This is a genomic window from Streptococcus sp. Marseille-Q6504, assembly GCF_965111625.1.
In genome coordinates this window covers 1-115,343 of the sequence record NZ_CBCOON010000002.1, presented here as the reverse complement: position 1 = coordinate 115,343, position 115,343 = coordinate 1, and the positions used below count along the sequence as shown (strand labels likewise).

The window sequence follows — 115,343 nt, the reverse complement described above, 5'->3', positions numbered from 1 at the left end:
CTTCCCATATAAGCTTTTCCGCTCTTCCCAGATATCGGGGTTAGCGTTAGCTCAATATCACCCAAGTCCATTTCTTTCCTCCGAATAAAGTTTCCTTATTATTCTACTAATTTTTATGCTATTCGTCAACCAATCTTCTCAGTTGATACGGCAAATAAAGAAATTGCAAGACAAGACTTGCTCCCACAAGTGCTAGAACAAGAATTTTGTCCTTAAAAACAAGCAATCCTATGAGACTTTCCAAGATTAATACAAAAACCCCAATCGCTCTCAAAATTTCCTTCAAGCCTTTCTCTTTTTGCCCCTTACCTACTGGGAATAATTGCGTCAAATATTGATAGTCAAAGGCATGATAGAGGGCTAGAAGCTGGAATAACAAAAGATAATTGAATAAAATTACAATTGCGACTGCAATCCAAGATTGCTCAATGAAGATGAGAGCGGCCAAAGATAGGATTATGAGCCGCAGACTAAGGGCGAATAAATCTCCATTTCTCAGATAGGAACGAAGATAGAGGTTCTGCCATATTTTTCCTGGTACTTTCTGAACTCCCCTGAGGATAAAGTCCAGATAAGCTCGGCGCTTAACACTATTTGAAATCCCCTTGACCTGTGTAAAGAGGGCAAAGAATCGAAGCAAGAACTGCTTACGTTTACTTTCTTGCGCAATAACATAATCCCAGTTAAGTCCATTTCCAAGGAAAAAGTTGCTAGACTTTTGGCGAAAAATCACATATTTTACTATCCCCAAGACAAGGAGATAGACTCCAAAAATCGGCAAACCAAGACCCATGGCTAAGAATAAAGGCGCAAACAGGAGCAAAAAGAGAGTCTGCACACTGACCCAAAAGATGAAAGAAATCAGACTTTGCTTCTGGATGTGTTCTCTCACTTCTTCTTCAGCAACTAAAAGAAATAATTTGTCAGGCGCTTCTAGATAGGTCGCAATACCACCCCAAAGCAAAAGCAAAATAGATATCATCCCAATCAAAATTAGGATTGGGAAATGATTCTCAGGAAAGTGTTGGAGCAACTGGTTGTACTGGTAGGCCAAAAATCCTAACAACACCAACAAAAATAAGACAAAATGATCATTGAGCACATAACGGAGATAGCCCAAGCATTCCTTACGAAATTCCTGCTTTCGTTTTAAAAACAAGTCCTTCATAGCTCCTCCTCTTTGGTCAGAGCCAAATAGATATCATTGAGGCTTGCTTCTGGCATATCAAAGGCTTCTCGGAGTTGTTGGAGATTTCCTTTGGCTCTTACTTGACCTTTGTGAAGAATGACAAAAGAGTCACACATCTTTTCAGCAGAATCAAGAACGTGGGTACTCATAAGGATAGACTTTCCTTTTTTCTTTTCCGCTTCTAGAAGTTGAATCAAATCTGAAATCGCCAAAGGATCAAGACCAAGGAAAGGTTCGTCTACGATAAAGAGACTAGGATCCACGACAAAGGCACAGATAATCATAACCTTTTGCTTCATCCCTTTGGAAAAATGAACTGGAAACCAATCCAATTTTCGATCCAAACGGAACATTTTTAAAAGCAGCTCTACACGTTCAAAAGCTAGATTTTGCTCGATACCATAGGCCATAGCAACCGTCTCAATATGCTCTCTGAGAGTCAATTCCTCGTACAAGCTAGGAGTTTCAGGGATATAACCAATTTTCTTGCGATAGCTCGTAGCATCCTCTCTTAGAGTCAATCCGTCAATCTTAATCTCCCCACTATATGGCGTCAAAAGACCAATAATCTCATTGATAGTCGTAGATTTCCCCGCACCATTCAAACCTATCAAACCTACCAACTGTCCGCTCTCAACTGTAAAGGATACATCTTTCAAGACAGGGACATGAACATAGCCTCCTGTCAGATTTTTAATTTCTAACATATTTTCTCCGAATCTGGTATAATGTAGCTATATTATATCAAAATTCAATACACTAGAGGTGGTTTTTATGTCAGATTGTATTTTTTGTAAGATTTTAGCAGGAGAAATCCCTGCAGCCAAGGTTTATGAAGATGAACAAGTCCTTGCCTTTCTTGATATTTCTCAAGTAACACCTGGTCATACCTTGGTCGTACCTAAAGAACACTATCGCAACCTTTTAGAAATGGATGCTGCGAGCGCTAGCCAACTCTTTGCAAAGATTCCGGTTATTGCTCAAAAGGTCATGAAGGCTACCCAAGCTGAAGGTATGAATATCATCGCCAACTGCGAAGAAATCGCTGGACAAACCGTTTTCCATACCCATGTCCACCTCGTTCCTCGTTATGGTGCCGAGGATGACCTAAAAATTGACTTTGTTGCCCATGAACCTGATTTTGACAAACTTGCCCAAGTCGCTGAAACGATCAAAAACGCTTAAGGAGTTCCTATGAAACTATCAAATTTACTACTTTTTGCTGGATCAGCAGTCGGATCTTACCTCCTCGTTAAAAATCGTGAAGTTATCACTGAAGAAGTCTTAGATACAACTGATCGCGTTGAAGCAATCAAAGGCGATTTAGATGTTATCCAAAATAGCTTACAAATTATCAATCAACAAAAAGAAGTCATCAAGGAGTATCAAGAAGACCTAACCTATAAATTTAAAGCCTTAGAAAAAGACCTCCAAGCAAGACTTGCTGTGATAAAAGAACTACGAGAAACTGAAGAAAACTAAAAAAGAAAGCATCCAACTTTCCTTATATCCCCTTAAATCCATCTTGGATTACCAGCTCCTAACAGAAAAGGGAGGGACTAAACATGAAACAGTTTTTAAAAGTCATCTTGATTATTTCTGGTTGTTTCTGTCTTTTTGTAACCCTAGCATTTCTACTTGTGGCCAATCTTTTCAAGGCCTCATCAAGTGACATTCGAGAAGGAAATGAAACCTTAAAACAAATCTTTATCTCCCTTGACCTGCCTCCTGAGAAAGTTGAATCAAATGGACACTATCAATACGAGGGGGGAGGCTTGGATTTTTATGTGACTTTCTCAGATGAGGTTATCAATAGCCACCCTGTTCTTAAAGAAAGTCCAAACCTAACTAAAAACCGACTCAAAGTCTATGTCCTACAGACAGGAGATATTTCTTACTATAAAGTAGGGGATAACTTGTTTAATCATGGTTTAATACAATTTTTAGAGGAGGAAGGCGAGAAGTATTTCCGAGAAAACGGAAAGAAATCACATTCTTCTTACACAATTCTAACTTTGAATGATGCGGAAAGCATGAAAAAGGGAATCGCATTCTATGAAAAAGCGTTGACCTTGGTGGATATCCAGGATAATTCGGCGATTAAGCACATTGATACCGTAACTGTGAAACCCGGAAAAGAAGCGGAACTCAAGCAACTCATCCAGGAAATGGATAAAGCCGGCTTGCTCATTCAAAAATATCAATAGCAGATCAGTCAGAGAATCTTTTCTCCGATACTAACTACAAACAAAAAAGAGCCTTATGGCTCTTTTGTTTTATTCTCCCTCAAAGGCATCTTTTATATGGTCAAAGAAGCCTTTTTTCTTTGGATTGACTTTCAAGTCACCTGCAGCTGCGAATTCTTTCAAGGCTGCTTTTTGACGGTCGTTCAAACCTGTTGGAGTCACAACATTGACAGTCACATACTGGTCACCGACAACACCACCACGAAGACTAGGAGCTCCCTTGCCACGTAAGCGGAATTTTTTACCAGTCTGCGTTCCTTCTGGGATGACTAACTCAACATCCCCATGAACTGTTGGGATATCGACAGTATCACCAAGAGTTGCTTGGACGATATTGAGGTTTAACTTGTAGAAAATAGTTGTTCCTTCACGCTCAAATTTATCGCTTGCTTCTACAGAAACTACTACATACAAGTCTCCATAAGGACCACCGTTAAAGCCTGCCTCCCCTTGACCAGCTAGACGAATTTGTTGACCAGTTTCGACACCTGCTGGAATTTTCACATGGACACTGTGGGCTTGTTTTTCATGACCTGTTCCATGACAAGTTGTACATGGATCTTTGATTTCTTTTCCGCGACCATGACAGACATCACAGGTTACTTGGCGACGCATCATACCAAGCGGTGTTTGAGTATCGACGTTGATAACACCAGAACCGTGACAGCGTCCACAAGTAACTGGACTTGTTCCAGGCTTAGCACCTGATCCGTTACAAGTACGACAGCTTGATTCACGATTGTATTTGACTTCTTTTTCAGTACCAAAGATGGCTTCTTCAAAAGTCAAATTGACGCGATACTGGAGGTCATCACCTTGACGAGGAGCGTTTGGATTGCGAGAAGAACCGCCTCCGCCGAAAAAACTTGAGAAGATATCTTCAAATCCACCAAAACCGCCTGCACCATCGAAGCCACCGAAACCGCCTGCACCACCAAAGCCACCGTTGGCTCCAGCCGCACCGTATTGGTCATAAGCTGCCCGCTTTTGTTCGTCACTTAAAGTCTCATAGGCTTCTTGAACTTCCTTGTACTTTTCCTCAGCACCAGGCTCTTTATTGATATCTGGGTGATATTTTTTAGATAATTTCCGATAGGCTTTCTTGATCTCGTCTTGAGATGCATTCTTTGAAACGCCCAAACGGTCATAAAATTCAGTATTGTTCATTTAAGATACCAAGACCGTAAAATTCGACTGAAAAATAGGGAATCTGACGCAGGAGCGATGCTCCTAGACAGATTTATCTTTTTTCCGAGAATTTAGGTCGGGTTCAGTTCCTTTCTTTCATATTGAGTAAGAAACTTCAGAGCTCGAGTTCAATTCCCCGAACACTCTTTGTTCCTTTCTATAATTTTTATGTAAAACTTTAGAGGCTGTTTTCTATACTCTGCTTCACTTGATCAAATTCTTCATCTGATAGAGTAAATATCAAATCCTCTTCTGCATACTCGTTTTGTTCTTTAAAATAGTTGTCCGTACTCTCTGCCAGCCCTAAACTTAGAATCACTTTTCTTGCAAACTCTTGATGTGCAAAACCGATAGCCGTAATGATTTGTTTATCTTGCACAAGAACTTTCGGTTGGAAATTCTCACGTGGAAGAAATTCAAAATAGTCAAAGAAATTTTGCCAAATTCCACCTGTAAATTTCGTGTCCTTCAACAGACCTGCTTTCGCCAATAAAAGTGGAGCTGAAGAAATGGCTGCAATTAGGATATCTTGCTCACCAAGGTCCCTCAAAAACGAAATCAATTTCTCATCCTGTAGAGCAGGCCCTATATTTACCATTCCTGGCAAAATCACACAAGAATACTCTTCTATACTGATTTTATCCAATGTTTTCGTCGGTTGACAGAGCAAACCATCCTCAGAGACCACCATCGAATGCTCAGAAGCTACATAATCAATCGTGATGTCAAAAGACAGAGCTAAAGTACTCGTTAAAGCAGTTATCTCATAAAGAGAAAAATTAGGATAAATGATACAAAGTACTTTTTTCATACGCAACATCCTCTATTTTACCGAAAAACAGAGGCTGGGTTGCAACCTCTGGATTTCTTCCTATCATTACGACGTTCTAAAGCAAAGTCGATTATACTTTGTTTTTGAACTAGTAAGGCTGAATTGAGTTTCGGATTAAATCGAGCACGCCCTAACCTCTTGGTGAAAAAGACAAATCTTTCTAGAAACTAAAGTTTCTGCGTCAGATTTCCTATTTTCACTGTGAGGTTTTAACGGGCTTTGCATCTTATTTTTCCGTAAACTCTCCGTCTACGACGTCATCGCCTGCGTTTCCTGTTGCTTGTGCGCCTTCTGCTCCTGCTTGAGCTTGTTGCGCTGCTGCGGCTTGTTCGTAGAGTTTAACAGCAAGTCCTTGTGCTTTTTCGTTCAATGCTTCAAGTTTTGCTTTCATTTCGTCCAAGTTGTTGTCTTCTTGAGCTTTCTTAAGATCATCAAGGGCAGCTTGTGCAGCATCACGTTCTGCATCGAATCCTTTGCCTTCAGTTTCTTTGATTGTCTTTTCAGTCGCAAAGATCGCTTGGTCTACTTCGTTACGAAGGTCTACTTCTTCTTTACGTTTCTTATCTGCTTCAGCGTTTGCTTCTGCATCTTTCATCATGCGGTCGATTTCTTCGTCTGTCAAACCTGAGTTAGATTGGATAACGATTGTTTGTTCTTTTTGAGTTCCAAGATCTTTGGCTTTAACAGATACGATACCGTTCTTATCGATGTCGAATGTTACTTCGATTTGTGGAATACCACGAGGTGCAGCTGGGATATCTGTCAATTGGAAACGTCCAAGAGTCTTGTTATCTGCTGCCATTGGGCGTTCCCCTTGAAGAACGTGGATATCAACGGCTGGTTGGTTGTCTGCTGCAGTTGAGAAGACTTGTGATTTAGATGTTGGAATAGTAGTGTTGCGATCGATAAGTTTTGTAAAGACTCCACCCATTGTTTCAATACCAAGTGACAATGGTGTTACGTCAAGAAGGACAACGTCTTTGACATCACCAGTGATAACACCACCTTGGATGGCAGCTCCCATAGCAACTACTTCATCAGGGTTAACTGATTTGTTTGGTTCTTTACCAGTTTCAGCTTTAACAGCTTCAACAACGGCAGGGATACGAGTTGAACCACCGACAAGGATGACTTCGTCAATATCTGACAAGCTCAAACCTGCATCTGAAAGGGCTTGACGAACTGGAACTTTTGTACGTTCTACAAGGTCACGAGTCAAGTCGTCGAATTTAGCACGAGTCAAGGTCATTTCCAAGTGAAGAGGTCCAGCCTCACCAGCAGTGATAAATGGCAAGCTGATTTGAGTTGAAGTGACACCAGAAAGGTCTTTCTTCGCTTTTTCAGCTGCGTCTTTCAAACGTTGAAGAGCCATCTTGTCATTTGACAAGTCGATACCATTTTCTTTCTTGAATTCTGCTACTAAGTAGTCAATGATTTTTTGGTCAAAGTCGTCACCACCGAGTTTGTTATCCCCTGCAGTTGCCAATACATCAAAGACACCATCACCGAGTTCAAGGATAGATACGTCGAATGTACCACCACCAAGGTCGAATACCAAGATTTTTTCTTCTTTGTCAGTCTTGTCCAAACCGTATGCAAGAGCTGCTGCTGTTGGTTCGTTGACGATACGTTCTACTTCAAGGCCAGCGATTTTACCAGCATCTTTAGTTGCTTGACGTTGAGCATCGTTGAAGTAAGCTGGAACTGTGATAACAGCCTTGGTTACTTTTTCACCAAGGTATTCTTCAGCGTAACCTTTCAAGTATTGAAGAATCATAGCTGAGATTTCTTGTGGAGTGTATTCTTTACCGTTTGCAGAAACTTTTTCAGAAGTTCCCATCTTAGATTTGATAGAGATAACTGTATCTGGGTTTGTGACTGCTTGACGTTTTGCAGCGTCACCAACGATGATTTCACCGTTTTTGAATGATACTACAGAAGGGGTTGTGCGGTTTCCTTCTGGGTTTGCGATGATTTTGCTTTCAGTTCCTTCAAGAACTGCTACTGCTGAGTTTGTTGTACCTAAGTCAATACCGATAATTTTAGACATGTATTTTTCTCCTTAAATTTTATATTCTATTTTTGATTTTTCTTTTTGATACTCTTCTTAGGTGGCGGCGCCGTCAGAGCTTAACTTCGTTAATCTCTTTGACTAAACTTTGAGCCTAAGGTCTCAAAATTTGCCCAAATAACGCCACGGCGAAGAGTACCGCCTTTGGTTCGCTTCGCTCACTATTGGTAAAGCTGAACCATTGTTTATCTTTCTTTCATAGTTTAATGTCGTTTCGGACAAGGTTTTTAAGCCCTATTGCCTAGTTATACACGACTACCATAGCCGGTCTTAGGATGCGGTCATGGAGTTTGTAGCCTTTTTGAAAGACTTGTGCGATAGTGTCTGCTGGATGCTCATCATCAGCTGGGACTGTTTGAATAGCCATATGGTAGTTATGGTCAAACTCTCCATCAGCTGCGATTTCCTCGATTCCTTCTTCTTTCAGAGCGTGAATCAAACTTTCTTGAACCATTTCCAAGCCCTTCTTCACATCATCTGTCAAACCTTCAACTGCAAGGGCGCGTTCAAGGTTATCAAGTGACGGCAAGATTGCTTTTGCCAAATCTTGGCTGCGATAACGTTGCAAAAGTTGGCGTTCTTCATTGGCACGACGCTGAATGTTTTGCATTTCTGCGTGTGCACGAAGATATTTGTTTTCAAACTCCTCGGCACGTTCATTAGCCAAGTCCAATTCCGACTTCTCGGGAGTTGTTTCTTCTACTGGTTCAACAACTTCCTCTTCTTTTACTTCTTCATTTTTTATATCTTGGGCCATTTTCGCCTCCTTTAATGATTTCAATATTAATTCACTTCATAGTGATTGCTACTGAGATAGCGGTAAAAATCCGTCAACTTCATAGTCAAAACTCGATTGACAACATTAAGTTGATTGACCAATTGTTGATAATCCAGATTAACTGGACCAATAATCGCCAGAATTCCAAACCCACGATAGGGAATCAGGAACTTACTACTAATCACTGCTAAGTCAGCAAGACAAGATTCTTGGCTATCCGCAACTCGGACACTTTGCATCTGATCGCCAATCAGATTCTCTCGAATTTCCAAAGCCACCTTTTGTGGCTGATCAAAGAATTGATAGGCAGCTAGATTAGCAAAATTCAAGAGATTGACTTTCCCAGAAACTACGATATTTTCATTGAACATTTCTTTGAAGATATGCTCAATAAGATCCATGACGTTATCTGTTGTTGTGAAGTAACGTTGGATAATTTGCGGAATCTCTGTCCGAATCTTGTAGTGAATATCCAAAACAGTCTGATCCAGGAAACGTTCTTGAATCATGGTCTTGAGGCGATTTAAATCCTCCTGCAAGAAATTTCTTGGAATCAAAAACTGACTGGTAACTGTTCTAGACTCATCAAGCGTAAAAACCGCTAGAGCTGTATGTTGTCCGAGGACAACAATATCAAAAGCTGTTAGCTTCTGCCTACTTGGTTCTACATCCAGCGCTACAACCGTACAACCACTCAAGTCTGACAAAATTTTCGTCGCCTCTTGAAGAATATCCTCAAGCTTGAAGAATTCTTGATCAAAGGCTTTTACAATCTCATAAACTTGATTTTCAGCTAAACGGTCAAAGGATAGGGAGTGTTTGACATAGTATTGAAAACCAGCCACACTCGGCATCCGACCACTGGAAGTATGTGCCTTTTCAAGCAAACCTTGCTTTTCTAGAGTTGCCATGTCATTTCGAATGGTAGCACTACTAGAATTGATAGACTCTTGCAAGGCTTTGGATCCAACAGGTTCGTGCGTTTTGGTAAAGATGTCAATAATCAGATTTAAAATATTCTGCTGACGTTCTGTAACCATCTCGCTACTCCTCTCTGGTAGATCTTTTAGCACTCGACGCATCCAAGTGCTAACTTATGATTCTATTATACACCCTTAGAAAAGAATGTCAAGACAAAAACTCAAAAAATTAGCACTCTTTTGTCAAGAGTGCTAAAAATCGGTCTGAGGACCTAGAAAATCATCCTACATTCTCAAGATATTTCTTTTTAAGTCTGTAAAAACTATAGATTAGGTAAGAAATCATGAGAGCATATAGGACAAAAATAAGGAAGAAAGACCGAGAGAGACTTTCGCGAAACAGGCTCATACAAACAACTAGACCGCCAGAGATAGAAACTGTAGATGTACGAAGTCCAGATTTCACACCATCCCATCTAAGACGATTGTTCATAAAAATTTGATCGTTTGGAACAAAATCACATTTTGCCTTTCGGAAAACAGAATAAGAACACCCCTCCACAAATTCCCAGACTCTATCCATAACACTTTGTAACTCTAGCTCATTTTTTCTAAGATAGCTAGTATTCCACACACAGTAAATTACATCATCAGGTTGACATTCTTCAAAATAGAAAAAGCCAAAACGATTCGATTTAAATTTCCAACCTTTCAAATGCATCTCATGCAAATAATCTTCTACCTTATCCAAATCAAAAATGGTAAACATTCGAAATTGTACTTTGCTATTCATTGTCTAACCTCCAAAATGGTTTTATTTATCAGATAATTCTTTCCACTTTTGAAACAATCTCCAAAAAATATAAAAAATCTGAATCGCAAAAACTATCAATAAAGTACAGTCTATGATAACAATCAAAAACATTTCCCAACTGAAAGAACTACCTCCACTGACAAACTTTGATAAAACCGGTAGTAGAGCTAAAAAGAGAAGCAAAATAGGAAGCATACGCATTGTTAAAATCTTCTTGACCATTGCTAATTTCCCAGCCGCGTCATTATAAATTTCAAACTCGGCATCCAACTCAACTCCAGAATAAGGCTTTCTAAAGTAGGAAAAACCATTAAAGTCTGTAATATGCTCCCACCCACAATCTTTAAATAGTTGTAAATAGGAAGCTCTCTCTGACTTTTTCATAGGATAAAAGTCCAACTGATAAACCACCTGCTCCGGTTGGCACTTTTCAAAAGTATACTTAACCGCAACTACTAAGTTAGAATAACTTACTTCCTTAAGTTTCCAGCCCTGAGCATGCATTTCTCCGAGATAGAGAGCCTCTCTATCATAATCCGCAATGGTAGCAATTCTATAAACAACTTCCTTTTCCATCAAAGCTCCTCCCGACTGTTTCTATAGAGCCGCTCAATACGTTTCAACTCAATCTCTAAAACTTTTCGACCCAAGTCTGTTATGTGATAGATTTTACGTTTTTCCTCTTCTCGGACAAAGGAAACCAAACCATCCTTTTCCATCTTTGATAGGGTTCCATACATGGTCCCAGGACTAATGGAAACCTGCGAATCTGTCATCTCTTTAACCTTTTGCGTAATACCATAGCCATGGTTCTCCTTTTGCAGACAGAATAGAATATAAAAACCCGTTTCAGTCATGGGAAGGTAAACCCGCCTAATCTTATCTGTTAATTCCATTTAATCAGACCTCCTATTTAGTTCGATATATCGCACCTCGTTATATAAAATATATCACACCTCGATATAAAATGCAAGAAAAAAAGATTGTCCTCACGGACAATCTTTCTGATTTATCATTAGTATAGATCTAGGTAGTTATCAATTTCCCATTGTGAAACGAAGGTTGCATAGCTTGCCCACTCAATTCGTTTGGCTTCAAGGAAGCTAGTGTAGATGTGTTCACCTAGAGCTGCTTTAACCACTTCGTCTTCTGTCATGGCCTTCAAAGCGTTGTGAAGAGTTGATGGAAGGTCTGTGATGCCAGCCTCTTTACGCTCTTCTGCAGTCATGATATAGATGTTTTCTTCGATTGGCGCTGGTGCTTCGATTTTGTTTTCAATACCGTGCAAACCAACTTCCAAAAGCACAGCCATAGCGATATATGGATTTGCCATTGGGTCTACTGAGCGCAACTCCAAACGAGTTCCCATTCCACGAGTAGCAGGAACGCGCACCAACGGTGAACGGTTACGACCAGCCCAAGCGATGTAAACAGGTGCTTCATACCCTGGAACCAAACGTTTGTATGAGTTAACGGTCGGGTTCATGATAGCTGTGTAGTTGTAGGCATGCTTGATCAAACCACCAAGGAAATGATAGGCTGTTTCTGACAATTGCATTCCTTTTGGATCATTTGGATCAAAGAAAGCGTTGTTCCCTTCATCATCAAACAAGGACATATTGCAGTGCATTCCTGAACCAGCGATACCAAATTTAGGTTTAGCCATAAAGGTTGCATACAAACCATGTTTACGCGCAATTGTCTTTACAACAAGTTTAAAGATTTGAATCTTGTCACAAGCACGAAGAACTTCATCATACTTAAAGTCAATCTCATGTTGACCTACGGCAACTTCGTGGTGACTGGCCTCTACTTCAAATCCCATCTTGGTCAAGACATTCACAATCTCACGACGAGTATTGTCGGCAAGGTCAGTAGGTGCCAAGTCAAAGTAACCGCCCTTGTCATTTACTTCAAGAGTTGGGTCTCCATTTTCATCAAGCTTAAATAGGAAGAATTCTGGTTCCGGACCAAGGTTGAAAGATTTGAATCCAACTTTCTCCATGTGATGAAGAGCTCGTTTAAGGTTGCTTCGAGGATCTCCAGCAAATGGCTCTCCTTCTGTTGTATAGACATCACAGATTAATCCTGCAACACTACCGTTCTCATCTCCCCAAGGGAAGACAGTCCATGTGTCCAGGTCAGGGTACAAGTACATATCTGATTCATTGATACGAACAAACCCTTCAATAGAAGATCCATCAAACATAGCCTTGTTTGACAAGACCTTGTCTAGTTGTTCATCTGTAGCAGGAATTTCGACGTTTTTCATTGTTCCCAAAATATCTGAAAACATGAGACGGATAAAGGTTACATTTTTTTCCTTAACTTCACGACGAATATCTGCAGCTGTGATTGGCATGGTTTTTCTCCTTATATATGACGATTTGCGGTTGCCTAACCGCGACCAAAAGGTGATTGTTGAGAAGCAAAGCGACTTTGTTGAAGAACTTCATTCCGAAGGGCCCGACGAACCTCAGTTTGACTAACTGGTTTCTTGGCTTTCGCCTCACGTTCGGCATATTTTTTCTTGATAGCAGCAATGTTCAGACCTTCAGAGATATAGTCCTTAATCTCAAGCAACCGATCCATATCATTTAAAGAATACATCCGGCGGTTACCTTCGTTTCGATCAGGTTTTATCAACTCCTGATCTTCATAATAACGAATTTGACGCGCCGAAAGATCGGTCAGCTTCATAACACTACCAATGGGGAAAACTGCCATATTGCGACGAAATTCTTTTTCCTTCATGTGCACTTCCTCTTCTTTCTGTCTATTATAGTCTAAAAAAAATCAATCGTCAATTGTTAATGTCATATCTTGTGACATTATTTTATTTTTTCTGTATGAGACTCCGCAAGCGATCAATATCATAATTTACTAGAATTGCTACAAAAACTCCCATAAAAGTCTCAAAAACTCGAGCAAACACGTACAAAACAGTCTCTCCGCTCGGAATTGATAGGGTAATAATCAGCATAGCTGCAACTCCCCCAATGACTCCCGACTTATTGTTCATGGCAACATTTGTCATGATGGTTAACATGGTACATATCGGAACCACAAGGAGAGTTACCCAAAAGGCTCCATGAAAAAAGTTGTTCAAGAGAAAGAAAATCAGCGCATAAAAACCACCGATACTATTCCCTAAGATACGAGATGTCCCAAAGTGGACACTCTTATCAAAGTCTTCTCTCAAGCTAAAAACGGCTGTAAGAGCTCCAATCTGAAGTCCCTTCCATCCAAAAAAACCAAAAATCATGAGGACCAAAAAAACAGCGATTCCTGTTTTAAAGGTGCGCATCCCCAACTTGAACTTGTTTTTATCAAATCTATACTTTTTAAAATAACTCATCATTTCATCTTTCTTTTTTTCCATTTTATCATAATTTTACTTTTTTGAGAAAAGGATTCGTCAAATGAAGAAAATAAGAACTAAAAAGAGAAGGGAATAAACCCTTCTCTTTTTCAATTCGATATTCTATTTTAGAATAAATACATGAAAGCCAAGGCCACGAGACTGGCAAGCAAGCCCACTCCCCAGAAGAAGAAATCGACCTTCCACTCACTCCAGGCTTGGCCTTTACCAGAAAACCCACCCAACTCAAAATGGTGATGAACTGGTGTCATTCGGAAGATACGTTTTCCTCCAGTCAACTTAAAGTAGGCAACTTGCATCATGACAGATGTTGTTTCAAAAACATACACTATACCAATCAGAAGTAGCGTCCATTCTTGGTGCAGAGCCATAGAAATAGCGGCCAACATCCCTCCAAGAGCAAGACTTCCGACATCTCCCATGAATACCTTAGCAGGCTTATGGTTAAAGACAAAGAAACCAAGAAGACCACCAATCATGGCAAGAATCACTAGGAGAATATCCAATTGGTTTTGTACATAAGCAATGATTCCATAGGCAGACAGACTAATCACCACTGAAATACTTGCCAAGCCATCAATTCCGTCAGTCAAGTTAACAGCATTTGAAAAACCAACTAACCAGAAGAGAGCAAAGAAAATGTAAAGAGCGCCTAAGTGCAATGGATACCCAAATACATTTAAGACATCCCCTCCTCTTTCATAAAAGAGATAGAAGATAACTCCTCCTACTAATTGAAGCAAGAGCTTTTGTTTAGGATTGAGCCCTTCATTGATTTTACGAAAAACCTTGAGGAAATCATCTAAGAAGCCAACCAAACCATACAAAACGAGAATAAAGAGTATCATTCCAACATTGTTGGTTAGTTGATTAGTTAAAAGTGCAAGAACTAAACTAACTAAAACGCTTGTTACGAGGAAGACAATTCCTCCCATTGTCGGCGTCCCAGCTTTTGCCTGGTGTTGTTTAACATCCTCATGCATCTGTTGACCAGTAATCTGTGCTTTACGGTAAAAACGGATAAATGCTGGAATGCCTACCACTGTAAGAACAAAAGTAAGGATTCCAGGAAAGATAGAAACTAGCATTCTAATCTCCTAAAGTTATTTTTATTTTCTGTATATTTTTTAAAGCTGTATTGGTACGAACACTTTGTTTTTTTACAGTTTCTCCTGTACCTTCAAATTCTACTTCGATATCCAGCCATTTTGCAAAAGTTTCGACATTCTTCTTAGACCATCCGTACAAATCAGGCATTTCTTCTACCTTATCAGAAAGGAGTAAGATCTGCTCATTTGCGTCTAAATTGGTTCCTTCTGCCGCTGAACTTTCTTTGATTTTCGTTCCTGAACCGATAACGATTGGTTGAACAAGGTTACGTCGTAGTTCTTCTGCTAAATCTCCAGGGCTATAGTCTTTTGTCGAAGGCATAGCATAGTTAGTCGTAGTTGTAACCTGATCCAGACTTTTAGCAGTTGATTGAAGATTGAGAGATTCTTTCATCGCAGAAGCACGCTCCAAGATAGGGTTAGCGAACTCACCCAACTGAATCCCAGAATAATGCTGAGGTTGTTGAACTGTCACATAGAGAATAAAATCAGGATTTTCAGAAGGATGCATGGTTACTACAGAAAAGATATGATTGGTTTCCCCAACTAAGTATCCTCCATTTTTCTCATCTGCAATCTGAGCAGTCCCTGATTTCAAGGCTACATTATAGCCAGGAACATTGACTGTTCCCTTACCTGTACTGTGGTTGTACATCGTACCATAGGTAGGATCCGTACCAACCATAACCATGTGATCCCGAGTCAAGCTAGCTGCTTCTTTAGAGACCGGATTTCCCACGACTTCTTTTTGTGATTTACGAACCGTTTGATCATTTGGATCATAGAGCGCACTGATAAACTTAGGCTCCAACATAATCCCATCATTAGCTATCGCAGTAAAGGCACGAAGCATCTGAGTTTGTGTAACGGAAATACCTTGACCGAAGGAACTCATGGCAATATTAACGATATTGTCCTCAGGTAATTGCCCAGCATACTCATCACTCATACCAAAACGAGTCGGCACTCCAAATTTGAAACGACTGAGGTAATCCAACCAAGTGGTATCCCCCATTTTTTGTTCGAGCAAGGTCATACCGACATTACTAGAGTGAGCAAAACCTTGCGAGAAGGTCATCATTCCACCGCTTGTCAAACCTTCGTTAACGTCCCAGTCCTTGATAGTGGCATCAGCTACCTTCAATTCGCTACTGTTGAAATATTCTCCTCCAGGGAAGGTATTATTGTCAATTGCTGAAGCTAAAGTAATCACCTTCATGGTTGAACCTGGTTCATAGTTACTTTGGTAAAGGATATCACGCCAGACAAAGTCCTCTGTAATCCCTTCTTTGGTATCAGCATCAAAGGTTGGTCTTTGAGTTGTAGCGAGAATCTCTCCCGTTTTAGCACTAACCAAGGTCGCAGTCATATATTTACCCTTGACTTTTTCTTGGAAGGCATCCATTTGACTTTCCATGAAAGATTGTAAAGGACTAGATAGGGTCGTATATACGTCTTTCCCGTTTACAGTCTGTCGGGTAACTTGCTCCGTTCCTGGAACAATATTCCCTAAGCGGTCTTTTTCATAGGTAATGATACCATCTGTTCCCGCTAACAAGCTATTCAAGGAACTCTCAACACCAGACGTCCCAATGAGACTCTTTGAACCATCCTCATTTTCGTGCAACTGCGCTAGTCCGATGAAAGATGAAGCAAATTTTCCATTAGGATAGCTTCGATTTGGGCTTGTTGTAAAATCAACTCCCTGAACCTTAGCTGTTTCCAAATCCTTTTTTATGGACATCATATTGGCATAGGTAATACCATTTCCCTTTACCCCAAAGGAAACTTGCTTAAGATTAGGTTGAGAAAGTTGTTCCTTGACGTAGGATTCATCCATATCTAGATATTTATGGAAGACTTCCGCAACCTTGCTATACTGAGACTCCTCTACATAGAGAATTTTCCCATTTGCAGATTTATATTCCTTATCGATAATCGCATAAATGTTGTAGGATGTTGCATCTTCTGCGATTGGTGTACCATTACGGTCATAGATAGTTCCTCGTTTTGCAGGAACTGTCCGAGTTGTTTGGTGGACCCTGCTTGCTTCCTTAACTAGGTCAACACCAAATTTTGAGCCTGTACCAATAATTACCGCAAAGTTAACCAAAAAAACAGCAAAGAGAAAGACGGCCAGAAGGCTCAAATTCTTTCCCACTAGTCTGCGGTTTTCTGTTGGAGATTTGCGATTTTTAATGGCAAAGCGTATGATTCGTTCTTTCCAGTTTTTCATTTACTACTCCGCCGATCGGATATTTTCATTATTTAATTGCAAGTCTTGTGAGTCTGCAATTCCGGTCAAACGTTCTGATCGGATCAATTCATTAACTTCTTGTTTCGCATCATCCAGCTCTGTCTTTTTTTCCTCAATTTGTGAATTGACTGTTGTCAAATCACTCTGAACCTGCAAAAGTTGAGTCTGCATATAGACCACACTGATTGCTAAGACAAGTGCTGTGATGGCAATTGAAAAGTAAAAGGCCTTTTCAACACGTGAAAATTTTTTTATACGAGCTTGTAGCAATTGGCTCGTTGTTCCTCTGTTTTCTGCCATTATTTCCTCTTACTTGTGAATTTTTCTTGCCACTCGAAGCTTGGCCGAGTGGGAACGATTATTGGCTTCCAATTCTTCCTTGCTTGGTAAAATCGGTTTTCGAGATACCAATTCCATTTTGGGCTTGAGATCGTCTGGGATGAAGGGCAAACCTTTAGGAACTTCAACTGTGGAAGCTTCCTTAAATAACTGTTTGGTCAAGCGGTCCTCCAGCGAATGGAAGGTAATCACTGATATTCTGCCATCTAGAGCCAGCAAATCCATAGCCTGCTGGATTGATTCATCTGCAGCACCCAGTTCATCATTGACCTCTATACGGATAGCTTGGAAAATTTGTTTGGCTGGGTGGCCTTTTTTCTTGAGCTCCTTTGCCGGTTTGGCAGATTTAATAATCTCTGCCAATTCCGTCGTGGTCTCAATTGGTTTCTGTTCACGCGCCTGTTCAATTTTTCGAGCAATCTGTTTGGAAAACTTGTCCTCTCCATATTTGAAAAAAATCCTTACCAAATCATGGTAGTCGTAGTGATTAACGACTTCATAAGCGGTCAAACTAGCTTCCTGATTCATCCGCATATCTAGTGGTGCATCTTTTTTATAAGAAAAACCACGCTCGCGTTGATCTAACTGCGGACTTGACACACCTAAGTCATAACAAATTCCATCAATCTCTGTCACGCCTAAGTCATGTAAGCGGTCCTTCAAATGACGGAAATTATCCTTGATGAAGGTGACCATTCCCTTTTCGATATAGGGTGCCAAACGTTTTTGCGCATTATCAATGGCATTCTGGTCTTGGTCAAAGGCATAGAGATGCCCTTTCTCGCTTAACTTACTTAATAAATACTCGCTGTGTCCTGCTCCTCCCAAGGTCGCATCAACGTAAATACCATCAGGTTTTACATCTAGCATATCAATGGTCTCATGGAGCATGACCGTTACATGATGAAATTCTTTTGTCATATCTTATCTATTTTACCACAAATCCGACTAGCTTGCACCCACTAAAGCCAAAACATTCCATTGCTACTTTATTCCTTGTATTCAAGAGGTTTCTCAGCTACTTGAGCTAGCGCTGAGTCTACTTCTAGATTTAAGTGTTGATGAACTGCCTCTGCCACTGCTCTTGGTATACCAACTGCAACAATCTCGTCCACACTGGCTTCCTTAATTTTTGTTAGAGACTTGAAATACTTCATTAAATTCTGCTTGCGTTTGGGACCCAAACCTTCAATTCCATCCAATTGAGAGGAGAAGGAATTTTTAGAACGAAGTTGCCGGTGAAAGGTAATGGCAAAACGGTGCACCTCATCTTGAATGCGTTGGAGGAGGAAAAATTCCTGAGAATTGCGAGACAACTCTACCACTTCAAGAGGATCTCCAAAGAGCAACTCATGAGTTTGGTGCTTGTCATTTTTTTGTAGCCCTGCGATTGGAATATCTAAGCCTAACTCTTCTTGAATAACCTGCTTAGCAATGTTAACCTGTCCTTGACCACCATCGATGACGATTAAGTCAGGCGGTGTCAAACCGTCACGCTGGACCCGTCCATAACGTCTACGAATAACCTCTCGCATACTTGCATAGTCATCTGGTCCGACAACAGTCTTGATTTTATACTTGCGGTAATCTTTTTTGCTTGGTTTTCCGTTGACAAAAACAACCATAGCAGAGACTGGACTAGTCCCCATAATATTAGAGTTGTCAAAAGACTCGATACGTACTGGGGTTGGAATTTGTAGAAGTCGCCCAAGATTTTCAATAGCACCCTGGGTCTTTTCGACTGATTTTTCTAACAGATTAAACTTCTGCTCTAAACTAACACGAGCGTTTTTGATAGCCAGATTAACCAGTTGCTTCTTCTCCCCTCGTTGGGGCTTGAGGACCTTAGTATCCACCAAAGCCTTGATAGCTTCTTCGTCAATATCTTGAGGAATCAGAATTTCATTTGGAACCAGGTGAGATTTCTCCTGGTAAAACTGCCCCACATAGGTCAAGAAATCCTCGTCTGGATCGTTGTAGTAAGGGAAGAGATTGACATCGCGTTCAATCAGTTTACCTTGACGGACAAAGAAGACCTGGACGCACATCCAACCCTTATCCACGTAGTAACCAAATACATCACGGTTTTGGAGGTCTTTAGCCATGACTCGTTGCTTAGTCCGAAGGGTGCCAATGGCCTGAATCAAATCACGGTATTCCGCTGCACGTTCAAACTCCATACTTTGAGCTGCCAAAGCCATCTTACTCTTGAGGTCATCAATGATTTTGTCGTCTTGTCCCTTGAGAAAATCAGAAACTTCTTGGGACATTGCTTTAAAATAGGCTTCATCCTTGCGACAAACCGTATGAGCCATGCACTGGCCGATATGGTAATAAAAACAAACCTTAGATGGTGGATTGGTACACTTGCGAAAAGGGAAAATCCGATCCAATAGCCGTTTGATTTCATTGGCTGCTCCCACATCCGGATAAGGACCAAAGTATAATCCCCCATCCTTCTTGACCTGACGGGTGATAATCAAGCGAGGATAGCGCTCATTGGTGATTTTGATGAAAGGATAGGACTTATCATCCTTGAGCATAATATTGTACTTAGGCTTGTTTTCCTTGATGAGATTAATCTCTAAAAGAAGGGCCTCAATATTAGACTCCGTGACAATACACTCAAAATCCACAATCTCAGATACCAGGGCTTCTGTCTTGGTATCATGGCTCCCACGGAAGTAGGACCGCACTCGATTGCGCAGATTTTTAGCCTTTCCGACATAGATAATGGTGCCGTTTTTATCTTTGTGAATGTAACAACCAGGGCTGGTCGGCAAGAGCTCCAGTTTTGATTTGATCAAGTTATTCATAGTTCCATTATAGCAAAAAGGCCTTATCATTGCTGACATCAAGAAATCCTATTTGAGCTTAAAAATACTTATTCTCCAGATCCGTAAAGTTCCTGAACTGCTTGAACATCTTGAGCTTGAATACCATAGTAGGACCCCGCTGGTTGCATGACTGAAACTTCATTGGTATGTTCCAAACCAATGGCATGCCCTAGCTCATGTTCTGCTGTATGCATGATACGATCATAGGTATAGCCATAGTTTGGATTGGATAGATAATAATGATTCAAGCGAATGGTTACAGAAGTGAATTGTTTGGTTAGGAGATTTGTCTGACTCTCCGCCTCACCTGCTACAGCTGTCGAACCATCATTCATTTCAGTAGCGAAAATATCGGCCTGGTCCGGTTCGGTTACAAGCTCAAAGTTAAAAGCCCCTGTCTGATTCCAGTTAGCAATAGCTTCAAGGTAGGCCTTTTGGAAAGTGGCATCCATTTGAGGATCAATATAGATAGTTGCTTGCGCCTTTGACCATTTTGCTCCTGAATCTTGATGATGATCTGTCTGAGATAAACCTTGCAACTTGCCAGTTTCTTGCCATTGATCCCAACCTGCTTGGCCGACTTGGACCACTTTGCTAACTTGATTTAAAGTAGCAGATAAATTACCTGTCACATACCAGAGAATCCCAAAAGTGATGAGAATGAAGAAGATAAGCGTCCATACAAGGCGCCAAAACATACGCAAAATCCCTAGTAAAAACCGACATAACACACGAATAATCCAGCCCATAATTGCCCACCTTTCTAAAAAAATAAGAACCCATCTTTAAGCCATGGATTCCCATTCTAAAGATAGATTCTTAATTCTACTAAAACAAACTGAAAGAAAGCTAAAATTAAGACAAGCGTTCTTCCAACACAAAATCGATTGGCAAGGTAGTTAAAAAACGTTCCAATTGCTTTTCCCAATAATACCACTCATGAGTTCCTGCACTATGGCTATAGGTCACATCGAAACCAAGTTTCTTAAGATTTTTAACTGCTAGATTATTGGCAGAATAGAGATAATCTTGTTCGCCACACCAAACCCAGAGTTTGGTCTCCTTGTCTGACTTTTTGGCAAGGGTCTCAAGCGAGTAAGGGCTATTCACCCAATCATTAACTTTGCCAAAAACACCTCGCCAGTAGGCACGCGTTCCTAAATCTTGACTCTCAGGAGAAAACTCCTCGAAGCTAAGCGCCCCAGAAAAGCTAGCGGCATGGGAGAAACGGTCAGTTGACAGTGCTAACTTAAAGGAACCGTAGCCACCCATTGATAAACCAGCAATGAAGGTTTTATCTCGCTCGTTGGTCATATTGGGGAAGAAGCGTTTGAGCACCTTAGGCAATTCTTCTGCTAGAGCTGTGTAATAGTTATAGCCATATTGAGTATCTGTATACCAGCCATTGTTTGTATTTGGCATGACAACAATCAGATTAGTCCCTCGCAACAAGCGCTCTACATTGGTCCGCTTGAGCCAACTGTTGTGGTTCCCTGACATTCCATGAAGGAGATAGAGAACTGGAATATCTTTACTGTTTGGATCTGTCACCCGAGATGCATCAGGATAGAGAACATTTACTCCCCACTCCATATCTAAAACTTCTGAGTAATACTCAATCTTCATTACTGCCATAACTTGCTCCTTATTCGTTTGAGATAAGAAAAAGCCGAAACTCGACTTTCTCTCTTGCTATTTAATCCTTATTTTGCTTCCATGACTACTGGTAAAATGGCTGGACGACGTTTCGTTTGTTCAAAAAGGAATTTAGCCAAATTGTCACGAACCTTACCTTTAAGATCAGCCCAGTCAAAGTCCTCCCCTTGGAGATAGTCTTCGACTGTTTGGTTCACCAACTCTGTACTTTCGCGCAGAATATCTCGACTCTTCTTGAGATAGACAAAGCCACGTGTATGCACTCGTGCTTTGGCAATGATTTTCTTCTCACGACGGTTAACAGTGATAGCCACGATGAAAATACCATCTTCTGACAAGACCTTACGGTCACGAAGAACAACATTACCAACATCCCCAATGGCATTTCCGTCAATCAAGACATCACCTGCAGCAACTGCACCAGACGGGACAAAGTCCCCATGTTCATAAGACATGGTTGTGCCTTTTTTCGGGATAAAAATGCGTTCTGGCAACAACCCAACAGCCATAGCAGCCTTGGCATGAGCGTCCAACTCACGGTATTCACCCTGGATTGGGAAGAGATACTGAGGTTGCAAGAGATTGATCATCAATTGAAGATCACGCGCATTCCCATGTCCTGATACACGCAAGCTTTGAGTGATCGGTTTAACGACACCACCTGCTTGGTAGACCATATTTTCTACACGTGCCATAACAGCTTCTTTAGCGATTGATGGCGTTGTAACGATATAAACCAAGTCTCCATCCTTGATTTCAACATAGCGGTGACGACCGATTGACATTTTACGGAGTCCATTAATTGGTTCACCCATACGACCGGTTTCTAGGATAATTAACTCGTGGTCTTCAAAACGAGACATATCTTTAGGTTTAATCAAGAGACTTTCGTTAGCCAATGACAATTTTTTCAAGCGAATAGCTGTACGAACGATATTTTCAATATCAAATCCTGTCAAAACAACGCGACGTCCTGTCTCTGCAGCGGCATCAAAGACTTGCTGAATACGAGAAAGGTTACTTGCAACAGCGGCTACAATGATACGTCCATCCCAGTCAGAAATGGTTTGCGTAATTTCATCACCAACTTCACTTTCGCTGGCTACTTGAATATTACTGTCTGCGTTTGCTGAGTCGCTTAGAAGAGCTAAAACTCCTTCGCGACCAATTTCTGCTAAACGACCAAAGTCAGTTGCATATGATTCGCTAGCCGTTTGGTCAAATTTGAAGTCCCCTGTATAAACGATACTTCCTTCAGATGTTTTCAAAACGACACCCAGACTCTCTGGGATAGAGTGAGTTGTACGGAAGAAGGAAACCTCAGTACCGCCAAAGTCGATTTCTGTATTTTCATCAATAACATGGAAGTCATCGAATTTTTTAGCACTATCATTTCCTTTAACAAAAAGCTTAGCAAGCTCAATTGTCAACTCTGAACCAAAAACAGGAACTTTCACTTCTGACAAAAGATAAGGAAGAGCTCCAATCGCATCCGCATGTCCGTGCGTTAAAAAGACACCTGCAATACGGTCGCTATTTTCAAACAGATATTCCATATTTGGAATAACGACATCGACACCCAACTGCTCATTTTCAGGATATTTTAAACCTGCATCTAAAACAAAGATTGAATCGTTAATTTCTGCGATGTACATGTTTTTCCCGTTTTCACGAACACCGCCTAAAGTTGTTAATTTAATATTGGTCATTTTCCCTCCGAAGTATTACTATAACGTGTTTGTAGAGCCTTCACAACTCTCTTTTTGTAAAAGTCCAATTTACTTTTATCCGAATCTTTTCCTCTCATTATACCATTTTTTTACTAATTTTCAAAATGAAGATAGGATTTTAACTAGAGAACATTCACCACTGATAACCGAATCGCTTTGCTTTGTTTTCTCTTTGCGAAATCGCTGTCCGCCAAGGGACCTAGGGACTTACTTCACAAGCAGCTACTCGGCAAAAAATCGTAATAAGGAGCTTACTCACAAATAAAAAAAAAAGATTTAGAAGCTCTAAATCTTTTTAATCATCTTTAGTTTGGATAAATGTAAGTAACTTTACCTAAAAATTCATGTGGATTAAAGAAACCACGATAGTTAGCAATTTGTTTTTGACGTCTGTAGTTTGCTTCCAATACCTGAATAGAATTTTCACTTTGTACATCTGTCACATAAGCAACGTGTCCATATTCACCACCGTCCCAAACGGCGATTGCACCTACTACTGGAACATCTCCTACACGATAACCTTGAGCACTAGCATAAATCGCCCAAGTATTAGCATTTCCCCACCAGTTGCTAGCCCAAGGAGCCAATTCTTTTACGCCCCATGTACACTGACCAACAGGATATGAGTTCCCATAGTCTGTCGGAGTATTCACGACAACATCATCATCTGAAGCAGGATTCAAAGTACTAGTCGCCTCAGAAGCCGGAGCACCGTATGAATAAGTAGCCTGAGCTGGACCGCTTACTTCTAACACATCCCCTGGGTGGATCATATCAAAAATGCTTTTCCCGTTATTTGCTGCCAACTCATAAGGATCCATGCCATTTGCAGTAGCAATACCAAAAAATGAATCTCCGTCTTGGACAACGTAAGAAGATGCACTAACAGTTTGAGCTCCAACTGTCGCCAAAATAGCTGTAGATGTTAAACCAAGAGTCAGTTTAGCAACTGTTTTTTTCATAATAATTTTCTCCTAAAATTTTATTGATTATTTTTAATTTTTTTGTTGACAAGAGAATCATACCTGATTTACATGTCAGTTGTTTTAGAATTATGTTGTAGTCATGTTACAAATATGTATACTTTTACTACATAACATTCTAAAGAACAAATAATTTAAAAATTATAAGAGACAACAAAAAACTGAGATAGATTATCTCAGCTTCTTTTCTTCTATTTTTCCATTAAAAAGTCATAGATTTCCTGCACCGTACCTAGTGCCATCATTTCTTGATTTTTAACAGTTTGTTTGAGATTTTGATAAATCTGACTTTCAGCGATGTCCCGTTTATCAGCATCTTTATTTACTTTCATTACACCATTCTCAATTGTGACAAAACCAAGTTCTTCAAAAATCTGAATCATTTTGACTAGCAAAATCTGTTCTATCTTCAAATAAGCTGATAAGTCCTTGAGCTTATAACGAATATCAAATTCTGGGAACTGGTAGATTGTCTTATAAAGCTTAGCGAATTGCTCTCTTGTACCATAACCTGTCAAGTAGTATGCTTTAGCGATATCATTTTTAAAGTAAATAGCAGAGAATTCCTGTTCTTGCAACACTTGTTTGAGAAGACTGAGATCCTCGGGAATATTTTTTACAACGATTGCTGGGCTAGAAAGCATTTCTGGTAAATCACTGGTGAAATCTAGGATAGGCACTCCCGCTGGTAGCTCTACACTCTTACTACGGATGTTAAAAAGTTGAACACCGTCCACACGGGCATCTACCATCATCAACTGGAGGGTTGTTTGCCCATTCCATTGGTTAACAGAAAGGGTAACTGCCAATTCCAGTTGTTTTACCTGAGAAAACTCTGTAGCCTTTGATCCTTGGCCAAAAGCTACTACCTCAAAGCTCGCGGTCCCTTTGGAAATCTTCAATTTTAGATGACTATCTCCCGCTCCCATAGAACGAGCATTTTCAACTTGAAAATCTCGAATATAAAAAACAGGTTTTTGGTTATCCATTCCAAAAGGAGCTAATCGTTCAAAGCTTTTAACCGTCTCTAAACTTAGGCTTTCCAAATCTAATTCTTCATCTAGATATAATGTATTCTTGCCCTTGGCATCTATCCCTTTGTCTTTTACATAGGTTTCTAAAATTTCCGACAAGGTGTCTAGCTGTTCCGCTTCAAGTGTCATACCTGCAGCGCCTGCATGCCCACCAAAGGCGATAAAAAGTTCCCGATGCGGATTCAAGGCTTCAAAGATATCGACTGCTTCAATACTTCGAGCACTCCCCTTGGCACGGCCATCTTCAATATTCAGAACAATAACTGTCTGCCCTAATTCTTCCAACAAGCGACCAGCTACAATCCCAAGCACTCCTGGGTTCCAACCTTCTTTGGCTAAAACTTGAACACTTTTGTTAGGGTCTACCAAGCTTTTAGCTTCTTCATAAATAGCCTGAACAATTTCCTTACGTTCTTCATTTTTATCTTGAATCATGAGGGCAATCTCACGCACCTCTTCATCATCAAAGCCAGTTAGTAACTCAATAGCAGGATTAGGATCATCCAAGCGCCCTAGGGCATTCAAGCGAGGTGCCAACTGAAAACCAACCGTCTCTTCTGTAAGGTCACTACTAGAAATCCCTGCTATTTCAAATAGTTCTTGGAGGCCTAGTCTTTGGGTATTGCGCAAAACTTCTAAACCGTACTGAACCATGATTCGATTTTCATCTGTCAAGCTGACCATGTCTGCAATCGTCCCAATAGCAACCAAATCAAGCAACTCAACCTGCACCTCTTCCAAGAGGGCGCAAGCTAGTTTAAAAGCCACTCCACAACCCGCTAAATGTTTAAAAGGATAGTCTGATTCAGGATGCTCCGGATGAACGATTGCATGAGCATCTGGTAAGACCTCTGGTAGAGAATGGTGATCCGTTACAATAACATCTACTCCCATAGATTGAGCCAAGTCAATAGCCTCATGGCCTGCAACTCCATTATCTACGGTTACAATCAAGGATATCCCTTGTTGCTCAATGAAGTACTTGTAAACACTGGCATTAGGACCATAACCATCTGTAAAACGATTAGGAAGATAGACCAAGCACTCGGCTCCTAATTGTTCTAATGTTTCTTTAAGGATAGAAGCTGATGTCATCCCATCTGCATCGTAGTCTCCATAAACGAGAATAAATTCACCTTGCTCTATAGCACGACGAATGCGATTCACTGCCTTGTCCATATCGTGGAGAAGATAGGGATCGTGTAAATCATCTAGACTTGGTGCCAAAAAACGAGACAAACTATCTTCATCCTTAATACCACGGCTAAATAATAGACGAGCAGCTTCAGGCCCTAGCCCAGCTTTCTTGGCGATTTTTGTAAAATCCGCATCCTCAACTTGAGGTGCAAATTGCCAATTATAAGTCGGAATAATCAAAATTCATCCACTCTTTCTAACGATTCTATCGTTTTATTATAACATGATTTCAAGTTTTTCTCCTCTTTATTTTCTTAACTCTTTCAATCAAAATCCCCAAAAACTCCTGTTCTCATCAAAGTTTAAAAGCTATACACCAGTCGATAACTCTATCCCTTTCCAACAAGACATAGCCAACATTTTAAAACATCTTCTCTTTATGCTACACTATTGACATGGAACATCATTTTAATCATCGAGCAGAATTTTTCGATTCTCCCAAAAATCAATTTCTAGCAGACCTTGTAAATGCAGAGATCAAGCAACAAGTCTCTGGACTATCTACCAAATCAATCCTAGATTTTGGAGGAGGAACTGGACTTATCGCTCTTCCTCTAGCCAAACAAGCCAAGTCAGTGACCTTGGTTGACATCGCAGAAAGAATGCTGGAACAAGCTCGTATCAAGGTTGAAAACCAAAAACTTAAAAATCTACACTTGATTCAACAAGACTTAGTGCTTAAGCCATTAGAGCAAACATTCGATCTCATTATCGTTAGTCGTGTTCTTCATCACATGCCTAATCTTGATTCTAGTCTAGCTATGTTTAAGGAACATTTGACTCTCGGAGGACAACTATTTATCGCTGATTATACCGTACCAGATGGAGAAAACCATGGTTTTATTATTTCGAAACTTGAGGAGACTCTTAAAAATCATGGCTTCTCAGACATTCAGACCCAAATACTTTATAGTTCCGACCATCTTTTCCTTGATAAACCTTCCCAACTATTTCTCACATCGGCGATAAGATAATCACTTCTTAGAACAAGCGCTGAAATAATTCTACTTCATTTTTTCTTCAGTCATCAAGCTTTTCTGTCTACTTTTTCCAACAATCTCTATCATAAAAACTCTCCTTAAAAAATAAGGAGAGTTTCTTGTTGCCATAAAACAAACATCTAAGAAAACGCTTGCATAATTTTTTACCCCGTGTTATACTAATTTTAAAATAAATTTATAGGAGACTATTGATGAAGAACATATTCCCTCAACGCGAGAAAAAAATGGTTTATAGTATCCGTTCTTTGAAAAACGGAACAGGATCAGTCCTTATCGGAGCGAGCTTTATCCTACTAGCTCTTGCAACTCCTCATGTTGCTGCAGATGAGAATTTATCAAGCACTAGAGAAAATGTAAGCGCTGTTACCGTTAACCCTGTAGATACAGATTCTATGCCAACTCCAAGTCCTGTTTCTGGCCAAAACAATGAAAACGATTCCCTTAAAACTGAAGAAAAGGCTAAAGAATCTGAAGTAGCTTTAACTACTGAAAGTGCTAAAGCTGAGGGTGCTACAACCAATCCTTCTAGTGATCAAGTAGAAAAGAAAGAAGATCCAGCCACAACTTCAGAGGATAAAAAAACTGAAGTAGCTGCAAGTCCAGTTTCAGATGAAAAAACAAAAGTAGAAACTAATTCTGAAACTCCAATCGCAGACAACTACTTCCGTATCCATGTAAAAAAACTCCCAGAAGAAACTAAGGATTCTCAAGGTCTTTGGACCTGGGACGATGTCGAAAAACCATCTGAAAATTGGCCAAATGGAGCCCAGTCCTTCAAAGATGCCAAGAAAGACGACTACGGCTATTACCTGGATGTCAAACTCAAAAACGAACAAGCCAAGAAAGTCAGCTTCCTCATCAATAATAGCAAAGGTGATAACCTTACTGGAGACCGTTCGGTAGAGCTTCTTTCTCCAAAGATGAATGAAGCCTGGCTAGATGAAAGCTACAAAGTATACAACTATCAACCTCAACCAGCTGGAACTGTTCGCGTCAACTATTTCCGCACCGATGGAAATTACGATAAAAAATCACTCTGGTATTGGGGAGATGTCAAAAAGCCAAGCAGTGGAGAATGGCCTGACGGTACTGACTTTACCGCAACTGGAAAATATGGCCGTTACATTGATATCCCACTCAATGAAGCTGCTAGAGAATTTGGATTTTTATTACTGGACGAAAGCAAGAAAGGCGATGATGTGAAAATCAGAAAAGAAGATTATAAATTCACTGATCTAAAAAATCACAGTCAGATTTTCCTCAAAGATGATGACGAAACCATCTACACCAACCCCTACTATGTGCACGATATCCGCATGACTGGTGCCCAACACGTGGCAAAATCTCGTATCGAAAGCAGCTTTTCTACCCTAGTTGGAGCCAAGAAAGACGATATCCTCAAACACTCCGGCATCACTGATTATCAAGGAAATAAAGTAACTATCACAGACGTGGAAGTGGATGAAGCTGGAAAGAAAGTAACCTACATCGGTGACTTCTCTGACACTCAAAACCCTTACACTGTCAGCTACAATTCAGACCGATTTACCACACGTTCTAGCTGGCGTCTCAAAGACGAGACTTATAGTTACGATGGCCCACTCGGTGCAACTCTTAAAGAAGATGGCAAACGTGTTGATTTGACTCTCTGGTCTCCAAGTGCTGATAAGGTTTCCGTTGTCGTCTATGACAAGAAGGACCCTGAAAAAGTTGTTGGAACCGTCGATCTTAAAAAGGGAGAAAAAGGAACTTGGAACCAAACCTTGGATGAGAATTCAGGACTTGGCATCAGCAACTACACTGGCTACTACTACCACTACCAAATCGAACGCCAAGGTAAAACTGTCCTCGTTCTTGACCCTTATGCCAAATCATTAGCGGCTTGGAATAGTGATCTAGCAAAAACAGACCCTGCCCATAAAGTAGCTAAAGCTGCCTTTGTGGACCCATCAAAACTAGGTCCGCAAAACTTGACTTATGGTAAGATTCGCAACTTCAAATCGCGTGAAGATGCCGTCATCTATGAAGCTCATGTTCGCGACTTCACTTCAGATCCTGCCATCGCAAAAGATTTGACTAAACCATTTGGTACCTTTGAAGCCTTTATCGAGAAGCTCGATTATCTCAAAGATCTAGGGGTTACTCATATCCAACTCCTCCCAGTCTTGTCTTACTATTATGTTAATGAATTGAAAAACCAAGAACGTTTGTCTGCCTATGCTTCAAGCAACAGTAACTACAACTGGGGTTATGATCCTCAAAACTACTTCTCTTTGACTGGTATGTACTCAAGTAATCCTAAGGACCCAGAAAAACGTATCGCAGAATTTAAAAACCTCGTCAACGAGATTCATAAACGTGGCATGGGTGCTATCTTAGACGTAGTTTACAACCATACTGCCAATGTTGACATTTTTGAGGATATTGAGCCAAACTACTATCACTTCATGGATTCTGATGGTTCGCCACGTACTAGCTTTGGTGGTGGTCGTTTAGGGACAACCCACTACATGTCTAAACGTGTCTTGGTAGACTCTATCAAGTATCTGGTTGACACCTACAAAGTGGATGGTTTCCGTTTCGATATGATGGGAGATCATGATGCGGCTTCAATCGAAGAAGCTTACAAGGCTGCACGCGCCCTCAATCCAAACCTTATCATGTTAGGTGAAGGCTGGAGAACCTACACTGGTGACGAGAACATGCCTACCAAACCTGCTGATCAGGATTGGATGAAACACACAGATACTGTTGCTGTATTTTCAGATGATATCCGCAACAACCTCAAGTCTGGCTATCCAAACGAAGGGCAGCCTGCCTTTATCACAGGTGGAAAACGTGATGTCAATACCATTTTTAAAAATCTCATTGCTCAACCAACCAACTTTGAAGCGGACAACCCAGGAGATGTTATTCAGTATATCGCAGCCCACGATAACTTGACCCTCTTTGACATCATTGCCCAATCTATCAAAAAAGACCCAAGTAAGGCCGAAAACTATGCGGAAATCCATCGTCGTTTGCGACTTGGAAACCTCATGGTCTTAACAGCACAAGGAACACCATTTATCCACTCTGGTCAGGAATACGGACGTACCAAACAATTCTTGGACCCAGCCTACAAAACTCCTGTTTCAGAGGATAAGGTTCCAAACAAGTCCCACTTGTTGCGTGATAAAGACGGCAATCCATTTGTCTATCCATACTTCATCCATGACTCTTATGACTCTAGCGATGCTGTCAACAAGTTTGACTGGACTAAGGCAACAGATAAAAAAGCATATCCTGAAAATGTCAAGAGTCGTGACTACATGAAAGGTTTGATTGCCCTTCGTCAATCTACAGATGCCTTCCGACTCAAGAGTCTACAAGATATCAAGGAGCGTGTCCGCCTCATTACTGTCCCAGGACAAAATGGTGTTGAAAAAGAAGACGTGGTCATCGGCTACCAAATTACTGCTCCAAATGGAGATATCTACGCTGTCTTTGTCAATGCAGACGATAAAGAACGTGAATTCACTCTAGGAAGAGACTTTGCCCACTTGAGAAAGGCCGAAGTCTTGGCTGATGAAAACCAAGCAGGACCAGTAGGAATTGCCAACCCGCAAGGTCTCGAATGGACTGAAAAAGGCTTGCAATTGAACGCTCTCACTGCTGTCGTTCTCCGCTTGTCTCAAGGTGGTGCCATTGTCGCTCCAGCTGTTGAAGAAAAGCCAGAATTTGATCTTTCTAGCTTGAAAGTAGAACAAAATCAGGCCCAAAACCTAGCTGTAAATCCTGAAACTCAAGAAACTGTTGTAGAGGCTCTTTCTCAAAAAGTCCTTCCAAACACAGGAACTGAAAACAAATCACCTCTTGCTCTTGCTGGATTCAGCATTCTGTCCCTTCTTGGACTTGGAAGCTTCCTAAAGAAAAAAGAGGAAAAATAGGGCTATAGACTTCAATAAAACAGCACGTCACAAATAATTAATAAAAAAGCAAGAATTAAAAATTCTTGCTTTTTTACATGAGCGAGTTAAAATAGAGACTTTTATGACCAAAGTATTCCCTTATAGGATAAAAGAAGAGCTAGGAATAATAATCCGTAGAAGAACATACAAAGCCACTTCAATTTCACGCATAGAGCTACAAATTCACGGATAAAGGCTGATACAATCCCTATAACAAGATACATCTTCTTCTCCTTTATCTAATTACATTTCATCATAATTAGCAAAAATAAAAAGAGGAACTAAATTCCTCTTAACTTTAAATCCTTGCTTCTGCATCTGCCACCACTTGAGCAAGACTGGTTTGGCTTAATTCTTCTTCCATGGCTTCTTGAATTTTATCTAACTTTTCATCTAAAACCCCATGGATGTTAGCTCCTACTGGACAGTCAGGATTAGGATTATCATGGAAACTAAAGAGTTGTCCAGTCTTTCCAAGGCATTCCACCGCTTGATAAATATCTAAAAGACTAATATCCTCAAGATTTTTGATAATCTCTGCCCCTCCGGTTCCACGCGCGACGGAAATCAATTCTGCTTTTTTCAGTTGGGACAAAGTTTTTCGGATAATAACAGGATTGACTCCAACACTACTAGCTAGAAAATCACTAGTCACCTTGCTTTCCTTCCCTTTTAGGGCAATGATTACCAACATATGTGTCGCAATGGTAAATCGGCTTGAAATTTGCATGCAGTCCTCCTTTATTATCAACCAAGCTCATTCTTCTCTTATATTTATTATATCTCCTAGAGTTGTAATGTCAAGAGTTACGACTAAGCCAGTCGTCCAATTCAACATCATGTCCTTGACTCTGAGCGATTTCGTGCAACAAGTCCTGATTATGGGTATGGTGAATTCCATTGACTAAGCTTTCATAGTACACCTCATAGTAGGGCAATTTCAAATCTCTAGCCAATTGTAATTCTGACTCAACATCATAATTAACACGACGAAAATCTATATCCTTCAAGCCTTTGTCATCAAAATCCAAAATCATATATTGCGCCCGCAAATCCTCACGTAGACTTGCTGATAAAAAGAAGGGTTGCCCAATTGAGCCTGGATTTAAAATGAGTTGTCCCTGACTCCCATAGCGAAGAAATTGCTGGTGAATATGCCCATAAATCGCAATATCACAGTCAGGATTGGTTACCAAACGGTCAAAATCCTCCTGCTTGCCAAGATGGATCAGTTCTCTTCCCCAATTTTTATCCGGCAAATGATGACTTATCCCTACCTTCAGATTTCCAAACTGGCGGTGTGTGTGCATAGGAAATGCCTGTAGAGCTTCAATCTCATCTAGACTAATTTCTTCCATAATATACTGACATTGGCGCAAGAGATAGCGATGGCTAGGTCTACTTGTATCTAATTTTCGATGAGCAGCTCGCCATAAACTCTCTTCCCAATTTCCCAGAACTCGAATCGTAATCGGCAAGTTCTCTAATCGTTGAAGAATATTTTTTCGTCCTGTCCCAGGCATGAGAATATCTCCCAAAAGCCAATATTCCTCAGCGCCTGCCTTCTCTGCATCTGCTAAAACAGCTTCCAGTGCTCTTGTATTTCCATGGATATCTGAAAGTACCGCAATTTTTGTCATATGATCCCCTCTTGCCTTCTATCCTTTAATTATAACACTCTCAAAACCAAAGTCAAAAGCATCTTGTTTGCTATCATTTTTTACTTTACTTTTTTAGTGAAAAGGATTACAATGAAGGTGATAAGAAATGAGGAGGTTTTTGCTATGACACAACGTTACGAAAACATCATGGTAGCAGTCGACGGTTCTAAAGAAGCTGATTTGGCTTTTATCAAAGGAGTTCAGTCAGCATTACGTAACCAGGCTAAATTAACCATTGCGCATGTAATCGATACTCGTGCTCTTCAAAGCATTTCAACATTCGATGCAGAAGTTTACGAAGAGTTACAAGTCGAGGCACAAGAGTTGATGGCAGAATATGAAAAGCGTGCAAGAGACGCTGGTCTTAAAGATATTCAAGTTGTCATCGAAATGGGAAATCCTAAAACTCTTTTGGCTAAAACAATCCCTGACCAAGAACACGTTGATTTGATTTTGGTTGGAGCAACAGGGCTTAACGCCTTCGAACGTTTACTTGTCGGATCTTCATCTGAGTATATCCTTCGCCATACAAGCGTTGACCTTCTCGTCGTCCGAGACAAGGATAAAACTTTATAATTAGACTAAAAAAAGGAGCCAATGCGCTCCTTTTTATTGTTTATTTTTTCTTTCTTTATGACGTTCATAAGCTCTAATCTGACGCTCAAGTTCCTTCTTGATAGCTGGTTCTGGAGCATACTTCTCCTCCCAGCCTTCTGGCTTAAGTATCTTGTGAGTAACAGGATCAAACTGTGCCTTGCCATCTGGGAATATTTTACCCATGTTTGCCTGATGGACAATCTCGAATATCCGCTCTGGGTCCACTCCCATCAGTACAAAACTACCATATGTAAAATAGAGGGTGTCAATCAAGGCATCGACTTGTCCAACCAAAGTACTTTCAGCCGGTATTTTTTGAGAAACTTTATCTGCTGATACATCAAGCGCCTGGTGCAAATCTTGTACAGCTTGTTGAAATTCCTCTTCAGAATTGCTTGCAGCACGGACAAATTCAACTAACTCTTCAATCTTAAAGCCGGCGCGATAAGTTGCCCCTTGCAAATCCCAAGCTATTGGTTCTTCTTGAGTTCGCTCGTCCATCATATGATGGAAGGTTTTAACCTTGTTAAAATGATAGTCACGACTGACAAAGACTTTTTCAGAAGACAAAACTCCAAAATATTCCAAAGCCTTGTGAATCCCATCGTTTTGGTTGCTGGCAGTAATATGCTTGGCAACTTCTTTTACGCTGCTACTACCATTTCCCATGGCAACAGACATCCCAACACCAGCCAACATTTCCAAGTCATTATCCGAGTCTCCAAAAGCCATGACTTGGTTGAGATCAAAACCATACTCTTTCCCGACACGACGGATACCCTCTAACTTAGAATTTCCTTGATTGATAATATCGGCCGCGAATGGATTACTTCTGGTAAATTTCAAATGATTTAATACTTCAGCAGCATGGTTTGTCTCCTCAGGCGTCATCAACATAAGCACCTGATAGATCGGCTGATTAATTAAGTCCAACAAATCATCTTCCTTCTGAGGAAGGGCCTTACTGACCATACGATTAAAGGAATGACTAACAGTACGAGTCAAAAATTTAGGTACAAATCGACTAACTAGCTGTGAAAGAGGGCTGAGTCCAAAGGACATAATCCGAGAACCGACAACGTCTTGTCTCGTTCCCATGGCAATCTCTTTTCGATTTTTCTTAGCATAAGAGATGATTTGTCTGAGGCTTCTCTTATCAATAGGGCTAGCAAAAAGAACACGATCTTTGTTAAAGATATATTGGCCATTGTAGGTCACTGCAAAATCCAGATCCAAATCATCCATCAAATCCTTAACAAAAAAAGGTCCTCGCCCTGTTGCCACCCCAACAAGCACCCCTTGTTCTTTCACAATCTTGATAGCTTCCTTAGTGGACTTCAAAACACTCTTACTGTCATTTACAAGCGTTCCATCAATATCAAAAAACACAGCTTTGACTTCCATTCTATCTCATTCCTTTCTTTTATGATACAATGATTATACCACATTTCAGAAAAAGTGAGTGAATCATGACTAAGAAAATCCTTGTTTTACATACTGGTGGCACTATCTCCATGCAGGCAGATGAATCTGGAGCTGTAAGGACTAGTGCTGATAACCCTATGAATCATATCTCTAATCCTCTCGAAGGTATCGAAGTCCATTCCTTGGATTTTTTAAATTTGCCTAGTCCACACATCAAGCCTAAGCATATGTTAGCCCTCTACCATAAAATTAAACAAGAGGCATCGTCCTATGATGGTGTTGTCATTACACATGGGACAGATACACTAGAAGAAACGGCTTATTTCCTCGACACCATGGAGGTACCTCATATGCCTATCGTCCTGACAGGTGCCATGAGATCTTCCAATGAACTGGGAAGTGATGGTGTCTACAACTATCTTAGCGCCTTACGTGTGGCCAGTGATGACAAGGCTGCAGATAAGGGTGTGTTGGTCGTTATGAACGATGAAATTCACGCCGCCAAATATGTCACAAAAACGCATACTACTAACGTTAGTACCTTTCAAACACCAACTCATGGACCACTCGGGCTCATTATGAAGCAGGAAATTCTCTACTTCAAAACGGCAGAACCTCGTGTTCGTTTTGACCTTGAGAGCATTCAAGGGTTGGTCCCTATTATCCCTGTTTATGCGGGCATGACCGATGAACTTCTCGATTTACTTCCTGTTGACCAACTAGATGGATTAATTATTCAGGCTTTTGGCGCTGGAAATGTACCAAAGGAAACAGCTGAAAAATTAAAGTCTCTCAGTCAAGCAGGACTTCCTATTGCACTAGTCTCACGTTGTTTCAATGGGATTGCAGAACCTGTTTACGCCTACGAAGGCGGTGGTGTTTGTCTTCAGAATGATGGTGTATATTTTGTTAAAGAACTAAACGCTCAAAAAGCACGACTGAAGCTTCTTATCGCAATCAATGCTGGACTTAAGGGCGAACAACTCCAAACATATATGGAAGGATAATAAAAAACCAGGAAATCAGCTAGATTCCTGGTTTTTCATTACTTTTTGCGAGTTGATTTGCGTTCTGTCAAACCGTGAGGGAGAAGGACTTCACGTTCCTCCAATTCTTCCTTATGCATAATTTTAGTCAACATACGCATACTAATCGCACCTAAATCATACAGGGGTTGTGCGATAGTTGTAAGGCTTGGTCGAGTAAAGCGTGCGATTTGAGAATCATCACTCGTAATGATTTCAAAGTCTTCTGGGACTGAAACTCCATGATCAGCCAAGCCGTTCAAGAGACCAGCTGCCAATTCATCACCAGTCACAATCGCTGCAGTTGCTTTTGAAGAAACTAAGCGCTCTGCCAAAGCATAACCATCATCATAGCGATATTTAGATTCAAATACAAGTCCTTCACTATAGTTGACTCCTGCGGCTTTCAAAGCTTCTTTGTAGCCAACCAAGCGAATTTTACCGTTAATATCATCTACCAACGGGCCACTCACAAAGGCAATTTTTTTGTTACGCTTCAACAAATGGCGAACAGCATCCGCAGTAGCATTCTTATAATCAATATTAACACTTGGAAGCTGGTGTTCTACATCCACTGTTCCTGCAAGAACTACAGGGGTACGTGAACGTGAAAACTCTGAGCGAATTTTCTCTGTCAAGTGATAGCCCATAAAGATAATACCATCAACTTGTTTTGAAAAGAGTGTATTCACTACTGCCACTTCTTTTTCATCATCCTCATCACTATTCGCAAGGACGATGTTATACTTGTACATCTCTGCAATATCATCAATCCCTTTTGCTAGCGCAGCAAAATACGTGTTAGTGATATCTGGGATGACAACCCCAACAGTTGTTGTTCGTTTGCTTGCCAAGCCACGAGCTACTGCATTTGGACGATAGTCTAGGCGATCAATCACCTCTAGAACTTTCTTACGAGTGTTTTCTTTGACATTCTTGTTACCATTGACTACACGACTGACAGTTGCCATTGAAACTCCTGCTTCTCGGGCAACGTCATAAATTGTTACTGTATCATCTGTGTTCATACCGTTTCCTTTCTAATGTTGAAAATTTTGTTTTCATGTTTACACCACTACTAGTTTACCACTAATTGTAAGCATTTTCAAGGGATATATAAACTTTCTTTGAAAAAAATGTATCAAAAATCATATTTTCTGAAATCAGTTTACTTTTCTTGATTTTTAGGCCAGTTTGCAGTATGATAATAAAAAATTAAGTAGGAGGCATGGATGGCTTTTACGGATTCTCATAGACGTTGTGCCAGCTTTGGTGTGGTAACCAATCTCCCAGACGATGTGATTGACTCAATCTGGTACATTATTGATCATTTTTTAAAGCATGTTTTTGAATTAGAAGATGAGTTGGAATTTCAGCTCTTAAACAGTAACGGTTCCATCACCTTCCGTTTTTCAAGTGAGCATCTACCTACTACGATTGACTTCGATTTCAATCATCCCTTTGACCCATTGTACCCACCGAAAGTACTTGTTATGGATATGGACGGTAAGGAAACCATCCTCCTACCTGAAGAAAATGACCTATTTTAAAAACTCTAGCCTTCTGACTAGAGTTTTCTTTTTTTAATAAATAGAACGACTGACCACGATACCACTCGGTTTTTTAAATTCTAAATCAAGATAGTCCTGATAAGTCCCGGGGACGATAAAACCTTGGGGACTCAGGATATCAGTTCCAGCCTCTCCAACAATAGAGTCGGCCAATAGAACACAGTTGGTACTGAGAACAAAGTAGGTTTTAAATTTAGATGATGTGAACTTATAGAGTGTCGCATCAGCCTCGTATTTCAGCTGATAAGAGTAGGTATGTTTGACCTCTCCTTCCCTTCTTTTCAGCAGTTGTGAACTTGGCTCCCAAGGTATCAAGAGGCTTTCTATCTCTCTCAATCGTTCTTCGATGGCTTTTTTCTGTTGTTCAGAAAGGCTTAAACCATAGGCGAATAGGGTTTTCTGGCTTTCTCTCTTACAAAGTTCAATATATTTTTCACGATTGGCCTTAAATAAAACCCCGTCGCCAATTGTACCAAACAAGCGCTCTGAATGTGGGTCATAAGAGCCGTAGGAAATAACCTGACCTTGATAGCAGATATCTACATGACCCATGGCCAAGAAGAAAGATGATTCTGATGTATGGATGAAAATTTCTAAATCAGCTGATTTTTCATTTTTTCTTTCCGAATGCACTTCATTTTCTTCTACCTGATGACTAGATAACCTTTCATTCCATCGTCGTAAGGTGCTGATGGGAATCAAAGCCGTCACGAATATAGGCAGGGTCATTCTCATTCTACGCTTGAGCTTAGGATTGCTTCTCCCTTTTTCAAAAAAGAAACCATCTCTGAGACTACTTGCCCCTAACATAATCAAGTAAAAACCAAGTAAGAGTAATTCAAAATTTGTCGCATCATGAAAAGGGGAAATACTATAGAGACCAAATCCCATCATCCATAAAGCATCAAATAAGTAATTAATCCTTGGATGAATATGATTTTTCCGGTATAGCAACCAGGTAATCAGACTGATTAGACCTGTAAAAAGCTGATAACTTCCAATGATAATAACCAAGAGATAGAGAGCGATGCCCTGCAAGATGACTGAATCAAATAGGATGACTGCAAGAAAGAGCTTGGCTAGAGTTACAAATATATTTTCTCTACGGGACTTTTCTTGAAACCATCGCGTCAATAGTTGCCAAACTGCCGACAAGAAAAAGTAGGCCATCATGAGTTGGTAACCCAGTATCGGAACTACCTGCCCAAAACAAACTAAGAGAAGGCCTAAGACAATAGCTACAAGACCTTCCCCTATACTTTTCCATTTACTATAAGTTTCAGAAACCTTGGCCATTTTCTTTCTCCAATTGAAGATATAAGTGACGAATCGGTTGTCCTAGGACTGGATGGATGAAATGAGGTGCAATTTCCTGCAGCGACTCTAAGACAAAGAGTCGCTCAGCAAGATAAGGATGCGGCAAGATGAGGTCATCTGTATAAATAACTTGATCCTCTACAAAGAGCAAGTCCAAGTCAATTAAACGAGGTCCCCAATGCACTTCTCTAACCCGACCCATCTCTGATTCAATGCTTAACAAGGTATCTAACAATATTGGAGCCGGCAGCCAAGTTTCGACTTCAACCACCTGATTAGCAAAACTTTCTTGTTCTACACCACCCCAAGGCTCAGTTGTAATCACACTAGATTCTTTGAGAATACGAATCCCTCGAGTACGCATCTTGTCAAGAGCTAGTTCGAGATTAGCCGTCTTATCCCCCATATTGCTACCTAGAGCAATAAAGGCTCTTTGTTTGCGGCGATGGATGGTTACTGAACAGGTGTCTAGTGGTAGATGAATAGGCGCCCATGGTTTTTTGAGTTCCAGTTTAATTTCTTGAACTATTGGATAGGTTTCAAAAGTGCGCTCTACTAGTTTGTAGGCAACTGTTTCAATCAAGTCTTCAGTGGTTTCCTGAAACCAAGTCGTCCATTGCTGACAGAGCTCGCCATAATGGACAGAAGCTTCTAAATCTAGGTCCGTAGCAGCCTTGGTCATATCATAGGATAAGCTTGCATCAATGATAAATTTTTGACCCAGTTCCTTCTCACTCGGGAAAAGACCATGATAGGCAAAAATTTCCAAATCCTTAATGCGCAATTGATCCATAACTAGTCCTTTCTAGAAAAAATCGTTTGAATCGATTTTTATAACCCCATGAGACGGTATGCTTGATCTCGAAGATCTTTGTCTGTCTCAAATACTCCACGAGCTACTGTTGTCAAGGTTGCAGTTCCTGGTTTTCGAACACCACGCATGCTCATACACATATGCTCTGCTTCAATAACAACAAAAGCACCTTTGGCACCTAGATAGTCCATCAAAGCATCAGCCACTTCGATATTCAAGCGTTCTTGAATCTGTGGCTTTTTAGCATAAACTTCCACAGTACGAGCTAGCTTTGACAAACCTGCCACACGTCCGTCTGGAATGTAGGCAATATGAGCTTTCCCATAAAATGGCAAGAAGTGATGTTCACACATGGTATGGAAAAAGATATCCTTTTCCACTACCATATTGTCATCAAGAATTTCAAAGGATTTTGACAAATGTTCCTCCGCAGTTTGACCAAGTCCTGAAAAAATCTCCTGGTACATGCGAGCTACACGAGCAGGTGTCTCCTGTAATCCTTCGCGGTTCATATCTTCACCGACCGCTTCGATAATCATTTTTACAGCCGTCTCAATTTTTTGTGTATCCATTTTCTAGTTTTTCCTCTCCATTAGATAGGCTCTCACCTGGCTCAAGAAATACAAGGAGCCCGTTACTATCCTAACTGTTTTTTTCTCTTCAATATCTATCATACTTTGGTCTAGAAATGCCTGCCAACTTTTGTAGTTTAGATTTCTAGAATAAGCCACTTTTTTTAGTACTTCTTCGTCTGTCGCTCGACCATCATCAAAGTGAGTCAATGTCAGCTCAGTATCTGGCAAAGTTCCTAACAAGTCTAACATATCCTCCAAGGCCTTGGTTTTAATGCAAGTAAAGAGGATTTCCTTGTGATAATCAGCAAATCGTTCTTCCAAGGTAGCTAACAAAGCCTTGACAGCATGGGGATTGTGGGCCCCATCCAAGATCATTAAGGGTTCTCTACAAACAACTTCAAAGCGTCCAGGCCAACTTGTTTCTTCCAAAGCTTGAGCAAGCAAGTCATTGCTTGCTAGTTCTCGACCATCTTCTTTACAAAAAGTATCAAGTAAAGCTATGGCCATCCCAGCATTCTCTATCTGGTGCAAACCCAGCAATCCTGTTTGGAAACGACCTTGTCTGACTGAGCTTGAATAATCAAAGATTTCGCCCGTCTCCACACTTTCATGATGGCTAACTTGATAATCTTCCTCATAAACAAGCCTAGGAGCCTCTTTCGCTTTCGCGATTTGGTTGATAACTGCTAAGGCTGCTGGGACAATATGTCCTGTCACTAGAGGAACTCCTTGCTTGATAATCCCTGCTTTCTGCTCCGCGATGGCTTCCAAGCTATCCCCTAGTAGAGCTACATGGTCCAGGCCAATGGTCGTAATACCTGTTAAGATAGGCTGACAAACATTGGTACTATCCAAAAGTCCACCCATACCTACTTCCATAATGGCCACATCGACTTGCTCAGAAGCAAAATAGTCATAGGCTATAGCAGTGATAATCTCAAACTCTGTCGTCCCCTGCAAATCATGAGCATGTTCCCCCTCAAGTAGTGAGCGATAATCTACCATCAAGGTCTCTAATCTTGCTTCTGGGATAGATTCCTCATTAATAGCAATCTGATCGGTATAATGAATCAGATAGGGTGAGCTAAATACTCCAACTCTTAGCCCCATCTTTATCAACATATTCTTCAAAAAGGCTATAGTAGATCCCTTACCATTGGTGCCTCCGATATGGATAACCTTGAGCTTGAGATGGGGATTGCCACGTAGGGCTAATAGCTTCACCATCCTCTCCAAACCAAAATGCGGTTGGTCTGTCCGATAGTTGGCTATCCACTGATTTGTTTCGTTTTTATTCATCTTATTTATACTGTTTCAAGTTTAAATTTTCCGCATCATCTGCCAGACGGATGGCTGATGCGATTTCAACTGCCATCTTGTGGCTGGCTACATCGTGTACACGCACAACTTCTACACCCTGTCTAGCGGCGATACTGGTCACATGAGCTGAAGCCGTATCACGATTGCGGAAGCCTTTTTCAGTTTCCGGGTTTACTTCAAAACCATTTTCTTCCAGAATATTGATGACAAAGCGCTTGCGAGAGACTCCTAAAAAGATAGGATAGCCCATCTCGTGTAATTTATCAAGGTCACGTAGAAGTATGAGATTTTCCTTTTTTGTCAAGCCAAAGCCAATCCCAGGATCTAGCATAATCTTTTCTTGCGAAATGCCTGCTTTTTCCGCTCTTACTAGAGCACGGTCAAAGAAAGCTGTCATCAATTCTTCTACTGGTAGTTGTTCAAAGTCTGCTATGTCTTCTTTTGTAAAAGGCTCTCCAAAGCCAAAATGAGGGAAGATAAGTGAACTAGGGTGCTGAGGGCGTGCCATGACTGGATTAAACATGATGACTACCTGAGCTCCAGCTTTAGCAACCACATCCGCCATCTTCTCATCCCCCATAAGACCTGTAATGTCATTGACTATATGGGCACCAGCTTTTAGAGCTTCATCTGCAACCTGACTTTTCCATGTGTCGACCGAAATCAGAACATCACTCTCTTGACGGATAGCCTTAATGACTGGGATGACACGTTGGATTTCCTCTTCAATCTCAACATAGCTACTTCTTCCAGGTCGAGTGGATTCTCCACCAATATCTAGGATAGTGGCTCCTTCGTCTATCAATTTTCTAGCCTGTTTCAAGGCCTCCTCAACAGCAAAAAATTGACCCCCATCAGAGAAAGAATCCGGGGTGACATTGATAATACCGCAAATAGCTGTTTTTGTATGATTGTCTCTTTTTTTCACGATTATTACTCAAATTTCATTTAGATTGGTATTCCTCTATTTTACTGTTTTTTTTGGATTCTGTCCAATTATCCCTCGCTACTCTCAAACTTTAAAAGAGCGCAAAAAAGAGAGTGGGACAGAAATCGGTAATTCGTTAGAATTCGATTTCGTCGTCCCACCTCCGCACAGCTTCAACAGTCTGGGAGACTGTTGAAGGTTGCAGATAAAGGAAACATAGTTTCCGTCAACATAGGGCATCTTTGAAGCTTAAAAAGCGAACAAAGACTTAGGATACTTGCTTCGCAAGTTCTATCCGCCACCTCAAAGCAGTGCTTTGACCACTCAACCACTGCGTCCTGCTCGAAAATCCAAAGACAATTGAGAGGCTAGGACTTTTGTCCCAGCCTCCTTTTTTATATTCTTATTTTTCAGTCAAAGCTGCAAGTCCTGGAAGAACTTTACCTTCAAGAAGTTCCATTGAAGCTCCACCACCAGTAGAGATCCATGAGAACTTGTCTGCACGACCAAGGTTGATAGCTGCGGCAGCTGAATCACCACCACCGATGATTGATTTAACGCCTGGTTGTTTCACGATAGCGTCCATTACACCGATTGTACCAGCTTGGAAGTCAGGGTTTTCAAATACACCCATTGGTCCGTTCCATACAACTGTTTTAGCACCAGTCAAAGCTTCGTCAAATTTAGCGATAGATTTAGGACCGATATCCAAACCAAGGAATCCTGGGTCTACTGCTTCACCTTCAGTGTCTTTCACTTCAGTGTAGTCTGCAAATGCGTTTGCTTCTTTTGAGTCAACTGGCAAGATCAATTTACCGTTTGCTTTTTCAAGAAGAGCTTTAGCAACATCCAATTTGTCTTCTTCTACAAGTGAGTTACCGATTTCGATACCTTGTGCTTTGTAGAATGTGTAAGTCATCCCACCACCGATAAGAACTTTATCAGCTTTTTCAAGCAAGTTTTCGATAACACCGATCTTGTCTGAAACTTTTGAACCACCAAGGATAGCCACGAATGGACGTTCTGGAGCTTCAACTGCTTCTTGGATGTAGGCAATTTCGTTTTCAAGAAGGAATCCAGCAACAGCTTTTTCAACGTTTGCTGAGATACCAACGTTAGATGCGTGTGCACGGTGAGCTGTACCGAATGCATCGTTTACGAAGATACCATCTCCAAGTGATGCCCAGTATTTACCAAGTTCAGGATCGTTTTTAGATTCTTTCTTGCCGTCAACATCTTCGTAACGAGTGTTTTCAACCAAGAGAACTTGTCCATCTTCAAGAGCATTAATCGCTGCTTCCAATTCAGCACCACGAGTAACACCTGGAAGGAATGTAACTTCTTGACCCAATTTAGCAGCCAAGTCAGCAGCTACAGGAGCAAGTGATTTACCTTCTTTGTCTGCTTCTTCTTTAACACGTCCAAGGTGAGAGAAGAGGATTGCACGTCCACCTTGTTCAAGGATGTACTTGATAGTTGGAAGAGCTGCAGTGATACGGTTATCATTAGTAATCACGCCATCTTTTACAGGTACGTTGAAGTCAACACGAACGAGAACTTTTTTCCCTTTCAAGTCAACGTCTTTAACAGTCAATTTTGCCATTGGATATGACTCCTTCTTTTTTTTTACGTGTTAATTATATCACAAAATCAATAAAAGAGATAGCAAAACCTTAAACTTTTCTTGCTCTCTATTCCATCTGGCAAAATTGACATTAACTTTGTTTACCAAATAAAACCTTTATCCATTTTCATCTTTCATTAAACCTGTCTTGATACTTTTTATTAAATAACCACTGAAGATTGATGAGGGGTTTACTCTGTACATCAAGTATGGGTTTAAGGGTCTCTCTAATCTCTCCTTTTATCTTTGTTTCATCAATTGTTGCAAGATCAATTTTTTTATAATCTTTGTCGAGAGCCCACTCAAGCTCAAAATTCTTATTAAACTTATAGGACACATCGTTTTTATCACTGTAACTATAACCTCCAATAGACTCTCCAAAACTTGTAGGACAATCACTTGAATCGATAGAATTTTCGATATAATTCGCTCCATCATCATCGTAGCGAATCCCCTCAATTTTCGGGGTATAAATCGAACCCATATTTTCAATCAACATGACTAAGTCGGGTTCTGTTCCCTCCTTATGAGGCATCCGTTGTGCATAATAGACTGAGTTAGATAGCAAATTAATCGTAGTAACAGCATACATACTCGCTCCTATAAATACTACTAAGCCAATGCTCACTACTACAATGTTTACAGCAATGACTACTTTTAATAATTTCATCTTCTTTTTCCTTTCTTATTCCCAAACCAATTCTTGATGGGATTAACAATAAATAACTTTTACAACTCAATATACATAATCAATCTTCAAAGCAAAACATGCAGATATCTCACTACAACAATTCTTATGAAATAATAAAAATCTTAACATAAACATTCTAAGAATGCAAAAAGGCAGGAGCCAAAAATGGCTCTTGCCTTTTAATACTATTATCTTGTCAGACAGTAATTTAGAAGTTCAACTTACTCTTCTTTTTTCTTTTGAGCGAGAAGTCCAAAGCCACCTAGAACTCCAACCAATCCAAGAGCCAGAAGATTTGCATCTACTCCTTCACCTGTACTTGGGAGTTGTTTTCCTTCAGGTTTTTCAGCTTGTGCTTCTGCTTGTGCTGGTTTCTGCTTAGCTGCTTGTGCTACTGGAGCAGGTGCAAGAGGTTTGTCATCTTGGACATCCACTTTTGGCCCAATCTCAACAATCTCAGTAACAGTTTCTTTGATAAGCTCCGTTCCCTTAAGACTGCGGTTGCCTTCAGTGTCAACCTCTACCAGATTTCGACGAAGTCCTTCAACTCCTGCTTGAACCAAGCGATGTTCTCCTGCTTTAAGACTAGGATTTACTCGTTCTTCATGACCGTATGCAAGCTTTTCTTCCTCAACCACTAATGCTGGATTGCTAATGGTCAAATCTTTGACTCCGTCTAGTGGTTGAACACGGCTTTCTACCTTGGTACCAACTTCAGTAATCTCAGCCACTGCTTCCTTGACTACTTCTGTCTCAAGAAGAGTGCGGTTGCCTTCTGTATCTACTTCAATCAGACGACGAGTCTGACCTTCTACACCTGCCTGAACGATTCTACGTTCTCCTGCTTGAAGACTAGGATTTACTCGTTCTTCATGACCGTATGCAACTTTTTCTTCCTCAATCACCAATGCTGGATTGCTGATAGTCAAATCTTTGACTCCGTCTAGCGGTTGAACACGACTTTCTACCTTGGTACCAACTTCAGTGATTTCTGCAACTGCTTCCTTGACTACTTCTGTCTCAAGAAGAGTGCGGTTGCCTTTGGTATCAACTTCAATCAGACGACGAGTTTGACCTTCTACACCATCCTGAACGATTCTACGTTCACCCAACAAGAGGTCTCCTGACGGACGTTCTTGGCGTTCGAAGGCTTGAGTTTCTGTTTCAACCACTAGCTCAGGTAGAGCTTCAACTGTTGGAGCAGTTTCTCCTTCTTCTAAGCTACCCACATGGTGGCTTTCTTCTGCAGGAGCTAGTTTCTTATTCAGCTTTTCTTTCATGTCCGCAAAGGCTGCTGGAGTTGGATTTGTTGATCCAATAAGAGTTTCTGCTTGAGCGATGATTGGATCGTCTGCATTTTTCTCACGAACTTTTCCTAGAAGAGTTTCAAGCTCTTCCTTAGCTGTTTGATAAAGCTGTACACCATCCAAGTCTGCACCAGCTTGTTTCAAGTCATTCAAGGCTTGGTTGACTGCTTCTTGACTAGCATCATGGTTTTCTAAGATGGCTTTTGCTGCAGCAAGCTTCTCAACTAGAGCTGCTTGTTTTTCTGCATCCGCAAATGTATAAGCTACTGTTTCTTTGCGTCCTTGAGCAGATGTGATTTCTTGTTTCAGATATTCGTCGTTAATGGCTGCCTTAGGTGATACTAGAACATCAAATTCGACAGTTTGTCCTTGATAGTGCAACTCAAGTTTTTGACGGCCTGTCTTTTGAGGATCATAGCCTGTAATTTCGACACCCTCGTCTGTAAAGCTATGTTCTGCCTCAGTTTCATCGTCATACAAGACCTTGAAGCGTCCTTCTGATAAATCAAGAGCATCGCCTACAAAGTAATCAATCTTCGGTTGTTTACTAATATACAGGGCTGCGACTTCTTTTGGACCAGCTTCTTCACCAGTCACTTGAACCTTGAAGCTTCCTGCAACTGGAAGACCAAGATAGGTTACTGTTAACTCTTGTTCACCATGATGGTGAGCATCATAGCCGTTAACAACTACACCTGCATGACTGAGGTTGATGACTTCATCTGCTTCTTCTCCCTCATATTTGACACGGAGAAGACCACCTTTGAGATTCAATTCCTCGCCAACTTGATAAGTTCCCTTTTTAGGTGCTACTTCTAGACTGACAGACTTAATCTTTCTATCATCCTGAGGAATCGTTACAGCAAGAGTATTACTGATTTCTTTCCCTGGCAATTGTGTACGATAGTAAAGAAGGCTTGGACGTTTTTCAAAGCTCAATGGTTCTGTTGCCAAATCTCCTCCAACTACCGTATTTAAGGTAGCGATTGGAGTTTGTGAATCTGCCTTATCATAGACTGTAATGGTTGCTCCAGCAGGAACTTCTGAGAATCCAAGTTGAATCTTATTGTCCGTCAGAACACGCGCTGCAACTTTAGCCATAGGAATGTTTTGGCTCTCCGTATCAAGAGTTTCATACATCTTCCAGTTGTAGATGCGGATAGCTTTCCATGGTGTTCCATTGTCAGATGTAATAACGTGCAAACGCCAGTCTTGCGCTGTAATTGGGCTATCAAGGGTAATATCTGAAACATGGGCTCTGTTGCCACGAACAGCCTTGGCTAGTTTCCATTCTCCAGCTTCATCCTTATAGTAGAGTTCAAAGTCCTTAGTATTCATCAAACCATCGTTGACAGATTCTCCACCCGCACCAGCATGGTCCATGACCCATCTAACGACACGGCGTGGTTGTGTCAAACGGATATCAACGCTACCACTCAACTGAGCAGAAGACCATTTGTCAGATAGACTAGTGATAGTTCCATTCAACATACCTTCGATACCTTCGCCGCCTTCTGTGTCTGGGAAGGTACTTCCGATAACAGTCGCTCCTGGAACGATATTTTCTGCTAATGGTCTTGGAAGACTTGTATCTTGGACAGTCATTCCCCACTCAAAGTTTGTAGTTGCTGCTTCAGAACGAAGGCCATTCTTCCCAACTGCGACAACCTTCAACTCTTGACTAGTACCAGTTGCACTAGCTGAACGGCTAACTTTTGGTAGATAGATCGTAGTTGCAGATGAGCCTGTCAATAGGCGCCAAGTATCGCCATCCTTTTCATAGACTTCATAGAAATCAGCATCTTTATTTCCAGTAAATTGGACAATGGCTTCCGCTTCTTGGGCATTTTTAAGGGATTGTTTAGCTACTTTAAGAGCTGTTGGTGCTTGAGGAGCCACTTGATTATCTGTTACAGTCAACTCACCTAAGTTAAATTGATAGCCCTTAAGGGCAGCAGTATTTTCAAAAGTGAGTTTGATACCGTAAATAGTCTGACCTGCCAAGGCACTCAAATCAAATTCATCTTTTGTCCAATCGTCAGATAGAGTCAGTTCTTTACGAGCATTCTCGCCACCATAGGTATAATTTTTCTGAGTCGCAAACTCTACATAGACCTTGCTTCCCTTACCACCTTTATGAGCAACACGAAGTTTTGTTTTATCTGTTACTTCCAGTTTTGTAGAGTAAAGGCGAACATCTTGGTTGGTATTTTCAGCTAAATCACCCGCAAATTTGAGTGAATTCCCTCCATTGTAGGCATCTTCAAAGTCATAATCAGCTTGAAGTTTAGCACCTGATGAAGTTTGCCACCAGCGCCATGTAGGCAAGATACCTGATACAGAACGATAGTTCCATTCAGAATCCTTAGAAACTTTGCCGTCTACAAACCATTTTTTACCATGTCCTGTGTTAAAGGATGTTGTAAAGGTATGGCCTACTGCTGGTGTACGGTCAGCTACAAGGTTGGCAATTCCGTACCAGTCCTTGTCATCTGGTTTTTGACCAGTTGGATCTCCTTGGTAACCTGTAAAGAAGATATTTTCATTCTTGTGATAGTCTTCGCCTGTCTTACCAAGACTAGTGATAGTATCCGGTGCAAAGAGTCCAAGCGACAAGCGAAGTTTGCCATTTTCATCAAAGAGAGCATCCCATTTCACTTTTGTCTTGTAGGAACCACCTTGTTGCAATTCCAAACCTGCAAAGACATCGTACTGACTACGTCCAAGCCATTTGGCCATAGTTACAGAGTAGTCATTTTTCTCTTTGGTCCAGTTAAAGTTGGCAAAGAAGTGATCCGCAGGAACCTTGTCTCCCTCTTTTTCCATGAATTGGTAATTGTATTCACCCAAACCATCTTCATGATAACGACCATATTCATAGGTCATGGCATCATACCAAGAATATTTCACTGGATGATTGACTTGAGCCGAATATTCCTTGGTATAGAGCATGAAGTCACGCATTTTCTTACCAAGAGGCGTTACGATATCTCCTGTTGTTTCTTGGTTGATAAAATATCCATCAAATCCATAGTATTTAGCCAAATCAACCAACTTACGAGCGATAGGGAAAGTTCCGTCTTCGTCTTGTTTAAGGGCTTCGGCAAATTTTTCTTGGTCTGCAATACTATTAGACCAGTTGAAGAAGAGTGTACCCAATACAGGGACACCATTACGGTGACCAGCATCAATCACGTCCGGAGTTGGAACGAGCCCTTCCCAGAAGACCATTGAATTCAAGTATTGCCAGTAGTCAAAAGCATAGGCTTTAAACTCTTCACCACCTACAGAAGCGTGGTCTTTAGCCTTAGAGTTGGTATTGGCAAGAGCTTCAACCTTGGCATCCTTATTGGCTTTTTCGTTGACTACATGCCCACGGTAACGTTTAGCCAATTCAACTGAAGAACGATTAATAGCGTCGTCTTCACGGGCACCCGGTTCCCATTTCAACAAATCTTCCCAAGTGTCAAATTTAATTTCTTTTGGTCGAAGACTTTTTTCTTCTTTCTTAGGAATATCTGAAACAGTTGCTTTCTCTTCAGTCTTATTTTCTGTAGCCACAGGTGCTTCTTCAACCTTATTTTCTGCAGCTACAGGTGCTTCTTCAGCCTTAGGCGCTTCAGCAACCGGACTAGCTACTTCCTTATCAGCTGCAGTCAATTGGTCCAAGGTTGGTTTTTCTTCTGAAATAGGTTGTTCACTAACCTTGTTTTCTGTCTCTTCCAACTGCTTTAACACCTCAGGTGAAGCTGTAGTTGGTTGCTCTGATGTGGCAGGCGATGCTTGCTCTGTAGCCACAGCAGTAGTCCTTGTTTCATTCGCTGGGATTGCAACTTCTTCTGCTAGAGCTTGGTTGGCAAATAAAACCGAACCAATCATCAAAGAGCAGGCACCCACTGATAATTTTCGAATACTATAGCGGCAACGTTTCTCAAAAAATGGATTCTTCATTTTTTCTCCTTTCACTTCCAAAAAAAGTAAGCGCTTTATTTTTATTTTAAAAAAGTAACTGCCCTTAAAATAGCAGAACTGTTCATTTTTATTTTACGCTATTTATAAGTAGAGTCAACAGTCATCCTAAAATATCTATAAAGGGGTGAATAAATGATATAAATTAGACAATCAATTACTTTTTTTACATTTTCATGATATTTTTCTAAAAAAATGTGTTTACTACTTGTTAGATTGCTTAGAATCCTTTAAAATAGAATGGGAGAAATTCCGCGATTAGTTTTCGGAGGGAAAATAAAATGTCCATTAATTGGCAGGAAATTGCATTTCACTTTTTAGGTGGCCTGGGACTATTCTTATATAGTATCAAAACCATGGGGGACGGTTTGCAACAAGCAGCTGGAGATCGTCTTCGATTTTACATTGACAAATATACTAGCAATCCTTTCTTTGGAATTTTAGTTGGAATTGGGATGACTGCCCTGATTCAATCGAGTTCAGGTGTTACGGTTATTACAGTTGGTCTGGTTAGCGCTGGACTATTGACTTTACGTCAGGCCATTGGGATTGTCATGGGTGCCAATATTGGAACAACCGTCACATCCTTTATCATTGGTTTTAAATTGGGAGACTACGCATTACCTATGCTCTTTCTCGGAGCAGTCTGTCTCTTCTTCACCAAAAATAGAACCATCAATAACATCGGACGAATTGTCTTTGGTGTCGGTGGTATCTTCTTTGCCCTCAATCTTATGAGTGGCGCTATGGAACCCCTTAAGGATTTACAAGTCTTTAAAGACTACATGGTAGAACTTAGTAAAAATCCAATCTTGGGTGTTCTTGTCGGAACAGGTTTAACCCTTCTGATTCAAGCCTCCTCAGCGACCATCGGGATTCTACAAAATCTCTACGCTAGCAATCTGATTGACCTTCAGGGTGCACTACCAGTTCTCTTTGGAGATAACATTGGAACAACCATCACTGCTATTATCGCTTCCTTGGGTGCTAATATTGCAGCCAAACGTGTGGCGGCAGCCCATGTGGCCTTTAACGTTATCGGGACTGTTATCTGTATTATCTTCCTCGTTCCATTTACAGGCTTAATCCAATGGTTTGAGAGCTTCTTAAATCTAGCTCCAGAAATGACCATTGCCTTCGCCCACGGAACCTTCAACATTACCAATACAATCATTCAGTTTCCATTCATCGGAGCTCTTGCTTTCTTGGTAACTAAACTTATCCCTGGAGAAGACGAGGTTGTCAAATACGAGCCACTTTACCTTGATGAGCAACTGATCAAACAAGCTCCATCTATCGCTCTTGGAAATGCTAAAAAAGAACTTCTACACCTAGGTAATTATGCTGCGAAAGCCTTTGACCTCTCTTATGACTATATCATCAACTCTAATGAAAAAGTTGCAGAAAAGGGACATAAGACTGAAGAAGCTATCAATACCATTGATGAAAAATTGACTCGTTACCTCATTAGTTTATCTGGTGAAGCTTTGAGCCAAAAAGAGAGTGAAGTCTTAACAAATATCCTTGACTCTTCACGAGACTTGGAACGTATCGGAGACCACGCAGAAGCCCTGCTCAATCTTAACGATTACTTGCAACGCAAGAATGTTCAATTCTCTGAGGCTGCCTTAGAAGAACTAGCAGAGATTTATCTTAAAACTAGTGATTTCGTCAAAGATGCTCTTGAGAGTGTGGAAAACAACGACCTCGAGAAAGCTCAAGCTCTTATCGAGCGACACGAAGACATCAATAACATGGAACGTGTCCTTCGTAAGACTCACATCAAACGTCTAAATAACGGAGAATGTTCTACCCAAGCAGGTGTCAACTTTATCGATATTATTTCACACTACACTCGTGTATCAGACCACGCTATGAACCTTGCTGAAAAGGTTTTGGCTGAACAAATTTAAAACAAAAAAATGCTTTGATTCTTTCGAATCAAAGCATTTTAAATAGCTCTCCAATCATAAAGGAAGATGCGGCTGCACCCCTGTATCTCGCTTCTTCCTTTTTGATAAAGCGGGCCAGATTGACTAACTCTGGCGCTGGGGTCTTGGGATTCTTGAGAAGTTCAATAGTGACCAGACCCGATAGCCGTACTGCTAGCAAGCGCTCATTGGTGCTTGGCAATTGCTTAGCAGTCTCTACAAGTGCAAGCACTAGATCTTCACTCAGGTTTTGACGGGCATGATTGTAAAGATCCCGTATCAAGGTTTCTAGGTTTGGTTCTTCCATCCCTATTACCTCCGTCATTTCTGTTTAATAATTTTTGATTAAATCTACTGTAGAACGATTCAATTTTTTAACTAAGGCTTGTAAGAAAGCTTGAGCTTCAAGGAAATCGTCCATGGCATAAAGTGTTTGATGAGAGTGGATATAACGGGCACAAACACCGATTGTTGTTGATGGGACACCACCATTTTTCAGATGAGCTGCACCTGCGTCAGTTCCACCTTTTCCACAGTAGTATTGATACTTGATTCCAGCTTCTTCAGCAGTTGTCAAAAGGAAATCCTTCATACCTGGGAGAAGCAAATGACCTGGATCGTAGAAACGAATCAAGGTCCCATCACCAATCTTACCTTGACCACCATAAACATCACCAGCAGGTGAACAGTCAACTGCCAAAAATACTTCTGGATCAAATTTAGTTGTTGATGTATGGGCACCACGAAGTCCGACTTCTTCTTGGACATTAGCCCCAAGATAAAGTTCATTGCCTAGTTTTTGGCCTGACAAGTTTTCTGCCAGCTCACTAACCATGAGAACTCCGTAACGGTTATCCCAAGCTTTGGAGATGATATTTTTTTCGTTAGCTGTTAGGATTGCGCTACTATCTGGAACGATGGTGTCTCCTGGGCGGATACCAAAACTTTCAGCCTCAGCCTTATCCGCAAAACCACCATCAAAGACGATATCTGAAACAGCTGGCATGGTTGGCCCACCTGTTCCACGAGTCAAATGTGGAGGTACTGAACCTGAGATGACTGGAATTTCACGTCCTTGGCGCGTAAAGAGTTTAAATCGTTGGCTGCTGACAACCATCGGGTTCCAACCACCGATTTCAACTACTCGGAAGGTTCCATCTGGTTTGATTTCACTTACCATAAAACCAACTTCATCCATGTGAGACGCTACCAAGATACGAGGTGCATCGACTGCTTCTGAATGTTTGATACCAAAAATACCACCTAGGCCATCTGTTACTACTTCATCCACGTGAGGAGTTATCTTCTCACGAAGATAAGCGCGTACAGGTGCTTCATGACCTGAGATAGCAGAAAGTTCTGTCACTTCTTTGATTTTAGAAAATAATGTTGTCATTTCTATCCCTTCTTTCTTTCAACCATTTTACCACTTTTTATAGGAGAAGGGTAGTGAAAATCATCAATCTATAGATCTATCTACACCAAAAAAGAATCACGACTGTGATTCTTTTTATTTTGAATTTCTCTTTAAAGAAAAGTGATCTGGTACGGGATCCTTACCTATTTCAGACCAAGGATGACATCGTAAAATCCGTGCCAATCCCATCAGAACCCCCTTGAATCCATGCTTTTCAATAGCCTGAATCATATAGTTTGAACAGCTGGGCTCAAATCTGCAAGAAGGTGGAAAGGCTGGCGAGATAAAGCGTTGGTAAAAGCGCACTGGCGCAATTAAGATTTTTTTCATTATTTATTATTTGTTACAGCCATGGTGTGTAGTTGGCTGATTTCTTTTTTATTGAGACGGCGTGATTCACCTGGACGAAGGCCCGTTAAGTCTAGATGTCCAAAACGAGTACGAGAGAGTTTATCCACTTGGAGACCAACAGCTTCAAACATCTTTTTAACCTGGTGATTGCGCCCTTCATGGATCGTCAATTGAACAACTGAGCGGTTTTTAACTGGATCTACTTTAAGAATCTCATAAACAGCTGGCTTGGTTTTCTTACCATCAATCTCAACCCCTCGAGTCAAGGGACGGAGATTTTCTTTGTTGGCAATCCCTTTCACACGCGCAACATAGACCTTATCAATCTCATTACTAGGGTGAATCATCTCATCTGTAAAGTCCCCATCATTGGTCAAAATCAAAACTCCAGACGTATCCCAGTCCAAACGCCCTACCGGATAAATCCGTTCTTTGACATTGGGCAAAAGGTCTACAACAGTCTTACGACCCTTGTCATCTGTCACACTGGAAATCACTCCACGTGGTTTATTGAGCAGATAGTAAACCTTTTCTTCGTTGTAGATTGGTTGACCTTCAACTTCTACCTTATCGCCAGACTTAATGGTTGTCGCTAATTCACGTACTACCTGGCCGTTAACAGTCACCAAGCCTTGCTTGATCAACTCCTCTGCTTTTCTCCTACTGGCCACTCCTGCGTGGGCAATATACTTATTGATTCTCATCTGCTTCTATCCTTTCACCAAATAATTGGCTTTCTTGTGCTTGAATTTCAAGCTCATCAATCACAGGCAATTCTTCCAAATGGTTAATACCCATGTAATCTAGAAAATATTCCGTAGTTACATAGAGATTAGGGCGACCAAGAACTTCTTTTTTCCCATCTTCTCGTATCAAATCGAAGGCCTGTAACTTAGCTAGAGCTCCGCTTGAATTAACCCCACGAATAGCGTCGATTTCTATACGTGTGATAGGTTGCTTATAAGCAATAATGGACAAGGTTTCAAGCGCAGCCCTAGATAGACTCTGGTTGATTGGCGCCTTAGAATATTCCTTCAAAATAGCTGCAAATTGAGGCTTGGTCACCAATCTGTAGGCCCCTCCTGTCTCAATCAGGGCCAAACTAGAATCCTGGTCTTTTTCATACTTTTTGGCTAATTTTTCTAAGCTTTGCTGAATTCCTGTTGGTGGTAACGATAAGAGTTCTGCCAACTGACGAGCCCTAATCCCATCTTCACCTGACACAAACAGGAGCGCTTCTATTTTTGCTAAAGTACTCATACGTCCTCTCTATCAAGCCTGACTTTGCTCTACTTGATTTTCCTCATTCTTTTTTATGAGATAAATATCTCCAAAACTCTCTTTTTGAATCAAGAGAATTTCTTGGGTTTTAATCAACTCTAAGGTTGCTAAAAAAAGTGTAATGACCTCTTGTAAATCCTTGGTTTCTTTAAACAAATCCTGCAGGCATAGTTGTTGCCCTTCTACCAAGGATTCCCGAACGATGACCATCATATCCTCAATCTTATACTCATCCCGTAAAATAGTTGTATGGTTTTTCGAGAATTCTTCCTTTTTCTTGGTCAGTAAGGTTGAAAAGGCTAAGAAAAGATCAATCGTGGTCTTATCATGCACGAGTTCTGCATCTTCGTAAATCAACTCTGTCGGTGCTTTAGAATAATACTGGGCTCGTTCTTGGTGCTTGACTTCCAACTGCTCTCCCAAGAGTTTAAACTTACGATATTCTTCAATCTGAGAAAGGAGATCCTGCTCTAGGTCATCCTCTAAATCAGACACTTCCGCAACCTTTGGCAAGAGCTTACGACTTTTAATCAGCATCAGTTGGCTAGCCATCACCATATATTCACCTGCCACTTCTAAACGCATGGCTTGTAAGGTTGATATGTAGGCTAGATACTGCTCAATAACTTCTGTAATCGGTACATCATAGATATCCATCTGATACTTTGAAACCAAGTGTAAGAGCAAGTCCAAAGGCCCTTCAAAATCTTTTAATTTAATATCCATTATCTATATTTTTCTAAGGTCATGACTGTTTTTAATCCCAATTTTTTGGCGATTTCATACAAGTCAACCTTCTCTTCAATTTGTCTCAGTATAAACTGTTCTCTCAATCCTTGAGCCGATAAATCTGCAAAGCCTTTTTCCTTTAGAAAGGCTTCTAACTGACGAAAAGCCCATTGACGAGAGTATGGCTTACCAGTTTTTTCAAAGAGGTAGGTCTGTCCCATCAAGGGTTCTAACTCTGCAAGTAATTTTGTGGGAAGACTCAAGATTCTTTGTTGAGAGGCTTTATTGATTCTCAACACTTGAAAATCTAGATTCACATCACTTATTTTTATGGCTAGAATTTCACTAGGCAAGAGGCCCAATTCAACTATCAATAAGGCTATTAAACGCCCTTCTGGATAGGTACTTTCTTGCCAGAAAGAACTCAAGTCTAAAAGCTCTGACTTGACTTGTTTTTTCTCAGCCTGTTTCGGCAATTCCAAACGATAAAAGGTGCCAATCTTTCCTTTCTGGTATAAAAAGTAAAGAAATTGATTGCAGGCAGAAACTTTACGCTTTTGGGCACTAATTTTAAAATTTGATAATTGAGCTTGGTAGATTTTTAAACTTGTCTCAGAAATTCGTCCTCCAATAAGATCTAAAAACTGCTCCAAGTCATATTTATAAGACTGTTTAGAATTACTAGATAGATTTTGCTTTTCTTCTAAAAATGTTAAAATCCATTCTCTCATTTGCTTCGAATCTCATATTCCTTACTAAAGTCATGCAGGAGGGCATTGACAGCCTTGAGGATTGACTTCCGCGTGATAATCCCTTGGAAAATACCATCCTTATCAACGACTGGCAGGAAAGACTCATCCACTAGCTTATGTAAAACATCCGTCAATGTATAGTCTGGATTAACTACTGCGACATCCTTCTTTGTCATGTGAACAATATCCATATCCGCCATGACTTCCTGACTCAAATCCTGCTCCATTTGATATGCAAAAATATCTCTAAGCCCTAGGGTCCCAACAAATTTTTTCTCAGCAGTCACTACTGGAACTCGTGTATAAGTCATCTGGCTAAGGAGGAGAATTGCATGATCTGCATTGTGAGTATCAATGAGCACAGCCAAATTTTCAGCAGGAGTCAAAAAGGTTTCCTCTTGCTCCAGCAAAAAGAGTTCAAATTCTTTGGCAATCATCGAGCAAACTCCTTGGATAAGCCAGGATACACATCATGATTACGTGTCAAAAAGTCCACTTTGAAATAGCTGTCATCAATTTCCACACGAGCGTAGAGACATTCTCTGATGGTTCCACGTGGTTGGCTGATAGAACCTGGATTTAGAAAGAGGGTCTTCCCTTCCATCCAAGCATTTGGTACATGTAAGTGACCATAGAGACAGATATCTGCATCTTCCTCTTGGGCCCAGAAATCTAGTTTTTGGAAATTGAAGTTAATGTCAAATAAGTGTCCGTGAGTCTGGATAATCTTGGTAGGACCCAGTTGAGTCACTAAGCGTTCTGGATAATCTGAATAGAAATCCATGTTCCCTCTAACTACCTGAATTCCTTCCCAGAGCGGTGAATCAGGGCGAAGCTCCGAGTCACCATCGTGAAAAATGGCATCAACTTTCCCAAGATAGCGATCACGTATTTCTTCTACAATCAAGCTATCTCCATGGGAGTCACTCATTACAATGATGGTTTGCTTTGCCATGATGGAAATACCTCCAAAAGTTTCTTAACGGCTAAGGCACGGTGAGATTGACTATTTTTTTCTTCAAGGGTTAATTCAGCTGATGACTTGCCTGTTTCTCCTACTAGGAAAAGAGGATCATAGCCAAAACCATTTTCACCCTTAGGTTCAAAGTTAATGTAACCTGGCCAATCAGCTTCGACGACCAAGCTTTCCTTACCTGGGCTAGCAACGACCAAGGTTGTGTGAAATTGCGCTGAGCGGTCCTTGAGTTCAAAGACCATGGCTAATTCGTGCAAGAGTTTAGCATTGTTTTCTTGGTCAGTGGCTCCCACTCCTGCGAAGCGAGCCGACCAAACGCCTGGTAGACCACCGAGAACATCGACTTTAAGACCTGAATCATCTGCTAGAACCATCTTACCTGTTAATTGGGAAATAGTTTCTGCTTTGAGGCGGGCGTTCTCTTCAAAGGTCATTCCTGTTTCAGCTACTTCAGGTAGGTCTGGATAATCATTGAGATTTTCTACGTCATATCCAAGTTTGTCAAAGATAGCACGAAATTCTTTGGTCTTCCCTTCATTACGAGTCGCTATGAGCAAGGTTTCTCTGACTTTATTTGTCTCGAAAAAGTCTTGAACATTGACTCCTTCTTTAGGCAATTCTACATGCAGAAGTTGTCCATTTTCAACTAAGAGCAAGGCACCTTGGCGTTGAATAACTTCCAAGTTTCGGCCGGCTTCTGCATTTAAAATCTCAACGATAAAAGATAGCAAGCGGAAGTTGGAAGACCAGCGCATTACCGTAATCGTGATTGGAAAACCATTTTCCTCATCACGGAAAATGTGAGCCAAATCCATAAAATCAAGATCAAGAGGATCTTTTATGAGGCTATAGATTCCACCGTAGACGTCCCAGACACCTACATACCAGTCCTGGTCATCCTTGTATTCATAAATTTTGTTTGTCATAATGTTACATGCTCCACATGAATCTCTTTTTCTAGCCATTCCGCTCCAATCTGAGCAAAACTATGGCTATTTGCAGTCGTATAAAAACGGTGTTGTAGAGGCCCTGCATCGCGGCCACGATTAATCTCGAAATAATTGAGTAAGACAGAAATATCCCGCACGCACTCTGCTCCACTATCAATCAGTTTCACTTCTGGTCCCATCACATTTTGGATAATGGGTCTGAGTAGCGGATAGTGGGTACAGCCCAGAATCAAGCTGTCTACCTTGCCCACTAATGGACGCAAGGTTTCATAAACTACTTTCTTGGTCACACTGGTTGAAAGGGCACCAGACTCAACCAAGGGAGCAAACTTAGGGCAGGCCAAGCTTTCAACTTGCAAATTTGGATCTAGGTCATGAATTTTTTGACGATAGATATCTGATTGCACTGTCATCGGTGTTCCAATCACACCGATTCTCCCACCCTGACTTGCTTTGATAGCAGCTGAAGCACCCGGTAAAATGACACCGAGGACAGGGATATCCAACCTAGCCTTGACTTCTTCCCAAACAACTGCTGTTGCAGTATTACAAGCGATGACAATCATCTTGACATCCTTAGTCAAAAGAAAGTTGACCAACTGCCAAGTATATTCACGAATTTGCTCAGCAGGACGAGGCCCGTAAGGTGCCCGTGCCGAATCTCCAATATAGACGATTTCTTCATGAGGAAGCTGGCGCATGAGCTCACGTACAACGGTCAAGCCTCCAACGCCCGAATCCAAAAAACCAATTGGTCGATTATCCATACAGTCTTCTTTCTAGTCTTATTTTTCTGATTGATAGTTCATTATCATTACATTTCTCGCTGAAATTTCTGACAGACTGGTAAACTCCAGACTATCTCCCTCTTAATCATAATCAAATATCAATAGAATGCAAGGAAAAAGTCTTATCCTTAAATATCAGTTGAACATAGTGAGAAGTCTGGAATTTTCATCCCAGACTTTTCCTATTTATTTCTTTTTATTGTTAGCAAGGGCTGCTTTTTGTTGGCGAATGATTTGGTGGTACACTTGTTGCACCTTAGCTTCGCTTGGTTTTTGACCATTTGCACTCAACAGAGTACGAACTGCTTCTGCATTCAAACGTGGGTTATCAGCAAATTCTTTTTCAATTTGCTTGCGCACCAAGTACATTCCTCCAAGAGCTCCACCTAGAAAAGCTAAAACAATCAAGACAATTGCTAAAATAAGGTCCATAATATTTCTCCTGTTTCTTTTTGAATCTTCTATATTATACCATAAAGTCCCACGCCTGACTAGTTTGATTTACGCTTTCAAAAGGGTAGGGCATTACTCAGATTCTTTCTCAGCTCTAATCTTTTTTAATTCAATAAAATTAAAAAAGAACTAAAATTTGGTAAAATAATTCAGTTTTTCCTAAAAAACCTTGCATTGAATCTATTTATTTGCTATATTAAGATTATACAAAACAAAGGAAACATCTTTCTGCAAGGCTTATTTTTTTACAAGAAAATGTATGCGCTTACAGATTTGAGAAAGGAGTTTTTATGGAGAAGAGCTATTGGGAAAAATCCTGTAAGTATAGCATCCGAAAATTGACCGTTGGAACTGCTTCTGTTTTACTGGGAGCTGTTTTTCTAGCAACACAGAATGTAGCTGCCGATGGCATCGAAGTGAAAGAAAATCAAGCAAGTGTCAGTGAGACTACGGTTCAAGTGAATACAAAAGTAGAGGAACCCACTCAAGAGGGTAAGGAAAATCAACCAAGCACAGAAAATCAACCAAGCACAGAAAATCAAACCTCTACTGAATTAGCTGACAAAGAGGTAAAACCTGAAAAGGAAACACCTCAAATACATCATCAATCAGAGACTAACGCTGTAGTTGAACCTTCTGAAAATAAGGAGAGTGAAAAACCAGAACTTCCTATGACTAAGCAAGAAAACTATCAACTTCATTACGACCAACCAACTGCTCCTTCTTATGACGGCTGGGAAAAACAAGCCCTGCCAGTGGGAAATGGAGAAATGGGGGCAAAAGTTTTTGGACTCATCGGTGAAGAAAGAATCCAATACAATGAAAAAACTCTCTGGTCTGGTGGACCGCAACCGGATAGCACCGATTACAATGGGGGGAATTATCAAGACCGCTATAAGGTCTTAGCAGAAATTCGTAAGGCATTAGAAGAAGGAAACCGCCAAAAAGCAAAACAATTAGCGGAGCGCAACCTAGTCGGACCAAACAATGCTCAGTATGGTCGTTACTTATCTTTTGGTGATATCTTTATGGTCTTTAACAACCAAAAGAAAGGCCTGGAGAGTGTTACCGACTATCATCGTGGCTTAGATATTTCTGAGGCCATCTCGACCACTTCTTATACCCAAGACGGTACAAACTTTAAGCGCGAAACCTTCTCTAGCTATCCTGACGATGTTACTGTGACCCACTTGAGTAAAAAAGGGGATAAAACCCTTGATTTTACACTCTGGAATAGTTTGACTGAAGATTTGATTGCGAATGGCGACTACTCCTGGGAATATTCGAATTATAAACAAGGAGCAGTTACGACTGATTCTAATGGTATTTTGCTCAAAGGAACTGTCAAAGACAATGGTCTGAAATTTGCTTCCTATCTTGGAATCAAGACAGACGGACAAGTCACTGCACAAGATGGCTATTTGACTGTCACCGGAGCCAGCTATGCGACCCTTTTACTCAGTGCCAAGACCAACTTTGCTCAAAATCCAAAAACCAATTATCGCAAGGATATTGACCTAGAAAATACTGTTAAGTCTATCGTTGAAGCTGCTAAAGCCAAAGACTATGAGACTCTGAAAAATGATCACATCAAGGATTACCAAAGCCTTTTTAATCGTGTTCAACTAAACCTCGGCGGTAGCAAGTCTAACCAAACTACAAAAGAAGCTCTCCAAACCTATAATCCAACAAAAGGTCAAAAGCTAGAAGAACTCTTCTTCCAATATGGACGTTATCTACTCATCAGTTCTTCTCGTAATCGGACAGATGCCCTCCCTGCCAACTTGCAAGGAGTCTGGAATGCTGTAGATAATCCACCTTGGAACTCAGACTACCACCTCAATGTCAACCTACAGATGAACTATTGGCCTGCCTACATGAGCAATCTCGCAGAAACGGCTAAGCCAATGATCAATTATATCGATGACATGCGCTACTATGGCCGTATCGCTGCTAAAGAATATGCAGGTATCGAATCCAAAGAAGGTCAAGAAAACGGTTGGTTGGTTCATACTCAGGCGACACCATTTGGCTGGACTACTCCTGGTTGGAACTACTATTGGGGTTGGTCTCCTGCTGCCAATGCTTGGATGATGCAGAATGTCTATGACTACTACAAATTCACCAAGGATGAAACTTATCTTAAAGAAAAGATTTATCCAATGCTCAAGGAAACAGCCAAGTTCTGGAATTCCTTCTTGCACTACGACAAGGCTAGTGATCGCTGGGTTTCTTCTCCATCCTACTCACCAGAACATGGAACCATCACGATTGGGAATACCTTTGACCAATCTCTAGTTTGGCAGCTATTCCACGACTATATGGAAGCAGCCAATCATCTGAAGATCGACCAAGATTTGGTAACAGAAGTGAAGGCTAAATTTAATAAGCTCAAACCACTTCATATCAACCAAGACGGCCGTATCAAGGAATGGTACGAAGAAGACAGCCCACAATTCACTAACGAAGGCATTGAAAACCATCACCGTCACGTTTCTCATCTAGTTGGTCTCTTCCCAGGTACTTTATTTGGCAAGGATCAGCCTGAATATCTAGAAGCTGCACGCGCAACCCTAAACCACCGTGGAGATGGTGGTACTGGTTGGTCTAAGGCCAATAAAATCAACCTCTGGGCTCGTCTCTTAGATGGAAATCGTGCCCATCGTTTATTGGCAGAACAACTCAAATCCTCAACTCTAGAAAACCTCTGGGATACGCACTCGCCTTTCCAAATTGATGGGAACTTTGGTGCAACCAGTGGAATGGCAGAAATGCTCCTTCAATCTCACACCGGCTACATTGCCCCATTACCAGCCCTTCCAGATGCATGGAAAGATGGTCAAGTCTCAGGCCTAGTAGCTCGTGGTAACTTTGAAGTCAGCATGAAATGGAAAGAAAAGAATCTTGAAACGCTATCTTTCATTTCTAATGTGGGTGGAGACTTAGTCGTAGACTATCCAAATATCGAAGCTAGCCTTGTCAAGGTAAACGGCAAGGAAGTACAAGCTACCCGCATCAAAGACAACCGTATTCAACTTACGACACAAAAGGGCGATGTCATTACCTTTGAAAACTTCCCTGGTCGTATTACTCGTCTGACTGCCCAACGAAAAGATTCAACGACTGCAGAACTTAATTTCAATGCTGTTGAAGGGGCGACTCATTATGTCATCCATCGGGAAAGTAGAGATGAAACTGGTCAAACTTCTACTGTCCGTGAGTTTACAACAAACCAAACTCGCTTTATCGACCGTTCTATTGATTCAAGCCATGCCTATACTTATACCGTTAAGGCTATACTAGGAGACCGTTCAACACCTGTTTCTGATGTTGCTTCAATCTCCGCCTTTAGTGAGCTCATGGACGATCGTGACTCTCGCATTCAGTATGGCGCTGCCTTTGGAGACTGGTCTGACTCAGAACTCTTTGGCGGAACAGAAAAATACGCCGACATCTCAAATGGAAATTATTCCGATAAAGATGCAACAGCAACCATTCCTTTCAATGGACCTGGTATTGAAATCTACGGACTCAAATCTTCTCAATTAGGACTTGCTGAGGTTACAATCGATGGCAAATCTGTTGGTGAGCTTGATTTCTATACAGATGGAGCTACTGAAAAGGGTGTCCTAATCGGTCGTTATACAAATCTTTCTTCAGGCCCTCATCTCATGACTATCACTGTTAAGCGTGAACATAAGGGACGTGGAAGTGAACGCTCAAAAATTTCCTTAGACTACTTCAAGGTCTTCCCAGGTCAAGGAGAAACAGTTGAGAAGATAGATGATCGTGATTCTCGTATCCAGTACGGATCGGCATTTAAAGACTGGACTGATGCGGAACTCTATGCTTCTACAGAGAAATATGCAGATATTAACGCAGATGATAGTCTCGCTCCTGAAGCAACTGCAAGAATTCCATTCTCTGGTACAGGTATCCGTATCTATGGACTGAAAACTTCAGCTCTTGGCAAGGCACTTGTGACACTCGATGGAAAAGAAATGCCAAGCCTTGACTTTTACACTGCCGGAGCTACCGAAAAAGGAGCATTGATTGGAGAGTTTACTAATCTAGCAGATGGCGACCATGTCCTAACTTTGAAAGTAGACCCAGATTCTCCAGACGGTCGAAAGAAAATCTCCCTTGATTCATTCGATATTCTAAAAGCTCCATCAGTATCATTAGATACACCAAGCCTCGAACCTATAAAGGTAGAAGATAAGACAGTTACCCTAACTTTACCAACTGGTAACTGGGATGCTGTTGCTGTGACATTCCCTGGTGTTACAGATCCCCTAGTCCTAAGAAAAGTCGATGAAGATCATCTTGTCACTTCTGGCGAGCAAACTGTATTAAGCATAAAGGATAACAAGGTAGAAATCGACATTCCTGAAACTACGGAACGTAAAACTGGCAATCCAATAGAAGCTTATGCTATCCTAGGAGAAACACGAAGCAGTACTATTGTAACAGTCTTTCCAAAAGGGGAAACTGCACCTATAGAAGATCCAGTTGTTACAAGCAAAGGTGACGATCCTGCTCCAGTAGTAACCATTCCTGAGCACACTGAACCTATCGGTACTGCGGGAGAACAAGCAGCGCCTACCGTAGATATTCCTGAATATACTAAGCCTATCGGTACTGCGAGCGACCAAGCAGCGCCTATTGTAGATATCCCTGAATACACTGGGCCTATCGGTACTGCAGGGGAACAAGCAGCGCCTACCGTAGATATTCCTGAATATACTAAGCCTATCGGTACTGCGAGCGACCAAGCGGCGCCTATTGTGGATATTCCTGAATACACTGGCCCTATCGGTACTGCGAGCGACCAAGCGGCGCCTATTGTGGATATTCCTGAATACACTGGCCCTATCGGTACTGCGAGCGACCAAGCGGCGCCTATCGTGGATATTCCTGAATACACTGGCCCTATTGGTACTGCGAGCGACCAAGCGGCGCCTATCATCTCTCTTCCTGAGTTTAAACTCAAAGCCTTAAAAGACCAGACTACCGGAGTTCAAGTCATCAGTGGAGCAAATGAGCTAGGTGAAGCAAGTTATCTTGAAATCCAGAAAGTAGACAAGCAAGAACTCTTGGGCAAGAAATATGATGCCTACGACATTCAACTCAAGAATGAAAATGGTCAACTAATCCAAGCAAAAGGTGCTGTCCTCGTTCGATTACCAATTTCTGGCACAGTCCAAGAATTCTATCGCTTCAGTTCAGAAAAAGACTTGAAAGCACAAGATTTCACAATTCGTGATGGCATGCTTGAGTTTCTCACCATTGATTTGACTACTTATGCTATCGTCTACAAGACTGAAACAGAAGCCCAACAACCAAGCTCAAGTCAAATCGAAGAAGCTAGTCCATTAGCAAATAAAAACCAGCTCAATGGTGAAAATTCTACAAATGACAAACAACTTCCTGCCACTGGAGAAGAGGCCAGCCCACTCCTCTTCATGGCAAGTCTCAGCTTAGCTTTAACTGCAGCCTTCTTGCTAAAAGGTAAAAAAGAGTGATCCCAATAAATCTATAAAGATTTAGATAAATAGAAAAAGGATGAGTAAATTACTCATCCTTTTGATTTCTTTCAGAGTCTTTTAAAATAAACTAAAAAGCCAGTTATAAATCCAGTTAAAAATCGAATATAACAAATTCAAAAGGAATTCATAAAAAAATAAACAAATGTGATACCAAATGAATTCTACAATCGTAATCAGTGGCTTGACTAGGATATAAAATAAAATATCCCAAATAAATTTCATTTTTTTTCTTCCTTTCTAGGAAGTCCCGCAATCCAAGGCAGAGCAGATATCATTTTATAAGCCGCAAGAAATTTAGCAACCTCTAGGGCTTTTGGCTCAGATTCCTTCTTCTCAGTCAGTACTTCCATTCCTTTTACCCAGAGGCATGTCCCAATAATTCTAGCCATTCCTGTAAAAAAATTTGGTTGGTTGTCCATGTGATTCTCCCCTAGTTCATGTCATTTCTAACAGATTAGTTCTTATTGTATTCAGTATATCAAATTTATATAGATTATCAACTTTTTATCTGCAAAATAAAAAAGTTTCATAATCTTTCTAGAAGCCTTCTAGCTAGATTATAAAACTTTAGTGATTATTTCATTTCTTTTTTATAGCGTTCCAATTCTTCTTGGTTAGCCCAAACGTAATGACCTGGACGAATTTCAACCATAGAAGGTTTGTCTGTTTCATAGTCATGTTGGTCTGGATCATAGACTTTCAAAACTTTCTTACGTTCCAAGATTGGATCTGGAATCGGCACAGCTGATAAAAGTGCTTGTGTGTATGGATGAACTGGATTGTTAAACAATTCTTCAGTTTCAGCCACTTCAACAATAACACCCTTATAAATTACCGCAATACGATCAGAGATAAAACGAACTACTGACAAATCGTGGGCGATAAAGAGATAGGTCAAGCCCAATTCCTTCTGGAATTTCTTGAGCAAGTTCAAAACTTGGGCACGAACTGAAACGTCCAAGGCTGAAATCGGCTCATCTGCGATTACAAAGTCAGGTTGCATAACCAAGGCACGAGCGATACCAATACGTTGACGTTGTCCACCTGAAAACTCATGAGGATAACGTGTCAAATGTTCAGCCAAAAGTCCAACTTCACTAATGATTTTTTTAACTTTTTCTTGTCTTTCTTCCTCATCCTTAAATAGATGGAAATTATAAAGACCTTCAGAAATAATATAGTCAACCGTTGCACGCTCATTCAAACTAGCAGCAGGGTCTTGGAAAATCATTTGAATACGACGGATTACTTCAGCTTCTTGAGCTCGTGATTTTTTACCGTTGATCTTTTTACCTTCGAAGAGGATATCCCCTTTGCTGGTATTATTCAAACCGATAATTGCACGACCAATTGTTGTTTTACCACTACCTGATTCTCCAACAAGTGAGAATGTTTCACCTTTGTTGATAAAGAAGTTAGCATTTTTAACAGCTACAAACTTTTTGCTTCCTTCACCGAAGGAAATCTCTAAGTCTTTAATTTCTACTAATTTTTCAGACATTTCCTTCCTCCTAGTTTTCCAGATGAACAAGACCCATTCTCTCACGAATCTTGTCATGTAAATCTGCAATTACTGCTGGTTTTGCAACTTTTGGTGCTTGATCATGAAGTAACCATGTTTTAGCCCAATGAGTATCTGACACAGCAAATTGAGGTGCTTTTTCTTCAAAATCGATCTTCATTGCGTAATCTGAACGAAGAGCAAATGCATCACCTTTTATTTCTGTATAGAGTGACGGAGGAGTACCTGGAATTGAATATAGTTCTCCTTTATCATCAGCTAATTGTGGCAAACTTGATAGTAGGCTCCAAGTATAAGGATGACGAGGATCATAAAAGATTTCTTCAACAGTACCGTACTCAACAATCTCACCAGCATACATAACTGCAACTTTATCTGCAATACTTGCTACAACACCGAGGTCGTGTGTGATAAAGATTGTTGTAAAGTGATATTCATTTTGAAGAGACTTAAGCAAGTCAATAATCTGAGCTTGAATGGTAACATCAAGGGCCGTAGTTGGCTCATCACAGATCAAAACATCTGGGCGACATGCAAGAGCAATAGCGATAACGATACGTTGACGCATCCCTCCAGAATATTGGAATGGATACTCCTCAAAACGCTTTTCAGCATCAGGAATACCAACCTTATTCATGTAGTCAATAGCCATTTCTTTTGCTTCTTGAGCTGTTTTCCCTTGGTGTTTAATGATAACCTCAGTAATTTGGCTTCCGATTGTTTTGATTGGATCCAAACTAGTCATCGGATCTTGGAAGATAGTTGCAATCTTTGCCCCACGAATTTGTTCCCAATCCTTGTGAGACGAAAGTGCTGTTAGGTCTTGTCCACGGTAATCGATGCTCCCCTGAGCGATACGCCCGTTTTCTTCTAACATTCCTGTAAAAGTTTTTGTCAAAACTGATTTACCCGAACCAGATTCTCCAACCAAGGCAAGAACTTCTCCTTCAATCAACTCAAGAGAAACTCCGCGAATAGCGGTCAAAACTTTGTCACGAACATCAAATTCCACGACAATATCTTGAGCAGATAAAATTACATTTTTATTGTTCGTCATTTCTACTCCTATCTGTGTGTACGTGGATCACTAGCATCGGCTAAGTTTTGTCCAACAATGAAAAGTGATAAGGAAACCAAAACCAAAATTGTCAATGGAATCCAGAAGAGGTAGGCATTTGTAGTTACGTTCTGAGAATAATCTGAGATCAAACGTCCCAAACTTGGTACTGTGATTGGTAAGCCAAGTCCAAAGAATGATAGGAAGGCTTCATATGAGATAAATGCAGGGAGCATTTGTGACATAGTCGTAACAATAACAGATACCAATTGAGGCATGATGTTTTTTATGACGATTTTGTAAGTTGGTGTTCCGAGTGTACGTGAAGCAAGGTTGTACTCCAAATCACGGTAACGCATGATTTGAATACGGATTGAATAAGCAATACCAATCCATGTAGTCACACTCATGGCAAAAATCAAGTTCCAGAAACCTGCTCCGATAGAGTAAGTCAAAACGATAACGATCAATAGCGATGGAATATTGTTGATAACGTTGTAGACTTCCATCATGATACGGTCTACCGATTTTGAAATACCCCAAATTCCACCTACAATCACACCGATAACAAGGTTGATAAAGGTCGCAATTACAGAAATTAAGATAGAGTTACGAGCTCCAAACCAGACACCATCAAAGAGAGATTTCCCGTTACTATCTGTACCGAACCAATATTCACCATTCGGTTTGATATAGCGAGCACTAAAATCATTTACCTTACTAACATCGTTAAAGTCAAAATCTGAGAACATTGGATAGATGAAACTCATCAAAACGATGGCAATCAAGATACCGAGCATGATGACTGTTGATTTTTTCTTGAAAAACTGTCTAAAGACAGAACCCCAGTATGAATAGGCAGGAGTATCAATTGCTTCAGAGGCAAAATCATCACGTTTTACAAATTGAAATTTATCATTACTAATTGTAGACATTATTTGCCTCCTTTCTCTGTCAGTTTAATACGTGGGTCAATCATAGTCATCCAAATATCCCCAATTAAGTAAGAGAAGATTGAGACGCAAGTAAAGATGAAAACTAGACCAACTACCATGTTATTATTTGACGCTTTTACAGAGTCAATCAACATTTTACCCATACCTGGGAAGGCGAAGACTGTTTCTGTAAGAGTTGCTCCACTGATAACACCAATAATAGAACCTGGAATACCTGAAACGAGTGGTACCATAGCGTTCTTAAAGATGTGTTTGTTTGAAATTTCTTTCTCAGATAGACCTTTTGCACGTGCAAAACGAACGAAGTCTTGAGATTGTAAGTCAATCATGTAACGACGAATCCAAATTGCCATACCAGGTGCACCCAACAAGCCCAAAATCACTACAGGTAAAACATATGAACGCCAGTCTCCAGCACCCAAGATAGGGAATGAATCTGGGAATCCAATTGAAGAACCAATCAAACGAATGATGTATACAAGGGCAATCGTTGGAAGAGCAAGTAAGAAGGTCAAAGCTCCTGTAGAGAAACTATCAATCCATGTATTTTTGTAACGAGCCATTGCAGAACCAAGTGGAATTGCAATCGCGTATGAAATAGCAAGACCAATCAAACCTGTGATAGCAGAGCTTGTAATCATTGAAGGATATTGATAATTACTTTCAGTAGCTGTATAAGGATCATCCTTACCATAGTTTGCTACTTCACGTGCATCTGCTTGACTTGGAGATTTGTAGGTTCTTGAGTAAATGTTAACTGATGATGTTTTCTTACCAGTTGGGAATTGAACTTCTGAAGTCTTGGTTTGTCCTTGACCTTGTGTGATAACTTGAAGAACAGGAGTATTGGCATAAGTTGGGTAAGAATCTCCTAAGTTCAAGTTGACAAAGTTTTGGTGAACAAATGGGAATTGACTGTTGAAGTACAAGAGGTATTTATGTTTAGTCCCTGAACCTACTAGAGACCATCCAATAGCCGGATCGTTTTCAAATCGCAAATAACGCTCTAAATTAGGATTTTCCGGGTCTTGAATCTTGTTTGTATGGTCAATGTCAAGCAAGTTTGCATAGAATTTGAACACACGCTCGAAAATAGGGATTTCACGAGTAGCATAGAATTGTCCGCTCTCTGTGAATACACCCAAAGTCCAACCGTTACCAAGTTGTTGGATATATTTTTCGTAGATAGCTTTATTTGTATCGTTTGCATCAACGGTTACAGAAGGGTCAATGCTACTAGCTTTTTCCTGCAACTCTTTCGTATCGTAATATTCGATATACCCCATACGCTCAAAAACGGTATTTTCATAGTTATCACGTTTATCAGCTGTTGTTGCAATTTTATTGTAGTTAGTATCTTGTTTGAAGATCAACTTCCGTGGAACCATCGTATAGATGATTGTGTAAATCAAGGTCGTTACTAAAAAGATAGAAACTAACGACCGCAAGATACGCATAAAAACATATTTTTTCATATTATTTCCTTTAAAATCCCAAAAGAACCTTCTCCTTTTGGAGAGAAAGTTCTGATGAGCATTATTTATTTCACGTGGCTCGCTAATTCTTTTTGAGCTTTTTCGTTTGATTCAGCTTTTTCTTTGAGCCATTTTTCACGAGCTTCTTTGTACTCTTTAGCAGTTACAGTGTTAGCTTGCAATTTAAGATATTTGAAGTAAACATCTGAACCTTTATCACCAGATTGAGTATAAGATGCTGAGAATGGAACAACACGAGAGATAATAGGAGCTGCTCCTGAAGATGCCATTGCAGGAAGGAAGAGTGAGCTATCTGTCAACCAAGCTTGAGCTGCTGCATATTTTTCATAACGAGTCGCAAGATCGCTTGTTTCATTTCCAGCTTCATCAACTAATTTATCATATTCTTTCAAACCAACTTGAGCAACTGCTGGGTTAGATGGATTGTCATATCCCATGTAAGTCTTAGTTGTTTCGCTATTAGTTGTTTTCAAGATATCAAGGTATGTTGATGGGTCTTCATAGTCAGGGTTCCATCCAACTGCACCTGAAAGATCCCAATCCTCTGCAGCTGCGCTAGCTGCGTAGTATGTGATATTGTGTAGTTCGTCTGTAGTGATTTGTTGGATATCAATCACTACATTTTCAGTTCCAAGTGTAGTTTCAACTGATTGCTTGAATGACTGGATACGAGCAATGTAACCTTTAGATGTTTGGTCTACTGGAATATCCAAGTGGATTGGGAATTTCACACCTTCAGCTTCTAGAGCAGTTTTCGCTTTAGCTAATTCAGCTTTAGCCTTATCCGCATTGAAGAGTCCATCTTGACCATCAGCAAGGTTTACATTTTTCCACTCATCACCATAAGTAGCAACTTTTTCAGTTACCATGTCCCCAAATGTTTTACCGTTAGCAGACACAAACTCTGGTTTTACAAAGAGGTTACGAACAGCAAGAGGAGCTCCCTTTTCACCATTAAGTTGAGCAGAGTATGCAGTACGGTCAAATGCAAAGTTCAAAGCTTGACGGAAATCTTTATTAAGAAGGGCTTTCTTAGTAGCAGTCTTTTCTTCGTCAGTAGTTTTTGAAGTGTATTTGTATGATTGACGATCAATATTGATACCCAAACCAGCGATACCTGGACCTTGTGGATTGTAGTAGATATTGTCTTTGTATGTTTCTTCAACTTTTGAGAAGTTTGAGCTGGTTGGGAAAAGACGAGCATAGCTGTAAGCTCCACTTGTAAAGTTACGTTCAAGTGATTCTTGGTCTGAACCATCGTAGTAAGCAAGGGTTACAGTATCCAAATGAACATTATCTTTATCCCAATAGTTTTCATTCTTCACAAATTCGATAGATGACTTAGCAGTCAAACCTCTAAGCAAGAATGGACCATTGTAAAGCAAAGAAGTTGGATCAGTCGCTTTACCGAAGTCTGAACCTTTTGATTTTTCAAATTCTTCGTTCAAAGGCCAAAAGATTGAGTAAGCCATTTTAGTATTCCAATACGGCTCAGGCTTGTTCAAAGTGTATTGGAGAGTATAGTCATCAACTGCTTTAACACCAACTGAAGCAAAATCTTTATTGTTTCCGGCTACATAATCAGCTAGACCTTTAACTGAATTTTCTGCTAGATACATTGCTGCTGATTTGTTATCAGCCGCGTGTTTCAAACCATTTACGAAGTCTTTAGCAGTTACTTCTGCGTACTCTTCACCATCAGAAGTGAACCATTTTACTCCCTTACGAATCTTGTAAGTATAAGTTAAACCATCTTGTGATACAGACCAGTCTTCTGCAACTGCTGGTGTAATGTTCCCATATTTATCATTCGTAAAGAGTCCATCAATACCATTTGATGTAGCCACTTTTGTACTTTGTTTACCAGAGATAAGATAATCCAAAGTTTCTGGATCAGCGGTATATGTATAACCGTAAGCTTTTGGAGCCTCTGCATCATTAGATGATTTTGAAGAACCGCAAGCTGCAAGAACACCTGTAGCAAGTAAGGCAACACCTGCTACTGCAAGAATCCGACTTTTTTTCATATTTATAAACTCCTCGTTTTAAATTGTGGATATTGAAAATTATACCACAGTTTTTTTAAAAAGTAAACGAATTTTCAGAATATTTTGTCGCATGTTTTTTTAAACATTTGAATCTTATGTTTTCAGAAAAGAAAACTATTGACGAGAAACAATTTTCAAGGTATAATAATAAAAGTTAAGGCGGTATAGCCAAGTGGTAAGGCACGGCTCTGCAAAAGCTTGATCGTCGGTTCAAATCCGTCTACCGCCTCTATATAAACGAAGACTCCTAACGGAGTCTTTTCTTTTTTACACTTAAAAAGCTTTATCAGTTTTCTCTGATAAAGCTTTTGTTTTATTCAGTTTCTTCTTCTGATTCAAGTTCTTGGATTTGAACCTTAAGCTTGGTGACACGACCATTTTTTACCTTGTCATTTGTCAAGGTGATATGCTTATTTCCACTATCTAACTCATAGCTGAGTTTCTCAGATGTTGGAATAGTTCCCACACCTGTCAAATAATAACCAGCAATAGTATCTACATTGTCACTTTCAAGCTCGACATCAAAATAATCATTGAAATCGTTCAAATTCATTGTCCCTTGGACAATATGAGTGTCCTCGCCGATAGTATGAACATAGACTTCAGCACGGTCAGTTTCATCATCAATCTCACCAACAATCTCTTCAAGGAGATCCTCAAGTGTTACCAATCCAGCCATTCCTCCGTATTCATCAAGAAGAATAGCCATCTGTCTTTGTGAATTTCTCAGTTCTTTTAACAAATCGTCCACAAAAATGGTTTCAGGTACAAATAGAGGTTCCTGTAATATCTTTCTCAATACAATATTATCAAAACCATCGGTAAACCCTGCTTTTAGCAGATTCTTTGTATGAATCAAACCAATGACATTGTCCTTATCGCCGTCATAAACAGGAATTCGAGAAAAGTTTTGTTTTAAGATACTTTCGATAATGGTCTGAGTGTCATCTTGGATATCTACCATAAAGGCATCTGTTCGAGGAACCATGACTTCACGCGCCATAAGCTCATCCAGTGAGAAAATCCCCTGCAACATCTCGATTTCATCAGCATCCAAAGTTTCTTCGCTTTTAGTCAGCATGTACTCAATCTCATCACGAGTCATTTTTTCGTCTGCATCGTCAAATGTCATCGGCGTCAAACGGCTCAAAAGATTAGTTGATGCAGATAGCAACCAAACAAAGGGACTCACAATCTTACCGATAGCAATAATAAATGGTACAGTTCGGATTGCCAAGGCATCCTTAAGATTTAGAGCAATGCGTTTAGGATAAAGTTCGCCAAAAACGATAGAGATATAGGTCAAGAAAGCAAGTGACAGGAAGCTTGCGATTGCGTGCGCAGTTTCGCTATTTCCCATCCATGAGGCTATCAATTGTCCTAGAGAGTCTGCTAGTTTAGCCCCTGACAAGATTGTAATTAAAGTAATACCAACTTGAATGGTTGATAAAAAGTGATTGGGGTTTTCAAGTACCTTTAGCAAACGGATATAGCGTTTATCCCCCTCTTCAGCCTTTTGTTCAACACGTGAGCGACTAAGAGAAACCATAGCCATCTCTGTAGCAGAGAAAAAAGCATTTAAAAAGGTCAAAACAACTAATAATACAAATTGCAGTAACAAATCCTGACTGCTCGGGTCTTCCATTTTCCTTCTCCTAAAAAGTATAATTGTGACTATTATACCATATTTTTCAACTTCTACACATTAAATTGTGATTTCTATAGTAAATCCCCTACCGAAACAATAAGGGACCGACTATCTATTAGTTCTTTGTAACAGTTACTTTTCCTGTTCGGTAATCTAACTGAATTCCCTTTTGAACGTTAGGAACCACGACGTTAAACTCCAATTCACCATCAGATGATTTGGCTTCAATTTGAGATGCAGAAGGAACCAAATCTTCTTCTGTAGCGTAGAGCAATGTGACACGGTAACGCACGCGCTTATTTTGATCCAAAGCCTTTCGAACTAAACTTTCATAGTAGTTTTGTCCAGTCGAATCTTCTGCGCGTGCTTGGTTGGCCCAGGCTGTTTGTACAGCGATATTTTTGGGATTGCTAGTAGATGCATCAAAACCATCTAAACCACCAATCAAGGCATAGCCTAATAAATGTCCTCTATCTACAGCGTGATTATAAGTCCCTTTTAGGTTTTTGACCTGATGCCATCCTGCCGGGGTCCAAGAAGTCGAACCATTCCCGGTTTCTTCACGGTCTTTGTACTGTCTTGTTGCTTTTGACATAAGGGCATTAGCAACAGTTGGGACCGTCTCCCCACCTACAGTTTTTGTCTTGTTATCGGCATAGGGTTTACTTGAAACCTTTGCATCTAAGTTCGTTTTGTTCCCATTTACGATAAAGGCACCTGCTCCATTCCACTCAAGAGTACCCTTTATTTGTTTTTTTACCGAATCAGTCAGTACACTCTCGGCCAATTTTTGACTTGGAGTATCAAGCGACTGGGATCTCTGGTTGACCTGTGTTTGCGGTGTAGCATTGGAAGCCTGCATTTCTTTTATGTAGTAACTTCCTGCCGACAAAAGTAGGAAAAGCAGAAGACCTATGAGTGCCTGCCTTGTTTTTTTATTCATCTTTTCTCCTTAGTTTTGTTCTTAGAAAAAGGCTGGTCTCCCAGCCTATTTCCCTGTAAATTTCGCAATTAACTCATGCCACTTTTCTGGAGCTAAAATCGCCCATGGATCTTGGCCCTTGCCTAAGATACCGTAGCCAATCATCAAGCCAATTCCAAGTGCTAAGACACCTAAAAGTAAAACAATGATGACTAAAAGAAATCGACGTAGCACATAAGTTACTTCCTTATTCATCTTCATCAGCTTCCACACTTACCCGTTCAATATTAGCCCCTAACTGAGCTAACTTTTCATGAAAACGATAATAACCTCTATCCAAATGGACAAGTTTCCCAACAACAGTCTCCCCTTCAGCTATTAAACCTGTCAGAATCAAGGCTGCACTGGCACGAAGGTCCGTAGACAGCACTTCTGCCCCTTGGAGAGGTTGCCCGCCAACGATACGAGCTGTATCACGGATAATCTCAGAATGCAAGCCCATGCGACGCATTTCCTCTAGATGTTGGAAACGATTCTCAAAGACTGTCTCAACCATAGTTGATTCTCCTTGAGCAACCGTCATAAGAGCAGTAAACTGCGCCTGCATGTCCGTAGGAAACCCTGGATGTGGTAAGGTCTTGACATAAACTGCTTTTAGTTTGTCTCGTTGAGAACGGATGCGGATTCCTTCATCCTCATCGATGACTTCAACACCCATTTCTTGTAATTTCGCCAACAAGGGACGGTTGTGTTCCCAGATAGCATCTTGAATCAGGACATCTCCACCTGTCATTGCAGCAGCAACCATGAACGTCCCTGCTTCGATGCGGTCTTGAACAACGTTATGGGTTGCACCATGCAAGTTTTCAACACCAGTGATGGTAATGCTCTCTGTTCCCGCACCTTTGACTTTAGCACCCATTTTATTTAAAAGAACAGCCAAGTCTACAATTTCAGGTTCACGCGCAGCATTTTCGATAACAGTTACGCCATCAGCTAGCGTTGCAGCCATCATCAAGTTTTGGGTTGCCCCAACACTAGGAAAGTCCATATAGATATGGGCCCCATGCAAGCGTTCTGCCTTAGCTTCGATATAGCCAGCTGTTTGGGTAATCTTAGCCCCCATTGCTTCCAAACCTTTAAGGTGAAGGTCAATCGGACGACTACCGATCGTACAACCACCTGGCATCGAAACTTTAGCGTGACCAACCCTAGCCAGAATCGGACCCAAGACTACAATAGAAGCACGCATCTTGCTGACATACTTATAGGGAGCTTCTTCTGTGATATCATCTGTCGCATCCACTTCAACAACGTGTGCATCTTGATCAAAATTAACTTTCGCATTTAATCCACGAACTACTTGGTTCATGGTAAAGACATCCGATAGGATAGGAACATTTTTTAAAACTGTTTTTCCTTCGCTTGCTAAAATTGTCGCCGCAAGCAGTGGCAAAACTGCATTTTTCGCGCCCTCAATTGTAACACTTCCGACAAGGCGATTATCGCCACCTCGAACTACAATTTTTTCCATAAATATTTTCCTTTACTTTCGAATTTAGAATAATGTCCGTACAGCTTCTTGCCATAATTGGTAGAGATTTAGGAAAAAAGAACTGATTAGATATCCTAAACCGATACTATACAATACTACCAAAAGTCGTACCTTCATCGCATTGTCCTTGGTCACCTTCAAAATTTGATCCCATTTGACTAAATCTTTCAAAAGTTGAAAAACTAGGTAGATAAAAAACATATGACTACTTAGGGTAAAAAACAATTGAATCATCTGCCTATTATACCATCTTCTTTTTTTCTACGCTAGTCTATGGACTTGCACTATATTCTATGGGTTGTTTTTCAAGTAATCAATTGCATCCTGAAGTGTTTTTACAGGAACAATCTTCATGTCTGTTTTAATCATTTCAGCAGCTTCTACAGCCGTGTCATAATTACTTTTAGCATTAGGATTGGCCTTTTTAGCTTCTTCAGTTACTGGATTGTTAGGAGCAAAGAATACAGTAGCTCCTTTTTTTGCAGCAGCAACAACTTTTTTGTCAATTCCACCAATATCACCAACATTTCCATCTCTGTCGATACTTCCTGTACCAGCAATGATACGTCCATTTCGAAGACTTGGATCTGCAATTTGCGTATAGATGGATAAACTAAACATCATTCCAGCACTCGGACCACCAATGCCAGCAGTTGAAAACTTGATTGGCACATCACTTGACACTTCTGTGCGGTCAATCAAACCGATTCCAATACCGTTTTTCCCATTTTCCAGAGTAATGATTTTTCCTTCAGCGGTTTTGACTTTCCCATCTTCTTGATAAGTAACTTTAACCTTGTCGCCTAGAGTTTGAGAATTGACGTAGTCGACCATCTCCTTAGAACTCTCAAAAGTCTTATCATTGACAGCTGTTACAGTGTCAGCGATATTGAGAATACCCTTGAAGGTTGAGTTATCTGTTACGGTCAAAACATAGACTCCCAGGTATTTGAGTTCTATCTCCTTGCCCGCCGCCTTCAGACCTTGATATTTGGCCATGTTCTGCGAAGTTTCCATGTAAAACTGGTTGATTCGCATAAATTCTGCATCTGAAGAACCACCTGTCATTTCTTTTGCACTACGAATATCTGTAAAAGGTGTTAGCCAAGCATAAACCAAGTCCACCATTCTGGCGTGTTTAACTCCTACCGTCACAAATTGGTAAGAGCCTTCTTCTTGGTCAGATTGGTTATTAACTTGTAAAACCTTTCGAATATCTTCTGAAGTCCCTGGCACCTCAATGTAATAAGGAAGTGGTACCGTAAAAGCTATAAAAGTGATCATGAGCCCGATGATTAAATATATGGGCCATCTAGTTTTTTTCTTCATTCTTTAACTCCTCCAAGACTACATTTGGTACATACTTGCTAATATCTTGTTCAAACTTCAATAGTTCTCTCACAGCTGAAGAGCTGATGTAAACATGCTCTGGGCGACTATGGAGATAGACTGTCTCAATCTCTCCTGCTAATTGATGGTTGTAAAAATCAAAACTGGCTTCATACTGAAGATCCGCAGCGTTACGCAAACCACGAACAAGAACATGGACACCCAGTTTTCTCGCAACATCAACGACTAATTCATCATGAGAGGATATGACCTGGACATTTTTTAGGTGTCCCACCGCTTTTTCAACCGTCTCTAGCCGACTTTCTATCGGTAAAAATCCATTTTTGTGTGGATTATAAAAAATTCCCACATACAATTTATCAAAGAGCTTACTTGCACGCTCAATGAGATCCATATGCCCATTCGTCATTGGATCAAACGAACCTGTGAATAGCCCGATTTTATCTGACATAAACCGTCACCTTACTAATCCCATATATTTTTTCCTTCCAGATGCCTAAACAGGCGATTTCTTCTGGAAGCTCTACTGATTTATCGGTCTCACAGACCACCATGATATCTTCTGAGAAAAGATTTCTCTCCGCCATTTTTTCAATGTCGGATACGATTTGCTCCTTGGCATAGGGAGGGTCCAAAAAGATGAGATCAAAGACACCATCCACTTGCTCCAATGCACGACTGGATTCCATTTTCAATAATTGAAATTTAGAGATTTCCTTGGTCATCTGAATGTTTTCTGCCACAATATTCTGTGCTCGGCGATCCTTCTCAACTAGGACAGCGCTCGACATCCCTCTTGAAACTGCTTCAATGGATAAGCCCCCACTACCAGCATAGAGATCTAGCACACGTCCTCCTTCAAAGTAAGGGCCAATCATATTAAAAATAGCTCCGCGGACCTTGTCCGATGTCGGCCTCGTTGTTTTCCCGTCCAAGGTCTTTAAAGGACGTCCTCCGTAGATTCCTGATACGATTTTCATAAGGTATATTATACCAAATTCTGATGAAATAAGAAAATCGAACCTCTCGGTTCGATTGATTAAAGAATATTCTCGTAAGTATCTCTAACTTCTTGTGGCCAAACACTGGTTTGAACTTCACCGATGTGTTTCTTACGAAGTAAGAACATGGCCATACGAGACTGTCCAATTCCTCCACCGATTGTCAAAGGGAAGAGTCCGTTCAAGAGAGCCTTATGCCATTCAAGAGATAAGCGGTCTTCATCTCCTGTAATAGCTACCTGACGACGAAGAGTGTCTTCATCGACACGAATCCCCATTGAAGACAATTCAAAGGCTGCACCCAAATTATCATTCCAAACAAGGATATCTCCATTTAGACCCTTGTAGCCATTTTCAGATTCTGTTGTCCAGTCATCATAGTCCGGCGCACGTCCGTCATGAGGTTTTCCATCTGACAATACACCACCGATACCAATTAGGAAGACCGCACCATATTCCTTACAGATAGCATTTTCACGTTCTTTTGGAGTTAAGTCTGGGTAGCGTTCAACCAACTCTTCAGTATGGATAAAGGTAATTTGCTTCGGCAAGATAGACTCAATATCATAGCGTGCTTCTACTGCTAACTCTGTTAAACGAATAGCCTTATAAATCTTTTCGACCGTTTCTTTAAGGTAGGCAAGATTGCGCTGCCCATTAGGAATAACCTTTTCCCAGTCCCACTGATCAACATAAACTGAGTGAGTCGCATCTAGTGAGTCTTCGTCTGGACGAAGGGCCTTCATGTGAACAAAGAGGCCTTCACCCTCGCCAAAACCAAAACGGGCCAAGGTATGGCGTTTCCACTTAGCAAGTGAATGCACCACTTCATAGGTTTCATTAGGAATCTGCAAAACCTTAACTGAAACTGGATGTTCAATCCCTGAAAGGTTATCCTGCATCCCATCCCCAACCTTACTCAAGATTGGTCCTTGCACTTCTACTACTTCTAACTTATCTTTTAAATATTGTGTAAAGGTATTTTTTACAAAGGAAATCTCTTCTTGCTGATGGATAAAACTTTTCTTCATACGTTCCTCCTTTTGAATAATAAAAAGATTATACCTTTTTGTTAGTAAAAAGGAAAGTAAAAATTAAAAAAGAGCTCATTTGAGCTCTAAAAGTATTAATCGTCTCTTCCAAAGATACGTAGGAAGCTAAGGAAGAGGTTGATAAAGTCGAGGTAGAGGCTAAGTGCTAAAGAAATTGCCCAGCCTGTAGCTACCTGTCCATCTGACTCTTCGTAAACATAACGAATTTTTTGATTATCCCAAGCAATCAAACCTGCAAAAACAAGCACCATAACAATACTAATAATGTAGTCCATTAGGCCACTATTTAAGAAGATATTAACAACCATGGCCAGTATCAGACCAAATAAGGCTGCAATCAAAGCACGACCGATTCCACTCAAATCCTTTTTAATGACTACTCCTACGATAGCCATCACAAAGAAGAGGGCTGCACTGGAGATAAAGGCTGTCAAAACTGTCCCAGGAAGATAGAGCGAAACAATGAAGCTTAGTGAAAAACCATTAACCGCTGAGTAGAGCAGAAATATTGGAAAGGTTGCTGGACTATTCTTTACCGCTAAACCACTCGCAAAAATCACTAGAGCTACTTCTACAATTCCTGTTACGATTAGCCATATACGGGCGTTAATCATTAACTGAACAAGAAGATCTTGGAAGGTTGTTAACATCAAGGCTGAAACAATTGCAGATAAGGCAATCCCAATCCCGACAAAAGCATAGACTTTTGCATAAAATTGATTCAGACCAGAACGTTCTTGAATAATTGTTTGATTCATATCTTTTTTCTCCTTATGAAATCTTTTTACTTATTATAACAAAAATAAAACAATTTAACTCAAATAAAACATGAGTATGCCTGCAGCAATGGCAACGTTGAGACTTTCCGCTTGCCCTTTCATGGTAATATGAACCAGTTGATCTGCCTGATTTGTCATGAATGGACTAATGCCTTGACCTTCATTTCCCATAACCAAGACGAAATCTGCTAGCTGAGCAAGCTCACGATAATCTTTAGAGTTTTGGGACAAAGTAGTTGCTAGAATTGGTAAATTGCCCTTTTTAGCCTCTTCAACAAAAGTTTCAATAGGCATCCGATAAATCGGTACATGAAAATGACTGCCCTGCATGGATCGGAGAGTCTTCAAGCTATATATATCTGCTGACTTGCTTGAAACAATGACTCCAGAAAAACCTGCCGCATCTGCCGTTCGGATCATCGTGCCAACATTTCCAGGGTCCTGCACGTCTTCCAAGAAAAGATATTTTCCAGAGGTGAAATCCGGCAACTGCTCTTCCTCCTTTTGAACAATGGCTACAATGCCCTGAGGAGTTTGTGAATCTGCCAAATCAAGCAAAATTTCTTCGGCCACAAAGACAGTCTGAGGGTAGTCCGTTAATTTTTCACCATACTCTGAAAGGGAAAAAATTCTCTCTATCTTTGCACCAGCCTGAACAGCCTCTTCAAACAAATGCCATCCTTCAATTAAATAAGAAGATTTTCGATATTTTTTTTGATGCAATTTCTTGGCATTTTTTACCACAGAATTGGCTTTAGAGGTTATAATAGTCATAGGAGTATTATAACACAATCAAGGAGGTTTGGTATGCAAAAGGTCAAAATGATCGCACAGGGTCGAGTTCAAGGCGTTGGTTTCCGCTGGGGCGTCTACACCCTTGCCCTCGAACTAGGTGGAATCACTGGTCGTGTCTGGAACAATGATGACGGAACCGTTGAAATTCTTGCCCAAGCAGAGTCTTCAGCTATCATGGCTAAGTTCATCCAAGAGATTCGAAAAGGACCTACTCCCTTCTCAAAAGTAACTTATCTAGATGTTCAATTGAGCAACTTCCCATCCTATTCAGATTTCAAAGTAGCAAATTAGGTCTCTAGAACTATTGTATATTTTCAAAAAAAACAGTAGAATAGAAAGGTATCATTTTTAAGAAGGAATTAAAACAGTGAAATCAATTAAACGAATCGCCCTCTCTATCATGGGAGTGGCCATGCTATTAGTCTTAACAGGCTGTGTCCAGGTTGATAAAGCAACTGGACAACCAACAGGATTTATTTGGAATACAATCGGAGCACCTATGGCTGAAGCTATCAAGTACTTTGCTACTGATAAAGGGCTAGGCTTCGGGGTCGCTATTATTATCGTAACCATTATCGTCCGCTTGATTATTTTACCACTTGGTATCTACCAATCATGGAAGGCAACTCTTCACTCTGAAAAGATGAACGCCCTCAAGCATGTTCTTGAGCCACATCAAACTCGTCTCAAAGAAGCAACAACTCAAGAAGAAAAACTGGAAGCCCAACAAGCTCTCTTTGCTGCTCAAAAAGAGCACGGTATCAGCATGTTTGGCGGAGTAGGATGTTTCCCTCTCCTCATCCAAATGCCTTTCTTCTCAGCGATCTACTTTGCTGCTCAACATACAGAAGGTGTTGCTGAAGCTAGCTTCTTAGGAATCGCACTTGGTTCTCCAAGTTGGATTCTTATCGCCTGTGCAGGTGTTCTCTACTACGTCCAATCGCTCCTTTCACTACACGGAGTTGAAGATGAGACTCAAAGAGAACAACTCAAGAAGATGATTTACATGAGTCCAATGATGATTGTCATGTTCTCAATCTTTTCACCAGCCAGCGTTACGCTTTACTGGGTTGTCGGTGGTTTCATGATGATCCTTCAACAATTCATCGTCAACTACATCATTCGTCCAAAACTTCGTAAAAAAGTACGTGAAGAATATGCCAAGAACCCACCAAAAGCAAGCAAAACTTCAGGTGCTCGTAAAGATGTAACTCCTGAATCAGCAGCAGTTATCTCAACTTCTACTAAGAAGAAAAATAAAAAACGCAATTCTGGAAAACAACATTCTAGATAAAAAATAAAAGGAGGCTGGGACAAAAGTCCTAGCCTCTCAATTGTCTTTGGATTGTCGAGCAAGACGCAGTGGTTGAGTGGGCTCTACTACGCTGATTTCATCATCTTTTACAGCCCTACTCAACTGTGCGGAGGTGGGACGACGAAATCGAATTCTAACGAATTACCGATTTCTGTCCCACTCTCTTTTTCATATCAGAAAAGCCCGATGTTCCCATCAGGCTTCTTTTTATCCATGTACACGTTTCATGTAATCTTGATAACTTTCTGTATCCATCAATTCCTTAGCATTCTTCACACGATCTGCCGTTGGAGGTTTAACCCCTTCAAGAGAATACGGAATGCCAAGCTCGCGCCATTTGAATTCTCCCATAGTGTGGTAGGGTAGGATTTCAAACTTATCAACGTTTTTAAGAGTTTTTACGAACTTACCAAGCTCAATCAAATCTTCATCACGGTCTGTCAATCCAGGCACAAGAACGTGACGAATCCAAACAGGTTTCCCAATATCTGACAAGTACTGAGCACATGCCAAGATATTTTTATTGGTTTGACTGGTTACAATCTTGTGTTGTGCTTCGTTGATTTCCTTGATATCAAGAAGAACCAAGTCTGTCACGGCCATTAACTTATTGAACTTTTCTAGATAGCGTGGTTTATTACGGAATGGAAGGGCACAAGTATCCAAGGTACAGTGGATTCCTTTTTCTTTTGCTTTGGTAAAGAGGGCAATCAAGAAATCAATCTGCAAGAGAGCTTCTCCTCCACTGACTGTGATACCTCCCTTGTCTCCCCAGAAACCACGATAACGAAGCGCTTCTTCTAGAACATCATCTACTGTTCGTACACGAGATTTATTGGTTTCCATCGCCCATGTGTCAGGGTTATGGCAATATTGGCAACGCATCTGACAGCCCTGCAAAAAGACAATAAAACGAATCCCAGGGCCATCTACCGCCCCAAAACTCTCTGTCGAATGCACCATTCCTGTCACTTGTCCATAGTCAATTGTTTCTTCAGACATCACGTCACCTTCCTTGAAACCGTTTTATAGCTTTATTATATCATGCCTGAAAAGAAAAACCACAGATTTTGTCTATTTTTTAGAAAACAAACTGTTTTTCACTTTCAACTTTCATGATTTTCAAAAATTTTTCTAATCCTTGTCAAATTCGAATCCATAGAGAGTTGCAAAATAGTCCTCAGGTCGCTCTGCTCTACGGATTAGCCGTGCACCACCGTCCTCTGTATAGAGAACCTCTGCTGAACGAAGTTTGGCATTGTACTGGTAGCCCATAGAGAAGCCATGCGCACCTGTATCATGAATGACTAACAAATCACCAATTTCTGTTTGAGGTAGTTCACGATTAACTGCAAACTTATCGTTGTTTTCACAAAGAGAGCCAACAACATCAACTACCTCCGTCTGACCGTCAGGATTCATCATATTGGTGATGTGGTGATAAGCTCCATACATAGCCGGTCTCATAAGATTGACAGCTGATGCATCTACTCCGAGATAAGTTCGGTAGGTTTTCTTTTTATGGGTTACTTTAGTCACTAGAATTCCATGAGGTGCCAACATAAAGCGTCCTAGTTCTGTAAAAATCTTAACTTGACCAAGACCTGCTGGCGTAAGAACTTCTTCATAAACCTGACGAACACCCTCACCAATTAAAGCAATGTCATTAGGCTCTTGTTCTGGGCGGTAGTTGACCCCGATTCCTCCAGAAAGATTGATGAAATCAAGGGAGATTCCTAATTTATCTTTTATTTCTACAGCTAATTCAAAAAGCTGTCGCGCCAATTCTGGATAATAGAGATGAGTAACAGTATTGGAAGCTAGGAAGGAATGAATCCCAAAAGTTCTTGCTCCCTTTTCTTTCAAGATAGCAAAGGCTTCAAAGAGCTGTTCCTTTGTCATCCCGAACTTAGCTTCACCAGGATTATCCATAATATCCGTTCCTAGTTCAAATACGCCACCAGGATTGTAACGGCAAGAGATAATCTCAGGAATTCCCGCAGCGCGCTCTAAATGGTCGATATCTTCAAAGGCATCCAAGTTGATCGTCGCCCCTAATTTGCGGGCATAGGCGTACTCTTGGTCTGGTGTATTGTTTGATGAAAACATCATCTCCGCCCCTGTAAACCCAAGCTTGTGACTCATCAAGAGCTCTACATAACTAGAACAATCCACTCCACATCCTTCTTCTTGCAAAATCTTCAAGATAGCTGGAGTTGGGGTTGCCTTAACTGCGAAGTATTCTTTAAAGCCTTTATTCCAAGAGAAAGCTTCATTAACTGCGCGTGCTTTCTCGCGAATACCTTTTTCATCGTAGAGATGGAAGGGAGTTGGAAACTCTTCAACAATCTTTTCTAAGTCTTCACGTTTAATAAATGGCGTCTTCATAGGGCTCCTTCATATTCATTATCAAAGAAAGGCTGGGACGAAAGTTCCAACCTTTAAGCATCTTATTCTCTCTTATTTTTCTGTTTCGAAGATATTCCCAACTTCAACTTCAATTTGTTGGTTCTTCACATCAATATTGGTAACTTTTAAGAGTGATTTGTAGTCAAACTGCTGTTCACGATCTTCCTGAGCATTATCAGCAAAAACAGCTACACCAGCTAACTCAGAATCAAACTCTGTTAAAAGGCTAATCATACCGTTAATCGTTCCTCCGCCTTTCAAGAAGTCATCAACAATCAGGACACGGCTTCCTGCTTTAAGGCTACGTTTTGAAAGGAACATTTTTTCAATACGGTCGCTAGAACCTGAAACATAGTTAACACTCACAGTTGAACCTTCTGTGATTTTCAAGTCACGACGGACAATGACAAAAGGTACGTTGAGAACATTTGCTACTGCATTTGCAAGCGGAACCCCTTTGGTCGCTACCGTCATAACAGCATCAATCTTTTGGTCCATAAAACTCTTGGCAATAATACGTCCAATATTTTTTAAAATAGCCGGAGTACTAAGGAGATCAGACAAATAAATGTAGCCACCTGGCAGAATGCGGTCACTCTCTGAAAGTTTATCGCGAAGCTCTTGGATGATTGTTTTGGACTCAAGGGTAGAGATAGATGGTGTGAAAATAACCCCACCACCAGCACCTGTCACCGTTTGAATATGGCCGATTTCAATTTCTTCAAAGGCGCGCTTAATAATGACAATATCTTCTGAAATAGAAGATTTGGCAGATTCATACTTTTCCGCAAAGGTATTGAGACTGGTTAATTTGTATGGATTGTTAATCAAATAATTGGAAATAACAACCATCCGATCACTTCTTCTTAATTTCATTAGTTATTCACCATTCTTTTTAATTAGTCTTTTTCTCATTATAACACACTAAAGCAAAAAAAACGAACTTTATTGTCTAAATAAAGCTCATTTTTTTAGTTTCTAGTCTAATTTTGGCTTGTAGAAGGAACGATTGTCCATTGCAAAGACTTTATTGGTCATTTCACCCTCATCAACAAGAGCCAGAGCTGTTGACATCATCATCATACTCGCATCCAAATTATCAATCATATGAATAATTTCAGCTTCCATCACACGAGGACGAACTGGACTACCATACTCGAGTAATCCATGGTGACTGAGAATCACATGGCGCAGAAGCACCACTTCTTCTCGAGTGTCATCGATACCAAGTTCCATAACTGCTTTGGTAATCTCGCTATCAATCAAAGCGATATGGCCGATAAGATTTCCTCTCACTGTATACTCTGTCTGGTCCGGACCTGTTAACTCAATAACCTTAGCCAGGTCATGAAGCATAATTCCCGCATAGAGCAAGCTCTTATTGAGCTGTGGGTAGACATCTGCAATTGCCTCTGCTAAACGAACCATAGTCGCTGTATGATAAGCAAGCCCTGTTTCAAAGGCATGGTGGTTGGTTTTTGCAGCTGGATAAGAATAAAATTCTTTATCATATTTGGTATAGAGGGCCCGAACGATTCGTTGCCAGATGGGATTTTCAATCTTGAAAATCATCTGTGCCATGTACTCACGGATTTCTTTAACATCCACTGGTGATTTGACCTTGAAGTCTGCTGGGTCATTGGGTTCGCCAGGCTGAGGTAAGCGAAGGGTGATTTGATTGACCTGTGGAGTATTGTTATAAACTTCCCGACGTCCCTGCATGTGGACAACTTTTCCTGCAGTAAAGGCCTCAACGTTATGAGGTTGGGCATCCCAGAGCTTTCCTTCGATTTCCCCGCTATCATCTTGGAAGGTGAAAGCTAGGTAATTTTTCCCAGCACGCGTCTGTCTCAGATCGGCTGATTTGATCAGGTAAAAGCCTTCGAACAGTTCATCTTTTTTCATGTGACTAATCTTCATATTCTTCCTCATCTTCTTGGAACTGGAGCAAATCAAGCATAGGCTCACCTTCTGACAATTCAATATGTCGGAGAGTTCGCTCGATAGCTGAAGTACGTCGGTTTAACAATTCATCAATATTACCAGTGGCATGTTGGAGGTGTTTTTGCGCTTTAACCAGAATGCCACCAAACTTGCCAAATTCGGTTTTGACGTTGGCTAGAGTTTGGCTAATATGGTCAGCACTCTTTTGGATATTCAGAGTCTTGAAGCCGACCGATAGGGAGTTAAGAAGGGCTGACAAGGTACTTGGTCCCGCAACGATAATCTGCTCTTCCCGTCTCAAGCCATCAAAGAAAATAGGATTTCTAACGATTTCTGAGTAAAGACCTTCTGTCGGAACAAACAAGACTCCAAAATTGGTTGTCCGAGGTGGCGCCAGGTACTTACTCTTAATATCCTTAGCAAAACGCTTGACGCTTGCTAGGAGAGACTTACGACAGCGCTCAATCTCGTCCTTGTCACCTGCTTCATAGGATTCTTCCAGACGGTAATAAGCTGCCAGTGGAAACTTAGAATCAATCGGTAGATAGACATATTCTTGGTCGCCTTGTCCAGGCAACTTGATGGCGTACTCGACTCGCTCACTCGAATTTTCAACCGTTGCAAATTCTCGTTCATACTGAGCAGGTGTCATGATATCTTCGATAATCTGCCCCAGTTGTAATTCTCCTAAAATTCCTCGAGTTTTTGTACCAGATAAGACCTTATTAAGAGCGCCGACATCACGGGCAACCGTCTGCATTTCTCCAAGGCCGCGATTGACAGATTCCAGTTGTTTTGAAACTGTCTCGAAAGACGCTTGCAAGCGTGTCTGCAAGGTCTTTTCTAACTTTTCCTCGACCGTTTGGCGCATCTGCTCTAAACGTTGCTCATTTGATTCCTGCAAGGCCTGTAGTCGTTGGTCGGTCTTATCTCTGGTTTGGAGGAGGTTTTCATTCATCTCCTGTCGAACCTGAGTCAGACCTTGGTGCAATTCGATTCGCACCTCCTGCAAACGGTCGCTAACAGCCACTTCAAGATTTTTTTGGTCCAGCTGGCTTGCTTGTCGCGCTTGTTCAAATCGATAATCCAACTGATCTGAAAGGTTATCTGCCTGGTCTTCTAAACTTTTGGTCAGGTATTTCTCCTGCTTGTCCTGCCTCTGCCAAATAAGAAAGAGGCCGGCTAGGTTAGCAATTAGTAACAGTAGTAATATAATATCCATCCTATCTCCTGTCCTTGCTATGCAGCACGACTACATAGCCATCTGGGCAAGTCACCGAAACTTCCCTATCTATATATTCGTTAGAAGCGTAAACTTTCTTAAAGAAAAAATTCTCCTCTGTCAGTTCATACTTGGCACCAAGAATAGTCAACTGACTATCCCTCACAGGCATAAAAGCTAGATAATCATAGTCCGAACGTGGCTCTAGTTGACTGGTACCTTCTGGACAATAGGCAATCAAGTTTTGCCCATCCTCAATCTCTATTTGACGCATATAGGGCGCCAATTTAGGATTGCTAGGCAGAAAGACATTGGCCAGCATATGGTCGATGCGACCACCTAGGGCACCAAAAATGGTCACCTGAGCCTGAGGATTTTTTTCAAAAATCGTTAAAAGTGCTAGTTCCAGATCGGTATCATCCTTCTCTGGCTGAGCTTGGACAAAGTGTTGGGCACGTTCTTGAATCAACTGACGTTCTTCTACAGTCACAGAATCAAAATCCCCAACTGCTAAAGCAAGAGCAAGTTCTTCTTCCAATATCCAGAGTGAGCCTCGATCTACACCGACAAAACGGTCAAAATCTGTCCGGTAGTGACCGCGGTCTCCCCCTGCAAAAACTGCAGCTTTAGCCCAGTTGATTTCTGAGGGCTTGCACTCGTTCATTGACATCTCCCTTAAAGACATAAGATCCTGCTACAAAGACTGTAGCACCAGCCTCTTTGGCTTGAGCAATCGTTTTATCATCAATCCCGCCATCCACTTCAATCTCAAAGTTCAGTCCTTTTTCTTCACGAAGGGCAACTAACTCACGAATCTTATCCATGGTTTCAGGTAGAAAGGCTTGACCACCAAAACCAGGGTTAACCGTCATGACCAAAACTTGATCAACTAAGTGAAGAACGTGTTTGATAGCCTCAACAGGTGTACCTGGGTTAATGACAACCGAAGGTTTAACACCGAGAGAACGAATCTTTTGAAGAGCGCCATGGATATGAGGTGTTGCCTCGACATGGATGCTGATGATATCTGCTCCTGCACGCGCAAAATCCTCTAAATGATGTTCTGGGTTAGAGACCATCAAGTGACAGTCAAAGACCATCTTACTATGAGGTCGAAGACTTTCGACTACACCTGCACCAAAGCTGATCTGAGGTACAAAGTGACCATCCATGATATCGATATGGGCGTATTCTGCCCCAGTTGCTTCTAGGCGTTTAATTTCACGTTCAAAGTTGGCATAATCTGCTGCCAGAATTGACGGAGCAATCTTGTATTGAGACATAGGTTTCTCCTTATTTTGGAATTTTTTTGCTGACTTTTTTATAGGTTTCTCTGCGATTTTCAATCTCACTGAGGAATTGCAGATAGTTGTCGAAACGGAAGTTTGCAATGATGCCCTCTTCTACTGCTGGTTTCACTGCACAAGATGGCTCATGAGTATGCGTACAAGTACGGAACTTACAGTCGCGACTGACACTAGCAATCTCTGGAAAGGCCTGGTTCAGCTCTTCAGCACTTGATACTTCATAATCTAGCGACGAAAAACCTGGTGTATCTGCGATTTTGCCTCCATTAAGATTGTAAAAACTAACAGCTCGAGTAGTATGACGACCACGGCCTAGACTATCAGAGATTTCTCCCGTCTCTAGATTGAGGTCAGGAGCAATTTTATTAAGGAGGGTTGACTTTCCAACACCTGTCTGCCCCATAAAGACTGTCACTTTGCCTGTCAACAAGGGCAAGAGTTCCTCTTTACTAGTCACAAAATCATAACCAATAGCACCATAGGTCTGCTCGTAAAAATCCAGTTCTCCTCGATCTGACATGAGGTCCATTTTAGAAATATAAACGATAGGATGAATGCCCTTATGCTCTAAAAGAACCAAGAAGCGATCCAGCAAATTGCTATTAAAATCAGGTTCTTTAACAGACATAATGACAACGGCCTGGTCAATATTGACAATGGGTGGACGAACCAGACTATTTTTTCGTTCATGAATTTTGAGGATATAACCTTCGGAATTTTCCTCTGCAGAAAAATCTACCCAATCCCCAACATAGGGTGTGTGGCCTTTTTTACGAAAATTCCCACGCGCGCGTGTTTGATAAACCTTGCCATCACTCTCCACATAGTAGAAACCCGCCAAGGCTTTAATAATTTGTCCCTGCATCTTAGAGTCCTTGTTCTTTAAGTGCGTCAGCTAGACTGGCAAATTCTTCTAAGCCCAGAGCTTCACCACGCACACTCGGTGACAAGCCTGCTTGGTCCAAAGCCTTGGTCAGCTTATCCTTGATTTCCTCAGTCTTCCCAAAGTAGCCTGTCAAGTTGTTCCACAAGGTCTTACGACGATGGGTGAAACTAGCCTTGGAAACCTTAAAGAAGAAGTTCTCATCTTCAACCGACACAGCTGGTTCTGGACGGCGCACCATTTTTAAGATAGCTGAATCTACGTTTGGCGCTGGCACAAATACTGTACGAGGAACGATAAAGGCAACCTTGGCAGTCATATAATACTGAACTGCAATCGACAAGCTACCGTAAGCCTTGGTATTTGGTTGAGCAGAGATACGATCTGCCACTTCTTTTTGCATCATGACCACAAACTCACTAAAAGGAATGCCACTCTCGATCAAGTGCATGAGAATAGGAGTTGTGATATAGTAAGGCAAGTTAGCTACTACCTTGATTGGTAAGTCAGGGTTTTTAAAATTTTGGATATGCTGCGCTAGGTCAACTTTTAGAATGTCCTCATTGACTACGGTCACATTGTCAAAATCACGCAGGGTATCCGCTAGGATTGGTACCAAGCGGTGATCAATCTCAAAGGCCATGACTTCAGCTGCACGCTCAGCTAAAAATTCCGTCAAAGCACCAATCCCTGGACCAATTTCAATAACATTGACCTGGTCATCAACTTCAGCCGTATCCACAATCTTTTGAAGGATATTGGTATCGGTCAAGAAATTTTGCCCGAAGGATTTTTTAAAGGTAAAACCGTGACGCTCCAGTACTGCCTTGGTCACGCTATAATCTGCAATTCTCATCTATTCTCTTTTCTAATTTTAAAGAACTTTCTAATCTTAAGCTCTTCCTCTTTGCTTGTCACTGAGCTCTTGCATTTCTTTAAAAGCTGTTAGACTAACATAAGCACCTGCTTCATAGTATTCCGTGGGGTTTATGGCATAGTCAAAACCTTCAATCATGCCTCCAGCTTCTTCAATCATGCCATTCCACTTTTCATCAAAGACCATTCTCAGACGTTTCCAATCGGTAAAGACTGGGACGGAATTTCGTCCATCTTTTCCTTCTCTAACGGGAATATTAAAGTTAGCGTCTTTTTCCAAAACAAAGGAATTCCCTTCTGAATTATCCTCTGGGAATCCTGATGCTGCATCTAATGGAAGCAAGAATTTTGCTTTAGGCATAGCCATAGAGAAGAACTTGTAGTAAAGTCCATAAACTAGTTCTTGCTCTTCTGTAGTCGGTTGGTCCATCTGTCCCATCAGGAGCATCCATCTTACCAGGTCAGGATTCATGACAGGCACTTGTATTTCTGGCAAATCAGAAAAATCTGGTTTTTGAACCAAGGCTGAGGCACTAATGCTGACTTCCTTGGAATTAAAGATTGCTCCCAAGGCACCATTTAGGTAAAAGGCTGTCCCAAGGAAATTCTCAATCCCTTTTTTATCTTCCGTATTTTCAATCAGTTTTACGACTGAGTTTGGTCGGCTATCAATGGTTTCCTTGAATTGGCGATACCAAGATGGTGTCAAAAGCATGATCATGGGATCAGTACACAGATAACCTTCCTCACCTCTGTCATAGGTCATTGAGAAAAGGTAAGGTTCGCCTGTTTTTTCCGAATAAACTGCATAAACTGCATCTGCTTCTAAGAGCTTATCTTTAACGATCTCCGCTAGACGTTCCAACTTGCGAGTGTTGGTTTGATAGCTTTCTTCGCTTTCAGCTTCCTGATTTTGACGGCATTTCCATAAAAAGAGACGTAAAATCTCTACACTGTCATCAAGGCTAGTTGCCAAATAGTCTTCATTAGTCAATTGACCCTCTTGAATGGCTACAAAAGCACGATAAAGAGCATCTGAATAGCTAGATAATTTTTGCTCTTCCTCAACACCTGAACTAAAGAGCACACTTCCTTTTTTCAGTTTATCCAAAGAAGGATTCCTATCAACCACTAGATGGGCAAGAACTTCATCCGTTAGACTATCTGCATCTTTGTTTTGACTGCTAAGTTTTTTAATCTCTACAGTACCAAGACTTTCCATTCCTTGGTCGGGATTACAAAACTGCAACTGATCTCCAACCTTGATACTGCCTTCTAGACTCCCAACAATCAATAATTGGTTCGTTTCCTTCATCGGGAACAAATCTAGAACACCTACGCAAGCATTGCCTTTCGCCTCTTCTGCTTCCTTATTGGATTCAGTTGTTTCAGTAGATTTTGTTGCTTCTGTCTTTTTTAAAAAATCAAAGATTCCCATAACTTTTCCTCATCATCTCCACTTAGCTCAATTCCTATGGAGTCACTTTTCTAATGCTTGCTACCAAGCCTGATTAAACCGTATATGATTACTTCTATTGTATCATATTCCCTTGGTATTTTGGGGCAGTTTCTCAATTCTCATACGATTTCATGGCATCTTCAACTTCTGCCAAGCTGATCCCAAATAATTCCAAACGCTTGAGGAGTTGTTTGCCATTGGAATAACCGATACGAAGATTCTCTCCTAAATATTCTCTGCGTTTTCGGCTGTCTGCGCCTGCTAGAAAACCAAGGCGAATCAAGTCACTACGGCTAATATCAAAGTCACTTTCTACTTCAAATTGCTCTGTTACTTGAGCCAGTGCTGTTTTCAAGTCTTCATAACTGGCATGTTCGATTCCTAGGGAACGTCCCTTGGTCTTGGACTTAGGAACAGCTTCATCACGTTTGAGAAAAGCGTGTTGAACTGTCGGAATAGCGGTCATAATCAGGCGCCGGATTCGTTCCCCATTATAATCAGGATCTGTAAAAACAATCACCCCATGACGTTGGTGTAGACGTTGGATTCGTTCAAGGTCCTGCTCATTGATAGCCGAGCCACGAGTCTCATAGGTCTCCACATCAAAATAGCGTTTGAGATTAGCCGTATCGTCACGCCCTTCGACTACGATGACTTGGGAAATTTTCTCTTTCATGATTTACGTTCCAATCCAAAGATTCGTTCGGCATTTGCACTTGTCACAGCTGCCAATTCTTCTGTCGTCATGCCACGCAAGTCTGCAATAAAGCCTACTACATAGCGCGTGTAAGCTGTCTTATTTTCACGCCCACGCTTGGGTACTGGGGCTAAATAAGGTGCATCTGTCTCTACCAAAATCTTATCCAAAGGCAACTCTTTGGCCGCTTCCTGAATATCTGTCGCCTTCTTGAAAGTCACCACCCCAGAAAAGGAAATAGTCATACCAAGCTCCACGAACTTCTCTGCCCAATCCAAAGAACCTGAGAATGAGTGCATAATCCCGCCACGAGGACCAACTCCCTCGCTCTTAATAATCTCATAGGTGTCTTCTAGCGCATCACGGGTGTGAACTACAAAAGGTAAGTCCAGTTCCTTAGATAGCTGAATCTGACGACGGAAAACTTGTTCCTGCACTTCTTTAGATGCTGTCATCCAATGATAGTCCAAACCAATCTCACCCAAGGCAACAACTTTAGGATGTTTTAGTTTTTCTAGCAAGTAAGACTCCACTTCCTCTGTATAAGTCCCTGCCTCTGTCGGATGCCAGCCAATCGTCGCATAGAGTTGGTCATACTTATCTGCTAGTTCTATGGCCCGCTCAATAGTCGGTTTGTCAAAACCAACAATGTTCATCCGAGTTACGCCCATTTCAGCCGCTAAGGTAAGTTCTTCTTCTTCGCGTCCCAAAAATTCTTCCACATTCAAGTGGGTATGAGTATCAAAAATCATTTATATTCCCTCGTTTTTCTACCTTCTATTATACCAAAAAACTAGTCTCATCCTTATAGGAAAAAATATTTTGAAATCATTCATTTTTTCTTGACGACTTTTTTTCATAGCAGTATAATAACTCTTGTTGAATTTTTTCAGAAAAGGAAAGAAAATGTTTACAAAACTAAAATATACCTTTATTGGTCGTCCCCTTAAGTCCTTAACTGAAGGCGAGGGAGGACTACTTGGAAAAACGCAGGCACTCGCAATGCTATCAAGTGATGCCCTATCTTCTATCGCTTATGGACCTGAACAGGTCGTTCTCGTATTGGCTAGTCTTTCTCCGCTTGCTATCTGGTGGAGTCTCCCTATTGGCATTTTTGTCCTCTTACTATTAGCTAGCCTGACCATTTCTTATAGACAAATCATCCATGCCTACCCTCAAGGTGGAGGTGCCTATATGGTTACTCGAGAAAACCTCTCCCCTGAGTTAGGTTTGATTGCTGGGGGAAGTCTGCTTGTTGACTATATGCTAACAGTAGCCGTATCAGTGGCAGCAGGAGCTGATGCTATCACTGCTGCACTTCCTGCCCTCCATCCTTACAACCTCCACATCTCCATTTTTCTAGTATGTTTGCTCATGCTTTTAAATCTACGAGGACTAAAGGAATCCGCAAGCTCTCTGATGATCCCTGTCTATCTCTTTATCTTTAGTACGGTCTTCCTCTTATTGTTTGGTATCTTCCAACTATTGACAGGTTCTCTCAGTTATCATGCAACTTCTGCAATTGGTCAAACTGTCCCAAGTCTCTCAATTGTCCTAATTTTAAGAGCCTTTACCAGCGGTTCGGCCTCACTAACTGGAGTTGAAGCGATCTCAAATGCCGTTCCATTTTTCAAGACTCCCAAAGAGAAGAACGCTGCCCAGACACTAACCATCATGTCACTTATCCTTGGATTTCTATTTGCAGGGATTACCTTCTTAAACTACTGGATGGGGATTACACCTCAACACGGAGAAACAATCCTCTCACAAATGGCTAAAGGGATTTTAGGGGATTCAGCTCTCGGTCAGATTGTCTATTATCTCTTCCAATTCTCAACTGCCCTAATTCTAGCCGTTGCTGCAAATACTGGTTTTTCGGCCTTTCCGATGTTAGCTTACAATATGGCCAAGAACAAGTACATGCCCCATCTCTTTATGGAAAAGGGAGACCGCCTGGGTTATTCAAACGGTATCTTAACCTTAGCTTTTGGTGCTATAATCCTTCTGCTTATTTTCAACGGAAATACAGAACGCTTGATTCCTCTCTATACTATCGGAGTTTTTGTTCCTTTTGCCCTTTCTCAAACAGGGATGATTCGCCACTGGAAAAAAGAAAAAGGCTCTCATTTCTTAAAATCTGCATTTGCTAACATTCTCGGCGCTATCATTTGTTACACCATTGTCCTTATTCTACTCCTCTTCAGGCTTGGGGATATCTGGCCCTTCTTCCCAATTATCCTAGTCTTAACCTTCCTCTTTTTGTCCATCCACAGTCATTACCAAAAGGTGGCCAAACAACTTCGACTTTATGAAGGGATTCAAAAGAAAACCTACGACGGCAATGTCGTTCTTGTCTTAGTAGGAAATGTTACTCGAGTCAGCGTCGGAGCGATTAACTACGCTCAAAGCATAGGAGATGAAGTTTTGGCCATGCACATTTCCACCAAGGAAACTGAGGAAAAAGACCAAGAAATCCTCCAAGAATTTGCCGATTACTTCCCAAATATTACTCTTAAAAACATTAATACCAGCTATCGCGATATTATCACACCTACAGTTCGATATGTTCGAAAGATTTCTCAAGAAGCCAAGAAAAAGAACTACACGGTTACAGTTCTAGTACCCCAATTTATCCCTAACAAACCTTGGCAAAATATCCTCCACAATCAAATGAGCCTTAAATTAAAATATGCTCTCAGATGGCACGAAGATGTCGTCGTGGCTAGCTACTCTTATCATTTGAAAGAATAAAGAAAAGCTCAAAATCAGAGAAATCACCTCCTGATTTTGAGCTTTTTCTATATGTAATTTTTTCAAGACGTCTTCTAAAATGCTTATTCTCAATCAATAACTTTAGAAAATTCTATCTTTTAGATAAAAGAAAAATCAGTAGGCTCGAGTTCCTACTGACTTCTTTGTTTCATTTGTTTGGATTATGCAGCCAAAACTTTGCGTCCTTTACGACGACGAGCTGCCAATACGCGACGACCGTTTTTAGTTGACATACGGTTACGGAATCCGTGTTTGCGCGCACGACGAAGTTTACTTGGTTGATAAGTACGTTTCACGATGAATACCTCCTCATAGATTTTGTATTCGTTTAGCCGGCTATAAAGTGATCAGTTACTAAACATACTTTACTATTCTATCTGATTCTTACGTATTTGTCAATAGCTCTGACAAATGTTTCCAGCTTTTTTGCTATGAAAGCCTTATCTACGATACTGCTTCAAGAAGCGAGTCATCTTTTCCTGTATTTGGGCCAACTCATCGACACGTGGTAGATAAACGATACGGAAGTGATCTGGTTCTTTCCAGTTAAAACCACGTCCATGTACCAAAAGCACTTTTTCTTGTTTCAAGAAATTAAGGACAAATTGTTCATCGTCATCGATACGGTACATATTGCGGTCGATTTTAGGGAAGATATAAAGACCCGCTTTTGGCTTAACCGCTGATAAACCAGGGATATCTTGAATAGCATTATAAATAAAGTTTCTTTGTTCATAGATACGACCACCAGGAAGAAGCAACTCATCCACTGACTGGTGACCACCAAGAGAGGTTTGAACTACCTGCTGGGCAAGTACATTCGAACAGAGGCGCATATTTGAAAGCATATTGAGACCTTCAATGTAGCCTTTTACGTGATGTTTAGGTCCAGATAAGACCATCCAACCAACACGGAACCCAGCGATACGGTGAGATTTAGACAGACCATTCATGCTGACACAGAAAAGGTCTGGAGCCAAACTTGCGACTGGTGTGTGGACATTGCCATCCATAACCATACGGTCGTAAATTTCATCCGCAAAGATAATCAAGTCATTTTGACGAGCAATCTCGATGATATCTAGTAAGAGTTCTTTAGGATAGAGAGCCCCCGTTGGGTTATTGGGATTGATCAAAACAATAGCCTTAGTATTTGAACTAATCTTAGACTTAATATCATCTAGGTCTGGATACCATTCCGCTTCTTCATCACAGATGTAGTGAACGGCATTTCCCCCAGCCAAGCTGACAGCAGCAGTCCAAAGTGGATAGTCAGGCATAGGAACCAAGACTTCATCGCCATTGTCCAAGAGACCTTGCATAGACATAACGATTAGCTCACTAACCCCATTTCCAAGGTAGATATCATCAATATCCACATTGGGGAATTTCTTTAGTTGGCAATACTGCATGATGGCCTTACGAGCTGAAAAGATACCTTTTGAATCTGAATAGCCTTCACTATCACGGGCATTCATAATCAAGTCGTGGATAACCTCATCTGGAGCTGTAAAGCCAAACTCAGCTGGGTTCCCTGTATTCAAACGAAGAATTTTTTCTCCATTTGCGCGCATGCGCATAGCTTCTTCCAAAACTGGACCACGGATATCATAAGCCACATGCTCTAATTTTATTGATTTGTTAAATTCTTTCATTCGAGTTCCTCTATTCATCAGGATAGTTAATATTATACCACTCCAAAACGAAATCGTAAATTTCTCAGTACTATTCCACAAAAAAACCTTGCTTAACGCAAGGTAACAGAGCAAAGTCGATTTCTTTCTATTTTTGGAGAAGAAAGAGTAGATATATTTCTCTAAAAAGCTGGACAAATTGGACCAAAATCTTTGTAGAGAAACTCTGGTGATCGAAAACAAAGTCATTGTAAGGGATGGTAACTGCATGAACAAAAGAATTTCTGCTTCCATTCAGCAAAACGCAAAGAAAAAATAAGTAGACTGACCAACATTAGGAATAATGTTAGACTAAGCCGAGTCTAGTTGTAAAAATACCATCTCATCAACTTATTTCCTTGCCCTGTCAATTCATATTATACACTAAAATCTTTGCATTTTCAAACAAGTATACATATAAAAAGAACTCAATATTTGAGCTCTTTTTGTATGCTATTTCGCAATTTCTGCCAACATTTTTTCGATGTGTTGGATGGATTTTTCACGTCCAAGCAAGTAGATGGTATCTGGCAATTCAGGACCATGCATTTCACCTGAAACGGCGATACGGATTGGCATGAAGAGATTTTTCCCTTTGATACCAGTTTCCTTTTGGACCGCTTTGATTTGTGGGAAGATATTTTCTACCACAAACTCATCGTCTGACATGGCTTCGAGTTTCGCTTTAAAGGCTTCAAGTACAGTCGGAACAGTTTCGCCAGCCATGACTTCTCGCTCAGCTTCTGTCAATTCTGGGAAGTCTGAGAAGAAGAGATCCGTCAATGGAACAATTTCGTCCACTGACTTCATTTGTGGTTTGTAGAGCTCCACCAATTTCTCAGCCTTGTCTGTCAAACGTCCTGCTTCTTCAAGGAATGGTTTTGCCATTTCAAAGATAGTCTCAAGATCCGCATTCTTAATGTACTCATTACTCATCCAGTCCATTTTCTTCTGGTCGAAAGCCGCTGGAGATTTGCTGAGGCGGTTTTCATCAAAGAGCTTGATGAGCTCTTGACGAGAGAAGATTTCGTCTTCTCCACCAGGATTCCATCCAAGAAGAGCGATGAAGTTAAAGACTGCTTCTGGAAGGTACCCTTTCTTACGGTAATCTTCGATAAATTGAAGGGTATTAGTATCACGTTTAGATAACTTCTTACCAGTTTCAGAGTTGATAATCAAGGTCATGTGACCAAACTCAGGTGCTTCCCATCCAAGCGCTTCATAGACCATGAGCTGTTTTGGTGTATTGGCAATGTGGTCATCTCCACGGATAACGTGAGAAATTTGCATGTCGTGGTCATCAATGACAACGGCAAAATTGTAAGTTGGGTAACCATCTTTCTTTTGGATAACCCAGTCCCCACCGATATTGCCACCTTCAAATTCGATATCACCTTTGACCATATCATGCCACTTGTAAATACCAGACTCATTGACAGCCAAACGAACCGTTGGGATGATGCCTGCCGCTTCACGTTCTGCGATATAAGCTGCTTTTTCTTCTTCGCTCATACCAAGGTATTCGTTGATGTAGCGAGGTGTTTCACCGGCTGCTTCTTGGCGTTCACGTTCTGCTGCCAATTCTTCTTCTGTAACGTAAGATTTGTAGGCTTTTCCTTCAGCTAAGAGTTGGTCGATATATTTTTGATACAAGTCCAAGCGCTCAGACTGGCGGTAGTTTTCATGAGTTTCTGGACTTTCATCCCAATCCATACCCAACCAACGAAGGTTTTCAAGCTGTGAACGTTCTCCGTCTTCGACATGACGTTTGCGGTCAGTATCTTCGATACGGATGATAAAAGTTCCACCATGGTGGCGTGCATACAAGTAGTTAAACAATGCTGTACGGGCATTACCAATGTGTAATAGTCCTGTTGGACTTGGTGCGTAACGCACACGAATATCTTTTGACATATCTTCTCCTATAAAGTCTCTAGGCGTCTGCCTTTTTGCTCTCTATATTATATCACAAGTCTTGCCAGAGTCCAATTTCTCTTTTCGAGAAAAAACAAAAAGAGTGGTAAAACCACTCTTTTTTATTCTATTATAGACGAGCGTTGAGCTCTTTGCTCAATTCTTCAAATCCTGGTTTACCAAGAAGGGCAAACATGTTACGTTTGTATGCTTCAACACCTGGTTGGTCAAATGGGTTGATGGCATTCAAGTAACCTGAAAGGGCAATTGCCAATTCGAAGAAGTAGATCGTGTAACCAAGAGTGAAGGCATCTTGCTCAGGAAGAGTCACGTACATGTTTGGCACGTCACCATCTGTGTGGGCAAGAAGAACACCATCAGTAGCTTTTTTGTTTACAAAGTCAACGTCTTTTCCTTGAAGGTAACCAAGTCCGTCAAGGTCTTCTTCCAAAGTAGGGATGATCACGTTCTTACGAGGTTTGTCAACACGGACAACTGTTTCAAACATGATACGAGTTCCTTCTTGGATAAATTGACCCAATGAGTGCAAGTCTGTTGAGAAGTTAGCTGAAGTTGGGTAGATCCCTTTTTGGTCTTTCCCTTCTGACTCACCAGCCAATTGTTTCCACCATTCTGAGAAGTATTGAAGTGATGGCTCGTAGTTTACCAAGATTTCAGTTGCATAACCTTTACGGTAAAGGATGTTACGAACTGCTGCGTATTGGTAAGCTTCGTTTTCAGAGATTTTATCTGAAGTATAGTCTTTACGAGCTGCGTTAGCACCTTCCATAAGGGCTTTGATGTCTGCACCTGACGCAGCGATTGGAAGCAATCCAACTGCTGTCAATACTGAGAAGCGTCCACCGATATCATCTGGAACAACAAATGTTTGCCAACCATTAGCATCTGCTTCAACCTTAACAGCACCTTTTTGGCGGTCAGTTGTAGCGTAGATACGTTTGTTAGCTTCTTCTTGTCCGTATTTCTTAACCAAAAGTTCTTTGAAGACACGGAAAGCAATCGCTGGTTCAGTTGTTGTACCTGATTTAGAAATCACGTTTACTGAGAAATCTTTATCTGAAACGTACTCTACCAAGTCAGCAAGGTAAGTAGATGAGATTGAGTTTCCAGCGTATAGGATTTGTGGTGCTTTACGCTCTTCTTTTGTTTGCAAGTTTGCAAAGTGGTGGTTCAAGAAGTCAATTGCTGCTTTCGCTCCAAGGTAAGATCCACCGATACCGATAACAACTAAAACATCGCTGTCTGCTTTGATTTGTTCAGCAGCTTTCAAGATGCGATCAAATTCTTCGCGGTCATAGTTTTCAGGAAGGTCCAACCAACCCAAGAAGTCGCTCCCAGCACCAGTTCCTTTACGGATCAATTCGTCTGCTGCTGTAACTTGTGCTTGCATGTATTCCACTTCATGTGGTGCAACAAATTTGTCTAATACTTTTGAATAATCAAATTTAATATGTGACATAGTATTCCTCCAAAATTTCTTCTTTTCTATCATAACGCTTACTAACAATTTTTTCAAGTTTTTATACTAAAAATTTCCAATTTTTATCACAATTCAAACGTTTGCGTAAAACACGATTCTATAAAGATTCGTAAATAATGAATAAAAAAACGACTAAGATTCTAGCCGTTATAATTCATTCAATAAATACTCAAATAATTCTAAGTTGCCATCTTCTTCATTGACCAAGAATTCTGGATGCCACTGGAGACCAATAATACGGTGTTCGTCGATAGATTCGATTGCTTCAACAGTTTGATCACGTGGATCCACAGCCGTCACACGGAAATTGGGTGCCAGATCTTTAATGCTCTGACGATGCACTGAATTAACCTGACTTTCTTTACCAAATAATTTAGACACTACACTGCCATCCACTGTCTCAATAGAATGTGAAGTCCCAAAAGGTAGACCTTGCCAATGACCTTCAATATCCTGATTGAGTGTCCCACCAAAGGCAACGTTGACAAGCTGAACGCCACGGCAAATGGCTAAAATTGGTTTATTCTGACGCAAGGCTTCTTGTAGAAGAGCTAGCTCAAACTCGTCGCGAGTTAGGTTATAGTCGTCGCTATCAATTGTTTTTTCCTCACCATAAAACTGAGGATGAACATTTTGTCCCCCAGTCAAGATAAGCTTATCAATCATTTCTACATAGTCATGGACCACAGATTCATCACCAACTGGGATGACTAAAGGAAGTCCGCCAACCTGACGAATACTCTCAGCAAATTTACAAGAGACTGATGAATGAATATTTTTTCCTTCTGCGTCCACAGGACATAGATTTGCTGCAACTCCAACAACTGTTCTTGCCATCACTGATTTCCTTTCCTCTTCTATTGATAATCTTATCTTATCATCCTTGCCCACTCCTGTCTAATATGTATTTTTTAAGTCCGTGATAAATTTTTTTTATCAGAAAAAGTTGCCCAAAATTAGGACAACTTTTTTGCTTATACTCAATGAAAATCAAAGAGCAAACTAGGATGCTGACGTGGTTTGAAGAGATTTTCGAAGAGTATTATTCAAAGACAAATTGATTGTGATAAAGTTCGGAGTAAAAACCTCCAAGCTTGAGCAATTCGTGATGATTTCCTTGTTCGATAACCTCACCATCCTTAAGAACAATAATCTGATCTGCATTGAGAATAGTTTTCAAGCGATGGGCAATCACAAAACTAGTTCTTCCTGCTACAATTGCCTCCATGGCATTTTGAATCTTGCTCTCTGTTACAGTATCCACGTTTGATGTTGCCTCATCCAAAATTAAGACCTGAGGATCTGTCATCAAGGTACGAGCAATAGAAATCAACTGTTTCTGACCGGTTGAGAATACGCTCTGATCATCATTAATCAGAGTATCGTACTTATCTGGTAGACTTTCGATGTAGTCATGGATGTGTGTAGCCTTAGCAGCTGCTTCTACCATCTCTTGACTAGCATCAGGGACACCAAAGCGAATATTGTCTCGGATGGTTCCGCTAAATAAAACTGAATCCTGCAAGACAATTCCCACCTTGCTTCGCAAGCTATCCAAATCAAACTCGCGAATATCTGTTCCATCAAAGCTGATACTACCTGCATCCACATCATAAAAACGATTGATCAAGTTCATGATGGTTGTTTTTCCTGACCCTGTTGGACCAACAACCGCAATCATTTTCCCTTTTTGAGCTGAAATGCTAACATCTTTCAAAATGGGTTTTCCTGGCAGGTAGGAGAAGTCCACGTTACGAATCTCCACACCTTCTTTTAATTCGTTAACGACTGGAGCATCTTGAGGACGAATTTCTTCTTCTGCATCAAACATTTCTTGGATACGTTCTGCACCTGTAAAGGCCAGTTGCAAACTTCCCCAGCTCGCTGCCAATTGGATAATGGGTTGGTAATATTGCTGAGAAAACTGGGTAAACATGACAATCAAACCCAGAGCAGTTGCTGTTTCGATGTTCTGATCATTCAGTAAGACAGCTGAACCGACAAAAATAACAATAGCTGTATTGACCAAACTCATTCCGTTCATGACAGGAAAGAGAATTCCTGAAAACATTCTGCCCTTAAAGGTTGCTTTTCGGACACGCTCGTTTTGCTCAACAAAACCTGCGATCACATCATCTTGAATGCCCTGAACGATAACGGCTTTCTGACCCGAAATACTCTCATCCATGTAAGCATTGAGCTTCCCAACCTCTTTTTGCTGAAGATTGGTATATTTTCTTGCCAATTTCAAAATGACAATCAACATGATGACAGCTATCGGAGTGCTAGCAATCGTAATCAACGCCAAGGTCACATTTTTTGCGAACATGACAATCAACAAACCAATATAAAGGGCAATATTGGTCATAACAGACACCAGACTTTCGTTGAAAGCCTGTAGGATGTTATCCAAATCACTGGTAAAACGTGACAGGATATCACCATCTTGATGGCGGTCAAAGAAGGAAACAGTCAAACGAGAAAGCTTGCCAAAAAGTCCCTTACGCATCTCATTTGTCGATTCGGCAATAATACGGCTCATCAAAACCATATAGATAAGACTCGACACCACGAGCACAATCAAAATATAAGCAAGATTCATCAAGAGTCCTAATAGACTTTGCCAAACCATATCAGGATTTCCATTTTGATAAGCTATAACTAAATTAGCTAGTTCCGTGACTGTTTGACCTGCAAATACTGGAAAGAGGGCTTGTGCAATCGTTGCAATGATAATCATAGCAATAACAACGACAAAGGATATCTTATAAACTTTAAAATAGTTCCAAAAGAATTCAAATGTCTTCATCCTACTCCTCCTTTCCTTTTTGCGTTTCGTAAATTTCTCGATAAACTGCGTTTGTTGCAACCAAGTCAGCGTGTTTGCCTTGACCAATCAAGCGACCTTGGTCAAGCACTAAGATTTTATCGGCATGCACAACAGAGCTAATCTTTTGTGCGATGATAATCGTAGTCGTCCCCTTCAAATCCTTGTTGAGGGCTTCTTGGACCAAACGTTCCGATTTGGCATCAAGGGCAGAGGTTGAATCATCAAAAATCAAGATACGAGGATTGCTGACAATCCCACGCGCAATAGACATTCTTTGTTTTTGTCCACCAGAAAAGTTAGTCCCACGTTCCTCAACCGGACTCTCAAAGGCCAAGTCCATACGACTAATAAATTCACTGGCCTGGGCGATGCGAGCTGCGCGTTCCATTTCTGAAACTGTCGCATCTCCCTTACCTTGTCTGAGATTATCTGCGATAGTTCCACTAAAGAGAATGGCTTTTTGTAGGACGATAGAAACTGTCTTACGAAGCGTCCCTTCACTAACTGTCCGAATATCCTTTCCACCAATCTTGATCGAACCTTGCTGAGGATCAAATAATCGTGGAATCAACTGAGCCAAGGTTGATTTCCCTGCACCAGTTGCTCCGACAACCCCAACCATTTCACCAGCTGCGATATCGAAGGATACATCTTTTAGGATAGGTTCTTCATCATTTGGATAGGTAAAGGTAACATTTTCAAAACTGAGACTTCCTTCCAATTCTTCATCTTCCACATCATTGAAAGTCATAGCTGGTTCTGTATCAAGGATTTCACGAATACGACGAAGGGAAATCATAGCACGAGTGACTGAATTCCCCAAAAATCCAACCATGACGATGGTAAAGATAATCTGACTCAGGTAGTTTACAAAGGAAGCAATGGAACCAACTACTGATGGATCTGACTCTGCCATACCTGCTACAAGCCAGATTGAGAGAAAAACAGCCCCGTAAGAAATCAACATCATTGCAGGTTGCATAACAGAAAAGGCATAACCGATATAAAGGTTTTCTCCCAACAATTCATCTGACACCTGCGTAAATTTATCAAACTGATCTTTTTCTCGGACAAAAGACTTAACCACGCGCACACCACGCAAATTTTCTTTAGCAATGGCATTGATACGCTCTAGTAAGGTCTGGAATTTTGCAAAGCGCGGTCCCACAACTCCCATCATAAAACCCATTATGGCAACAATCAGAACGACCATGAGAACTAGCACCCACCACAGAGAAGGTAGGGTGACAACTGCTAGAATAAAGGAACCGATAAATAAAATCGGTAGTCGAAAGAGGATTTGGAAGGTCATCATAACGACGTTTTGAATCTGGTTGATATCGTTGGTCATACGCACAACGAGGTTCCCTGCATTAAACTTCTCAATATTGGCGTATGAAAAAGTTTGAATCTTACGAAAGGCATCTTCACGTAAGTCAGACGAAACTCCTTGAGCAATGTAAGCTGCTAACACTACATTGATCCCACCTGCAACCAAACCAATCAAGGCAACAAGAATTAACCAAAAACCGATAGTATAAATAGCTTCATTATCACCCGTTAACAGTGCCTCTAAAACCTCCTGCAAATAACGTGGTTGCAAGAGTGAACTCGTTACCATTAGACCTGTCATGACCAAGGAAGTCAGGGCCTGCCATTTATAGGCTTTTATTTTCTGAAACAGCATATTTCCCCCTTATAAGATAGACCGACAGTTCTGTCAGTCCCTTCTTATGCTTTCATGTTGATACTATTCTAACAAAAAAGAATGCTATTGTCAAAGCACTCAGCTCTCAGAAGCTTGTGCAAGCACGACATTAGCATTCTATCAATCCTTTAAAAATTCTTCTAAATTTAGTGCTGAATTTTATTGTTCTGAACTATCTTGCTCGTCTAGCTTAACTCGTCCAATTTCACGGTAGCTACAGTCCCCAACAATTTTTACTGAAAACTGACCATCTTCGTACTCAAGAATCGTCACACTTCCGTTATCAAGACCATGTGGATGCATGCCGTTAATGAGGTAAACAATAGTTCCAATTGTCATTCCATGGCTGACTACCAGGGCATTTCCTCCACCATTGGCTTCCATTTCCTTGGCAATGGCTTCAAAGCCTTCCCAGATACGACCACTTAGCTTTTCCCATCCTTCAGCCCAACCTGCTGTGTCTACTTCTACCAGACCTTCAGCCAGCTCAGCATAGGACAAACGATGCACATGATCGACATTAAAGATACGAGGAATAATCCCCATAAATAAGTCCCCATCATAAGCACCATCAAAGCTACCAAAGCACCATTCACGGATTCGCTTATCCATACGATAAGGAATTTGCCCTGTTAAACCTAGTTCCTCAAGGATAATTCCCATAGTCTGGATGGTACGTCCTGAGTCACTCGAGTAAGCACGCTCAAACTTTAAGCCTGACTCACGCAAACCAATTCCCAGTTCGTGAATGCCTCGCTCACCTTCAGCTGTTAAAGGAGTATCACTCCAGCCTTGAGCACGCCCAATCGTATTAAACATTGTTTTCCCATGACGCACTAGATACAATTTTACACTTGCCATTTTTGGTCCTCCATATGTATCTATTATAGCATGATTTCATGTAAAAACCTCGTCCAAACTACTCTGTGTCCTTCTTTGAAGGTGCTAATTTTGAAGACCTAGCAGTCTCTTTTTTGACCCCTTCTTCTTTTTTTTCCTCATTTCCTTCTTTGGTCTTGTTTTCTGTTTTCTCAGACTTTTGACCGGTCTTTTTTAAAGGAGAAAAGTGAAATTCAAACTGATTTTTTCCTGTGTCAATAGTCGTTGTGAAGAATTTTTCGTCACTTCGATAAGTTGACTTCCCTACATTAAATGACTGCTCTCCATTTTCAGAAGTAGCTTTTTCATAGGTTCTCTTAGCCATAGCAAATGCAAGAAGTTTTTCTTTATTTAAGGCATAATCCTGATGATGTGCTAGTTGCCGATTTAGATAAAACTGCAACAAAAGACTAAAAATTCCAGCAATAGTGACAGCGTATAGGAGAACTCCTGCTCTAACTTTTTTCTTTTTCAACACGATAGATAAATTCCCTCTCTAGTCCCTTTTCAAAATGAAAATTGAAATAGACATTTTGCCCTTTTTGGTAAATATGAGCTGATTTCAGACCGTAGACCATGGGTTGATAACCACGTCCACTAGCATCTGTTTTCCGGAAATCATTTGACTTTGATTTACCCATGGAAATGGGTTTGCCTTCCTGTTTGAGGTAAAGCCTATCATTCTCCACTTTTTCAAATTGGGCTCGATTCAGCTCTGCTTCCAGCTGATCCACAAATAAGAGCCATTCTTTTTGCTCACTTTTCTGCTGGTAGCGAACTTCTGAAACCAAGAGTTGGCTCATAGATTGAAAAAGAAGCAAACTCCCACTAATCACAATAAGAGCAACCAGGGATTCTAAAAGAGTAAACGCTCTGACTCTACTTATCTTGAATCGCCAGTAATTTTTCAGTTCCATGATACACCTCCAAACCTCGCTCATTCGAGACAACATGAACCGTAAGGCCATTGACAGTCAATTGCTTTTGTCCAGTCTGCAAAGCCATACGAGCCACACGCAAAACTTCTTCCTGTTCTAAGAGTCTTGCTTCCTGTCGTCTACTTTCTTGAATCTGCCCTAACAAGAGGGTTGCAATACTGGCAAAAATAGCTAGTGAAATCACTGCCTCCAGTAAAATAACCGCCTTAATTTTTTGCTTCTTGAATACGTTTAATCTTTCCATTTCCTAGATATAGTTGGTAGCGAACTACTTCTTTCCTTGTTTGAAATCTCACACTTGCAAGAGACGAATTCCCTCCAGCCTTATCAAAGGTAATTGACTGATTAGACTGCAATTGAATGCCTTTAGGGATGGCTAATTTCTGATAGCCATTCCCAATACTTCTCTCTTCTAGCATTAAGATCATCTTTTGCTGACTAGCCAGACTTCGCTTCTGTGTTTCTCGATAAAGTTCCTCAAACTCCATAAAGAAAATTTGCTCTTCCACAGCTGCAAAAGTCGACTGAACTGAACTTGACAAACCCAAGGCTAACAGGCTGACTATTCCTAAGACCAATAAACTTTCTAGCATAGTAAAGGCCCTAATCTGCAACAGTTTGACTTGTATTTTGTTTTGCATGGTATTCTTTGTAGGCTTTTGCTTGCTCAGCAGTAATGCGTCCATCTGCCTGTAATTTGCTTAGACTAGCATCTTCATTTTTATCCAGACTATAGAGTTCTGCTTGGCTTTCTACCACCTTAACGACAGCTGCTTTCCCCTTATCATTGACTGCATCCTTTTGCTTGGTAAGATTTGGCACAAAAAGCAAGAGTAGGACGCTAATGATAAGCAACACCACCAACATTTCTACCAGTGTAAAAGCTTTTGCCTTCGTTTCTTTTAATTTCATCATCATTTTTTTCATCTAAAAATTTACCTCCATATTTTGATACATTGGCAGCAACATAGCTGCATACAATAAAACGATTAGCAGGGCTACAAAAATAAAGACCAGTGGTTGAACAAGGTTCATGGTCCGATTGACTCGGGTAAAGAAGGATTCCCAGGTTTTTTCCGCATATATTTCCAATTCGCTTCCCAACTTGGATTTAACCTCTCCATATTCAATGATTAATCCCAACTCCTTTCTAAAGAAGGGATAGTTCTGAACAACCTTAGAAAATTCATGCCCATTTTGCAAAGATTGATCTAAATCGTATCCAATTTCCTTAAAAAGAGGATCTCCTTGCTCCTGCATCATCTGGAAAATCTGTGCCAACTCTAAACCTTGTCCAATCATATTTCCCCATTCCCGAGCATAATAAGCAGTTAGATAGTACTGAACAAACACACCTAAAAAGGGGATTCTAGCCAGATAAGAAAAGACTTGTATCTTCTTAGATTTTCTGTAGAATATCAGTCCTGTTAAAGATGCAAGACTTAGTGCCAGAATAAGTCCGAGAAAAATCTGTGGCAGGTTACTAATCACTAAGGTAGCTATGTTACTACTATCCAGTTGGGGCAAGAGATAATTCCGCAATCCTAGCATAATTAACAGTAAAAAAGCTAGCAAAATAAGTGGGTAGGTCGCAACTTCAATTAACTTCTTCTTGACCTTAGCAAGATTATCCAAATATTCTTCAATTTTCCCCAAACTCAAATGGAGATTTCCATGAACTTCAGCCAATGAAAGCTGAGTGACAATCGCACTCGAAAAACCTAAATTCCCCATCATTTCCGAGAAAGATTTTCCTTTCGATAGTCCTAGGCGCATCTGCGAAACATATTCCTTCTCCAACAAAAGACTTCTATCAAGAAAGGAAATGATTTCTACCAAGTGAAAACCACTAGAAAACAAATTGTTAAAGAGAGTGATGATTTTCTTCTGCTTACTGGTAGCTAATTTTCTCCGTTTCAGCTTGAAGGGCAGTGATATGTCCGTCTTTAAGAAGCTGATCAATTTGCTCATTCCACTTTTCTGCCTGGTGTTCTGAATAATTTTGGTTTGCAAAATCAATAATTCCTCCTCCCCCGATTAGTCTCTGGTAGCAAACACCTTGTAAAACAACTGCGAGTTCATCTTCACTAACACCAAGTTCTAAAAGACGCTCATAGACCCCACGAATACTCTTTGCATGTATGGTCGAAAACACTGTAGCTCCCGTTAAGCTCGCTCTTACAACAGCACGGGCTGTTTCGCTATCCCGGATTTCTCCAATGATTAAAAGATCTGGTCGGTGTCGCAAAGAAAGTTTTATCAAGTTTTCATAACTCAATCCAATAGCTTCATTGAGTTGTAATTGCAGCATCTCTTCTTGCTTAATCTCGACTGGATCCTCAATGGACATGACTTGTTGTCCCTTAAACAATGACTTAGCTAATTCATGCATTAAGGTAGTTTTGCCACTTCCTACAGGTCCTGCAAATAGATAAAGGCCGCGTTGCCTAAAGCCCTTTTCTAGTTCCTTAAGGTCTTGAAACCAGAAGCGCAACTCTTGTTCTTCATCGTGCAAAAGGCGAATAACTAAACTCTCATGACCACGATAATCTCCTACCGTCGATAAGCGGAGTGAAGAAACCTTGCCATCATGCTGATAATCACAGGACCCAAGCTGACTACGACGCTTTTCTCCAACATTCATCCCCGCAATAAATTTAAAATGACTAATCACTGCGCCCAACTTTTCAAAGTCATAGCTATTAATCAAACGCCTTTCATCACCTATTCGCATATGCAACTCATAACCCTTGTCCTTGGGAATAAAATAGATATCCTGAGCTCCATCCTTTTTTGCGAGACTAATCAATTCTTGTGCAAGTGCTTGTACCATATTCCCTCCTCAGTTAATTATTCGAAGAAAATACAAAAAAAAGAACAACTTTATTAAAAAGTTGTTCCATCTTTTTTGATGCGACACGTCCGGTGGATTTCTAAACCAGTTTGTTTTTCATAACCCGGTCTGAATTTTTCATCTGGTATAACTTGACCATCTTCCAGTAAAGCCAAGGAATGATATTGCTGCAGAAATTCATCACATTCCTCACACCAACGCTTATCCTCCGGATTCCAAAATATGGTCATTAAGTCTCCTCGACTTTTATATAGTGGAATTTTCTTTTCCAGTTCAAACCAGCAAGATTTATAATACTTCAAGGCATCATAGTAATTTTCAAATTTCTTACTACTAATGACGTCTTCTTCCCATCCTTCTATGAACCACCAAGGTTCAAAATCCCCGTACATTTCTATAACTCGATACATAGTTTCATTTCCTTTGTATCGTATATTATAGCGAAATTTTAAGAACAATGAAAGAAATTTGCTTGCTTTCACGAATTATCTAATATTTTCAAAAAATCCAGCTATTCTAAAAAGAATAACTGGATTCAAAATTCGATTAACCTTCTGAAATATCGTTTTCAATGATAACCTTAATCGCATGATGATCTGCAGCCTTACCAAATACTTCATAGGCCTTTTCAATTTCACTTAGTTTGAAGTAATGAGTTACCAATTTTTCTGGTTCAATTTTATGACTTTCTAAAGCTTTCAAAAGCTGAGGAGTTGTGTTGGTAGAAACCAAACCGGTAGTTACGTTAATGTTACGAATCCATAGAGTATCCAAATCAAACTGAACTGGCTTACCATGCACACCACAGTTGGCTACTGTTCCATCTACACCGATAATCTTTTGGCAGAGATCAAACGTTTCAGGAATACCAACAGCTTCTATAGCAACATCCACACCTCTACCATCTGTTAAATCATAAATTTCTTGAATTGCTTTTTCAGGGTCTGAAGAATTAATCTTATGAGTAGCACCGAAAGAAACTGCAGTATCCAAACGGTTATCGTCTAGGTCTACCATGATCAATTTAGCAGGTGAATAGAATTGAGCAGTCAATAGAGCTGCTAAGCCAACTGGACCTGAACCAACGATAGCCACACTACAACCAGGCTCTACTTTCCCTTTTAAGACACCAATTTCATAACCAGTTGGTAGGATATCAGATAACATAACCAAGGCTTCATCAGACAAATCAGCTGGAGTGTGGTAGAGAGTATTATCAGCATGAGGAACACGAAGATATTCTGCTTGCATACCGTCGATCAAATGTCCAAAAATCCAACCGCCTTCGTCTTCACAGTGGGCATAGATTCCCTTTTTACAGTAGTAGCATTTACCACAGGCACAAACACAAGAAATCAAAACTTTATCGCCTTTTTTGAAGTTTGAAACGCCTGCTCCAACTTCCTCTACAATACCAATTCCCTCATGTCCAAGGATAGTTCCACTCTTACAAGCAGGAACATCCCCTTTAATGATATGTAGGTCAGTACCACAAATAGTAGTCTTAACGATACGCACAATAGCATCTGTTGGCTTGCGAATAACTGGTTTGTCAACATCAACAAATGAAGCAAGTCCTGGTTTAACATAAGTATAGGCTTTCATAAAGCTTACCTCCGTTTTTTTATTTGTATTGTTTATATCATAATTGTAAGCCTTTTCATAAATAAAATCAAGTAATATGTGAAGAAATTAACAAACTGAACTAAAAAAAGTAGAAACTAAACTAGTTTCTACTTTAGAGATTATGCTTGATAACGTTTTTCACCATCAATGTAAGTTGCTACCAATTCCAAATCCTTATCAAGAACGATAAAGTCAGCATCGTAGCCTTCACGGATTTGTCCGCAAACATCATCAATATGAACTGATTTTGCTGGGTTGAGACTGGCCATCATAACTGCTTCATGTGGATTTGCAATGCCCCATTCAACAACATTTTTCAAACCATCTTTAAGTTTGAGAATAGAACCTGCCAAGTTCCCAGTAGATTTGAGACGAGCAGTACCATTTGCAACCACAACTGGGAATTCTCCTAGCATATAGTCCCCATCTTGCAAACCACCCGCTGTCATACAGTCAGTGATAAGAGCAATATTTTCAGTACCTTTTTGTTTAAGTAGGATGTCACAAGCCTTAGGATCAACGTGATGCCCGTCGCAAATCAATTCAGCATAAGTATGTGGCAATTCATACATAGCACCAACCATACCAAGCTCACGGTGAGTTAACCCACGCATACCATTATAAGCATGAACCCAAACACTTGCACCAGCGTCAACAGCCTTCTTAGCCTGATCAAAAGTTGCATTTGAGTGACCTAAAGCAACAGTCACTCCTTCACCAGTAACCGTACGTACAAAGTCCTCAACACCTTCACGTTCAGGTGCAAGGGCAATTTTATTTAGAAGACCATTAGCAGCCTTCTGCCAAGCACGAAATTCATCCATGCGAGGATCTTTCATGTAAGCAGGGTTTTGAGCTCCTTTAAATTCCTCAGTAAAGTATGGACCTTCAAAGTAAATCCCACGAATTTTAGCACCAGAAGCCTCTTGATAACGCGCACCAATATTTTCAGTAACAGCTAATAATTGTTCGTATGATGATGTTAGAGTAGTTGGTAGGAAACTAGTAACACCTGTGCTAAGAAGACCCTCACTCATTGTATGAAGAGTACCTTCGATGTTATTATCCATAACATCAACCCCACCAAATCCGTGAATATGTGTATCAACAAGACCAGGAGCAATACTATAACCAGTATAGTCAATAATTTCTGCGTCCTCAGACACTTGATCCACATGCTTACCAAATTTACCATCAACTAGTTCTAGAAAACCGCCACGGCGAACACCATGAGGATAGAAAAATTGATCCGCTTTAATATATTTAGGCATAATGATAACCTCCGTAATTCATTTTTCTAATATTTATTATGTCAATTACATTATAAACCTTTCTGTGTAATTTGTAAATGGTATAGACCTATTATAGTTAAATTTATAAAGAAATAAACTAAGATTTAGTAAATATATAGTAAAGAAATATTGAACATTGAGGTTTAAAATAAAACTTAGAAAAAAATAAGTAATTTTAAGTAACTGCGAGAGAAAAAAATGAAAGAAAAATAAAAAAACAAGGTCCGAAAACCTTGTCTTTATTACTATACCGGCGGCCGGGGTCGAACCGGCACGTCCTTGCGGACACTGGATTTTGAGTCCAGCGCGTCTGCCAATTCCGCCACGCCGGCAAATAGTAACTGGGGTAGCTGGATTCGAACCAACGCATGAGGGAGTCAAAGTCCCTTGCCTTACCGCTTGGCTATACCCCAATAATATAAAATAGGCGAGTGAGGGGAATCGAACCCCCGAATGTCAGAGCCACAATCTGATGTGTTAACCACTTCACCACACCCGCCATAACGTTTAACACGGGCAGTAGGAATTGAACCCACACTGAAGGTTTTGGAGACCTTAGTTCTACCTTTAAACTATGCCCGTATAAGATGGAAGGGGAGGGATTCGAACCCCCGAACCCGAAGGAGCGGATTTACAGTCCGCCGCGTTTAGCCTCTTCGCTACCCTTCCGTATAATATAAGAAATGGCGCGAGACGGAATCGAACCGCCGACACATGGAGCTTCAATCCATTGCTCTACCAACTGAGCTACCGAGCCAAATATTGCGGGAGCAGGATTTGAACCTACGACCTTCGGGTTATGAGCCCGACGAGCTACCGAGCTGCTCCATCCCGCGTTAATAATAAATAAAGGAGGATGTGGGATTCGAACCCACGCACGCTTTTACACGCCTGACGGTTTTCAAGACCGTTCCCTTCAGCCGGACTTGGGTAATCCTCCAAAAAAATAGTCCGTACGGGATTCGAACCCGTGTTACCGCCGTGAAAAGGCGGTGTCTTAACCCCTTGACCAACGGACCATATTTATAAAAATGGGCACGAGTGGACTCGAACCACCGACCTCACGCTTATCAGGCGTGCGCTCTAACCACCTGAGCTACGCGCCCAAGTTAAAAACTTGGTAATTGAACAAAGTTCAAAGCGGGTGACGAGAATCGAACTCGCGACAACAGCTTGGAAGGCTGTAGTTTTACCACTAAACTACACCCGCTTATATGGGAGTTAACGGGATCGAACCGCTGACCCTCTGCTTGTAAGGCAGATGCTCTCCCAGCTGAGCTAAACTCCCTCGAGCTAAGCGACTTCCATATCTCACAGGGGGCAACCCCCAACTACTTCCGGCGTTCTAGGGCTTAACTTCTGTGTTCGGCATGGGTACAGGTGTATCTCCTAGGCTATCGTCACTTAACTCTGAGTCATACATACTCAAAATTGAATATCTATCAAATATCAAGAAAACCTTAAGCTTTCGTATTCTCAGTTACTTTGGATAAGTCCTCGAGCTATTAGTATTAGTCCGCTACATGTGTCGCCACACTTCCACTTCTAA

Annotated in this window: 109 protein-coding genes, 13 tRNA genes and 1 rRNA gene (1 of these 123 running past the window's edge); 14 read left to right on the top strand and 109 right to left on the bottom strand. The window is 40.8% G+C overall.

Annotated elements, in window-relative coordinates; translation table 11 throughout:
• The 3 genes in view from ccrZ to ACWPUA_RS02645 are tightly spaced (at most 47 nt apart) and all read right to left on the bottom strand, a layout consistent with a single transcriptional unit that may run on beyond the window.
• Positions 1 to 71 carry the 5' portion of a cell cycle regulator CcrZ gene (gene ccrZ, locus ACWPUA_RS02655; protein ID WP_006150214.1) on the bottom strand. Its footprint begins 724 nt before the window's first position, so only the first 71 of its 795 coding nucleotides appear in the window; it begins with the start codon at positions 69 to 71; the stop codon falls past the left edge of the window.
• A gap of 47 nt (positions 72 to 118) precedes the next feature.
• Complete coding sequence (locus ACWPUA_RS02650) at positions 119 to 1,168, bottom strand: ABC transporter permease (protein ID WP_454378939.1); 1,050 nt, start codon at positions 1,166 to 1,168, stop codon at positions 119 to 121.
• Positions 1,165 to 1,896, bottom strand: coding sequence for an ABC transporter ATP-binding protein (locus tag ACWPUA_RS02645; RefSeq protein ID WP_414268403.1), 732 nt, complete (start codon positions 1,894 to 1,896; stop codon positions 1,165 to 1,167). The genes ACWPUA_RS02650 and ACWPUA_RS02645 overlap by 4 nt, the downstream gene beginning before the upstream one ends.
• A gap of 67 nt (positions 1,897 to 1,963) precedes the next feature.
• Here ACWPUA_RS02645 and ACWPUA_RS02640 point away from each other — a divergent pair, with 67 nt between their 5' ends.
• The 3 genes from ACWPUA_RS02640 to ACWPUA_RS02630 all read left to right on the top strand — a co-directional run bounded on the left by ACWPUA_RS02640 (position 1,964) and on the right by ACWPUA_RS02630 (position 3,396).
• Positions 1,964 to 2,374 carry an HIT family protein gene (locus ACWPUA_RS02640; protein WP_454378936.1) on the top strand — a complete coding sequence of 137 codons (411 nt, stop codon included), beginning with the start codon at positions 1,964 to 1,966 and terminating at the stop codon, positions 2,372 to 2,374.
• A gap of 9 nt (positions 2,375 to 2,383) precedes the next feature.
• Entirely contained in the window at positions 2,384 to 2,671 is a 288-nt protein-coding gene (locus ACWPUA_RS02635) for a hypothetical protein (protein ID WP_247921885.1), read from the top strand.
• A gap of 83 nt (positions 2,672 to 2,754) precedes the next feature.
• Complete coding sequence (locus ACWPUA_RS02630) at positions 2,755 to 3,396, top strand: hypothetical protein (protein WP_454378933.1); 642 nt, start codon at positions 2,755 to 2,757, stop codon at positions 3,394 to 3,396.
• A gap of 69 nt (positions 3,397 to 3,465) precedes the next feature.
• Here ACWPUA_RS02630 and dnaJ read toward each other — a convergent pair whose 3' ends face one another.
• The 21 genes from dnaJ to recJ form a co-directional block, all read right to left on the bottom strand.
• Positions 3,466 to 4,602, bottom strand: a complete 1,137-nt coding sequence (gene dnaJ, locus ACWPUA_RS02625) for a molecular chaperone DnaJ (protein WP_414265174.1) — start codon at positions 4,600 to 4,602, stop codon at positions 3,466 to 3,468.
• A 199-nt stretch (positions 4,603 to 4,801) separates the two neighbouring features.
• Positions 4,802 to 5,434, bottom strand: coding sequence for a DJ-1/PfpI family protein (locus ACWPUA_RS02620; RefSeq protein ID WP_414265175.1), 633 nt, complete (start codon positions 5,432 to 5,434; stop codon positions 4,802 to 4,804).
• Between the two features lie 247 nt (positions 5,435 to 5,681).
• Positions 5,682 to 7,505 (bottom strand): molecular chaperone DnaK, encoded by a 1,824-nt coding sequence (dnaK, locus tag ACWPUA_RS02615; RefSeq protein ID WP_178895436.1) that lies wholly within the window; start codon positions 7,503 to 7,505, stop codon positions 5,682 to 5,684.
• A 262-nt stretch (positions 7,506 to 7,767) separates the two neighbouring features.
• Positions 7,768 to 8,283, bottom strand: coding sequence for a nucleotide exchange factor GrpE (gene grpE / locus ACWPUA_RS02610; RefSeq protein WP_006151695.1), 516 nt, complete (start codon positions 8,281 to 8,283; stop codon positions 7,768 to 7,770).
• A gap of 26 nt (positions 8,284 to 8,309) precedes the next feature.
• Positions 8,310 to 9,344 (bottom strand): heat-inducible transcriptional repressor HrcA, encoded by a 1,035-nt coding sequence (hrcA, locus tag ACWPUA_RS02605; protein WP_006151707.1) that lies wholly within the window; start codon positions 9,342 to 9,344, stop codon positions 8,310 to 8,312.
• A gap of 160 nt (positions 9,345 to 9,504) precedes the next feature.
• On the bottom strand, positions 9,505 to 10,017 hold the full coding sequence (locus ACWPUA_RS02600; RefSeq protein WP_454378929.1) for a DUF2812 domain-containing protein: 513 nt from the start codon (positions 10,015 to 10,017) through the stop codon (positions 9,505 to 9,507).
• A 21-nt stretch (positions 10,018 to 10,038) separates the two neighbouring features.
• Positions 10,039 to 10,614: a DUF2812 domain-containing protein gene (locus ACWPUA_RS02595; RefSeq protein WP_414271818.1), complete on the bottom strand. Its 576-nt coding sequence runs from the start codon at positions 10,612 to 10,614 to the stop codon at positions 10,039 to 10,041.
• Positions 10,614 to 10,934: a PadR family transcriptional regulator gene (locus ACWPUA_RS02590; RefSeq protein WP_061862652.1), complete on the bottom strand. Its 321-nt coding sequence runs from the start codon at positions 10,932 to 10,934 to the stop codon at positions 10,614 to 10,616. The genes ACWPUA_RS02595 and ACWPUA_RS02590 overlap by 1 nt, the downstream gene beginning before the upstream one ends.
• Positions 10,935 to 11,053: 119 nt before the next feature.
• Positions 11,054 to 12,400 carry a type I glutamate--ammonia ligase gene (gene glnA / locus ACWPUA_RS02585; protein ID WP_004251784.1) on the bottom strand — a complete coding sequence of 449 codons (1,347 nt, stop codon included), beginning with the start codon at positions 12,398 to 12,400 and terminating at the stop codon, positions 11,054 to 11,056.
• Between the two features lie 35 nt (positions 12,401 to 12,435).
• On the bottom strand, positions 12,436 to 12,792 hold the full coding sequence (glnR, locus tag ACWPUA_RS02580; protein WP_000659542.1) for a transcriptional repressor GlnR: 357 nt from the start codon (positions 12,790 to 12,792) through the stop codon (positions 12,436 to 12,438).
• An 82-nt stretch (positions 12,793 to 12,874) separates the two neighbouring features.
• The gene (locus tag ACWPUA_RS02575) at positions 12,875 to 13,396 is read right to left on the bottom strand and encodes an FUSC family protein (protein WP_223333702.1); all 522 of its coding nucleotides are present in this window, start codon (positions 13,394 to 13,396) and stop codon (positions 12,875 to 12,877) included.
• 131 nt (positions 13,397 to 13,527) lie between these two features.
• Positions 13,528 to 14,508 (bottom strand): phospho-N-acetylmuramoyl-pentapeptide-transferase, encoded by a 981-nt coding sequence (mraY, locus tag ACWPUA_RS02570; protein ID WP_223333704.1) that lies wholly within the window; start codon positions 14,506 to 14,508, stop codon positions 13,528 to 13,530.
• Position 14,509: 1 nt separating this feature from the next.
• Positions 14,510 to 16,765 carry a penicillin-binding protein PBP2X gene (pbp2x, locus tag ACWPUA_RS02565; RefSeq protein WP_454378925.1) on the bottom strand — a complete coding sequence of 752 codons (2,256 nt, stop codon included), beginning with the start codon at positions 16,763 to 16,765 and terminating at the stop codon, positions 14,510 to 14,512.
• Between the two features lie 3 nt (positions 16,766 to 16,768).
• On the bottom strand, positions 16,769 to 17,086 hold the full coding sequence (ftsL, locus tag ACWPUA_RS02560; RefSeq protein WP_024053600.1) for a cell division protein FtsL: 318 nt from the start codon (positions 17,084 to 17,086) through the stop codon (positions 16,769 to 16,771).
• Between the two features lie 9 nt (positions 17,087 to 17,095).
• Complete coding sequence (rsmH, locus tag ACWPUA_RS02555) at positions 17,096 to 18,046, bottom strand: 16S rRNA (cytosine(1402)-N(4))-methyltransferase RsmH (protein WP_414265180.1); 951 nt, start codon at positions 18,044 to 18,046, stop codon at positions 17,096 to 17,098.
• A gap of 68 nt (positions 18,047 to 18,114) precedes the next feature.
• Positions 18,115 to 19,941: an excinuclease ABC subunit UvrC gene (uvrC, locus tag ACWPUA_RS02550; RefSeq protein ID WP_454378922.1), complete on the bottom strand. Its 1,827-nt coding sequence runs from the start codon at positions 19,939 to 19,941 to the stop codon at positions 18,115 to 18,117.
• Between the two features lie 68 nt (positions 19,942 to 20,009).
• Positions 20,010 to 20,711 (bottom strand): M57 family metalloprotease, encoded by a 702-nt coding sequence (locus ACWPUA_RS02545; protein ID WP_454378920.1) that lies wholly within the window; start codon positions 20,709 to 20,711, stop codon positions 20,010 to 20,012.
• Positions 20,712 to 20,817: 106 nt separating this feature from the next.
• On the bottom strand, positions 20,818 to 21,597 hold the full coding sequence (locus ACWPUA_RS02540) for an alpha/beta hydrolase (protein ID WP_004251768.1): 780 nt from the start codon (positions 21,595 to 21,597) through the stop codon (positions 20,818 to 20,820).
• Between the two features lie 68 nt (positions 21,598 to 21,665).
• Positions 21,666 to 23,327 (bottom strand): ribonuclease J, encoded by a 1,662-nt coding sequence (locus tag ACWPUA_RS02535; protein WP_004251767.1) that lies wholly within the window; start codon positions 23,325 to 23,327, stop codon positions 21,666 to 21,668.
• 326 nt (positions 23,328 to 23,653) lie between these two features.
• Positions 23,654 to 24,310, bottom strand: coding sequence for a COG3942 and LysM peptidoglycan-binding domain-containing protein (locus ACWPUA_RS02530; protein WP_247912816.1), 657 nt, complete (start codon positions 24,308 to 24,310; stop codon positions 23,654 to 23,656).
• Between the two features lie 212 nt (positions 24,311 to 24,522).
• Positions 24,523 to 26,742, bottom strand: a complete 2,220-nt coding sequence (recJ, locus tag ACWPUA_RS02525) for a single-stranded-DNA-specific exonuclease RecJ (RefSeq protein WP_454378917.1) — start codon at positions 26,740 to 26,742, stop codon at positions 24,523 to 24,525.
• A 215-nt stretch (positions 26,743 to 26,957) separates the two neighbouring features.
• On the opposite strand from recJ, the gene ACWPUA_RS02520 reads away from it, so the two are divergent.
• Together ACWPUA_RS02520 and ACWPUA_RS02515 are read left to right on the top strand one after the other, a co-directional pair.
• Positions 26,958 to 27,536 (top strand): class I SAM-dependent DNA methyltransferase, encoded by a 579-nt coding sequence (locus tag ACWPUA_RS02520; RefSeq protein WP_454378915.1) that lies wholly within the window; start codon positions 26,958 to 26,960, stop codon positions 27,534 to 27,536.
• Between the two features lie 218 nt (positions 27,537 to 27,754).
• A complete protein-coding gene (locus tag ACWPUA_RS02515) occupies positions 27,755 to 31,492 on the top strand; it encodes a pullulanase (RefSeq protein WP_454378913.1) in 3,738 nt (1,245 codons plus the stop codon).
• A gap of 101 nt (positions 31,493 to 31,593) precedes the next feature.
• Here the strand turns inward: ACWPUA_RS02515 and ACWPUA_RS02510 are convergent, their stop codons facing one another.
• The 3 genes from ACWPUA_RS02510 to ACWPUA_RS02500 all read right to left on the bottom strand — a co-directional run bounded on the left by ACWPUA_RS02510 (position 31,594) and on the right by ACWPUA_RS02500 (position 33,153).
• Positions 31,594 to 31,737, bottom strand: a complete 144-nt coding sequence (locus ACWPUA_RS02510) for a hypothetical protein (RefSeq protein WP_223333853.1) — start codon at positions 31,735 to 31,737, stop codon at positions 31,594 to 31,596.
• A 74-nt stretch (positions 31,738 to 31,811) separates the two neighbouring features.
• Positions 31,812 to 32,243, bottom strand: a complete 432-nt coding sequence (locus ACWPUA_RS02505; RefSeq protein WP_223333726.1) for an Rrf2 family transcriptional regulator — start codon at positions 32,241 to 32,243, stop codon at positions 31,812 to 31,814.
• 70 nt (positions 32,244 to 32,313) lie between these two features.
• On the bottom strand, positions 32,314 to 33,153 hold the full coding sequence (locus ACWPUA_RS02500; protein WP_454378909.1) for a metallophosphoesterase family protein: 840 nt from the start codon (positions 33,151 to 33,153) through the stop codon (positions 32,314 to 32,316).
• 144 nt (positions 33,154 to 33,297) lie between these two features.
• Between ACWPUA_RS02500 and ACWPUA_RS02495 the strand changes: the two genes are divergently transcribed.
• Positions 33,298 to 33,750, top strand: a complete 453-nt coding sequence (locus ACWPUA_RS02495) for a universal stress protein (RefSeq protein ID WP_006155803.1) — start codon at positions 33,298 to 33,300, stop codon at positions 33,748 to 33,750.
• A gap of 33 nt (positions 33,751 to 33,783) precedes the next feature.
• Here ACWPUA_RS02495 and ACWPUA_RS02490 read toward each other — a convergent pair whose 3' ends face one another.
• A complete protein-coding gene (locus ACWPUA_RS02490) occupies positions 33,784 to 35,175 on the bottom strand; it encodes a Cof-type HAD-IIB family hydrolase (RefSeq protein ID WP_320693805.1) in 1,392 nt (463 codons plus the stop codon).
• Between the two features lie 65 nt (positions 35,176 to 35,240).
• Between ACWPUA_RS02490 and ACWPUA_RS02485 the strand changes: the two genes are divergently transcribed.
• Positions 35,241 to 36,203 (top strand): asparaginase, encoded by a 963-nt coding sequence (locus ACWPUA_RS02485; RefSeq protein ID WP_006147873.1) that lies wholly within the window; start codon positions 35,241 to 35,243, stop codon positions 36,201 to 36,203.
• A 38-nt stretch (positions 36,204 to 36,241) separates the two neighbouring features.
• On the opposite strand, the gene ccpA is transcribed toward ACWPUA_RS02485, so the two are convergent.
• The gene (gene ccpA / locus ACWPUA_RS02480; protein ID WP_004251755.1) at positions 36,242 to 37,249 is read right to left on the bottom strand and encodes a catabolite control protein A; all 1,008 of its coding nucleotides are present in this window, start codon (positions 37,247 to 37,249) and stop codon (positions 36,242 to 36,244) included.
• A gap of 204 nt (positions 37,250 to 37,453) precedes the next feature.
• Between ccpA and ACWPUA_RS02475 the strand changes: the two genes are divergently transcribed.
• Complete coding sequence (locus ACWPUA_RS02475; protein WP_004251754.1) at positions 37,454 to 37,771, top strand: DUF960 domain-containing protein; 318 nt, start codon at positions 37,454 to 37,456, stop codon at positions 37,769 to 37,771.
• 33 nt (positions 37,772 to 37,804) lie between these two features.
• Here the strand turns inward: ACWPUA_RS02475 and ACWPUA_RS02470 are convergent, their stop codons facing one another.
• The 8 genes from ACWPUA_RS02470 to ACWPUA_RS02435 all read right to left on the bottom strand — a co-directional run bounded on the left by ACWPUA_RS02470 (position 37,805) and on the right by ACWPUA_RS02435 (position 50,319).
• On the bottom strand, positions 37,805 to 39,088 hold the full coding sequence (locus ACWPUA_RS02470) for a DUF308 domain-containing protein (RefSeq protein ID WP_454378905.1): 1,284 nt from the start codon (positions 39,086 to 39,088) through the stop codon (positions 37,805 to 37,807).
• Positions 39,072 to 39,902, bottom strand: a complete 831-nt coding sequence (folB, locus tag ACWPUA_RS02465; protein ID WP_414286955.1) for a dihydroneopterin aldolase — start codon at positions 39,900 to 39,902, stop codon at positions 39,072 to 39,074. Before folB ends, ACWPUA_RS02470 begins: the two co-directional genes overlap by 17 nt.
• A gap of 38 nt (positions 39,903 to 39,940) precedes the next feature.
• A complete protein-coding gene (gene folE, locus ACWPUA_RS02460; protein WP_454378903.1) occupies positions 39,941 to 40,495 on the bottom strand; it encodes a GTP cyclohydrolase I FolE in 555 nt (184 codons plus the stop codon).
• 3 nt (positions 40,496 to 40,498) lie between these two features.
• Positions 40,499 to 41,797, bottom strand: coding sequence for a bifunctional folylpolyglutamate synthase/dihydrofolate synthase (locus ACWPUA_RS02455; RefSeq protein ID WP_454378901.1), 1,299 nt, complete (start codon positions 41,795 to 41,797; stop codon positions 40,499 to 40,501).
• 1 nt (position 41,798) lies between these two features.
• A complete protein-coding gene (folP, locus tag ACWPUA_RS02450; protein ID WP_454378899.1) occupies positions 41,799 to 42,746 on the bottom strand; it encodes a dihydropteroate synthase in 948 nt (315 codons plus the stop codon).
• 403 nt (positions 42,747 to 43,149) lie between these two features.
• Positions 43,150 to 44,349, bottom strand: coding sequence for a phosphoglycerate kinase (locus tag ACWPUA_RS02445; protein ID WP_006151517.1), 1,200 nt, complete (start codon positions 44,347 to 44,349; stop codon positions 43,150 to 43,152).
• A gap of 148 nt (positions 44,350 to 44,497) precedes the next feature.
• Positions 44,498 to 45,040 carry a hypothetical protein gene (locus tag ACWPUA_RS02440; protein ID WP_006151393.1) on the bottom strand — a complete coding sequence of 181 codons (543 nt, stop codon included), beginning with the start codon at positions 45,038 to 45,040 and terminating at the stop codon, positions 44,498 to 44,500.
• Positions 45,041 to 45,282: 242 nt separating this feature from the next.
• On the bottom strand, positions 45,283 to 50,319 hold the full coding sequence (locus ACWPUA_RS02435; protein ID WP_454378896.1) for an endo-beta-N-acetylglucosaminidase: 5,037 nt from the start codon (positions 50,317 to 50,319) through the stop codon (positions 45,283 to 45,285).
• Positions 50,320 to 50,618: 299 nt separating this feature from the next.
• Here ACWPUA_RS02435 and ACWPUA_RS02430 point away from each other — a divergent pair, with 299 nt between their 5' ends.
• Positions 50,619 to 52,250: a Na/Pi cotransporter family protein gene (locus ACWPUA_RS02430; protein ID WP_281137668.1), complete on the top strand. Its 1,632-nt coding sequence runs from the start codon at positions 50,619 to 50,621 to the stop codon at positions 52,248 to 52,250.
• 28 nt (positions 52,251 to 52,278) lie between these two features.
• Here the strand turns inward: ACWPUA_RS02430 and ACWPUA_RS02425 are convergent, their stop codons facing one another.
• The 12 genes from ACWPUA_RS02425 to ACWPUA_RS02370 form a co-directional block, all read right to left on the bottom strand.
• Positions 52,279 to 52,575: a hypothetical protein gene (locus ACWPUA_RS02425; protein WP_006152271.1), complete on the bottom strand. Its 297-nt coding sequence runs from the start codon at positions 52,573 to 52,575 to the stop codon at positions 52,279 to 52,281.
• 24 nt (positions 52,576 to 52,599) lie between these two features.
• Positions 52,600 to 53,664: a glutamyl aminopeptidase gene (pepA, locus tag ACWPUA_RS02420; RefSeq protein WP_454378894.1), complete on the bottom strand. Its 1,065-nt coding sequence runs from the start codon at positions 53,662 to 53,664 to the stop codon at positions 52,600 to 52,602.
• Between the two features lie 114 nt (positions 53,665 to 53,778).
• Positions 53,779 to 54,015, bottom strand: a complete 237-nt coding sequence (yidD, locus tag ACWPUA_RS02415; RefSeq protein ID WP_454378892.1) for a membrane protein insertion efficiency factor YidD — start codon at positions 54,013 to 54,015, stop codon at positions 53,779 to 53,781.
• A complete protein-coding gene (locus ACWPUA_RS02410; protein WP_454378890.1) occupies positions 54,015 to 54,740 on the bottom strand; it encodes a pseudouridine synthase in 726 nt (241 codons plus the stop codon). The genes yidD and ACWPUA_RS02410 overlap by 1 nt, the downstream gene beginning before the upstream one ends.
• Positions 54,727 to 55,296 carry an SMC-Scp complex subunit ScpB gene (gene scpB / locus ACWPUA_RS02405; RefSeq protein ID WP_006152059.1) on the bottom strand — a complete coding sequence of 190 codons (570 nt, stop codon included), beginning with the start codon at positions 55,294 to 55,296 and terminating at the stop codon, positions 54,727 to 54,729. Before scpB ends, ACWPUA_RS02410 begins: the two co-directional genes overlap by 14 nt.
• Before the next feature lie 12 nt (positions 55,297 to 55,308).
• The gene (locus tag ACWPUA_RS02400) at positions 55,309 to 56,043 is read right to left on the bottom strand and encodes a segregation/condensation protein A (RefSeq protein WP_006151813.1); all 735 of its coding nucleotides are present in this window, start codon (positions 56,041 to 56,043) and stop codon (positions 55,309 to 55,311) included.
• Positions 56,043 to 56,777, bottom strand: coding sequence for a site-specific tyrosine recombinase XerD (xerD, locus tag ACWPUA_RS02395; protein WP_006147858.1), 735 nt, complete (start codon positions 56,775 to 56,777; stop codon positions 56,043 to 56,045). The genes ACWPUA_RS02400 and xerD overlap by 1 nt, the downstream gene beginning before the upstream one ends.
• The gene (gene cbpB, locus ACWPUA_RS02390; RefSeq protein WP_454378887.1) at positions 56,774 to 57,235 is read right to left on the bottom strand and encodes a cyclic-di-AMP-binding protein CbpB; all 462 of its coding nucleotides are present in this window, start codon (positions 57,233 to 57,235) and stop codon (positions 56,774 to 56,776) included. The genes xerD and cbpB overlap by 4 nt, the downstream gene beginning before the upstream one ends.
• On the bottom strand, positions 57,232 to 57,753 hold the full coding sequence (locus tag ACWPUA_RS02385; protein WP_006147856.1) for a metallophosphoesterase: 522 nt from the start codon (positions 57,751 to 57,753) through the stop codon (positions 57,232 to 57,234). Before ACWPUA_RS02385 ends, cbpB begins: the two co-directional genes overlap by 4 nt.
• Complete coding sequence (locus tag ACWPUA_RS02380) at positions 57,729 to 58,700, bottom strand: nucleoside-triphosphate diphosphatase (protein ID WP_454378884.1); 972 nt, start codon at positions 58,698 to 58,700, stop codon at positions 57,729 to 57,731. The genes ACWPUA_RS02385 and ACWPUA_RS02380 overlap by 25 nt, the downstream gene beginning before the upstream one ends.
• Positions 58,697 to 59,491 carry a glutamate racemase gene (gene racE / locus ACWPUA_RS02375; RefSeq protein WP_006152238.1) on the bottom strand — a complete coding sequence of 265 codons (795 nt, stop codon included), beginning with the start codon at positions 59,489 to 59,491 and terminating at the stop codon, positions 58,697 to 58,699. The genes ACWPUA_RS02380 and racE overlap by 4 nt, the downstream gene beginning before the upstream one ends.
• 207 nt (positions 59,492 to 59,698) lie before the next feature.
• Positions 59,699 to 59,944: a YneF family protein gene (locus ACWPUA_RS02370; RefSeq protein WP_004251708.1), complete on the bottom strand. Its 246-nt coding sequence runs from the start codon at positions 59,942 to 59,944 to the stop codon at positions 59,699 to 59,701.
• A 311-nt stretch (positions 59,945 to 60,255) separates the two neighbouring features.
• On the opposite strand from ACWPUA_RS02370, the gene ACWPUA_RS02365 reads away from it, so the two are divergent.
• Positions 60,256 to 65,490 carry an SIALI-17 repeat-containing surface protein gene (locus tag ACWPUA_RS02365; protein WP_454378882.1) on the top strand — a complete coding sequence of 1,745 codons (5,235 nt, stop codon included), beginning with the start codon at positions 60,256 to 60,258 and terminating at the stop codon, positions 65,488 to 65,490.
• 242 nt (positions 65,491 to 65,732) lie between these two features.
• Here the strand turns inward: ACWPUA_RS02365 and ACWPUA_RS02360 are convergent, their stop codons facing one another.
• The 6 genes from ACWPUA_RS02360 to ACWPUA_RS02335 all read right to left on the bottom strand — a co-directional run bounded on the left by ACWPUA_RS02360 (position 65,733) and on the right by ACWPUA_RS02335 (position 72,572).
• Complete coding sequence (locus ACWPUA_RS02360) at positions 65,733 to 65,933, bottom strand: mechanosensitive ion channel protein MscL (RefSeq protein ID WP_223333772.1); 201 nt, start codon at positions 65,931 to 65,933, stop codon at positions 65,733 to 65,735.
• 155 nt (positions 65,934 to 66,088) lie between these two features.
• Entirely contained in the window at positions 66,089 to 67,015 is a 927-nt protein-coding gene (locus ACWPUA_RS02355) for an ATP-binding cassette domain-containing protein (protein WP_006147851.1), read from the bottom strand.
• Positions 67,016 to 67,025: 10 nt separating this feature from the next.
• Positions 67,026 to 68,093 (bottom strand): ABC transporter ATP-binding protein, encoded by a 1,068-nt coding sequence (locus ACWPUA_RS02350; protein WP_454378879.1) that lies wholly within the window; start codon positions 68,091 to 68,093, stop codon positions 67,026 to 67,028.
• 8 nt (positions 68,094 to 68,101) lie between these two features.
• Complete coding sequence (gene oppC / locus ACWPUA_RS02345) at positions 68,102 to 69,028, bottom strand: oligopeptide ABC transporter permease OppC (RefSeq protein ID WP_006151488.1); 927 nt, start codon at positions 69,026 to 69,028, stop codon at positions 68,102 to 68,104.
• On the bottom strand, positions 69,028 to 70,524 hold the full coding sequence (locus tag ACWPUA_RS02340; protein WP_454378877.1) for an ABC transporter permease: 1,497 nt from the start codon (positions 70,522 to 70,524) through the stop codon (positions 69,028 to 69,030). Before ACWPUA_RS02340 ends, oppC begins: the two co-directional genes overlap by 1 nt.
• A gap of 65 nt (positions 70,525 to 70,589) precedes the next feature.
• Complete coding sequence (locus tag ACWPUA_RS02335; RefSeq protein ID WP_006152175.1) at positions 70,590 to 72,572, bottom strand: peptide ABC transporter substrate-binding protein; 1,983 nt, start codon at positions 72,570 to 72,572, stop codon at positions 70,590 to 70,592.
• Positions 72,573 to 72,751: 179 nt separating this feature from the next.
• Here ACWPUA_RS02335 and ACWPUA_RS02330 point away from each other — a divergent pair.
• Positions 72,752 to 72,822, top strand: a tRNA-Cys gene (locus ACWPUA_RS02330).
• A gap of 84 nt (positions 72,823 to 72,906) precedes the next feature.
• Here the strand turns inward: ACWPUA_RS02330 and ACWPUA_RS02325 are convergent.
• The 11 genes from ACWPUA_RS02325 to ACWPUA_RS02275 form a co-directional block, all read right to left on the bottom strand.
• Positions 72,907 to 74,238, bottom strand: a complete 1,332-nt coding sequence (locus tag ACWPUA_RS02325; RefSeq protein WP_006151763.1) for a hemolysin family protein — start codon at positions 74,236 to 74,238, stop codon at positions 72,907 to 72,909.
• Between the two features lie 118 nt (positions 74,239 to 74,356).
• Positions 74,357 to 75,184, bottom strand: a complete 828-nt coding sequence (locus ACWPUA_RS02320) for a DNA/RNA non-specific endonuclease (RefSeq protein WP_454378874.1) — start codon at positions 75,182 to 75,184, stop codon at positions 74,357 to 74,359.
• Positions 75,185 to 75,229: 45 nt separating this feature from the next.
• On the bottom strand, positions 75,230 to 75,424 hold the full coding sequence (locus ACWPUA_RS02315; RefSeq protein ID WP_024054429.1) for a DNA-directed RNA polymerase subunit beta: 195 nt from the start codon (positions 75,422 to 75,424) through the stop codon (positions 75,230 to 75,232).
• Positions 75,411 to 76,697: a UDP-N-acetylglucosamine 1-carboxyvinyltransferase gene (gene murA, locus ACWPUA_RS02310; RefSeq protein ID WP_454378872.1), complete on the bottom strand. Its 1,287-nt coding sequence runs from the start codon at positions 76,695 to 76,697 to the stop codon at positions 75,411 to 75,413. The genes ACWPUA_RS02315 and murA overlap by 14 nt, the downstream gene beginning before the upstream one ends.
• Positions 76,698 to 76,721: 24 nt before the next feature.
• Positions 76,722 to 76,952, bottom strand: a complete 231-nt coding sequence (locus ACWPUA_RS02305; RefSeq protein ID WP_223333788.1) for a DUF1146 family protein — start codon at positions 76,950 to 76,952, stop codon at positions 76,722 to 76,724.
• A 57-nt stretch (positions 76,953 to 77,009) separates the two neighbouring features.
• Complete coding sequence (locus ACWPUA_RS02300; RefSeq protein ID WP_223333790.1) at positions 77,010 to 78,047, bottom strand: SepM family pheromone-processing serine protease; 1,038 nt, start codon at positions 78,045 to 78,047, stop codon at positions 77,010 to 77,012.
• Positions 78,031 to 78,519, bottom strand: coding sequence for a pantetheine-phosphate adenylyltransferase (gene coaD / locus ACWPUA_RS02295; RefSeq protein WP_254724576.1), 489 nt, complete (start codon positions 78,517 to 78,519; stop codon positions 78,031 to 78,033). The genes ACWPUA_RS02300 and coaD overlap by 17 nt, the downstream gene beginning before the upstream one ends.
• Positions 78,509 to 79,048, bottom strand: a complete 540-nt coding sequence (rsmD, locus tag ACWPUA_RS02290; protein ID WP_414271841.1) for a 16S rRNA (guanine(966)-N(2))-methyltransferase RsmD — start codon at positions 79,046 to 79,048, stop codon at positions 78,509 to 78,511. Before rsmD ends, coaD begins: the two co-directional genes overlap by 11 nt.
• Positions 79,049 to 79,107: 59 nt before the next feature.
• Positions 79,108 to 80,100: an aspartate--ammonia ligase gene (gene asnA, locus ACWPUA_RS02285; protein WP_414271842.1), complete on the bottom strand. Its 993-nt coding sequence runs from the start codon at positions 80,098 to 80,100 to the stop codon at positions 79,108 to 79,110.
• 95 nt (positions 80,101 to 80,195) lie between these two features.
• Positions 80,196 to 80,879, bottom strand: a complete 684-nt coding sequence (locus ACWPUA_RS02280; protein WP_036752231.1) for a Bax inhibitor-1/YccA family protein — start codon at positions 80,877 to 80,879, stop codon at positions 80,196 to 80,198.
• 54 nt (positions 80,880 to 80,933) lie between these two features.
• Positions 80,934 to 81,674, bottom strand: coding sequence for a TrmH family RNA methyltransferase (locus ACWPUA_RS02275; protein ID WP_454378867.1), 741 nt, complete (start codon positions 81,672 to 81,674; stop codon positions 80,934 to 80,936).
• A gap of 33 nt (positions 81,675 to 81,707) precedes the next feature.
• On the opposite strand from ACWPUA_RS02275, the gene ACWPUA_RS02270 reads away from it, so the two are divergent.
• A complete protein-coding gene (locus ACWPUA_RS02270; RefSeq protein WP_001174501.1) occupies positions 81,708 to 81,986 on the top strand; it encodes an acylphosphatase in 279 nt (92 codons plus the stop codon).
• A 76-nt stretch (positions 81,987 to 82,062) separates the two neighbouring features.
• On the top strand, positions 82,063 to 82,989 hold the full coding sequence (gene yidC / locus ACWPUA_RS02265) for a membrane protein insertase YidC (RefSeq protein ID WP_036752222.1): 927 nt from the start codon (positions 82,063 to 82,065) through the stop codon (positions 82,987 to 82,989).
• Between the two features lie 228 nt (positions 82,990 to 83,217).
• Here yidC and pflA read toward each other — a convergent pair whose 3' ends face one another.
• From pflA to ACWPUA_RS02205, 12 genes are all read right to left on the bottom strand, one after another.
• Positions 83,218 to 84,012, bottom strand: coding sequence for a pyruvate formate-lyase-activating protein (gene pflA, locus ACWPUA_RS02260; protein WP_004251620.1), 795 nt, complete (start codon positions 84,010 to 84,012; stop codon positions 83,218 to 83,220).
• A 132-nt stretch (positions 84,013 to 84,144) separates the two neighbouring features.
• On the bottom strand, positions 84,145 to 85,398 hold the full coding sequence (locus tag ACWPUA_RS02255) for a diaminopimelate decarboxylase (protein ID WP_454378864.1): 1,254 nt from the start codon (positions 85,396 to 85,398) through the stop codon (positions 84,145 to 84,147).
• A 72-nt stretch (positions 85,399 to 85,470) separates the two neighbouring features.
• Positions 85,471 to 86,295 (bottom strand): pur operon repressor, encoded by an 825-nt coding sequence (purR, locus tag ACWPUA_RS02250; protein WP_006147832.1) that lies wholly within the window; start codon positions 86,293 to 86,295, stop codon positions 85,471 to 85,473.
• A 102-nt stretch (positions 86,296 to 86,397) separates the two neighbouring features.
• Positions 86,398 to 87,339, bottom strand: a complete 942-nt coding sequence (locus tag ACWPUA_RS02245; RefSeq protein ID WP_006152067.1) for a 3'-5' exoribonuclease YhaM family protein — start codon at positions 87,337 to 87,339, stop codon at positions 86,398 to 86,400.
• On the bottom strand, positions 87,329 to 88,585 hold the full coding sequence (rmuC, locus tag ACWPUA_RS02240; protein WP_454378861.1) for a DNA recombination protein RmuC: 1,257 nt from the start codon (positions 88,583 to 88,585) through the stop codon (positions 87,329 to 87,331). Before rmuC ends, ACWPUA_RS02245 begins: the two co-directional genes overlap by 11 nt.
• 1 nt (position 88,586) lies before the next feature.
• Positions 88,587 to 89,249 (bottom strand): thiamine diphosphokinase, encoded by a 663-nt coding sequence (locus tag ACWPUA_RS02235; RefSeq protein WP_454378859.1) that lies wholly within the window; start codon positions 89,247 to 89,249, stop codon positions 88,587 to 88,589.
• Positions 89,212 to 89,868, bottom strand: a complete 657-nt coding sequence (gene rpe / locus ACWPUA_RS02230) for a ribulose-phosphate 3-epimerase (protein WP_454378857.1) — start codon at positions 89,866 to 89,868, stop codon at positions 89,212 to 89,214. The genes ACWPUA_RS02235 and rpe overlap by 38 nt, the downstream gene beginning before the upstream one ends.
• Positions 89,869 to 89,878: 10 nt before the next feature.
• On the bottom strand, positions 89,879 to 90,757 hold the full coding sequence (gene rsgA, locus ACWPUA_RS02225; protein ID WP_414271844.1) for a ribosome small subunit-dependent GTPase A: 879 nt from the start codon (positions 90,755 to 90,757) through the stop codon (positions 89,879 to 89,881).
• Position 90,758: 1 nt separating this feature from the next.
• A complete protein-coding gene (gene rsmA / locus ACWPUA_RS02220) occupies positions 90,759 to 91,631 on the bottom strand; it encodes a 16S rRNA (adenine(1518)-N(6)/adenine(1519)-N(6))-dimethyltransferase RsmA (RefSeq protein ID WP_454378854.1) in 873 nt (290 codons plus the stop codon).
• A 36-nt stretch (positions 91,632 to 91,667) separates the two neighbouring features.
• Positions 91,668 to 93,089, bottom strand: a complete 1,422-nt coding sequence (locus ACWPUA_RS02215) for an SseB family protein (protein ID WP_454378852.1) — start codon at positions 93,087 to 93,089, stop codon at positions 91,668 to 91,670.
• 133 nt (positions 93,090 to 93,222) lie between these two features.
• Positions 93,223 to 93,786, bottom strand: a complete 564-nt coding sequence (gene rnmV, locus ACWPUA_RS02210) for a ribonuclease M5 (RefSeq protein ID WP_454378850.1) — start codon at positions 93,784 to 93,786, stop codon at positions 93,223 to 93,225.
• Complete coding sequence (locus ACWPUA_RS02205; protein WP_454378848.1) at positions 93,783 to 94,559, bottom strand: TatD family hydrolase; 777 nt, start codon at positions 94,557 to 94,559, stop codon at positions 93,783 to 93,785. Before ACWPUA_RS02205 ends, rnmV begins: the two co-directional genes overlap by 4 nt.
• Positions 94,560 to 94,713: 154 nt before the next feature.
• On the opposite strand from ACWPUA_RS02205, the gene ACWPUA_RS02200 reads away from it, so the two are divergent.
• The gene (locus ACWPUA_RS02200; protein WP_006151505.1) at positions 94,714 to 96,558 is read left to right on the top strand and encodes an APC family permease; all 1,845 of its coding nucleotides are present in this window, start codon (positions 94,714 to 94,716) and stop codon (positions 96,556 to 96,558) included.
• Between the two features lie 182 nt (positions 96,559 to 96,740).
• Here the strand turns inward: ACWPUA_RS02200 and rpmH are convergent, their stop codons facing one another.
• From rpmH to rrf, 31 genes are all read right to left on the bottom strand, one after another.
• Positions 96,741 to 96,875 carry a 50S ribosomal protein L34 gene (gene rpmH / locus ACWPUA_RS02195; protein ID WP_000831905.1) on the bottom strand — a complete coding sequence of 45 codons (135 nt, stop codon included), beginning with the start codon at positions 96,873 to 96,875 and terminating at the stop codon, positions 96,741 to 96,743.
• A 144-nt stretch (positions 96,876 to 97,019) separates the two neighbouring features.
• A complete protein-coding gene (locus ACWPUA_RS02190; protein WP_036752183.1) occupies positions 97,020 to 98,234 on the bottom strand; it encodes a pyridoxal phosphate-dependent aminotransferase in 1,215 nt (404 codons plus the stop codon).
• Between the two features lie 471 nt (positions 98,235 to 98,705).
• Entirely contained in the window at positions 98,706 to 100,166 is a 1,461-nt protein-coding gene (gene gltX, locus ACWPUA_RS02185; RefSeq protein WP_254724590.1) for a glutamate--tRNA ligase, read from the bottom strand.
• A 130-nt stretch (positions 100,167 to 100,296) separates the two neighbouring features.
• Entirely contained in the window at positions 100,297 to 101,646 is a 1,350-nt protein-coding gene (locus tag ACWPUA_RS02180; RefSeq protein ID WP_454378845.1) for a glucose-6-phosphate isomerase, read from the bottom strand.
• A gap of 168 nt (positions 101,647 to 101,814) precedes the next feature.
• Positions 101,815 to 102,504, bottom strand: coding sequence for a gamma-glutamyl-gamma-aminobutyrate hydrolase family protein (locus ACWPUA_RS02175; RefSeq protein WP_004251575.1), 690 nt, complete (start codon positions 102,502 to 102,504; stop codon positions 101,815 to 101,817).
• Positions 102,505 to 102,709: 205 nt separating this feature from the next.
• A complete protein-coding gene (locus tag ACWPUA_RS02170) occupies positions 102,710 to 104,476 on the bottom strand; it encodes an ABC transporter ATP-binding protein (RefSeq protein WP_454378843.1) in 1,767 nt (588 codons plus the stop codon).
• Between the two features lies 1 nt (position 104,477).
• Complete coding sequence (locus ACWPUA_RS02165; protein WP_074324296.1) at positions 104,478 to 106,184, bottom strand: ABC transporter ATP-binding protein; 1,707 nt, start codon at positions 106,182 to 106,184, stop codon at positions 104,478 to 104,480.
• Between the two features lie 180 nt (positions 106,185 to 106,364).
• Complete coding sequence (locus ACWPUA_RS02160; RefSeq protein WP_074324295.1) at positions 106,365 to 107,066, bottom strand: histidine phosphatase family protein; 702 nt, start codon at positions 107,064 to 107,066, stop codon at positions 106,365 to 106,367.
• A 58-nt stretch (positions 107,067 to 107,124) separates the two neighbouring features.
• Positions 107,125 to 107,562: a competence type IV pilus minor pilin ComGG gene (gene comGG / locus ACWPUA_RS02155; RefSeq protein ID WP_414268341.1), complete on the bottom strand. Its 438-nt coding sequence runs from the start codon at positions 107,560 to 107,562 to the stop codon at positions 107,125 to 107,127.
• Positions 107,540 to 108,001: a competence type IV pilus minor pilin ComGF gene (gene comGF / locus ACWPUA_RS02150; RefSeq protein ID WP_414268340.1), complete on the bottom strand. Its 462-nt coding sequence runs from the start codon at positions 107,999 to 108,001 to the stop codon at positions 107,540 to 107,542. The genes comGG and comGF overlap by 23 nt, the downstream gene beginning before the upstream one ends.
• Complete coding sequence (comGE, locus tag ACWPUA_RS02145) at positions 107,964 to 108,266, bottom strand: competence type IV pilus minor pilin ComGE (protein ID WP_049529718.1); 303 nt, start codon at positions 108,264 to 108,266, stop codon at positions 107,964 to 107,966. The genes comGF and comGE overlap by 38 nt, the downstream gene beginning before the upstream one ends.
• Complete coding sequence (gene comGD, locus ACWPUA_RS02140; RefSeq protein WP_254724595.1) at positions 108,229 to 108,663, bottom strand: competence type IV pilus minor pilin ComGD; 435 nt, start codon at positions 108,661 to 108,663, stop codon at positions 108,229 to 108,231. Before comGD ends, comGE begins: the two co-directional genes overlap by 38 nt.
• Entirely contained in the window at positions 108,626 to 108,949 is a 324-nt protein-coding gene (gene comGC, locus ACWPUA_RS02135) for a competence type IV pilus major pilin ComGC (protein ID WP_254724596.1), read from the bottom strand. Before comGC ends, comGD begins: the two co-directional genes overlap by 38 nt.
• The gene (gene comGB, locus ACWPUA_RS02130; RefSeq protein WP_254724597.1) at positions 108,950 to 109,993 is read right to left on the bottom strand and encodes a competence type IV pilus assembly protein ComGB; all 1,044 of its coding nucleotides are present in this window, start codon (positions 109,991 to 109,993) and stop codon (positions 108,950 to 108,952) included.
• Positions 109,914 to 110,855 carry a competence type IV pilus ATPase ComGA gene (gene comGA / locus ACWPUA_RS02125; RefSeq protein ID WP_070676995.1) on the bottom strand — a complete coding sequence of 314 codons (942 nt, stop codon included), beginning with the start codon at positions 110,853 to 110,855 and terminating at the stop codon, positions 109,914 to 109,916. The genes comGB and comGA overlap by 80 nt, the downstream gene beginning before the upstream one ends.
• Positions 110,856 to 110,908: 53 nt before the next feature.
• Positions 110,909 to 111,286 (bottom strand): DUF1033 family protein, encoded by a 378-nt coding sequence (locus tag ACWPUA_RS02120; RefSeq protein ID WP_036752150.1) that lies wholly within the window; start codon positions 111,284 to 111,286, stop codon positions 110,909 to 110,911.
• Between the two features lie 136 nt (positions 111,287 to 111,422).
• Positions 111,423 to 112,481: a zinc-dependent alcohol dehydrogenase family protein gene (locus tag ACWPUA_RS02115; RefSeq protein ID WP_004251543.1), complete on the bottom strand. Its 1,059-nt coding sequence runs from the start codon at positions 112,479 to 112,481 to the stop codon at positions 111,423 to 111,425.
• A gap of 140 nt (positions 112,482 to 112,621) precedes the next feature.
• Entirely contained in the window at positions 112,622 to 113,773 is a 1,152-nt protein-coding gene (gene nagA / locus ACWPUA_RS02110) for an N-acetylglucosamine-6-phosphate deacetylase (RefSeq protein WP_036752146.1), read from the bottom strand.
• A gap of 269 nt (positions 113,774 to 114,042) precedes the next feature.
• Positions 114,043 to 114,126 (bottom strand) — tRNA-Leu (locus ACWPUA_RS02105).
• Between the two features lie 9 nt (positions 114,127 to 114,135).
• Positions 114,136 to 114,207, bottom strand: a tRNA-Gln gene (locus tag ACWPUA_RS02100).
• 13 nt (positions 114,208 to 114,220) lie between these two features.
• Positions 114,221 to 114,293, bottom strand: a tRNA-His gene (locus ACWPUA_RS02095).
• A gap of 12 nt (positions 114,294 to 114,305) precedes the next feature.
• A tRNA-Trp gene (locus ACWPUA_RS02090) sits at positions 114,306 to 114,376 on the bottom strand.
• A gap of 6 nt (positions 114,377 to 114,382) precedes the next feature.
• Positions 114,383 to 114,463 (bottom strand) — tRNA-Tyr (locus tag ACWPUA_RS02085).
• A gap of 15 nt (positions 114,464 to 114,478) precedes the next feature.
• A tRNA-Phe gene (locus ACWPUA_RS02080) sits at positions 114,479 to 114,551 on the bottom strand.
• Between the two features lie 5 nt (positions 114,552 to 114,556).
• A tRNA-Met gene (locus ACWPUA_RS02075) sits at positions 114,557 to 114,630 on the bottom strand.
• 14 nt (positions 114,631 to 114,644) lie between these two features.
• Positions 114,645 to 114,734: transfer RNA gene (locus ACWPUA_RS02070), tRNA-Ser, on the bottom strand.
• Between the two features lie 7 nt (positions 114,735 to 114,741).
• Positions 114,742 to 114,813 (bottom strand) — tRNA-Glu (locus tag ACWPUA_RS02065).
• 13 nt (positions 114,814 to 114,826) lie between these two features.
• Positions 114,827 to 114,900, bottom strand: a tRNA-Ile gene (locus ACWPUA_RS02060).
• A 33-nt stretch (positions 114,901 to 114,933) separates the two neighbouring features.
• Positions 114,934 to 115,004, bottom strand: a tRNA-Gly gene (locus ACWPUA_RS02055).
• Between the two features lie 5 nt (positions 115,005 to 115,009).
• Positions 115,010 to 115,082, bottom strand: a tRNA-Val gene (locus ACWPUA_RS02050).
• A 4-nt stretch (positions 115,083 to 115,086) separates the two neighbouring features.
• Positions 115,087 to 115,202, bottom strand: a 5S ribosomal RNA gene (gene rrf / locus ACWPUA_RS02045).
• Positions 115,203 to 115,343: the final 141 nt, after the last annotated feature.

Coding starts and splice junctions, on each gene's coding strand:
- ACWPUA_RS02650 (WP_454378939.1), bottom strand. CDS start 1,168: ATGAAGGACTTGTTTTTAAAACGAAAGCAGGAATTTCGTAAGGAATGC.
- ACWPUA_RS02645 (WP_414268403.1), bottom strand. CDS start 1,896: ATGTTAGAAATTAAAAATCTGACAGGAGGCTATGTTCATGTCCCTGTC.
- ACWPUA_RS02640 (WP_454378936.1), top strand. CDS start 1,964: ATGTCAGATTGTATTTTTTGTAAGATTTTAGCAGGAGAAATCCCTGCA.
- ACWPUA_RS02635 (WP_247921885.1), top strand. CDS start 2,384: ATGAAACTATCAAATTTACTACTTTTTGCTGGATCAGCAGTCGGATCT.
- ACWPUA_RS02630 (WP_454378933.1), top strand. CDS start 2,755: ATGAAACAGTTTTTAAAAGTCATCTTGATTATTTCTGGTTGTTTCTGT.
- dnaJ (WP_414265174.1), bottom strand. CDS start 4,602: ATGAACAATACTGAATTTTATGACCGTTTGGGCGTTTCAAAGAATGCA.
- ACWPUA_RS02620 (WP_414265175.1), bottom strand. CDS start 5,434: ATGAAAAAAGTACTTTGTATCATTTATCCTAATTTTTCTCTTTATGAG.
- dnaK (WP_178895436.1), bottom strand. CDS start 7,505: ATGTCTAAAATTATCGGTATTGACTTAGGTACAACAAACTCAGCAGTA.
- grpE (WP_006151695.1), bottom strand. CDS start 8,283: ATGGCCCAAGATATAAAAAATGAAGAAGTAAAAGAAGAGGAAGTTGTT.
- hrcA (WP_006151707.1), bottom strand. CDS start 9,344: ATGGTTACAGAACGTCAGCAGAATATTTTAAATCTGATTATTGACATC.
- ACWPUA_RS02600 (WP_454378929.1), bottom strand. CDS start 10,017: ATGAATAGCAAAGTACAATTTCGAATGTTTACCATTTTTGATTTGGAT.
- ACWPUA_RS02595 (WP_414271818.1), bottom strand. CDS start 10,614: ATGGAAAAGGAAGTTGTTTATAGAATTGCTACCATTGCGGATTATGAT.
- ACWPUA_RS02590 (WP_061862652.1), bottom strand. CDS start 10,934: ATGGAATTAACAGATAAGATTAGGCGGGTTTACCTTCCCATGACTGAA.
- glnA (WP_004251784.1), bottom strand. CDS start 12,400: ATGCCAATCACAGCTGCAGATATTCGTCGTGAAGTTAAGGAAAAAAAT.
- glnR (WP_000659542.1), bottom strand. CDS start 12,792: ATGAAGGAAAAAGAATTTCGTCGCAATATGGCAGTTTTCCCCATTGGT.
- ACWPUA_RS02575 (WP_223333702.1), bottom strand. CDS start 13,396: ATGAGTTATTTTAAAAAGTATAGATTTGATAAAAACAAGTTCAAGTTG.
- mraY (WP_223333704.1), bottom strand. CDS start 14,508: ATGCTAGTTTCTATCTTTCCTGGAATCCTTACTTTTGTTCTTACAGTG.
- pbp2x (WP_454378925.1), bottom strand. CDS start 16,765: ATGAAAAACTGGAAAGAACGAATCATACGCTTTGCCATTAAAAATCGC.
- ftsL (WP_024053600.1), bottom strand. CDS start 17,086: ATGGCAGAAAACAGAGGAACAACGAGCCAATTGCTACAAGCTCGTATA.
- rsmH (WP_414265180.1), bottom strand. CDS start 18,046: ATGACAAAAGAATTTCATCATGTAACGGTCATGCTCCATGAGACCATT.
- uvrC (WP_454378922.1), bottom strand. CDS start 19,941: ATGAATAACTTGATCAAATCAAAACTGGAGCTCTTGCCGACCAGCCCT.
- ACWPUA_RS02545 (WP_454378920.1), bottom strand. CDS start 20,711: ATGGGCTGGATTATTCGTGTGTTATGTCGGTTTTTACTAGGGATTTTG.
- ACWPUA_RS02540 (WP_004251768.1), bottom strand. CDS start 21,597: ATGGCAGTAATGAAGATTGAGTATTACTCAGAAGTTTTAGATATGGAG.
- ACWPUA_RS02535 (WP_004251767.1), bottom strand. CDS start 23,327: ATGACCAATATTAAATTAACAACTTTAGGCGGTGTTCGTGAAAACGGG.
- ACWPUA_RS02530 (WP_247912816.1), bottom strand. CDS start 24,310: ATGAAAAAAACAGTTGCTAAACTGACTCTTGGTTTAACATCTACAGCT.
- ACWPUA_RS02520 (WP_454378915.1), top strand. CDS start 26,958: ATGGAACATCATTTTAATCATCGAGCAGAATTTTTCGATTCTCCCAAA.
- ACWPUA_RS02515 (WP_454378913.1), top strand. CDS start 27,755: ATGAAGAACATATTCCCTCAACGCGAGAAAAAAATGGTTTATAGTATC.
- ACWPUA_RS02510 (WP_223333853.1), bottom strand. CDS start 31,737: ATGTATCTTGTTATAGGGATTGTATCAGCCTTTATCCGTGAATTTGTA.
- ACWPUA_RS02505 (WP_223333726.1), bottom strand. CDS start 32,243: ATGCAAATTTCAAGCCGATTTACCATTGCGACACATATGTTGGTAATC.
- ACWPUA_RS02500 (WP_454378909.1), bottom strand. CDS start 33,153: ATGACAAAAATTGCGGTACTTTCAGATATCCATGGAAATACAAGAGCA.
- ACWPUA_RS02495 (WP_006155803.1), top strand. CDS start 33,298: ATGACACAACGTTACGAAAACATCATGGTAGCAGTCGACGGTTCTAAA.
- ACWPUA_RS02490 (WP_320693805.1), bottom strand. CDS start 35,175: ATGGAAGTCAAAGCTGTGTTTTTTGATATTGATGGAACGCTTGTAAAT.
- ACWPUA_RS02485 (WP_006147873.1), top strand. CDS start 35,241: ATGACTAAGAAAATCCTTGTTTTACATACTGGTGGCACTATCTCCATG.
- ccpA (WP_004251755.1), bottom strand. CDS start 37,249: ATGAACACAGATGATACAGTAACAATTTATGACGTTGCCCGAGAAGCA.
- ACWPUA_RS02475 (WP_004251754.1), top strand. CDS start 37,454: ATGGCTTTTACGGATTCTCATAGACGTTGTGCCAGCTTTGGTGTGGTA.
- ACWPUA_RS02470 (WP_454378905.1), bottom strand. CDS start 39,088: ATGGCCAAGGTTTCTGAAACTTATAGTAAATGGAAAAGTATAGGGGAA.
- folB (WP_414286955.1), bottom strand. CDS start 39,902: ATGGATCAATTGCGCATTAAGGATTTGGAAATTTTTGCCTATCATGGT.
- folE (WP_454378903.1), bottom strand. CDS start 40,495: ATGGATACACAAAAAATTGAGACGGCTGTAAAAATGATTATCGAAGCG.
- ACWPUA_RS02455 (WP_454378901.1), bottom strand. CDS start 41,797: ATGAATAAAAACGAAACAAATCAGTGGATAGCCAACTATCGGACAGAC.
- ACWPUA_RS02445 (WP_006151517.1), bottom strand. CDS start 44,349: ATGGCAAAATTGACTGTTAAAGACGTTGACTTGAAAGGGAAAAAAGTT.
- ACWPUA_RS02440 (WP_006151393.1), bottom strand. CDS start 45,040: ATGAAATTATTAAAAGTAGTCATTGCTGTAAACATTGTAGTAGTGAGC.
- ACWPUA_RS02435 (WP_454378896.1), bottom strand. CDS start 50,319: ATGAAGAATCCATTTTTTGAGAAACGTTGCCGCTATAGTATTCGAAAA.
- ACWPUA_RS02430 (WP_281137668.1), top strand. CDS start 50,619: ATGTCCATTAATTGGCAGGAAATTGCATTTCACTTTTTAGGTGGCCTG.
- ACWPUA_RS02425 (WP_006152271.1), bottom strand. CDS start 52,575: ATGGAAGAACCAAACCTAGAAACCTTGATACGGGATCTTTACAATCAT.
- pepA (WP_454378894.1), bottom strand. CDS start 53,664: ATGACAACATTATTTTCTAAAATCAAAGAAGTGACAGAACTTTCTGCT.
- yidD (WP_454378892.1), bottom strand. CDS start 54,015: ATGAAAAAAATCTTAATTGCGCCAGTGCGCTTTTACCAACGCTTTATC.
- ACWPUA_RS02410 (WP_454378890.1), bottom strand. CDS start 54,740: ATGAGAATCAATAAGTATATTGCCCACGCAGGAGTGGCCAGTAGGAGA.
- scpB (WP_006152059.1), bottom strand. CDS start 55,296: ATGAGTACTTTAGCAAAAATAGAAGCGCTCCTGTTTGTGTCAGGTGAA.
- ACWPUA_RS02400 (WP_006151813.1), bottom strand. CDS start 56,043: ATGGATATTAAATTAAAAGATTTTGAAGGGCCTTTGGACTTGCTCTTA.
- xerD (WP_006147858.1), bottom strand. CDS start 56,777: ATGAGAGAATGGATTTTAACATTTTTAGAAGAAAAGCAAAATCTATCT.
- cbpB (WP_454378887.1), bottom strand. CDS start 57,235: ATGATTGCCAAAGAATTTGAACTCTTTTTGCTGGAGCAAGAGGAAACC.
- ACWPUA_RS02385 (WP_006147856.1), bottom strand. CDS start 57,753: ATGGCAAAGCAAACCATCATTGTAATGAGTGACTCCCATGGAGATAGC.
- ACWPUA_RS02380 (WP_454378884.1), bottom strand. CDS start 58,700: ATGACAAACAAAATTTATGAATACAAGGATGACCAGGACTGGTATGTA.
- racE (WP_006152238.1), bottom strand. CDS start 59,491: ATGGATAATCGACCAATTGGTTTTTTGGATTCGGGCGTTGGAGGCTTG.
- ACWPUA_RS02370 (WP_004251708.1), bottom strand. CDS start 59,944: ATGGACCTTATTTTAGCAATTGTCTTGATTGTTTTAGCTTTTCTAGGT.
- ACWPUA_RS02365 (WP_454378882.1), top strand. CDS start 60,256: ATGGAGAAGAGCTATTGGGAAAAATCCTGTAAGTATAGCATCCGAAAA.
- ACWPUA_RS02360 (WP_223333772.1), bottom strand. CDS start 65,933: ATGGACAACCAACCAAATTTTTTTACAGGAATGGCTAGAATTATTGGG.
- ACWPUA_RS02355 (WP_006147851.1), bottom strand. CDS start 67,015: ATGTCTGAAAAATTAGTAGAAATTAAAGACTTAGAGATTTCCTTCGGT.
- ACWPUA_RS02350 (WP_454378879.1), bottom strand. CDS start 68,093: ATGACGAACAATAAAAATGTAATTTTATCTGCTCAAGATATTGTCGTG.
- oppC (WP_006151488.1), bottom strand. CDS start 69,028: ATGTCTACAATTAGTAATGATAAATTTCAATTTGTAAAACGTGATGAT.
- ACWPUA_RS02340 (WP_454378877.1), bottom strand. CDS start 70,524: ATGAAAAAATATGTTTTTATGCGTATCTTGCGGTCGTTAGTTTCTATC.
- ACWPUA_RS02335 (WP_006152175.1), bottom strand. CDS start 72,572: ATGAAAAAAAGTCGGATTCTTGCAGTAGCAGGTGTTGCCTTACTTGCT.
- ACWPUA_RS02325 (WP_006151763.1), bottom strand. CDS start 74,238: ATGGAAGACCCGAGCAGTCAGGATTTGTTACTGCAATTTGTATTATTA.
- ACWPUA_RS02320 (WP_454378874.1), bottom strand. CDS start 75,184: ATGAATAAAAAAACAAGGCAGGCACTCATAGGTCTTCTGCTTTTCCTA.
- ACWPUA_RS02315 (WP_024054429.1), bottom strand. CDS start 75,424: ATGAAGATGAATAAGGAAGTAACTTATGTGCTACGTCGATTTCTTTTA.
- murA (WP_454378872.1), bottom strand. CDS start 76,697: ATGGAAAAAATTGTAGTTCGAGGTGGCGATAATCGCCTTGTCGGAAGT.
- ACWPUA_RS02305 (WP_223333788.1), bottom strand. CDS start 76,952: ATGATTCAATTGTTTTTTACCCTAAGTAGTCATATGTTTTTTATCTAC.
- ACWPUA_RS02300 (WP_223333790.1), bottom strand. CDS start 78,047: ATGAAGAAAAAAACTAGATGGCCCATATATTTAATCATCGGGCTCATG.
- coaD (WP_254724576.1), bottom strand. CDS start 78,519: ATGTCAGATAAAATCGGGCTATTCACAGGTTCGTTTGATCCAATGACG.
- rsmD (WP_414271841.1), bottom strand. CDS start 79,048: ATGAAAATCGTATCAGGAATCTACGGAGGACGTCCTTTAAAGACCTTG.
- asnA (WP_414271842.1), bottom strand. CDS start 80,100: ATGAAGAAAAGTTTTATCCATCAGCAAGAAGAGATTTCCTTTGTAAAA.
- ACWPUA_RS02280 (WP_036752231.1), bottom strand. CDS start 80,879: ATGAATCAAACAATTATTCAAGAACGTTCTGGTCTGAATCAATTTTAT.
- ACWPUA_RS02275 (WP_454378867.1), bottom strand. CDS start 81,674: ATGACTATTATAACCTCTAAAGCCAATTCTGTGGTAAAAAATGCCAAG.
- ACWPUA_RS02270 (WP_001174501.1), top strand. CDS start 81,708: ATGCAAAAGGTCAAAATGATCGCACAGGGTCGAGTTCAAGGCGTTGGT.
- pflA (WP_004251620.1), bottom strand. CDS start 84,012: ATGTCTGAAGAAACAATTGACTATGGACAAGTGACAGGAATGGTGCAT.
- ACWPUA_RS02255 (WP_454378864.1), bottom strand. CDS start 85,398: ATGAAGACGCCATTTATTAAACGTGAAGACTTAGAAAAGATTGTTGAA.
- purR (WP_006147832.1), bottom strand. CDS start 86,295: ATGAAATTAAGAAGAAGTGATCGGATGGTTGTTATTTCCAATTATTTG.
- ACWPUA_RS02245 (WP_006152067.1), bottom strand. CDS start 87,339: ATGAAGATTAGTCACATGAAAAAAGATGAACTGTTCGAAGGCTTTTAC.
- rmuC (WP_454378861.1), bottom strand. CDS start 88,585: ATGGATATTATATTACTACTGTTACTAATTGCTAACCTAGCCGGCCTC.
- ACWPUA_RS02235 (WP_454378859.1), bottom strand. CDS start 89,249: ATGAACGAGTGCAAGCCCTCAGAAATCAACTGGGCTAAAGCTGCAGTT.
- rpe (WP_454378857.1), bottom strand. CDS start 89,868: ATGTCTCAATACAAGATTGCTCCGTCAATTCTGGCAGCAGATTATGCC.
- rsgA (WP_414271844.1), bottom strand. CDS start 90,757: ATGCAGGGACAAATTATTAAAGCCTTGGCGGGTTTCTACTATGTGGAG.
- rsmA (WP_454378854.1), bottom strand. CDS start 91,631: ATGAGAATTGCAGATTATAGCGTGACCAAGGCAGTACTGGAGCGTCAC.
- ACWPUA_RS02215 (WP_454378852.1), bottom strand. CDS start 93,089: ATGGGAATCTTTGATTTTTTAAAAAAGACAGAAGCAACAAAATCTACT.
- rnmV (WP_454378850.1), bottom strand. CDS start 93,786: ATGAAAGAGAAAATTTCCCAAGTCATCGTAGTCGAAGGGCGTGACGAT.
- ACWPUA_RS02205 (WP_454378848.1), bottom strand. CDS start 94,559: ATGATTTTTGATACTCATACCCACTTGAATGTGGAAGAATTTTTGGGA.
- ACWPUA_RS02200 (WP_006151505.1), top strand. CDS start 94,714: ATGTTTACAAAACTAAAATATACCTTTATTGGTCGTCCCCTTAAGTCC.
- ACWPUA_RS02190 (WP_036752183.1), bottom strand. CDS start 98,234: ATGAAAGAATTTAACAAATCAATAAAATTAGAGCATGTGGCTTATGAT.
- gltX (WP_254724590.1), bottom strand. CDS start 100,166: ATGTCAAAAGATATTCGTGTGCGTTACGCACCAAGTCCAACAGGACTA.
- ACWPUA_RS02180 (WP_454378845.1), bottom strand. CDS start 101,646: ATGTCACATATTAAATTTGATTATTCAAAAGTATTAGACAAATTTGTT.
- ACWPUA_RS02175 (WP_004251575.1), bottom strand. CDS start 102,504: ATGGCAAGAACAGTTGTTGGAGTTGCAGCAAATCTATGTCCTGTGGAC.
- ACWPUA_RS02170 (WP_454378843.1), bottom strand. CDS start 104,476: ATGAAGACATTTGAATTCTTTTGGAACTATTTTAAAGTTTATAAGATA.
- ACWPUA_RS02165 (WP_074324296.1), bottom strand. CDS start 106,184: ATGCTGTTTCAGAAAATAAAAGCCTATAAATGGCAGGCCCTGACTTCC.
- ACWPUA_RS02160 (WP_074324295.1), bottom strand. CDS start 107,066: ATGGCAAGTGTAAAATTGTATCTAGTGCGTCATGGGAAAACAATGTTT.
- comGF (WP_414268340.1), bottom strand. CDS start 108,001: ATGGAACTGAAAAATTACTGGCGATTCAAGATAAGTAGAGTCAGAGCG.
- comGE (WP_049529718.1), bottom strand. CDS start 108,266: ATGGAAAGATTAAACGTATTCAAGAAGCAAAAAATTAAGGCGGTTATT.
- comGD (WP_254724595.1), bottom strand. CDS start 108,663: ATGCAAAACAAAATACAAGTCAAACTGTTGCAGATTAGGGCCTTTACT.
- comGC (WP_254724596.1), bottom strand. CDS start 108,949: ATGAAAAAAATGATGATGAAATTAAAAGAAACGAAGGCAAAAGCTTTT.
- comGB (WP_254724597.1), bottom strand. CDS start 109,993: ATGAGCAAATTGATCAGCTTCTTAAAGACGGACATATCACTGCCCTTC.
- comGA (WP_070676995.1), bottom strand. CDS start 110,855: ATGGTACAAGCACTTGCACAAGAATTGATTAGTCTCGCAAAAAAGGAT.
- ACWPUA_RS02120 (WP_036752150.1), bottom strand. CDS start 111,286: ATGTATCGAGTTATAGAAATGTACGGGGATTTTGAACCTTGGTGGTTC.
- ACWPUA_RS02115 (WP_004251543.1), bottom strand. CDS start 112,481: ATGAAAGCCTATACTTATGTTAAACCAGGACTTGCTTCATTTGTTGAT.
- nagA (WP_036752146.1), bottom strand. CDS start 113,773: ATGCCTAAATATATTAAAGCGGATCAATTTTTCTATCCTCATGGTGTT.